Here is a 109,120-nt window from a genome sequence, read left to right on the forward strand (position 1 = left end):
GCCCCCAGCCCCCCTATTACAAGGTTTGACGAGCCTGGGGCGCCAGCGGCTGCAGCAAGATCTGGAGCTTCTGGCGCACTGCCAGACCCTGCCGATGGGATGGCCTGAAGCAGTGCCTGTGCTGGTGGTGCAGGGCGAACGGGACGCTGTGGTGCACGCCGCATCGGCGCAGCAGCTAATCGATGATCTGAGACAGCAGCCGCTGACCCTCCATCGGGATCTGAATTGGGGCCACGCACTAATCACACCAACGGTGCTCTCGGTGGTGCAGCAATGGCTGGGGGCCTTGTGATTCGCCCCGATCAGGTGCTGGAGCGCTTCAGTCGCGCAGCGCCGACCTACGCGGGCGACGCGCAGCTGCAACGGGCCATGGCCTGGCGCTTAGCCCAACTCAGCCGCCACTGCTCCATCCGGCGCGGCCTGTGGGCAGACCTCGGCAGCGGCACCGGTCATCTGGCCGCAGCCCTGGAAGCCGCTCACCCGGGGCAGCGAGTGATCCGCCTTGATGGCAGTGCCGCCATGTTGAACAGCCACCCCCGTGGAACACGCACCCTGCGGTATGACCTGAGCTGCGGGCTACCAGACTGGAAAGAGCCACCGCAACTGCTGGCCTCCAGCTTTGTTTTGCATTGGTTGCCAGATCCAGCGCAACAGCTTCGGCGTTGGGTGGATGCGCTGCCAAAAGGGGGCTGGCTGGCCCTAGCGGTGCCGGTGGACGGAAGTTTTCCGCAATGGCAGCACGCCGCCCGCGCAGCAGATCAGGCCTGCACGGCCTTGACCATGCCGGTGCGAGAGCAACTGATAGCGGCCTTGCCCGATGGCGTGGTGCAACGGGACGAGTGCCTGAGCTTCACCCAACACGCCCCCAATCCACTGCGGCTGCTGCGACCGATGAGCAGCATTGGCGCCTCCGTCACCAACGGTGGCCGGCTCTCCCCAGGCCAGTGGAAGGCCGTCTTCCGGGCTTGGCCTCAAGCCAACGCATCACCCGGGTTCGCCCTGACCTGGAGGATGTGGGTTCTCATGGTGAAGCGATGAACGGCAGCGGCAGTCGCCTGGTGGTGTGCGGAACCGACACGGACGTCGGCAAAACCGTGGTGAGTGCGTGGCTCGTGCAGGGGCTTCAGGCCAGCTACTGGAAACCGGTGCAGAGCGGACTGGAGGGCGGCGGAGACCGCGAACGGGTGCGGGAGCTGTTGAACCTCCCGCCGGAACGGATGCTGCCCGAGGCCTATGCCTTCCGAGAGCCGGTCTCCCCCCACTGGGCCGCTGAACTGGACGACACGCCGCTCAACACATCACAACTCAGCATTCCCGACCATCAGGGATCGCTGGTGGTTGAGACAGCTGGAGGGTTAATGGTGCCCCTCACCCGCAACTGGCTCCAGATCGATCAACTCGTGGAGTGGCAGTTGCCAATCGTTCTGGTGGCCCGCAGTGGGCTGGGCACCCTCAACCACACCCTGCTCAGCCTGGAAGCGATGAGACGGCGGAATCTCACGGTGTTGGGGCTGATCCTCAACGGCCCCCTCCATGCCGACAACCCGAGGACCCTCGAACAGTTCGGTGACGTCCCCGTTCTGGCGCAGCTTCCCCCCCAGGCCTCGCTATCCGCAACGGTGCTGGAGCGGCTTTGGCGCGAGAAGGATCTCACCACTACATTCCGACAAGTGTTGAAGCGATCGTCCCCGTGAATTCACGTCAAACCCTGGCGACCCTTGCTGTTTCAGCACTCTGCGTTGGAATTCTGGTGCTGTTTACCGATATCGAAGTGCAGCTGGTGCGCTGGGTGAACTGCAGCGCCATTGCCACAGAGGCAGAAAAGAAGAGTGAGGTCTGCCGCTGAAGACTCAGCCCAGGGCCTTTGAACCGGTGGGGCAGGCGCCCAGTCGCATCGCTGCATGTCTCACGGCGATCCGCAGCGGCCATCCATGACTGAGTTCAGCCTGGATCAACTCCAGCTGGGACGACGACCAACCCCGCAGCTCGAGATCACTGCGAATCGACTGCCAGTCGCCCTCCGGGAGAACAAGGCGTCGATTGGCCGACGGCTCAGGCTGCCTGCCGGGAACAAAACTCTTGGATTGACGACGGGTGCGTGGGGCAGCCATCCGGGGCATCTCAAACAGCCTCAGATCCAATATGGCAAAAGCTGCCGCTGCTGCCATGGAGTCGATCCGCCATCCGAATCTGTGGCCCCCCTTCACCCAGATGGCCAGCGCAGCTAAATCCCAACGGGTGGTGGCCGGAGACGGGGCTCTGCTGATTCGTGAAAAGGGGGAGCCGCTGATCGATGCCATCAGCAGCTGGTGGGTCACCCTTCACGGCCATGCCCATCCGGTGTTGGCCAAAGCCATCGCCGATCAGGCCGCCCGCCTCGAGCAGGTGATTTTTGCCGACTTCACCCATGAGCCTGCGGAACAGCTGGCCGTACGCCTGAGTGGACTATGCGGACTGCAACGGCTGTTCTTCTCTGACAACGGCTCCACTGCGGTGGAAGTAGCGCTCAAGATCGCCTGCCAGTGGTGGGCCAACCGGGGCCAACCGCGATATCAGATCGTCGCCTTCGACGGGGCATACCACGGCGACACCTTCGGGGCGATGGCCGTTGGCGAACGCAACCTGTTCAGCGCGCCCTTTGAAGACAAACTCTTTCCCGTCGCCCGTGTTCCCTGGCCGGCTACCTGGTGGGATGACGACGCCGTGGAAGCCAAGGAATCGGCAGCACTGGAGGTACTCGAGCGGGTGCTGGAGACACCGACTGCGGCGGTAATCCTCGAGCCCCTGCTGCAGGGGGCCGGCGGCATGGCCATGGTGCGGCCCGAGTTTCTGCAACAGGTGGAGGCACGCACCCGTCAGGCTGGAGCACTGCTGATTGCCGATGAAGTGCTGACCGGATTCGGACGCTGCGGCGACTGGTTCGCCAGCCGTCGGGCGGGCATCCGGCCGGATCTGATGGCGCTGTCCAAAGGCTTGACGGGTGGATGTCTGCCAATGGGCGTGACCATGGCCAGCGAAGCGGTGTTTGAAGCCTTTGTCGGTGACGACCCTTGCCTGACCCTTTGGCACGGCCACAGCTTCACGGCCAATCCGCTGGGCTGCGCCGCGGCCAACGCCAGCCTCGATCTGATGGAGCGCAACCCCGCGGCCTTTCAACAGTTCGAACAACGGCATCGTCCGCACCTCGAACGGTTGGCACGCCATCCGCGGGTCCAACACCCCCGGCTGACGGGGACGGTTGCCGGTTTCGACCTCGTTGTGGAGGGAACCTCGGGCTACCTCAACCCGGCGGGGCCGAGATTGAAACGGCTAGCGATGGAGAACGGCGTCTTCCTCCGCCCCCTTGGCCAGGTCGTCTATCTGCTGCCACCGCTCTGCATCAGCGATGTCCAGCTGGAACGGTGCTACCTAGTGCTGGAAATGGCCCTCGACCAGCTCTGAACGTTGTGGCCTCAGGGACCCGCCTGAATCGCCGCCTCAACATCGGCCCTGGAGAGGCCGTAGGGCAGCGAGCACTGCAGCATCGCTTCCAAGGAACCCGGGTGCCAGATCACTTTGAGGTCCTCCCGTTCCAGCAGCAACAGCGCCCTCCACTCAGAACGCTCCAGGATCCACTGGCAGGGGGGGTCGTCCATTCGGACGGCACCCAGCTGCTGAAGCCAGGCCTCAAGCGCCGGGAGAGAGTGCTGATTCAGCGGGGTGCTCTCCGGGGGCAGGGCGGCCATCAGGTTGCGAACGCACGGATATCTTCGAATTCTGCTCATCCGCCAGCCAACTCGGCGATACCTGCCAGTCGCGGCCCTGGGCAAGAGCCACGCCCAACCCCAGCACCAGGCTGAGCAACAGCGCGATGCTCAACAGCACCAGCGAGAACCATTCCCCGCCGGAGAGTGGCCTTCGTTGACCGATGCCCTGCCAGGCATCCAGGCGGGGCTGACTCTGCAGGGGCAGGGGCGATGACGGCGTCTGTGCACCAAGACCGAGGGTTGCTTGGCTCTGACGCAGCAGAACGTCGTAGGACTGCTTGAGCTCCTGAAAAGCAATGCTGGCCTGCTCGGGCGGCAGTTGAGTGGTGTCGGGATGCAGGGCCTTGGACTGGCGTCGAAAGGCCTGGCGCAAGGTTTCAGCGTCAACCCCGGGGCGCACGCCAAGCCGTTCATGATGGCTGGGGTGAGCTTCGGACACAGAAGACAGCCGGTCCTTCATCCTAAGAAGAGTTGTGTGTGCAGCCATGGCCGCCACCACGCCTGAACCGGCGTTCTGGGACGCCCTGGGATGGCACCCATCGCCAGGGCAGCGCGACCAGCTGGTGGAGCTTCAAGGCCTCCTGCAGAGCTGGAATGAACGGGTCAACCTCACGCGCCTGGTGAACGGCGATGATTTCTGGATTGGTCAGGTCTTTGACAGCCTCTGGCCACTGGCGGGGGAACTCCAATCAGCGAACGAGCCGCAGCACTGGATTGATGTAGGGACCGGGGGCGGCTTCCCCGGTCTCGCAGTCGCAATTGCCCTACCCCAGTCAAAAGTGACCCTGCTGGATTCCGTCGGGCGCAAGACCGCCGCCGTGGAAGCCATGGCCAGCAGCCTGGGGCTTGCTGATCGGGTGCGGGTCCGCACCGAGCGGATCGAAACCACCGGGCGCGATCACAACTTCCGCGGCAGCTTCGATCGAGCCGTGGCTAGGGCTGTGGCGGCAGCTCCTGTGGTGGCCGAATACCTCGTGCCCTTGCTGAAAACCGACGGCCAGGCCCTGCTGTATCGGGGCCAGTGGAATGACACCGATGCCGTTCCGTTCAACAGAGCCCTGCGCCAGCTGCAGGCCCGTCTGATGGAGGTGCAGCACCGGCAACTGCCCTGTGATCGCGGTACGCGCCATCTTCTGCGGGTGCAGCCGAACGGCCCCTGCCCCCGCAGCTACCCAAGGGCCGTGGGAACGCCCAGCCGAGATCCCCTCGGGGGATAAGACGAACACTCAGACGCTCGACAAGCGCATCTGGGATTCGCCCTTGAGCCGGTGCTTGAGGCTGCGAAGGATATCGGGGATGCGCTGACGCCATGGGCTCTCCTGCAGGACGCTCCGCAGCTCTTCGGCACTTACCTCCCAATCAAAGCCATCGGCATTGGCGCCTGCGAACCAATGCCCGCCAGAGCCCAACAACCCATATCGGGCTTTGGCATAACTCTCGAGATCCCAGGCCTCCAGAAGGTTGTACAACCAAAGCAACACCGGCAGGTTGATCCCCCCAGGCGTCGCATGCCAAGGCGGCAGCCCGACGGACCAGGTGGCCATCCAGTCACGACCCAGTGCTTCATCGGCCGCTTGCCGAAGCCGCTGATCCACCGGCGCAATCAAGGACGCCGCATCCGGCAGCAAGTGCAACGCCTCCAGATGAAGCTCGAGATCCTCCGGCCGGGCCGCTCCCACGCTGATGGTGTGCACCCGCGGATCCTGGAGACAAAACAGGTCGTTAAAGACGATGGGATGCAACGGTGCACAAAGCTCCAACAGCCGTTGGGATGGCGTGTGCAGATGGCCGCCTTTGTCAGTGGGGCTGATGATGAACACCCCCATGTCTTGACGGCGGGCCGCATCCAAGGCGGGACTGTTGTCCTGGCGGATGTAATACCAGTGCAGATTGACGTAATCGAAGGCTCCGGAGTCGCAGGCCTCTGCGATCAAGGCTGTGGGGCCATGGGTGGAGAAGCCCACATGACCAATGCGACCCTCCGCCTGCCAGCGACGCACCACCTCCATACACCCCCCGGGCTCAAGGGTCTGCTCGAGATGCTCCGGCAGGTTGATGCCATGGATAGCCAAGAAATCCAGGCGATCACATCCCAGCCGCTCAAAACTGAGCTCCAGTTCCGATTCGAAGGCGTCGGGATCAGGACGTGGAGGCACCTTGCTCTGCAGCAGTCGGGAGGGATCTGGTGTACGCGGCAGGGCCCAACCCAGCTGACGCTCGGAGCTGCCGTAGTGCCGCGCCGTTTCCACATGATGAAAACCCAAATCCACAGCGCGCTTCAAGGTCGCCTCGAGCTGAGTCTGCGACGCAGACGTGATTTCATCGGCAGGAAGGTCGGTCCAACTCTGCTGAAAGCGCATCCCACCCAGAGACAACAAGGGGATCTCAAGCTCCGTTCGGCCGAATCGGCGGGTGGGCAGCGCCATCAACCCTGGGGACGGGGTTGCAGATTCTGGCGAATCAGGTTTTGCCGCAACGTTTCCAACGACTCAAAGGGAACCCAGTGGATGCAATCCACGGGACAGGTGTCGATGGCCTCCTGAATGCATTCAGTGGAGTCGCCATCCTGTCGGATCGCTCTGGAACGTCCCAGATTTGGCTCCAAAACGAAGGTATTAGCTGCCACGTGGGCGCAGTAGCGACAGCCAATGCATACAGCTTCATCCACCCAGACAGCCTGGTCGCGCATGTCACCACCGAGCAGAGGCTCCCTACCGGTGGATTGCTCCAGCGGCCGAGCCGGGGCAGAAAAGGCGTGAGACGAAGGATCAGCCAGGATTCAGGCGTCCCAGCGGGTCACCACGAGTTCAATCGAACCATCCTCGGTTTGGGTCTGTTCGGCAACCTGAAAACCTTCCTTTGTGGTGGCAGCCAGAACCGTATTTAAGGCATAGCGCTGAGCGAGCTTGGAGAGGAAGCGTTCCACCGGAATCTGTTGTTTCCACAGATCGAGGTCGGTGACCAGCTCGTAGGACTCAGATGCGCTGTTCCAGCGGAAGCCAATATCCCCACCGTCCTGCACTGCAATGGCCAAATCAGCCGTAACGGTTTGGCCGCGGTATCCACGCACAGGGCGTTCACCCTGATCAGGGGCGTAACCCATGTCTTCCAAAGCTTTGACCAGAGGCTGCAGCTGACGCAGTTCGGTTTTGACGGTGCTGAAATGCGACATCAGTTCAGATGAGCTGGAAGAGACTGGGACTGGACCTCAGGCTGCAGAAACGCTTCGGATGTGGACTCCTGACGTTCAACCGTTCCAAGAGCAGCTTCAACTTGTGCAGTGAGCTGCTGGCACGCCTCGCCTGCAACACCCTCGACCCGTTCTTCCACACGACCATCAGGCCGAATGGTGAAACGAAGGGTCTTTTGGGGCATCGAAGAGGCGTGATTTGCGTCGCAATCTAGTGGGGGTCTCCCCCGAATGTTGCCTTCCTCGTTACACAGCCCAGTTACAGGATGAAACCGTCGTTGATCAAAGCCTGCAGACGTTCTAGGACTAGCGGGTCCTCAAGCTGCTCTAGGGCGGTTCTGGCCTCATCGCGCACAGAGATCTCTCCGTCATGGAGCAGGGCACTCACCAAAGACTCAACGATCTCAGCTTGTCGCGGCTGCACCAGCTGATCGATCAAACGGCCCAAAGCCCAGATGCAGTTGCTGCGCACCACCGCTTCACTGTCGATGCGCAGACTCACCAGCAATTGACCCGCCGCGGGGTCGGCCTTGACTGGTGAACGGCTGCCAGCCTCCGCCAGTGAGCCTGGACACCAAAGGCGCACAGCCGCGACATCCGTCTGCAATGCCCGGATAAGCGGATTCAGCACCGGAGCATCTGGGAAATTACCCAGGCTCCAGGCCGCAGCCTTACGGACGTAGGCATTGGCATCGAGCTGCAGCAGCTGCAACAGCGGCTCAACAGCCGGAGGAGATGGGTTGCGACCCAAGGCGTAGACGGCACTCATCCGCTCCACCGGACAGGAGTTCTGGAGCAAGGGCAGCAGCAGAGCGATGGCACGTGGATCACGGTGTTCACAGAACACCTGCAAGCCTTGGAGCCGTTCTCCATGGTTGCCACGCAACCAGATCAGACCCTGGTCACAAGAGCGGGCAATTTGCAGAGAGGAATCCTGCTCGGCGTCGTCGAGCTGGATCGCATCAAGCGGATCAACATCGTCTTCCACTGCTAGCTCACGCGCCAGCAGATCAGGATCCACCGAAAGGTTGGACAGCCCCTGGTCCTTCTGTTGGCTGCGATCGTCAGTCATGCAGGGATGCTACGGGAGCCATTCCAGGGCTCAACCCATGGGAGCTGGAGCCAGCATGTCACCGGGAAGCCAGATACGGGCACTCACGGCCACCAACGCCAGGGCAAACAGGAGAACAATCAGAGCCGGCAGAAGCGTGGAACGAAAAAACGACACCGAAACACTGCAATCAAGAAGCCATTCTGCTCAAGACGGCACGGCATAGACACGCCGCCTCAGCTGCCAGATGGAGAGGATCAGCACCGACAGACAGATCCAACCAGTCCACTGTTGATGCAACAGGAATCCTCCGGTGCCGAGCAGACCGCCGAACAGCACACCGCAGGCCAGCACAAAGCGCCGCAGCATGGCGGGCAGAGACTCCATCGGCATGACACCGAAGCGCTGGCGCAGGTGTGACCAACCGGGGCCTGGAGGACGCACCGTCCGCACAAACCGCTCCAAGACAGCGTCGGATTCCGGAGGTGTGCTCAGCATCACCGCCAACCAGACCACAGCGGAGAGGCCGGTGATCACCGCAATACGAACCCCGTAATCCTCGATCCGAACCAGGGGCACCACCGAGGTAAACACCCCAACGAAAAACCCGCAGAGCATCGCCGACAGCTCCGCTGCGGCGTTAACGCGCCACCAGAACCAGCGCAGCACCAGAACCACGCCTGGGCCGGACCCGATGGCGATCACCAGCCGAAACACCGTGCCGATGCTGTCGCTAATCAAAGCGGTGATCACCCCAAGAACAAGCAGCAGAACCGTGGTGAGTTGTCCCACCAGCAACAGCTCGCGCGGACCGGCGAAGGGTCGAACAAAGCGCTGATAGAGGTCGTGAGTGAGGTAGCTGGCTCCCCAGTTCACCGAGGTGCTCACGGTGCTCATGAACGCCGCCACCAGGGAAATCACAACCAGGCCGAGCGCCACGGGGGGCAGCAGTTGCACAGCCAGGGTGGGATAGCCGAGCTCCAGATCAGCCCCAGCTGGCAACAGCACCAGAGCCGCCAAGGCGACCACGATCCAGAGCCAGCTTCGCAGGAGGTAATTCACCACCAGAAACACCCAACCCGCCAGCCGTGCCTGATGCTCATCACGGGTGGCCAGCATCCGCTGGATGAACTCGCCGCCACCATCGCTACGACGAAAACTCCACCACTGCACAGCGATGTAAGCCGTGAACATCGGGATGCTGATGCCACTGCCCTGCAACCAGCGGAAGCCCGAGTCATCCCAGGTCCAGGGCACCAGGGACAGCAGCTCTGGCCGCTGCAGCGCCTGCAGTTGCTCCAACAGCGCCGTCATCCCTCCTGCGGCATGGAGGGCAGCCGCGGCCACAGCTACGGCACCCGCCAACGCCAGCACGAGCTGGACCAGATCGGTCACCACGACAGCCCAGAGCCCACCAGCCACGGTGTAACTCATCACGAGCAGGGCCACGACCATCAACAACCAGACCGTGTCCGTCAGTCCCAGTGCAGCAGGTTGACCCGACACCAGGCCCAGGGCTTCCACCACCTTGCGGAGGGCGAGGAAGGCATACCCGATGCCGATGCAGTTCACCGGCACGGCCAACAGGAAAGCCTTGATACCGCGCAACCAAGCCGCCGCCGCTCCGCCGTAGCGCAACTCGGTAAAGGCGGCGTCGGTGAGCACACCGCTGCGGCGCCAGAGGGGTGCGAAGACAACCGCCATCGCCACATGGGCCAAACCAAAACTCCACCACTCCCAGTTGCCCGCCAGGCCGCGGGCACCCACCAGGCCGGCGACGTAGAGCGGCGTGTCGATAGAGAAGGTGGTCGCCGCCATCGAGGCGCCGGCCAACCAACCGTTCAGACGACGGCCAGCCACGAAATAATCCGCTTCGCCACTATTGCGGCGGGCTAGCCACAACCCCAGCACCAGGGTGAGAACGAGGTAAGAAGCGAGAAGCAGCCAATCGATTGCTGTCATTCGCAGACCTTTAGTTCCCCGATGAATTGGGAGCCATCTGCTGACGCCGGAGCTGACCGCAAGCCGCATTTTGATCCAGCCCCCGGCTTGCCCTCAGACTCACGGCGACACCGCGTCGCTCCAGAACACGACGAAACGCCTCAATCCGCTGCGGCGTCGGTCGCTTGAACTCCTCCTCCTCAATCGGGTTGTAGGCGATCAGGTTCACGTGGCTCTGGAAACCGCCAACGCGATCCGCCAGCTCTGCGGCGTGCTCTGGCTGATCGTTGAGTTCACCCAAAAGGATGTACTCAAAACTCACCCGCCGACCGGTCACATCCAAATAGTGACGGCAATCCTCAAGCAGGGCGTCATAGGGGTAGGCATGGGCTGTGGGAATCAGCTCCTCGCGCAGCCGCTGGTTGGGGGCATGGAGACTCACCGCCAGGGTGAACTGGGCGCGGCCCAACCGCTGCATGGCCAGCTCTGCCAGTTGCGGCAGGGTTTTCGGAACACCCACCGTGCTGACGGTGATGCGCCTTTGGCCGATACCAAGGTCATCATTGAGGCAGCGAATCGCCTCTAGGACAGCGCTGCTGTTGAGCAGGGGCTCGCCCATGCCCATGAACACGATGTGGGAGGGACGACGGTCCATCGCCTCACGCACACTCAGCACCTGATCCACGATTTCGTGGGTCTGGAGTGAACGCTGCAGGCCTCCTTTACCGGTAGCGCAAAAGCGGCAGGCCATGGGACAACCCACCTGGCTGGACACACAGACGGTGAGCCGTTGGTCGGTGGGAATACCGACAGTTTCAATGGTTTCGCCGTCCTCTGTGGAGAGCAGCAATTTGGTTGTGGCATCCGTGGCCACCGAACGATGCACTTCCTTCAGTCGGCCCACATCAATGCCGCCCTCCAACAAGGAGGCACGCCAGGTCTTGGGGAAAACCGTGATGTCGGCCAAGGATCGAGCCCCCTTGGCATAGATCCAGTCATGGAGCTGACGGCCACGGAACGGCTTTTGCCCCTGGGCGACGGCCCAGTCCTGCAGCTCGGCCGCGCTGCGACCCAGCAGAGCCTGGGTCACCAGATCAGCAGACCATGGCCCAGCTTGATCTCCACCGCCATCAGGGCGATGAAGCCAAGCATGGCCAAACGTCCATTCAGCCGCTCGGTATGGGTGTGGAACCCATATTTGGGCAGGCGTCTCTTGGGAATCTCAGTGGGCTCAAACATGGAAGGGGCTGCAATGGTGAACGTTTGAGCGGAACTCATTCGTCAGAGAGCAGGCCCTCTTCCTGAAGACCCTCAACGGCTTCAGCATCGACCACCTGCTCTTCCTTCAGCTCATTGTCCGCGTCCGGACGAGTAAACGCGGCGAAATTGCTCGCCGACGGGTCGATGTTATGGCGGGTGCGGGTGGCCTCGAGGTCGGCGTCACTGGGGTCATCCAGCACCGCACTGGCGCTGGCTGCAGGGGGCATGTCGACGGTGTAGTCGGGACGCAGGTTCTGCATGCGGCGGTAGCCGGCCGGATCCTCCGAAAGGATGTCGGGGTGAGGGCCAGCCTCCTTCTGCAGCTCCTCTTCGAAGCCACTGAAGCCGGTACCTGCAGGAATCAGGCGACCGATGATCACGTTCTCCTTGAGGCCGCGGAGCCAGTCGCTCTTGCCCTCGATGGCGGCTTCGGTGAGCACCCGGGTCGTCTCCTGGAAGGAGGCGGCGGAGATGAAGCTGTCAGTGTTGAGCGATGCCTTGGTGATACCCAGCAGAACCGGGGTGAACTCGGCGGGAGCACCACCGGTGATCGCCATGGCCTGGTTGGTGTCTTCCACCTGACGCAGTTCGATCAGCTCACCCGGCAACAGGGTGGTGTCACCGGCATCCTCGACCCGCACCTTGCTGGTCATCTGACGGACGATCACTTCGATGTGCTTGTCGTCAATCGAGACGCCTTGGGACTTGTAGACGTTCTGAACCTCAGTCACCAGACGGTGCTGCAGGTTGGCAATCGCCTCTTGAGCGGCATCCATCAGAGGCTTGCGGCTGCGCAGATCCTCGAAATAGCACTCGAGCAACTCGTGGGGGTTGATCGGGCCATCGGTCAGCAATTCACCGGCAGTGACCTGCTGGCCATCGCTCACCATGATGTTGCGGCCAAGCAGGATCGGGTATTCACCGATGGCGTCATCGGATTCGATCACGTTGACGGCGAGGGAGTCATCGTCTTCACCCTGCTTGATCTCAACGGTGCCGGGCTTCTTGCAGAGAATCGCGGATTCACGGGGGCGACGGGCCTCCAGCAATTCCTCAATTCGTGGCAGACCCTGAACGATGTCACCGGTCTTTTGGCGTTCGAACACCAGCAGGGCCAGGCCATCACCCCGCTGCACCAAATCCCCATCGCGCACGTGCAGGACGGAATCGGGAGACACCATGTAGGGACGTCCGAGGCGGAGGGTGACGCTGTTGCCGCTGACAGCCTCGATCTCACCACAGCAGTTGGCGATCTCGCCCTCAGCAAGGGCATCGCCATCCACAATCCGCTGACCGACGCTCACCACTGGCTTGCCGGAGGTGCTCAGGGTGGTGGTGTCTTCGGGGCGCTCCACGATCATCCGACGCACCGGGTCAGCTTCGGTGGCTTCCGGCAACTGCGCCAGACCTGCCTGCTTGCAGAGGATCTGAGTGGTGGCGACGACATCGCCAGCTTTCACTGACACGCCATCTTCGACCTGCAGCTCGGTATGGGTTGAGCCGTGGCTGGAGTCAGACATGGTGTCGCGACGCACCAAGATCGACTCGAGGATCACGAGGCGCAGACGGGAAATGGTCTTGGCCCGCTTGTCGGGGGCCTTCTCCACATCCACCGTCATCTGCGGGGTGGTGTCGAAGGTCTCGAGCAGCAGCTGGGTCTTAAGCAACTCCACACCTTCAACGGACTTGATCAGTTCGTTGTCCTTGAACGCCAGACGCTGGGTGGCCTTGATGCCGAGGTGAGGGCCATTGGCCTGCTTCACATGGGAAAGCTCAGGCAGCTGGGCCTCGTTGGGAATGGTGTACTCCTCAACGGGACGCAGCAGCAGACCCTTGCCTTCGGGGGTCTCCACCGTCTGCACGTACTTCATCGTGTCGACGGACAATCCCTTGGCGACGTCCTCGCCGGGATTAACCATCTGGCCATCACCCTCGAAGCGCTCCAACGCCTTGGCATCGGTGCAGAGGTGGAACTCACCACTGCGGACGATGATTTCGCGGAGGATGTCGTTCTTCTGGGTGACGGTGACGATGCCCGCGGTCTGGCTGAAGATGTCTTTAACAACCTCGGTGCCGGCCTCGATCCACTGACCATCGGTGATCATCAACAGGGAAATGTCCTTGTTGATTTCATGGGTCTCCTGGGGGATCCAAAGAAGGGTGCCGCCCTTGTTGACCTCGTAGCCGTTCTTGGCAGAACGGGCCTTCTTGATTGCCAAACCAGGGGCGAACTTCACCAGACCACCTGTGCCTGTGCGGAAGCGGTCATCCGCCAGTTCAGCGATGACCTCACCGGAACCGATCTTGCTGCCGGGGATGGTGTTGAGGCGGTAACGGGTGCCGTCCTTGGCCTCGAGATTCCAGATCTCACCCGAGTGGGTGGACTCCTCTAGCAATTTGAAGTCCTTGAGGGTCATCGCCGTGGTGACAATCTGCACCTCGCGGGAATCACCGATGGAATCGCGTAGGCGGACTTCACCGCCGTACTCACTGCGCTGGCTGGCTTCGGCCAGCACCTGACCCTCAGTGACCTGAGTTTCACCGCTGACCACAGGCTGGGCGTTGGGCGGCAGGTTGTACACATCACCCGACAGCACCCACATCCGACCGAGGCGCTGGGCCTTCAGGGTGATGTTGCCCTGGCGGTCGGTGACCTCACGGGGCTGGATCGCCTCCTCGTAGCGCACCTGACCGGCCAGGTCGCAGATCACGTCCTTGGTGGCCTTCTCCACACTCTTCTTGACCGCACCAGCAGCGATCTGAGCCACCGTGACGTCTGCATCGATGTCAGCACCGTTGTCGACGAACAGCAGTGAGCCGTTGGTGATCTCGATCTTCTGAGCCTTGCCCTTGCCGGACGGCTTGATCGTGAGATTGAAATCAACCTCAGCCTGTTGAGCGTTCACACCATGGGGTGTGCGGTAGGGACGCACGCGCGCCTTGCTACCGAACTCGACGGCACCCGCCACTTTGGAGCGGACCACCCCGGTTTCAGCGGTGGACACACCACCGGTGTGGAAGGTCCGCATGGTGAGCTGGGTTCCAGGCTCACCGATCGACTGGGCCGCGATGATGCCGACGGCTTCACCTAGGTCGACCAGTTCGTTGTGAGCCAGTGCCCAGCCGTAGCACTTACGGCAAACGGAACGGTTGGCTTCGCAGGTGAGCGGCGAACGCACACTCACAGCCTTCACCCCAGCGGCCTCAAAAGCCTTGGACAGAGGCGGATCGATTTCGGTGTCGCGCTCGGCCAGCACCTCACCATCGGCATTCACCACCTGGGCGGCGGTCAGGCGACCCACAAGCCGGCTGCCGAATTTGCCATCCTCGGCCTCCACCACGATGTGGCGGGTTGTGCCGCAGTCGTCCTCACGGACGATCACATCCTGAGCAACGTCCACCAGACGACGGGTGAGGTAGCCCGAATCAGCGGTGCGCAGCGCCGTATCCACCAGACCCTTGCGGGCGCCGTAGGAAGAAATGACGTACTCGGTGACGGTCAGACCCTCACGGAAGTTGGTACGGATCGGAAGGTCAATGATTTCGCCCTGCGGGTTGGCCATCAGGCCGCGCATGCCCACCAGCTGACGCACCTGGGACATGTTTCCCCGGGCACCGGAGTTGGCCATCATCCACACCGAGTTCAGCGGTGCGTTCTCGTCAAAATTCTTTTTGACGGCATCCACCAGACGTTCGTTGGTCTCGGTCCAGGTGTCGATCACCTTGGTGTGACGCTCCACCTCGGTGATTTCACCCAGGCGATAACGCTCTTCGGTAGCCGTGATCTGTTCCTCGGCCTGGCCCAGGAGATCCTTCTTCGCCTCGGGAACCTTGAGGTCGTCGACGGAGATCGACACAGCCGCCTGGGTGGCGTACTTGAAGCCGAGATCCTTGAGGTTGTCGGCCATGGACGACGTCACCGCCGTGCCGTGGTTTTTGTAAGACCAAGCAACGAGCTGTTTGAGGGCCCGCTTGTCAATGATCTGATTGCGGAACGGTGGCGGGGTCTTGGAGAGGGGGCGGGATGCGCTCACAGGAGCTTCCTTGGCGGCCTTGGAAGCTTTGGTGGATTTGGACTTTCGGGATTTCGAGGACGAGGTCATGGCTGCGCGCGGATCAGGAATGGAAGAAAAGGGCGTCTGGCTCGATTCAGGCGGCGGCCACCGCGTCGATGATTGTGTGATTCATCACCACGCGGCCCACGGTGGTGAGGATGTAGCGGCTGATCAAGGCACCGTCTTCATCGAAGCGATCGCGGCGGAAGCTCCACTCTTCGATGCGCGTGCCATCGCTGAGGGATTCGCTCTTGCTGGGCGCATCCAGCTCGTCATCGTCCTGAACTTCACCGTTGAAGCGGACCCAAACCCAGTCATGCAGCCCAATTCGGGTGTCCTCGAAGGCGTGGATGACATCCTCCAGACCCGCGAAGGTGCAGCTTCGATCGCCGAAGTCGGGCTTGGTGGCACCAGGTTGAAGCGCTGTCAGGTAGTAAGAGCCGAGCACCATGTCCTGAGACGGGGTGATTATCGGCTCGCCTGTGGCGGGCGACAGGATGTTGTTGCTGGCCAACATCAGCATGCGTGCTTCGGTCTGAGCCTCGATGGCCAGAGGCACGTGAACGGCCATCTGGTCACCATCAAAGTCAGCGTTGAAGGCTGGACAGACCAGTGGGTGCAGCTGAATAGCGCGACCATCCACCAACTTGGGTTCGAAGGCCTGGATGCCGAGACGATGCAGGGTTGGAGCACGGTTCAGCAGGATCGGGTGACCGTCGATCACCTCCTGCAGCACCTGCATCACTTCATCGTCGGCCCGCTGGATAAGCTTCTTGGCCGCCTTGATGTTGTTGACGATGTTCTGGCGGATCAGGCGGTGGATCACGAAGGGCTGGAACAGCTCAATCGCCATCTCCTTGGGCAGACCGCACTGGTGCATCTTCAACTTCGGACCCACCACGATCACGGAACGACCGGAGTAGTCGACCCGTTTACCCAACAGGTTCTGACGGAAGCGGCCCTGCTTGCCTTCGATGATGTCGCTCAGTGACTTGAGCGGACGGTTGTTGGCACCCACCACGGTGCGACCGCGACGGCCGTTGTCGATCAGTGCATCGACGGCCTCCTGCAGCATCCGCTTCTCGTTGCGGACGATGATTTCAGGGGCCAGGATTTCCTGGAGCCTTGCCAGACGGTTGTTGCGGTTGATCACCCGCCGGTAGAGATCGTTGAGATCACTGGTGGCAAAGCGACCGCCATCAAGCTGCACCATCGGACGCAGATCAGGCGGAATCACCGGGATCACATCCAGCACCATCCACTCGGGACGGGCGTTGGTGGCGATGAAGTTGTCGATCACGCGCAGACGCTTGATCAACTTGGCGCGCTTCTGACCCTTGCTGCCGTTGATCTCCTCACGCAGCTGCTCAGCCACTTCGTCGAGGGTGAGATCTTCCAGCAGTTGCTTGAGGGCCTCTGCACCAATACCCACTACGGGCTCGTTCTCGATCTCGGAATCTTCGGCGTAGATCTCGTCTTCAATCTCCAGCCATTCGTCTTCTGTGAGCAGCTGCTTGTACTTCAGGTCCTTGTGGTCGCCGGGATCCAGCACCACGTAGCAGTTGAAGTAAACGATCTGCTCAACATCCCGAAGGGGCATGTCCAACAAGATGGCTACGTAGCTGGGGATCCCTTTCAGGTACCAGACGTGGGAAACCGGTGCAGCCAGCTTGATGAAGCCCATGCGGTGACGACGCACGCGGCTCTCGGTGACCTCCACACCGCAGCGTTCACAAACGATGCCCCGGTGACGCACCCGTTTGTACTTACCGCAATGGCATTCCCAGTCTTTGGAAGGGCCAAAAATCTTTTCGCAGAACAGCCCGTCCATCTCGGGCTTGAGGGTGCGGTAGTTGATGGTCTCCGGCTTGGTGACCTCACCGACAACCTGGCCGTTGGGCAGGGTGCGCTGTCCCCACTCCATCACCCGATCGGGTGATGCGAGGGTGATTTTGACGTAATCGAAGTGGTTCTCGGTGCGGAGGTTGCTGTTGGTCATTGACGGTTAAGGAAGAAGGAGCGGGGAATCGGTTCGTTCGTTGATCCGTCAGTCCTCGTCGTAATCCGCGACGCCGAGGGATTCGTAGGTGGGCCTACTGGGGGTGCTGCGACGTGGGTTCACGTCCTGCATCAGGTCCACTTCCTTGCCTTCATCGGTGTAGACGGCGATGTCTAGACCCAGGGACTGAAGCTCGCGCATCAGCACCTTGAAGGATTCCGGCGTACCGGGGCGGGGGATCGGCTTGCCTTTGACGATGGCGTTGAGGGCCTCGTTGCGGCCCTGCATGTCGTCGGACTTGACCGTGAGCAGTTCCTGCAGGGTGTAAGCGGCGCCATAGGCCTCGAGTGCCCACACCTCCATCTCACCCAGACGCTGACCGCCTTGCTGTGCCTTACCGCCCAGGGGCTGCTGGGTGACCAAGGAGTAGGGGCCAGTGGAACGGGCGTGGATCTTGTCGTCCACCAGGTGAACCAGCTTGAGGAAGTGGGAATAGCCCACGGCCACGGGCTGATCGAAGGGAAGACCGGTACGACCATCACGCAACTGCAGCTTGCCGGGATCCTCAGGGTCGTACACCCAACCCTTGCCGGGCTGCTTGGCGGCTTCCTTGAGGAAGGTCTCGACGGTCTGCTGGGACTTCTCAGCCCCGTACATCTCATCGAAGGGAACGATGCGCACGCGGCAGTCCAGGTTGGACGCCGCCCAACCCATCAGCAACTCGAATACCTGACCCACATTCATCCGGCTCGGCACACCCAGGGGGTTGAGCACGATGTCGACCGGGGTGCCGTCGGGCAGATAGGGCATGTCCTCCCGGGGAAGGATGCGGCTAATGATGCCTTTGTTGCCGTGGCGGCCGGCCATCTTGTCGCCGACCTGGATCTTGCGGCGCTGGGCCACATAAACCCGCACCACCATGTTCGCGCCGGGGGGCAGCTCATCACCCTGTTCACGGGTGTAAATGCGCACATCCACAACGCGGCCACGCTCGGTGCCGGGCACACGCAAGGAGTTATCGCGCACATCGCGGGCCTTCTCACCAAAGATCGCGCGAAGCAGCTTTTCTTCGGGTGGCTGATCGGATTCGCCCTTGGGCGTCACCTTGCCGACGAGGATGTCGCCGCTTTCAACGAAAGCACCAACGCGGATGATGCCCATCTCGTCGAGGTTGCCGAGACTTTCCTCAGCGACGTTGGGAATCTCGCGGGTGATTTCCTCGGGTCCGAGCTTGGTCTGACGCGCTTCGATCTCGTACTTCTCGATGTGAACCGAGGTGTAGAGGTCGTCAGTGACCAGACGCTCGCTGACCAGCAGCGCGTCCTCGTAGTTGTAACCCTCCCAGGGCATGTAAGCGATCAGAACGTTCTGACCCAGGGCGATCTCACCGCCTTCACAGGCCGAGCCATCCGCCATCACCTGACCGACGATCACCGGATCGCCACAGCGAACGATCGGGCGCTGGTTCAGGCAGGTGTCCTGGTTGGAGCGCTGATACTTCTGCAGGAAATGGGTGTGGTCGTTGCCGTCCTCGTCCTGAACAACGATGGCATTGGCATCCACATAGGTGACAGTGCCGTTCACCCGGGAAATCGGCACCATGCCGGAGTCGCGGGCTACCTGGGTTTCCAGGCCGGTGCCCACCAGGGCACGCTCGGGGCGCAGCAACGGCACAGCCTGACGCTGCATGTTGGAGCCCATCAGGGCGCGGTTGGCGTCGTCGTGCTCCAGGAAGGGGATTAGGGACGTTGCCACGGAGATCACCTGAACAGGTGAGAGTGCGACGTAGTCGACCTGCTCAGGGGGGACCTTCTCGAAATCCTGGCGGTAACGCACAGGAATCAGATCGGCCGTGATCCTGCCGTCGTCCTCGGTGGCCACATCACCAGGGGCAACGCGCACTTCGTCTTCCCGGTCTGCAGACAGGTAGATCGGATCGCCATCCTTCAGGACGACACCGTTCTCGACCTTCCAGAACGGAGTTTCGATGAAGCCGTACTCGTTGACCCGGGCGTGGGTGGCCAGGGAGTTGATCAGACCGGCGTTGGGACCTTCCGGCGTCTCAATCGGGCAGAGACGTCCGTAGTGGGAGGGGTGAATGTCACGGACGGCGAAGCCTGCACGCTCACGGGTGAGACCACCGGGTCCAAGAGCCGAGATGCGGCGCTTGTGGGTGAGCTCAGCAAGAGGGTTCGTCTGGTCCATGAACTGGCTCAGCTGGCTGGAGCCGAAGAACTCCTTGATCGCCGCCACGAGGGGCTTGGGATTGACCAACTGTGCTGGGGTCAACGAATCGGTTTCTCCGACGGTCATCCGTTCCTTGATGATCCTCTCGAGACGGTTCAGACCCACACGAACCTGGTTCTGCAGGAGTTCACCCACGGAACGCACGCGGCGGTTGCCGAGGTGGTCGATGTCATCGAGGCTGGCGCCGCCGACATCAAGCTCCAGGTTGATCAGGTAATCGAGGGTGGAGAGCACGTCCTCATGGGTGAGGGTGCGCACCGTGTCGGGGATGGTGAGACGGAGCTTCTTGTTGATCTTGTAGCGGCCGACCCGACCGAGGTCGTAGCGCTTGGGATCGAAGAAACGGGTCTGCAGCAGCTGCTGACCACCACTCACTGAGGGAGGTTCACCTGGACGGAGTTTCTTGTAAAGCTCAAGCAGCGCCTGGTCTTCCGAGCTGATGCCCTCGTCGTTCGCGGCATCAATCGACTTCTTGTAGAACTCGGGATGACGCAGCTTGTCGAGCACGTCGTTGTCGGACAGACCCATGGCACGCATGAGCACGTGCGCGTTGATCTTGCGGGTTTTGTCCACACGTACGTGGAGCAAGTCGTTCTTATCTGTCTCAAACTTCAGCCAGGCACCCCGGTTGGGGATGACGCTGGCGTTGTAGGTACGCCGGCCGTTCTTGTCCATTTCATCCTTGAAATAGACACCCGGGCTACGCACGATCTGGTTCACGATCACGCGCTCAGCGCCGTTGATGATGAACGTGCCGCGCTCGGTCATCAGCGGCAATTCGCCGATGAAAACCTCCTGCTCCTTGATCTCACCGGTCTCTTTATTGACCAGGCGGCAGGTCACATACATCTGCGAAGCGAAGGTCGCATCGCGACGCTTGGCCTCTTCCACATCATGGCGAGGGCGCTTCAGCCGGTACTCGCTACCGATGAAGTGCAGCTCCAGCTTTCCAGTGTAATCCGTGATCGGAGAGAAGCTTTCCAGCTCCTCGATCAGACCTTGATCCAAAAACCACTTAAAGCTGGCCCGCTGCACCTCCACCAGATCAGGAAGGTAGGTGGCGGTCTTGGCGACCTGAATCGCGCTGCTGCTCATGCGGGGACCGGCAGAGAGGACGAAGGGACTGGGGAGGACTGGATTGGCGGCACAAGCTCACCCGACAAGACGATTCGACACAACAGCGGCACTGACGGTTTCCAGGACGGAACCGACAGCGCCGCTGTTGCTGTTCAGAAATCGCGGGTCAGATCAGCTGACGACGACAAATGCACCGGAAGGAAATGGACGCTTCAGGCACCACGCACAAGAAGGAATCCTGCGCATGGCCAGCCAATACAACATCTTACATATGGACACGACACTCCCGAAACCCCAGTTAAGGGAGTCCGAACAAACGCCGGGCGTTGGCGGTGCTACTGCAGGCCACGCTGTCGAGATCCACGCCGCGGAGCTCGGCCACCCGCGTTGCAACGGAGGCCACAAAGGCCGGCTCGTTGCGCTTGCCGCGGCGGGGCACAGGGGCCAGAAAAGGGCAATCTGTTTCCACCAAGAAACGATCCTCCGGCACCTGACGGGCACAGTCGTGGGTGGGCTCCGCCTTGGGGAAGGTGACAGTGCCACTGAAGCTGATGTAAAAGCCGAGGTCGAGAAAGTGGTGCATTTCATCAGGGGTGCCGCCCCAGCAGTGCATCACCCCTCCAGGGCAATTGTCCTGCGCCTTGCGGGCCCGCAGTTCCTCCAGCATCGGCTCGGCGGCATCCCGGCAGTGAATGATCACCGGCAGGTTCAACTCCACCGCTAGGTCCAATTGAGGACGCAGCACAGCAAGCTGCTCCTCCAGATTCTTGTCACGGAAGAGATCGAGTCCGAGTTCACCGATGGCGACCACCCGATCATCCTCGAGGGCCGCCCGACGCAGCACAGCCACCGTGTCATCCCGCCAATGCTCGGTGTCCAGTGGATGGACGCCGACGGAATAGCGCATCTCGGGAAACCGATCAGCCAAGGCGCGGATCGCCGGAATTTCAGAGGGTTCAACGCAGGCGTGCAGCAGAGCACCGACCCCAGCCATACGCCAGCGTGAGGCCACCTCATCGAGGTCGTCGTCAAAGTTGCGAAAGACGATGTGACAGTGGCTGTCTATCAACGTCGGGGTGGGGGACACAGCTGGGCCGAAACGCGCTTTCGACCCATTCTGCCGGTTGGAACCGAATCAGCTGGCGGGCTCGAGCACCTTGCGCACGGCCGCGCTGAGGCGGGACTTCTGATTGGCGCCGTTGTTGCGGTGCAGCACACCAACTTTCACGGCCTTGTCAATCTTGCTGAAGGCGGCACGCATATAGGTCTGCACGCTGGCCTTGGCTTCATCACCAGGGGTCGCGCTGTAGGCATCACAAGCGACGAAGCAGCGCTTCATCAGGGTGCGCATCGACGACTTGTAGGTGCGGTTGCGCAGACGGTTGCGCTCAGCAATCTCAATCCGCTTCTTGGCTGACTTGTTATTGGCCACTGAGGCTTCAACATTGCGAACAATCCAACACGTTACTCCTTGACAGGACCCCTTCCCTGCGTTGTGGAGTCCTAACTTGACCGAAATCTCCCACCGTCCCTTTGTCTGTGAGCCAACCGGCCGTTGCTCCCCTTCGCATCGTGCGGGATCTGGAACAGGCCCAGACAGAACTGCAACGGTTATCCCGCCGCACCACACAAACCCAGCAAGGTGAAGCCCGTGAGCGGGTTGAAACCATTCTTGCGGCGGTTCGCGACCGCGGCGATACGGCCATTGCCGATTTCACCGAACGGTTCGATGGCTTCCGTCCAGAACCGATGGTGGTTTCCCCCGAGGCCCTCGAACAGGCCTGGAATTCGCTGCCGACCAACCTGCGGGACGCCCTGGAGCTGGCCCATCGCCGCATCACCGACTTCCACCAACGCCAGCGTCCCGCCGATCTGGCGGTGACAGGCCCCCACGGCGAACAGCTCGGGCGGCGTTGGCGACCGGTGGAACGGGCCGGTCTGTACGTGCCCGGAGGACGAGCGGCCTACCCCAGCACCGTGCTGATGAATGCGGTGCCAGCTCGGGTCGCCGGCGTGAAGGACGTGGTGATCTGCTCCCCCGCCGGACGGAGTGGGGCAGTTAACCCCGTGGTGCTGGCAGCGGCTTACCTCGCTGGCGTGAAAACGGTGTTCCGCCTCGGAGGTGCCCAGGCTGTCGCCGCGATGGCCTACGGCAGCGAAAGCGTGCCCAAGGTGGATGTGATTAGTGGCCCCGGCAACCTTTATGTGACCCTGGCGAAACAAGCGGTGTACGGCCAGGTGGCCATCGATTCCCTGGCGGGACCGAGCGAAGTTCTGGTGATCGCGGACCACTCCGCCAAGCCCGACCAGGTGGCGGCAGATCTATTGGCGCAGGCGGAGCACGACCCCCTGGCGGCGGCGGTGCTGATTACCACCGACCCTGCATTGGCCGACCGGATCAACGCTGCGGTGGCCGAACAACTGGCCAATCATCCCCGCCAGGAGATCTGCGAAGCCGCTCTAAGGGACTGGGGGCTGGTGGTGGTCTGCGACGACCTCGAGAGCTGTGCCCGCCTCAGCGATAGCTTCGCCCCCGAACACCTGGAGCTGCTGGTAGAGCGGCCCGAACCCCTGGCGGATCGCATTCAGAACGCCGGGGCCATTTTCCTGGGTCCTTGGTCCCCAGAAGCTGTGGGGGATTACCTGGCAGGCCCGAACCACACACTGCCGACCTGTGGAGCTGCGCGCTTCAGCGGGGCCTTGAGCGTTGAGACCTTCATGCGTCACACCTCGCTGATCGGTTTCAACCGGGCTGCACTGGAAGCAACGGGTTCAGCTGTGCAGGAACTGGCCACCAGTGAAGGCCTGCACAGCCACGCTGAATCAGTGCGGCGGCGCCTCAGCTGAGGCGCTGCTCCAGGCTGCGGACACCAGCCACACCATCGGCAATCTCGCCGACCAAAACCTCATCGGTGATGTTGACGAACAGGCCGTTCTCCAACACACCGGGGATGTTGTTGATGGTCTGTTCCAGAGCCACTGGATCGGCGATGCCGCCTTCGAGTTTGGCGTCCAGCACAAGGTTGCCCTGATCGGTGACCACGGGACCGGCCTTGCGCTGGGCCATGCGCAGCTCAGCGCTGCCCCCGAGGGCTTCCAGCTGCTGCTTCACTTGGCGCCAGGCCCCGGGCAGCACTTCCACCGGCAGCAGAAAACCGAGGTTGAGACGGTCCACCAGTTTGGTGGAATCCACCACCACAACAAAACGATCTGCCCGTGCCGCCACGAGTTTTTCCTGCACATGGCAAGCGCCACCGCCCTTGATCAGTTGGAAGCCAGGGTCGACTTCGTCGGCACCATCGATGGCCAAATCAATCCGGCTGACGGCGTTGAGGCTGAGCAAGGGGATGTTGAGCTCCGCGGCCAGCACCTCTCCTTGAAAAGAGGTGGTTACTCCAACGATGTCTTTAAGTTCGCCACTGGCGAGTTTGGCCCCCAGGCCCTGAATCATCAACGCTGCGGTGGAGCCTGATCCCAGACCCAGCACCATGCCGTCCTTGATCTGTTCAACAGCGGCATCAGCCACCGCCTGTTTCATCTGGGTCTGAAGATCAGCCATCAGGTCACGTCCTTAGGGCGCGACCGTAGCAAGGGTTTCAGGCCATCCCAGGCAGGGGCTCCGGTTTGACGGAAAGGGTCAGCTCGCGGCCCGCCCGTAGCACTTTCAAGGGCAGGGGAACATCGATAGCGGCGGAATCCACCACCTCGAGCAGCGCCTGAGGGTCGGGAATGTCGCGCTCTTCCACGGTGATCAACAGATCGCCGCGACGGAGTCCTGCTTTTTCGGCCGGGCCGTCGGGAAGCACGGCTTGCACCAGGGCACCGCTGCGTTCTGGCAGCTGCACAAGCGCATTGGGGTCCTTGTTGTGATCGCGCGCGATGCGCGGTGTAAGAGCAACAAGCTGCAGACCGATGTAGGGATGCACCACCTCACCCTGCTGCTGCAGCTGAGCGGCCACCCGTCGGGCCAGGTTGATCGGGATGGCAAAACCCAGGCCGGCCCCAGGGCCCGACCGCACCAGAGTGTTGATACCAATCACCTGGCCATCACCATTGACCAATGGCCCGCCGGAATTACCGGGATTGATGGCGGCGTCGGTCTGAATCAGTTCCAGCCGTTTGTCGGCGAAGCCAAGACTGTTGATGTTGCGGTGCAGGCTGCTGACGATGCCCAGCGTCACCGTGCGTTCCAATCCGAATGGGGTACCGAGGGCGATCGCCCAATCGCCCACCTGCATGGCTTCCGAATCACCCAAGGGCGCCCGTGGCGGCAGTTGATCGCCTTCGAGACGCACCAGGGCAAGATCCGTCACTGCATCGGTGCCCACCACCTGGCCATCGCGCTGTTCCCCATCGGCCAGGGTGACGCTGACGGACTCAACCCGATCCACCACATGGGCGTTGGTAAGCACAAGCCCCTTGGCATCAATCACCACACCGGAGCCTTGGCCCCGTTCCCGTTCCGGTCCCGCGGGAGGGTCCCCCAGCAAGTCTCGCAGCAGGGGATCGAGCAGCGTGGGGTCAAACGGCTGACGTTCCACGGTGCGTTCGGTGTCGATCCGAACCACAGCCGGGGCCACCCGCTGAACGGCATCGGCCACAAAACTGTGCTCCAGAGCCTGGACGGACGGTCCAGCACCTACCAGGACTGCTACGGCCACCAACACGGCCAAGAGTTGACGCAGGGCGTACCGCAACACAAAACCTGTGAATTGCCTTCTTTTTATTCGATCCAGCAATAGAAACGGGCCTTGGTCCAAATCGCATGCAATCTCACAACGCCTTTTGCGATGCACGGAGAAGTTGGCAATTGCCGCTAACCAATCAGCGAACGCAGTTCTCACATGCGTGTACTTCTGGCTCCAGCGGCAGCCCTGCTTGTCCTGGCTGGCCCTGTTGGCCTCACCCCTAACGCCTCAGTGGAGAGCACAAAGCTCAAAGCGGTGATCTTTGAGGAGGTCAAGCCGCCCTTTCACAAAACGGATGCCGGCTACGAGAGCCTCAGGGTTGATGTTCTTGAACAGATTCGGATTCAGGCCAAGCGCCGCAAGGTGGACTACCGGGTGGCGAAGTCGGTGAATGACGGCATCGGCGCCAACAACGATCCAGCAGTCAGTGGATTTAGCTACCGGATCTCCGTTCAGGGCTGCAACTGATCGCACAGCGGGTCTTCAGTCCACTACTTAGTGTCGATCTGTCTGTGAGCTTCACTCTTGAGCGAATCCGCCGCTTCACAACGCTGTGAGCTCTGCCAGGTCGTGATCGAAGACCCGCCAGGCCTTCCGGATGTGGTGACGTTCAGCAATGGTCCCCAGGGCAGCCGCAGCAAACTCTGGAGTCGCGTCTGTCAGTACGCAACCGATCCGGAGCGCCGGCGCCTGTGCATTAATCAAGATTCCGACGGGCGCGGCTCCGAGCAGCCGGGCGATGCTTTCCCCGATGCACCAGCCATCGACCTGGGCAACACCTGACAGCGGGTAGACGGTCCCGTACATTGATGGTGTGTCCGACGGGCATCTCCCTGCGGGAGATCGGTCACAACTGAAATGCACGTCGGGCCGACATCCGCCCTCGGTTCGCGTTGCCTCATCCTCTGCTTCCAGATCTCGAAACGCTGGCCACCGAGGTGGCCGCCAGCAAAGGCTTTGCCCTTTGCGGCATTCAGCTGCTCACCCACATGAGCCCGATGACTCTGGAAGTGCAGATCCGCCACAGCAATGGAGCGGATGTGAGCCTCGATGACTGCGCGGGTTTCAGCAGCGTGTTGGGGGATGTCCTTGAGGCCTCTTCCCTGCTCACTGACGCGTATGTTCTGGAGATAAGCAGCCCAGGCATCGGCGACCAGCTGTCCAGCGATCGCGACTTTGAAACCTTCCGCGGTTTCCCCGTGGAGGTTAATCACCGCGACAAGGACGACAGCGAGCAACGTCTGGAGGGCCTCTTGCTTGAACGCGACGCCGACACCCTGCAGATCAACATTCGCGGGCGAACAAAACGCATTCCTCGGGATTGCGTGATCGGTGTCCGCCTCACGAGTCCAGGCAGCTGAACCCAGCGTTCACCCCCCTGCAACCGCTCCCACTTTTTTCCTAACCCAACTCGATGGCTCTCGTCCTGCTTCCCGGCCTCAGCAACCTGATCGACGACATCAGTGACGAGAAGAAGCTGCCACCCCAGGTGGTGGAAGCGGCCCTGCGGGAGGCCCTGCTGAAGGGCTACGAGCGCTACAGGCGCACCCTGTATCTCGGCATCAGCGAAGACCCCTTTGATGAGGAGTACTTCAGCAACTTTGACGTAGGCCTCGACCTTGAGGAAGAGGGCTACCGGGTTCTCGCCAGCAAGATCATTGTTGATGAGGTCGAGAGTGAAGATCACCAGATCGCGATCGCCGAGGTGGTGCAGGTGGCCGATGACGCCCAGGTGGGCGACACGGTGGTGCTGGATGTCACTCCGGAGAAAGAGGATTTCGGCCGCATGGCCGCCGCCACCACCAAGCAAGTGCTGGCTCAGAAGCTGCGGGATCAGCAGCGCCGAATGATCCAGGAGGAATTCGCTGATCTGGAGGATCCGGTGCTGACGGCCCGAGTGATCCGCTTCGAGCGCCAGTCGGTGATCATGGCGGTCAGCTCAGGCCTGGGCCGTCCGGAGGTGGAGGCAGAACTCCCCCGGCGCGATCAACTGCCCAACGACAACTATCGCGCCAACGCCACCTTCAAGGTCTTCTTGAAAGAAGTGAGCGAAGTTCCCCGCCGGGGGCCGCAGCTGTTCGTAAGCCGCTCCAATGCCGGCTTGGTGGTTTACCTCTTCGAAAACGAAGTTCCCGAAATCCAGGAAGGATCCGTTCGAATCGTGGCCGTGGCCCGTGAGGCCAATCCCCCCTCCCGTTCAGTGGGTCCTCGCACCAAAGTGGCCGTCGACAGCATCGAACGCGAGGTGGACCCCGTCGGCGCCTGCATTGGCGCCCGCGGCTCTCGCATTCAGCAGGTGGTGAACGAACTGCGTGGGGAAAAAATCGACGTGATCCGCTGGTCCCAAGATCCGGGCCAGTACATCGCCAATTCGCTCAGCCCCGCTCGGGTGGAAATGGTGCGCCTGGTGGATCCCGTTGGCCAGCATGCCCACGTGCTGGTGCCCCCCGATCAGCTGAGCCTGGCCATCGGCCGCGAAGGCCAGAACGTGCGCTTGGCCGCCCGACTCACCGGCTGGAAGATCGACATCAAGAACTCCACCGAATACGACCAAGAGGCAGAGGATGCAGTTGTAGCGGAGCTGATATCCCAGCGGGAGGAAGAGGAAGCACTTCAGCAGCAAGCCGAAGAAAGGCTGGCCGTCGAACAGGCCGCTCGAGCCGAAGAAGATGCACGCCTGAGGGAGCTGTATCCGCTGCCCGAAGACGAGGAGGAGTACGGCGAGGAGCAGCCCGAGCAGGAGTTCTCGGACGAGGAGTCCTCTGAGTTGGAAGCCGGCACCGAAACCGAAGTTGAAGCTACGGACGCAGCGGTTGAAGCCGATAGCGATGCCGATCAGGAGCAGGTCCGGTGAGTGACCGTCCCGTCCTGCGTCGCTGCGTGGCCTGCCGCCAACTCTTGGATCGCCGCCAACTGTGGAGGGTGATCCGCGACCATCAGGACGGAGTTCTCCTCGACGAGGGGATGGGCCGTTCGGCCTATCTCTGCCGAGAGGAGAACTGCCTTGAGGAGGCGACCCGTCGCAAACGTCTGCAGAAAGCCCTGCGTTGTCAGGTGCCCGAAGCAGTGGTTGCGGTGTTGAAACAGCGGCTTAACCAAAGCGTTGGTGAATCCGCTGAGGCAGACTGAACATTGGCCCCACATTGTGAGTGGCCACCGCGGCATTACATGCCCGGACCGATCGGAGACCCGAACTGAATGACCAGCAGCGGCAAAGTCAGAATTTACGAGCTGTCCAAGGACCTCGGCCTTGAGAACAAGGATGTGCTGGATGCGGCTGAAAAGCTCTCGATCGCTGCGAAGAGCCACAGCAGCTCGATCAGTGACGCTGAAGCCGGAAAGATCCGTTCGCTACTTGGAAAAGGAGCTAATGGTGCGAAGTCCGCTGCCGCTGCCCCTGCAAAACCCGCACCGGGGAAGGCCATCCTCTCGGTGCAAAAAGCAGCTCCTGCCGCCCCGAGCAAACCCACCCCAGCGGTGAGCAAACCGGTCGTAAAGCCTGTTGCCGCCAAGCCCCAAGTGGCTGCCAAACCACAAGCGGCCCCGAAGCCTCCCGCAGCGGCCACGCCCAAACCGGTGATCAGCAAGCCGGCCCCTGCCCCGGCGAAATCATCGGCAGCTCCTGCGAGGCCCGCCGCGCCTCAGAAACCACCTGCAGTCCCAGCGCGCCCGACTGCGGCAAAGCCCATGCCGCTGCCTGCCGCAACCAAGCCGCAGGTCGTCAGCAAGCCGGCTGCGGGAAAACCGGAACTGGTGAGCAAGCCCAAGGCTGCTGCCAAACCCACGGCACCCACGCCGCGTCCTACACCAGCTCGCCCGGCGCCGAGGCCCGCGGGGGCTGGAAGTCCAGCACGGCCCACCCCTGGCCAGGGTCAGCCCAAGCCGCAGATCATCCGCGCTGGCGCCCCATCTCGGCCCGGCACTCCAACCCGTGCCGGCGCTCCTACAAAGCCCGGAGCGCCCTCACGGCCAACCCCCAGACCTGAACTAGTGGGCAAACCTGTGCCCCGCCGTCCTGCTGGCACAGGCGTGCCTCAACGCCAGGGTGGTCCAAGCCGTCCAGGAGCCCCCACACGGCAAAGTCGCCCAGGGATGCCTCCCCGCAGCGGCAACACCCTCGAACTGGTCGGCAAGCCGATTCGTCGCGACGGCAGCAGCACCGGAAGCGGTCGTCCTGGAGCGCCTACCCGTCCAGGAGCTCCTGGACGTCCCGGCATGCCCGCTGGAATGCGCAAACCGGTGGCTCCCGGTGAGCTCATGCAGCTGCAGAAGCCTGTCGGCAGACCGGCGGCACCGGCACCGCGGCGTCCCGATGCGCCCACCAAAGCAGGTGCGGGAGCAGGAACGGCCACCCCGCCTGTGGCGCGTCCGAACGCTCCCTCGGCACCCCGCCGTCCCAGCTTCCGTCCCGGCGGGCCTGGAGGACAGCGGCGCCCTGGTCGACCCGACTGGGATGACAGCGCCCGGCTCGATGCTCTGCGCAGCCGCTCGCCGCAGAAGCAGCGCCAGAAGGTACACATCATCGGCGAGAACGATGATTCCCTGGCCGCACAGACCGGCGGCTTCGCCGGCGAACAAGAGAACATGGTTCTCTCGGCGAGCCTGGCTCGTCCCGCCAAGCCCAAATCGCAAAAGCGCACCGCACCAAAACCGGTGGCGGCGATGCGCAAGCGCAAGAAGGAAACCGCCCGTCAGCGTCAGCGCCGGCGTGCCATGGAACTGCGGGCGGCCCGGGAAGCCAAGCAGGTGCGGCCCGAAATGATCGTGGTGCCGGAGGACAACCTCACGGTGCAGGAACTGGCGGACATGCTGAGCGTCGAAAGCTCAGAAATCATCAAATCCCTGTTCTTCAAAGGGATCATCGCCACAGTCACCCAGACCCTGGACATGCCCACGATCGAGGCCGTCGCCGACGAATTCGGCGTGCCTGTGCTGCAGGACGATGTGGAAGAGGCGGCCAAGAAGACCGTCGAAATGATCGAAGAGGCCGACAAGGCTCACCTGATCCGGCGTCCGCCCGTGGTCACCGTCATGGGCCACGTCGACCACGGCAAAACCAGCCTGCTGGATGCCATCCGTCAAGCCCGCGTCGCTGCAGGTGAGGCCGGAGGCATCACCCAGCACATCGGTGCGTATCAGGTTGAGGTAGAGCACAACAACGAACAGCGCAAGCTCACCTTCCTGGACACTCCTGGCCACGAAGCGTTTACCGCCATGCGAGCTCGCGGCACCAAGGTGACCGACGTGGCTGTACTGGTGGTGGCCGCCGATGACGGCGTCCGGCCACAGACCCTGGAAGCCATCAGCCATGCCCGGGCTGCGGAAGTGCCGATCGTGGTAGCGATCAACAAAATTGACAAAGAAGGTTCATCGCCTGAACGGGTGAAGCAGGAGCTGTCGGAGCAAAACCTGCTAGCGGAAGACTGGGGCGGCGATGTGGTGATGGTGCCGGTGAGCGCCATCAAGGGCGAAAACATCGACAAGCTGCTGGAGATGCTGCTGCTGGTCACCGAAGTGGAAGACCTGCAGGCCAACCCGGATCGTCTGGCCCGCGGCACCGTGATCGAAGCTCACCTCGACAAGGCCAAAGGCCCCGTGGCCACGCTGCTGGTGCAGAACGGCACCCTTAAGACCGGCGACGTGGTCGCCGCTGGTCCGGTGCTGGGCAAGGTGCGCGCCATGGTGGACGACAACCGCCAACGCCTCAAGGAAGCTGGTCCCTCCTTCGCTGTGGAGGCTCTGGGCTTCAGCGAGGTGCCCACCGCCGGTGATGAGTTCGAGGTGTACCCCGACGAAAAATCAGCCCGGGCGGTTGTAGGGGATCGCGCCTCCGATGCCCGTGCCACCCGTCTCGCTCAACAGATGGCGTCACGACGCGTCTCGCTCACAGCCATGTCCGGTCAGGCGAATGATGGTGAGCTGAAGGAACTCAACCTGATTCTCAAAGCCGACGTTCAGGGCTCTGTGGAAGCCATCCTCGGATCGCTCGAGCAGCTGCCCAAAGATGAGGTGCAGGTTCGGGTGCTGCTGTCGGCACCTGGCGAGGTAACCGAAACCGACGTAGACCTCGCAGCCGCCTCCGGCGCAGTGATCGTGGGCTTCAACACTTCCATGGCCTCCGGCGCCAAGAAAGCCGCGGATGCCACCGGGGTGGATGTACGCGACTACGACGTGATCTACAAGCTTCTGGAAGACATCCAGATGGCGATGGAAGGTCTGCTCGAACCGGAACTGGTAGAGGAAGCCCTGGGCGAAGCCGAGGTGCGCGCCGTCTTCACCATCGGCAAGAGCGCCGTGGCTGGCTGTTACGTCACCACCGGCAAGCTGCATCGCAACTGCCGGGTGCGGGTGCACCGCGGGAAACAGGTGGTTTACGAGGGCGACCTCGACTCCCTGCGTCGCAACAAGGACGACGTCAAAGAAGTGGCCACGGGCTTCGAATGCGGTGTCGGCACCGATCGGTTCGCCAACTGGGAAGAAGGCGATCGCATTGAAGCCTTCAAGATGGTTACCCAACGCCGCAAACTCACCACCTGACACCGCAAGCGATCGTGCAGCCCCGCAGCGAGCCCCTGCTCTGGATTCAGTGCCTGGCTCTTGGAGTCATACCTCTAGAGCTGCTCCTGATCCGCCTGGTCCTGGCCGGTGCGGATCCAGGCCCCGTACCTGGTGTGGAGCGATTTCTGATCTGGGGCGTCGGGGTATTGGCCCCAGCCGTCGCGTTGTGGCGACGCCCCGCCGACTGGGGGTCACTGCTGTTGGTACGTCAGCCGCTGGCCAGCCGCAACAGCGATCAACTCCGCATCAGTGCATCGCACAGCGCCCTGAGCAGCCGCATCGCCGTGCTAATCACCGCAGTCATCCTGCTGCCTGTCCTCTGGTGGTTGGATGATTCAGCCGTGCTGGCGAGTGAGTTTTCCCCAATTTCGGGGCAATCCCGCCTGGTCACCCTGCTACTTGTGAGTCCTTTGCTGGCCTTGATGGTCTGGCAAGTGCAGCAGCTGGTTCAAGCTGCTGCACAGTTGTTGACTTCGGGCGCAACGGCTGCCGCTGCCGATTCGGCGTTTCGTGCTGACGCTGTTGCAAGGCAACGCACCAGCCTTGGCCTGCAATTGCTTAACCTCCCCGCCCTGGAGTGGCGGGAGCCTGCAGTAAAGCCGAGCAAGCAAGGGGCCGATGAGGCAATGAATGTGGAAGTCGAGTCGGAGACGGACGACAGCTCTGATCAAGCCAGCACTGAAAACGTCAGCGACCACAACATCTCCGGAAACGAAGAGCCAGAGGAAGAGGGTTCAGCGATCAGCCTGGCAGCGGCTGAGGGATCTGCTGATGCTGAGCCCAAATGGCTAGGGCCCACCGATCCAGGGGAACAAGCTGAAGAAGAGTCGTCTGCTGATGCTGAAGGGATTGATCCAACAAGCGATCAAGAGCCCGATGAGGCCATGAATGTGGAAGTCGAGTCGGAGACTGACGACAGCACTGAAGAGACCAGGAATGAAAATGTCAGCGACGACGACATTTCTAAAAACGAAGATCCAGACGAAGAGCGCTCAACCATCAATCCGGTGCCAGCTGACGTGTATGACGAGGCTGCGGCCAAAGCACCGGACACCGTCGATGCAGAGACCCAAAACGACGAATCTGAAGACATCGGTGCGGATGATGCCGATGGAGATGAAGAACAAAACGCCAAGCCACCAGCTCCTTCGGAATCAACCGTCGCTGCTGCCGCCTCTGTTCCGGTCGAACCAGAGCAGCCCGGAGAAGAGCAGGAGAGCACCGCCCTGGATCCCGAAATCAGACAGGTCGACAGTTCCGCCGGCGGAAGCACGGAAAGCCATCGTGAACAAGCCGAGCCCAGCGGAGGCAAAGAGAGCGAACCAGACCAGCCGTCTGAGCCCACGCCAGGGGGTCTGTGACTCTTTGAGCAAACGTTCCCGCAAAGCTGGATCTAGGCGAGATTTGGAGCGCTGATTATCGGACAAACGTCCAAGTCGGATTCAGAGCAAATGTTAAATTGCCGTTGCCGCCGATGTAGCTCAGCCGGTAGAGCAACGCTTTCGTAAAGCGTGGGTCGCCTGTTCAAGTCAGGTCATCGGCTTTTTTAGCAGTTGTGCATGGAATCAACCTGATTCAATGCAGAATTATTTTGTACATAGAGTCCTCATTCTTGCGGACAAGCAGAGATCATTACCTAGCGTGGTCCGGCCACTGAGAACGTCATTCCAGGGAACAATCCAATGTTCCGGATCTACATCAGCCAATGCTTCAGACACCTCCTGATTCCGAAGCACCAATACTCATCGCGACCGAAGTTTGAGCTGGCGTTTCAACCAGGGCGTAATGATCGCTTCTTCAACAAGGCGCTGGTACGAACGCAGCAGTTGGTGCAGCTTCAGGTGGCCATCGTTTGGCAATTGAACTTTCAGTTGCGCAACTTCTGGCATCCAGACCTACAGCTGATGCGACAACAACTGCTGGATCAGCTCGCACTCTCAGAAGAAAGCACAGTTCGAAGCCTTTCAGTGCAACGAATGATGGGCATTCAGAAACTGGCCGAAGATCAATGGATCACCGAGTGGGGCCGCAAGCATTTGCTGGAGATCAGTAATGCCATGACCGATGCCGTTGGCGGTCTCGAACGGATCCGCAACACCCCGATTCCACCGCCCTACGACCTCTTCATTCGCGTCATCAATTGGGTATTCGGAACCCAGTTGCTGCTGTCATTTGAAAGCCAGGGTTCAGCGCTTACGGGAATTCTGCTGTTCTTCGGGTTCCTGATTGCTGAGCGCATCGGGGCCCATATGGAAGGGCCTTTAGATCAAGACGGCAGCAGCTTTTTGATGCCCCTGAATACGATCTACGTGGGAATCAGTGAAGACCTGATGCAGAGAGAATTCGACTACGGCCGGTATCGTCCCAGTCGGAATCCTGTGTTCTGGGACTGATGCAGGTGCCAACCCTCATACGCATTGGATCGGCCCTCAGCGGGTTGCTGCTGGTGCTGTTCCTTGTGGTTCATCTGGCTGGTTTGTTGCCCGCCCTGATCGCACCGGTGCAGTTCGAGCATTACGCCACGGCCCTGCATCACCAGCCATGGCTGCCCATTCTGGAATTCTGCTTGGCCGCCACCACAGCCGTGCATCTGAGCTTCACCGTCGCCAAAACGCTACGGAATCTGGGTGCTGGAAACACAGCTGCGCTGCGCAGCCGCCGCGGTCAAATGCTCGAGGCAGTCGCCAGCCGCGGCAAGGTTGCTGCTGGAGTGGTTACGTTGGGATTCCTGGCCTTGCACCTGCAGCAACTGCGCTGGCCACGCCCGGCCGATGGGCTGGAGCGACAGGTACTGCAGCAGATGCTGACGCAACCGATCAGCCTGGTGGTTTACGCCGCCGGCAGCCTCGCCATTGGCCTGCACCTGCTTCATGGCGCGGAAGCGGCGCACCGAAACCTGGGTCTACTGACCCCGGCCAACGGCTCAAGCATCCGTTTTTTTGGGGGCCTCTTGGCGTCAGGGATCGGCGGAGGCTTCCTGCTGATCAGCTTGGGACTGGCCCTCGGAGGGTTGGCATGACTAATGGACTGCCTGATCCCAAGATCCCCGCCGGTCCGCTCGCCGATGCCTGGCGAAGGACACGCGAGGGGCTGCCGCTGATCAGCCCCCTCCGCAAAGGGCAGATGGATGTGCTCGTTGTGGGCACCGGCCTGGCCGGCGCTTCCGCCGCCGCGACTCTGGCCCAACAGGGCTACCGGGTGACGGTGCTCAGCTTTCACGACAGCCCGCGCCGCGCCCACTCAGTGGCGGCCCAGGGAGGCATCAATGCAGCACGTTCTGTGGCGGTGGATGGCGACAGCGTCAGCCGCCTGTTCGCCGACACCCTCAAAGGAGGCGACTTCCGCGCCCGGGAAGCGGGCTGCCAGCGGCTGGCGGAAATCAGCAGCGACATCATCGATCAATGCGTGGCGCAGGGGGTGCCTTTCGCGCGCGAATACGGCGGCAGCCTGGCCACCCGCAGTTTTGGCGGAGCCCTTGTGAGCCGCACCTTCTATGCCCGGGGGCAGACCGGCCAACAATTGCTGTATGGCGCTTACCAGGCCTTGATGCGCCAGGTGGAGCTGGGTCGCGTTCAACTGCTCACTCGCCGAGACGTGCTCGAACTGATCACCGTGGATGGGGTTGCCCGCGGTGTGGTGGCGCGCCACCTGCTGAGCGGTGAGCTGGAGGTACACACCGCCCGGTCGGTTCTGCTCTGCACCGGTGGTTACAGCAACGTTTACTTCCTCTCCACCAATGCACTGAAGTCGAACACCAGTGCGATCTGGAGGGCCCACCGCAAAGGGGCACTGTTCGCCAATCCCTGCTTCACCCAGATTCATCCCACCTGCATTCCGAGTGGTGATGTCTTCCAGAGCAAGCTGACGCTGATGAGCGAAAGCCTGCGCAATGACGGGCGGGTCTGGCTGCCCAAGAACCCCCGCGAGACACGCCAACCCGATGCGATTCCCGAAGAGGAACGCGACTACTTCCTTGAAAGGATGTATCCCACCTACGGCAACATGACTCCGCGGGACGTCGCCTCAAGGCGGGCCAGAGAACTCTGCAACTCGGGGCGGGGTGTTGGCCCAGGGGGCCGGTCGGTGTACCTCGACCTCACCGATGCCATCAAAGCTGAAGGCAAAGGTGCCATTGCGGCCCGCTACGGCAACCTGATGACGATGTATGAGCGGATCAGCGGCGACGACCCGTACAAGAAACCGATGCGGATCTACCCCGCCCCCCACTACACGATGGGCGGCCTTTGGGTTGACTACCACCTGATGAGTTCCATTCCCGGCCTGTTTGTTCTGGGGGAAGCGAACTACTCCGAACATGGTGCCAACCGACTCGGCGCCAGCGCTCTGATGCAAGGGCTCGCCGATGGCTACTTCATCGCGCCGTCCACGGTGACGGCCTGGCTGGCTGGCACCCCGGCGCAGGATGTACCCACCGATCACTCAGCCTGCCGCGAGGCATTGGAAAGCACCCGCCGCCGCATCAGCCAATTGATCAACAGCGAAGGCAACACCCCGGTGGACAGCTTCCATCGCCAGCTAGGAAGCGTGATGATCGACCGCTGCGGCATCAGCCGCCATGCCGATGGTCTGCGGGAGGGGCTGGAGCAGGTGAAGGCCCTGGAACAGCGATTCGAGGCCGAGGTGCGGGTGCCTGGCGAGGCCAGCGGCCCCAATGCCGAGCTGGAGAAAGCCCTGCGAGTCAAAGACTTCTTCGGGCTGGCCCAGCTGATGCTGCGGGATGCCCTGGCCAGGGAGGAGTCCTGCGGTGCCCACTTCCGCGAGGAACACCAAAGTGTCGACGGCGAAGCCCGACGCGATGACCTGAACTTCGCCCACATCGCGTCCTGGGAACACACCAGCGGCGGCGAGCCGATCTGCCACAGCGAACCGCTGCAGTTCACCGCGCTGCAACCCAGCACCCGGAGCTACAAATGAAACTCACCCTGCGCATCTGGCGCCAGAGCAGCGCCGATCAACCCGGTGGTTACCAGAGTCATCGGCTGGAGCACGTCTCCTCCGACCTCTCCATGCTGGAGGCCCTCGATCAGCTCAACGAACAACTGATCAGCTCCGGAGAACGGCCGGTGAGCTTCGACCACGACTGCCGCGAAGGCATCTGCGGCAGCTGCGGCTTCCTAGTGAATGGCCAGGCCCATGGCCCTCGGGCAGCCACATCGGTGTGTCAGCTCTACCTGCGGGAGTTCAGCGATGGTGCGGAGCTGACCCTGGATCCATGGCGAGCCAAGGCCTTCCCCCCCATCCAAGACCTGATGGTGGACCGCGCCTCCTTCGACCGGCTGGTCGCCGCCGGTGGCTACTGCTCAACGGGCACCGGCCAGGCTCCGGACGGCAATGCCATGCCCGTGGGCCGGGAGCAGGCCACCAGCGCCTTCAGCACAGCAACCTGCATCGGTTGTGGCGCCTGCGTCGCCAGCTGCCGAAATGCCTCAGCAAGCCTTTTCGTGGCCGCCAAGCTGGCGCACTTGGGGCAGCTGCCGCAGGGACAACCGGAGCGAGCCCGCCGCGCCGACGCTATGCAACGCCAAATGGAGGCAGAGGGCTTCGGCAGCTGCAGCAGCAACCTCGAATGCGAGGCGGTCTGCCCCCAGGAGATTTCCGCAGACTGGATCAGCTGGATGCACCGGGAACGCAGAAGCTGACTGCGCAAGAACACCACAACCGCTGGTGCACCAGCCTAGACATCATTAGGAACCTTTTCCTGATGATCAACAACGAATAAGTACTGTTCTAAATATCGATTCAAGCCAGCAGCATGCAATCCAACCCCCAGCCAGAGCAAATCACCAAAACGGTGGTTGGCATGACCACCATCTTCATTGGCGGCATCGCCCTCCTATCCAGTGTATTCGTTGTTCCCGCCGGCGAAGTTGGCGTTGTCACCACCCTTGGGAAAGTCTCTAACACCCCAAGAGAGCCGGGCCTGAACCTGAAACTTCCGTTCATTCAGTCGACCCACAATTTCAGCGTCAGAACTCAGGTCATCCCCGAAAAATTCTCAACGCTCACCAAAGACTTGCAGGTGATCGAAGCCACAGCCACGGTGAAATATGCGGTCAAGCCAGGGGAAGCCCCAAGGATCTACAGCACGATTGCGACCGATGACTCTGCGATTTACGCAAGGGTTATTCAGCCATCACTGCTGAAATCTCTGAAGTCGGTGTTCTCAAAGTATGAACTTGACACCATCGCCACCGACTGGAACAACATTTCCACCCTTGTACAAGAAAGCGTCTCCAATGAACTGAGCAAATTCGACTACGTAGCTGTCAAAGGCTTGGACATCACTGGCCTCAAGATTGCTGAGGAATACCGAGCAGCAATCGAGCAGAAGCAAATCGCTCAACAGCAACTTCTGCGTGCCAAAACAGAGGTTCAGATCGCCGAGCAAGAGGCCCTGAAGTTTCAGACCTTGACCCGCTCGCTCAATGACAGCGTTCTCTACAAGTTGTTCCTTGACAAGTGGGACGGGAAAACAAAGGTGGTTCCGCCCATTCGCGGGGGGAGCACGCCGCCGGTGATTGTCGGGCAATAACGGGATGCGTCAGAGCCCAGCGCAGCCGCGGGTCGCAGCCTGCAGGTCGGCAATGGCCTGGGCGCCGCGGCCTGCTTGCAGCTGCTGCATCACCAAATCCGCCTGGACCCCCAGCAAAAGGGTCTGGCACGGATATGCACTACGAGACGACGCCTGCCCCTGCAGCGCCTCCGCCTCAATCAAGGCTTGTTCGCACAGCTGAGGATGGCCCTGCTCAAGGCAACGCTTTGCTCGGGCCTGAAAGGCTGCCAAAGGAGAAGCTCGCACCGCAGGGGCTACCAAGCCAAAAACGAGAATGACTGTGACGGAGCGCGCGAGCAGAGCTCAGGAGGGCGATTTGCTGAGATGATGCCTCAACCTCGACTAAACAACGCACCGTGTACACCGACTGGACCGCCATTGCCCTGCTGCTGTTCACCGCGGTACCGCTGTTGATCGTTGTGGCGACGGCCACCTACTTCGTGATCCAGAACGATCAGAAGACTCCCCTGGGCTGAGGATCAAGCCAGGGGACGGGTCGGACAGCTGAGTTTGGCCAGACCTGGGGAGTTGAGGGGCTGATGGTTCAACGGTGCGGATTGCACTGCTGAACTGAGCTGACCGGTTCCAAGACAGACGATGCAGGTTCGGAAGCGATCCCCCGACACCCGCTGCATTCCACTGCCACCACAGACGGTGCACGTGCACATGATCCCAAGGATCAGACGATGAATTCAGTGTGGAGCGAAATCCCGCCGCCGATCCCGAAGTGTTCCTTAAGAAATCACTGCATTTATCTTCTGCTGCGTCACGTGTTCAAGCAACTCTGGTGCACTGAGACGTTTCCCAGGTTCAAGCAGCTGAAGACCTGAGGCCAATCGCCCGATCACAGCGGCCGCATCCAACCCGGCGGTGCGGAGCGGTTCCAGGCCTGAACTGGCCTCACGCTTGGATAGTTTCTGACCTCTGGCATCGCGCAACAGCGGCCCATGGCGGAACTGGGGAGGAGATTCACCCAGGGCCGCGAACAGGCTGCGCTGGGCTGGCAAGGCCTCGCGCAGATCAGCACCACGCACCACGTCAGTGATGCCGAAACTGAGTTCGTCGATCACGGTGGCGAGCTGGTATGCGATGAAGCCATCGGCTCGCCGCAGCACCACATCGCCACTGCCGTGGGGATCGTGATCGGCAACCCGCAGGCGCCAACTGGGAAGCCGCTGTTGTTGCCAGCCCCAGCTGTGCCCAGCCGTCCGGCAGAAGCCGGGGTAGATCGGATGATCGGCAAGTTCCCGCCGGGAGCAGCGACAGGAGAACAAACGTCCGGAGCGGCGCAACCACGACAACCAGGAGTGGTAAAGGCCACGCCGTTTGCTCTGGAGCAGCACCGGGCCATCCCACTCCAGACCCAGCCAGCGCAAATCACTTTGGATCGCCTCGATGGCACCGGCGCTGTTGCGCGGCGTATCGAGGTCATCAATGCGCAGCAACCAGGCACCACCGGCCTGACGTGCCGCCAACCATGACAGCAGAGCCGTTTGCAGGTTGCCGAGGTGGAGCACCCCCGTTGGCGATGGGGCGAAACGGCCGCGGTAGCCACTGGCGGCAGCCAAGACTCGACCTGCATCCAGATCTTGCTGCAGATGCACCGGAACAACCATCGTGGGAACAGCCAACAAAAAAGGCGACCCACTGGGCCGCCTGGAGAACGAGGTTGTGGCGTTGATCAGCCCTGAACGCGATCTTTGAACATCTTGCCGGCGGTGAAGGCGGGAACGCGCTTGGCGGGAATCGCAATCTTCTCGCCGGTCTTGGGGTTCAGACCCTGACGGGCCGAGCGCTCACGAGGTTCAAAGGACCCGAAACCCAGGATGGACACCTTCTTGCCTTCCACCACAGAATCGATAATCGTGTCGATGGCGGCGTCGACAACCATGGAAACGTCGGTCTTGGTGAGCTCGGTGCGAGCAGCCACCAGATTCACCAGATCAGCTTTGTTCATTGGTTAGAGAGAGTCGGGGGGCGGGAGACGGCTCAAAAACGGCGTATTGGTCTCGCCGCTGCCTTCCCCAAGCGGCCCAATCGTATGGAGAGCAACCGGTTGCTGCAAGCGAAAAGTGCTGTGCCGCAATGCTTTAGCAGTTCTGCGCAACATCACGCCACCCACTAAAGGGCACAAGACGCTCCCCACGCAAGGCACCAAGCGCAGACCCAGAAAGCAGTTGGGGACTGGCATCTGAAGGAATCCAACACCTGAGTTTGGCCAAACTGTTCAGCTGTCTGGGCCAATGAAATGTGCGGGCATGGCGCATCGGTGCGAGCTGCCCTGGAGCCCATGGCGTCAGCAAACGCCCGCAGAACAACAGCTCATTTGGTCCCGGAGCGAACACCACACAGCTCCCCGGCGTCGGTCCCGGCGTCCACAACAGACGCAAACCACTAACCGTGGTGTGTTCCTCGGAGAAGGTCTCCAACGGCTCAACATTGGGCAGGAGATACGCCTCCTGTTCCTGCACCAGCACTGGCCATCCCAAGCGCTCCTGAACGCGACGCAGGCGCCCATGCCCTTCACGACTGGTGAGCAGGATCCTTGGCTTGCGGGTTCCCGCCAGCTGACGCAGGGCAGTGAGGCTGGCCTCCGTCAACGGCGGACAGTCCACCAGCACGGGCTCGGGCTCGAGATCGAGCCACCAGGAACTGCCGCCCTGGCTGTCGCGGTTGGGTGGAAACAACCAGAGGTCGTCACGCAGCTGCTGCGGCGGCCGACCGGCTTCAAGTGTGGTGGTCATCGCCATTGGTTCAAACAACGGACCAAACCACTAGTTTGAAGTTGAGATGCCCCAACAGGCCTTGAGTGGCATTCACCCCGGTTCTCCTTGGCTTTTGGGCAGCAGCCTCACCAACCGAGGGGTGAACTTTGTGTTGGCGGCTCCCGGGGCCGACCGCATTGAATTGCTGCTGTACAGCAACAGCAACGATCGCAGCCCGGAGCGGGTGATCGAACTGGATGGTCGACGTCACCGCTCAGGCGACTACTGGCACGTCGAGGTCGAAGGGCTCGGCGAAGGCTGCTGCTATGGCTACCGGGTCTTCGGACCGCTAGCGCCGGGGGGGCATGGCTTCCAGCCCTCTAAGGTGCTGCTGGACCCCGCCGCGCGGGCCATCAGTGGCTGGAACGTCTACGACCGGGTGCTGGCCACCGGGCCCTCACCCAACGCCCATGCCTGCCTAAAGGCGGTGGTGTGCGAACGGGACCTGTTCGATTTTCAGGCCCATCCGCGCCCACGCCACAGCTGGCAACGCACGGTGATCTACGAGCTGCATGTGGGAGGCTTCACCCGCCGCGAGGATGCAGAAGTCGCCGTAGAGCACCGCGGCACCTATCTCGGCTTGATCGAGAAGCTGCCTTACCTCAAAGAGCTGGGCATCACGGCGGTGGAGCTATTGCCGGTGTTCTGTTTCGACCCGGCAGATGCCCCCCCGGGGCGCGACAATGTGTGGGGGTACAGCCCACTGAGCTGGTTCGCACCCCACCACGGCTACTGCAGCAGTGACGATCCGCTACAGGCCCGCCATGAGGTGCGCCAACTGGTGGCCGCCTGCCATGACGCCGGCATCGAGGTGCTGCTGGATGTGGTCTACAACCACACCACCGAGGGCAACCGCCATGGCCCAACGCTGAGCTGGCGCGGCTGTGCCGACAACGTCTACTACCACCAAAACGACGACGGCGATTATCAGGACGTGAGCGGCTGCGGCAACTCAATCGCCGCCAATGCGCCGATCAGCACCCAGCTGATCCTTGAGTCGATGCGCTGCTGGGCCTTGGAGCTTGGGGTGGATGGCTTCCGCTTTGACCTAGGCATCTCCCTGAGCCGCGGCGATCAACTCAAACCCCTTGACGAGCCGCCCCTATTCACAGCGATGGAGGCCGACCCGCAGCTCAGCGACCTCAAAGTTGTCAGCGAACCTTGGGACTGCGGAGGCCTGTATCGGCTGGAGGATTTTCCCGCCAAGCGGATCGGCACCTGGAACGGTCATTTCCGCGATGGGGTGCGGCGCTTCTGGAAGGGAGACGAGCACAGCACCTGGAGCCTGGCCCAGCGGTTCAAGGGCAGCCCCGATCTCTATGAGGGCAAGCCCGTGGCCCTGGGGCGTTCGGTGAACTTCATCACCGCCCATGACGGCTTCACCCTGGCGGATCTGGTGAGCTACAACCGCAAGCACAACCTGGCCAACGGCGAAGACAACCGCGACGGCGAAAACCACAACAACAGCTGGAACCACGGCATCGAAGGCCCCAGCAGCAATCCCCTGGTACAAAGCCTGCGGCGGCGGCAGCAACGCAACCTGCTCAGCTCGCTGGTACTGGCACGTGGCGTGCCGATGCTGTTGATGGGCGATGAAGTTGGCCGCAGCCAGGGGGGCAACAACAACAGCTGGTGCCAGAACAGCCCTCTGGGCTGGATGGTCTGGGATGAAGACCACTGCGACCTGGAACTAAAGCAATTTCTGCAGCGCCTGCTGAGGCTGCGCCAGGCCTTACCGCAACTTTTCAATCCACTGGTGCCGCCGCGAGAAAGCAACCGCAAATCAGCGGAGCAACCATCGGTGCAGCAAAGCGATCTCTGGCGTCAATGGCACGGGGTGCACCTGGCCAAGCCCGATTGGGCAGCCTGGAGCCGCACCACGGCCACCAGTCTCCACAGCGCCAGCCGCGGTGCGTTGCTGTGGATGGGCTTCAACGCCTACAAGGAAAGCCTCAGTTTTGAGTTGCCGGTTCCGGCCTCCCCCTGGAAACGAGTGATCGACACCTCGCTGCCCAGTCCTAAAGATTTTCCAGCCGAGCCAGCCAGTTTCTGCGGCGTGGAGATACCACTACAGAGCCGAAGCTTCGTGTTGCTGCTCGCCGAGGAAGAAACCTCTGGCCTGCGGTTGTAATCAGAGCGGGTGACGGGAATCGAACCCGTGTCATCAGCTTGGAAGGCTGAGGTCTTACCATTACACAACACCCGCGTAGTACAAACGAATCACGGCCCAATGGGCTGGTGGTGATGTAAGCACGCATTCATTATGGCAATCCGCCTGCCCGAAGCCTCCGCGTGACATCGACCGACGCATCCCTGCAGGGGTCCCGCAGCAGGCTGATGCTTGCTTACGGCATGGGCGACGCCGGCACAGGACTTGCCGCCACCCAGCTGGGCTTCTATCTCTTCCCCTTTTTCATCTGCGCCGCCGGCCTGCCGGCCTTCATCGCCGGCTCCCTGCTCACGGTAAGCAAGGTCTGGGATGCCCTTAATGACCCGTTGATCGGCTGGCTCAGCGATCACACCCGGAGCCGCTGGGGCCCGCGCCTGCCCTGGATCCTGACGGCAGCCCTACCGCTGGGCATCAGCCTGGCGGCGATGTGGTGGGTGCCACCGGGCAACACGGTGCAGCGCACGATTTACTACGCCGTTATGGCGGTCTTGCTGATGACCGCTTACACCAGCGTCAACCTGCCCTACGCCGCCCTCGGCACCGAGCTCACGCCCGACACCGCCATTCGCACCCGCCTCAATGCGGCACGGTTCAGCGGCTCCATCCTGGCCGGCCTGAGCGGACTGATTGTGGCCTCGGTGGTGCTCACCGATGGGGGCGGGGGCTACCTGGCCATGGGCCGGATCACCGGCAGCATCGCTGCTATTACTACACTACTTTGCTGTTGGGGGTTGGCCCCCTACGCCAAGCGGGCCCAACGGCCGGTGCCCAACAAAGAAGCGCCGTTGCAGCAGCTGAAACGGGTGCTGGCCAATCCCCGCTTCCGCCAGGTGCTGGGGCTTTACCTGCTGCTCTGGTTCGGCCTGCAACTGATGCAGGTAGTCGCCTTGATCTGGCTGGTGCAGGTGGTGCATGTGCCCGCCAACATTTCCACTTGGATCCTGTTGCCTTTTCAGATCGCCGCCCTGCTGGGCCTTCAACTCTGGAGCAACCTCTGCAACCGCATCGGACGGGTGGCCACCCTGCGCTGGGGCGCAGGGCTATGGATCAGCGCCTGCCTGCTCTCGATGCTGTTCCCGCCACTGGCGGCAGATCCCAGCCTTGTGCAGCTGTTGCCCCTGGTGGGGCTGATTGCCCTGGTCGGGGTGGGGGCCGCCACCGCCTATCTGATCCCTTGGTCGCTGCTGCCCGATGCGATCGACGCTGACCCGAGCAAACCCGCCGGGCTTTACACCGCCTGGATGGTGTTCGGCCAGAAGCTGATCATCGGCTTCACCATGTCTGTGTTCGGCAGCCTGCTCTCGCTTACGGGCTACATGTCCGCCAAGGGAGGCGACTGCAGTGGGGCGCTGAGTTTCATCGAACAGCCGGATTCAGCCCTGCTGGCGATCCGACTCTGCATGGGCCTGATTCCCGCCATCCTTGTGCTGCTTGGCCTTATGGTGATGCGTGGTTGGCCCGACCGTAGAGCCCACCTGCAGAAGGCCGCAGGATGAACACGCCCGGTTCGATCAAACGCCTGGGCGCCAGCCTGCTGATCGGAGGCCAGGCCGTGGCCGCCACCCTGCGCGGTCGCATTGATAAGGGAGAGTTGTTTGAGCAAATGCTCGACGCAGGCCCGGGCAGCGTGCTGATAGTGCTGATCATCTCGGTAGCAGCCGGCTCAGTGTTCAACATTCAGGTGGCCGCGGAACTCACACGCCAGGGGGCAGGGTCAACGGTGGGCGGCATCCTGGCGATCGGCCTGGCGCGGGAGATCGCCCCCCTGCTCACCTCCTGCCTGCTAGCGGGCAAGGTGGCCACTGCCTACGCGGCCCAGCTCGGCACGATGAAGGTGACCGAACAGATCGATGCGATCACGATGCTGCGCACCGATCCGGTGGAGTATCTGGTGGTGCCCCGGATGATCGCGATGTTGGTGATGGCGCCGGTGCAGTGCTTCTTCTTCTTCCTGGTGGCGGTGTGGTCGGGCCAACTCACCAGCACCGCCCTCTACAACATCCCCCCAGCGGTGTTTTGGACCTCGGTGCGCACCTGGATGAACCCGCTGGACCTGCCCTTCATGCTGGTGAAGGCCCTGGTGTTTGGACTGATCATTGCCACGGTGGCCTGCGGCTGGGGATTGACCACCCGCGGCGGCCCCAAGGAAGTTGGCAGAAGCACCACCGGCGCGGTGGTGATGATCCTGATCCTGGTGGCCCTGATGGATGTCGTTCTCACCCAGGTGCTGTTCGGAGCATGAGTTCAAACCCCGCCCCCGTCACCCTCAAGCCGGACGTGCGCCTGCCGCTACTGGTGGTAGCCCTTGGCCTGGCGCTGTTGCCGCTCCCGCTGTCACCCTGGCCCACGTTGGCGGTTGCCCTGTTCGGCCTGTTTCTGCTGATCCAGAGCGCCAGCCTGCGACTGGAATTCAAAGAAGACGCTCTGATTGTGTGGCAGAACAGCCGTGAGCTGCGCCGCTTCCCCTACAACCAATGGCTGAGCTGGAGGCTGTTCGCCCCCTGGCTACCGGGCCTGTTTTATTTCCGCGAGACCCAGAGCATTCATTTCCTGCCGATCCTGTTCAGCCCCAAGGAGCTGCGGGAACAGCTGGAAGTGCGGGTGGGAGCACTGGAAGTACCGAAAGACAACCCAGAAGACAACACACGCTAAAGCAAGTAATTGCACAGTTTCGTGACAATATCATGCAGATATCCATGCAATTTCGTGCAACTCTGTCGCAGTTGTGATGCCACCTGTTTTTCTGCGGTCTGGTCGGCTGGAATGGAGGGATGGAGAGCACGGCAGCTGACGCAATGCCCGACGACACCGACCTAACCCCCCAGGCGCCTGAAGCGGAGCAGGCCCCGGCGGAATCCAGCGGCGAAACCAGCACGGAACCTGCTGCTGCAGCAGCAGCCAACCCCGTCCTGGAACTGGCCCTCAAGGATCTGCAAGACCGCCGTGATGCACTGCAGGCGGAGATCACCGCGCTGACCTCCCGCAAAGAGCAACTCAAGACCGAACTGAAGGCAAACTTCGCCGGCCAATCCGACGCCATCGCCCGCCGCGTGAAGGGCTTCCAGGAGTATCTGGGTGGCGCCCTACAGGACCTGGTGCAGAGCGTGGAAAACCTGGAGCTGGTGGTGCAGCCGATGGTGGTGCGGCCCTCCCCCCTCGATCAGGCGGCAGACAACGCAGCTGCGCCGGAGAAGCCCGGTGAGATCACACCGCCGCCAGCGGTGGCCGACACCTTCCGTCCCGACGAAGAGCTGATCCGCCAGACACTGGAGCGCTTCCTCAAGCAACCCGACGTCTACGCCGACCCCTGGAATCTGAGGCGCAGCATCGATGCGCGCGATACGGCCCTGCTGGAGGACTGGTTCTTCAATCAAGGCGGACGCGGCGCCCAACCCAGCCGCGGCACCCGGCCACGCAACATTCTGGTGAGTGCGGCCCTGATCGCGATGATCGGCGAGCTCTACGGCAATCAATTCCAGTGCCTGGTGCTGGCAGGCGGCCCTGAACGGCTCGGCGAATGGCGGCGCGGGCTCCAGGATGCTCTCGGCCTGGGCCGGGAAGACTTCGGCCCCAGCAGCGGCATCGTGCTATTCGAGCGACCAGAAGCCCTGGTGGAGCGAGCCGACCGGCTGGAGGAGCGGGGCGAGGTGCCGTTGATCCTGATCGATGCGGCCGAGCGCAGCGTCTCCATCCCTGTGCTTCAGTTCCCCCTCTGGCTGGCCTTCGCGGCCGGACCAGGTGAACGCCTCGACGACGACGACCTGCTGTGATCCAAACAGCCCTCACCTCACTGCTGCTCCTGGCCATCGGCTACCTGCTGGGAGCCATACCCAGCGGATACCTAGCAGGTCGCCTGCTCAAGGGCATCGACCTACGGGACTGCGGCTCCGGCAGCACCGGCGCCACCAACGTTCTGCGCAACGTGGGCAAAGGCCCAGCCCTGGTGGTGTTCCTAATTGATGTGGGCAAAGGCGTCCTGGCGGTGCTGCTGGCAAAGAGCGTTGGCTTGAACGACTGGCTGCAGGTGCTGGCGGGCTTGTCGGCGCTGGCTGGCCACATCTGGCCGGTGTGGCTGGACTGGAAGGGCGGCAAGGCGGTAGCTACCGGCCTGGGCATGTTTCTGGGCCTTGCCTGGCCGGTGGGGCTGGCCTGCTTTGGCCTGTTCATGGCGGTGATCTCAATCTTCCGGATCGTGTCGCTGTCCAGCGTGGTGGCCGCCATTGGATTACCGCTATTGATGCTGCTCTCAGGCGGCAGTAGCGCCTACTTGGTGGTGTCGTTGATGGCGAGCTTGATGGTTCTCTGGCGCCATCGCAGCAACATCGAACGGCTGCTGGCAGGCACTGAACCTAAGATCGGAGAGAAGGCCAAGGCCTGAGCTAAGCCCTTAAGCAACAGGGTCACCCAACCCAGTGAGGCGCGTCGACTAAAGCTCCTTGCAACACAGTGCAAAAGCAGCGCTTGGGTCTGCGGCTTTGGTGATCGGCCGGCCGATCACCAGCTGGCTGGCGCCCGCTGCGATGGCCTCGGCGGGCCCCATCACCCGGGCCTGATCACCCACCGCAGCACCTGTGGGGCGAATGCCTGGCGTCACCAAGGCGAACGGTTCTGGGTGCTGCGCCCGCAATGCCGCAGCCTCCAAGGGTGAGCAGACGCAACCACCGATCCCAGCGGTCGCTGACAACTGCGCCAACGCCGGTACCCGTTCGGCGATGGCCTGGGTGATGGCGAGTTCCCGTTGCAATCGCTGCTCCTCCCAACTAGTAAGCACCGTCACCGCCAACAGGGTGGGGGTGGGTTGACCAGCACGTTGGGCCCCGTCCACCGCCGCGGCCTCGGCTGCTTTGAGTGCTTCGCTGCCGGCGCAGGCATGCACCGTGATCAGTTCAGCCCCCAGCGCAGCTGCCCGCCGGCAGGCTCCAGCCATGGTGGCGGGGATGTCGTGAAATTTGAGGTCGAGGAACACCCGCAGCCCCTGCGCGCGCAGTTGACCCACAACCTCAGGCCCGGCCTGCACGAACAGCTCCAGGCCTACCTTCACCCAGCGCAGCCCCTCCACTTGGTTCGCAAAGCGCAGCGCTTGCTCTGGCACCATGCCATCGAGCGCCACGATGATCCGATCGGCAGGATGCAGGTTCTCCATTAAGCAACAAGCCTCCGGAAGAGCTTCTTACCCAGCTGCAGCACCTTGCCCTCCAGTTCCGCCGCTGAGGCGAACTCCTGGTTGGGGTCGGTGATCTTGTCCCCCTCCAGGCGCGCAGCACCACCTTTAATTTGGCGGCGAGCCTCACTGCTGCTAGAGCAGATCCCCACAGCACTCAACAGATAGAAAGCCTTGGCCGGGAAGTTCACCTCTGCCAGGGAGGCCTCGGGCACATCCGCGCCGGCGTCACCGCTTCCTCCCACCAGGGTGGCGGCATCGCTCTGGGCCTTTTGCGCCGCTGCCAGTCCATGGCGGCTGGCGGTCACCACCAAGGCCATCGCCTTCTGCTTCTCGCGCGGGTTCTCCGGCAACGAAGCGAGATCTAGGTCGGTCAGCAACATGACGTAGTCATCGATCGCCCCATCGCCAACCTTCTCCAGCTTGGAGTACATCGAGAGCGGATCTTCCTCCAAGCCCACCACGTTGCCGAGGCTCTTGCTCATCTTCTGCACCCCGTCGAGACCCACCAGGATCGGCAGCAGTAGGCCGAACTGGGTGCCCTTGTTGAATTGACGCTGCAGATCGCGGCCCATGGCCACGTTGAATTTCTGGTCGGTGCCGCCCAGCTCCACATCAGCGTTCACCGCCACCGAGTCGTAGCCCTGCAGCAGCGGATAAAGGAATTCGTGCAGGGCAATCGGAGTGCCGCTGCCGTAGCGCTTGGAGAAGTCGTCCTTGGCCAGCATCTGGCCCACGGTGCCGGTGCCGAGCAGGCCGATCACTGCCGGCAGGTCCATGCCCTCCAACCACTCGGAGTTGTAACGCACCTCCAACCGGCCAGGGGTCTCGAAATCGAGCAGCGCGGTTTTCTTGGGCTGGTCCTGCCCCAACTGGCGCAGGTAGGTGGAGGCGTTGGCGGCCACCTGCTCTTTGCTGAGCTGCACCCGCGTGGCGCTCTTGCCGGTGGGATCCCCAATCCTGGCGGTGAAGTCACCGATGATCAGCACCGCCGTGTGGCCCGCGTCCTGGAAGGCTCGCAACTTGCGGAACAGGATGCTGTGGCCCAAATGAATGTTGCTACCAGTGGGGTCGATGCCCAACTTCACCCGCAGCGGCCGCCCTTCCTTTTCGGCGTGGGCCAACCGGGCCGCCAGGGCTTGATCCACATCACTGGGTTCTCCGGCCGGGAACAGATCGGCCATGCCCCGGGACAGCCAATCAGGCAAAGACGGGGTGGAGTCCGGCATGGGAAGGCGCAACAAGCGGGTGCTGGCGATCGTACGAGTGCTGGTTCAGCTCGGGCTGTTTCAGCTGGAGGGGGGCTGCTCGATCTGGGCCTTCATCCGCTCGAGGGTGGAGTTCATCTGCTCGAACATCTGCTCGGGGGTGATGCCGAACTGACTGAGCTGGGTGCGCAGCTGCTCCACGGTGAGCTTTGCCTGGAAATCCTCCGAGAGCTCGAAGCGCTTCATGAACACTCGGTAGCGGCCCATCAGCTCCTCCATCGTCTCGATGAATTTCTTCTTGCCCTCTCGATCGAACTTTCCGTATTCACTGCCCAGCTGCATCAGCTGCTGATAGTCGCTGAAAAGGCGCTTGGCTTCGTCCTGAACAATGTCGGAATCGAAGAAAGCCATCGTCGGCATTAATCACTGCTTCGGCAAAGTTTGCCAAGGATTCGCAACTGGCAACGGGGGTGATCGCCGCACCTTGCGTTGGCCTGCACTGAAGCCTTTTGTACGGTCTTTCTGACCATCACCGCCCTCTTGCGGCATCCGATTCATGGTGAGATTCGGGCTGCCTACAGGATGTGGACTTCACCCCTCAGCTGGCCGCGATGCGTGAGCTTCCTCAACGCCACAGGCCCTTGTTGAAGGGGCGTCGCATCGTGGTCGCCAGCGCCGATCGCGTCTTAATCAGCGGCCTGGGTCACAGCCTCGCTGGCATCGGCTCCCTCGTGGGGGCCGCAAGCACCGAAGCGGAAGCCCTCGCCTGCCTCAGCAGCACGGCCGCTGATCTGCTGATCTGCAGCGACCAGCTCGAGCGCGGTCAGGGCCCCTCTCTGGTAGCAGCCGCCAAGGCACGCCAGCCCTCCCTGCGCTGCCTGATGTTGATTCAGCGCCCGTTGCTGAGCACAATTCACGCCGCAGCCAAGGCGCAATGCGAGGGGCTCTGCAGCCATGAGCGGATCGGCAACGGCGGCCTGCTCAGCGTTCTGCGCGCCATAGAGAGCGATGGCAGCCACATGGATCCTGTGATTGCCGGGGTGGCGAACCACGGCCGCGGTTCAGGAAAAATCGAACATCCCCTCAGCGACGTGCTGAGCCTGCGGGAAGAAGACGTGCTGCGCGGCCTTTGCAAGGGCCTCAGCAATCAGGAGATTGCCGATCAGCTGAACCTCTCGATTGAAACCACCAAGCACTGCGTCACAGCACTGCTGCGCAAACTTCATGCCAAAAGCCGCACCCAGGCTGTGCTGATCGCATTTCAGCGCAACTTGGTGGATCCACCGCTGCCGATTCCCCGCTGGACCCCCTCATCCTGAAGGTCCATCCTGAGGCAAGTCCAAGGATCCTGACGCCATAGTCCAACGCGCCGCCACCGCAGCACTGGTGGTTCTCAGCGTGAGCAGCCTCGTTCAACAGGCAGACTTCGCCGCCAGCGAGCGCACCACAGCTTTGGTCACCATCGCCGAAGCCAATGCCTGATCGAAACTAAGCATATAAAACCCGCCCAGGCACAAGACATCGCCAACCGCTTCTTGCTCAGCAAGGGGGTAAGCGGCACCGACCGAGACGAGTTGAAAACCGCTCACGGCCAGGACGATCTAATGCGCAGCTACATCGACGAATAGCGGGGTTGCAAGGATCTCGTTCGAAAGCTGCGCTGACGCAGCCCCAGCACCCTCGTTAATGTCGGCCCATCTCTGCTGAGCCGCATGCCCCGCAGCCACTGGTTGGATCCCCTAGCCAGACGGGTGCTTCAGGCCACTGGGCAGCTGCCGGCGCCAGCCCGTCCAGCACAAGCTCTGCCACTACCGATCGCCCCCGAGCCTTCCTCCTGGATGATGGATGTGAATCGCGCCAGCCGCGATCAGTGGTTGCAACTGCCGGGCTGCAGTCAGGACACAGCCGATTTGCTGGTGCGGCTGCAACAGGGGGGTGTGCAATTTTCCTGCGCCGATGATCTGTTCCGGCTGCTGGAGCTGCCGAGCGATCTGATCAGGCTCTGGACACCCCATCTCCTCTTCCAGTGGCACGGTGATGCTCCACATCAGCCCCAGGCTGCTCCCCTCGACATCAACAACGCCAGCGCCGATCAGCTGACTCTGCTCGGCTGGCCGGAACAACGACTGGCCAACCTGATACGGGAGCGCCGACGCGCCGGTTTCAAGAACCTGGCTGATCTGCAGGAGCGACTCTGCCTACCCGCCAGCAGCGTTGAAGCCCTGATCGGCCGGGTGAGTTTCGGAAGCCGACGCGCCGGGCCCAGCCTGCCGCTGCCCTGATGCAGGGGGATCTGTTCTCCACCGGCACACTGGCCTTCAGCAACGGGCCTGACCTGCCCCTGCAACGGGAGCAGCTGCTCGCCTGGCAGGAGCGTCTGCATTCCCATCAGGCGCCGCTGTTCCGCGGGGAGAGCGCCGGAGCAACCCAGGGGGATCTATTCGGTTCCGACCTAGATGACGTTGCTGCGGCCATCGATCCGCTGGCCCTGACACCCCTGGCGATGAGTTTCTGGCGCTGGCCGGAGCCCTCCCACCGCGGAGCAGCGATCTACCTGGTGATGGACAGGCCAACCCAGCTGGAGCACCCGCTTCTGCTTTATGTGGGCGAAACCCTTGCCGCCGAGCGCCGCTGGAAAGGCGATCACGACTGCAAGGCCTACCTCGCCGCCTACGGCGAAGCCCTGCAGCGCTGTGAGCTCAGCGCTCAGCTGAGCATCCGCTTCAGCTGCGATGTGCCCAGGGCCACCCGGGCCCGGCGAGCCTTGGAACAACAGCTGATCCAACGCTGGTGGCCGCCGTTCAACAAGGAAACCCGCCAACGCTGGGCCACCCCCTTCACCGCAGACCTCTAAGCCGAAGCCAACACGCGGGATCGCTACGCTCGTCCTCTGTTGATGCGTCCACCCATGCGCTTCTCCCTGTCCTCCACCGGCCTGCACGCATGGAACGGCGATGTGCTGGCGGTGGGGCTGCCCCAGGGCGATGTCGATGCCACGGCAACAGCCCTGGAACAACGCTTTGCCGGCATCACCGATGCTCTCAAGCAGCAGGAGTTCAAAGGCAAGCCTGGGGACCAGCTGGTGATCACGCCCCTGGGTGGGGGCCCGCAGCGCCTGGTGGTGCTGGGCCTGGGCGAGAGCGATGGAATCGATACCGACCGCCTGCGCGGCGCCGCCGCCCGTGCTGCCAAGGCCTCCATTGGCTGTGAGGGAAACCTCGGCCTGCACTTGCCCTGGACAGGAACCGATGCAACAGAAGCCGCCCGCATTTGCGCTGAGGCAGTGCGGCTCTGCCTCTACAAAGATCAGCGCTTCCGCAAGGAGCCAGACCCGCGCCGGATCCCCGACGCCTTGGAGCTGATCGACCTCGACCCTGCCGCCGCCAGCGGCTTCACTTCGGTCAATGCCACCTGCGCCGGTGTGGAACTGGCCCGGGAACTGGTGGCTGCCCCCCCGAACGTGGTTACCCCAGCAGCCCTAGCAGACACAGCCGCTGGCATGGCCCGAGACCACGGCCTTGAGCTCAAGGTGCTCGAGCGCAGCGACTGTGAAGCCAATGGTATGGGCGCCTTCCTGGCCGTAAGCCAGGGCTCCGATCTCCCCCCCAAGTTCATCCACCTGATCTATCGCCCCGAGGGCGAAGTGAAACGTCGCGTTGCCCTGGTGGGCAAAGGCCTCACCTTCGATTCCGGCGGTTACAACCTCAAGGTGGGGGCAGCCCAGATCGACATGATGAAGTTCGACATGGGGGGCAGTGCCGCTGTGCTCGGTGCCATGCGCAGCATCGCTGAACTCAAGCCAGCCGGCGTTGAGGTGCACATGGTGGTGGCCTCCTGCGAAAACATGGTGAACGGCTCCGCAGTCCACCCTGGCGACATCGTCACGGCCGCCAACGGCATGACGATTGAGATCAACAACACCGACGCCGAAGGCCGCCTCACCCTCGCCGATGCGCTGCTCTACGCCTGCGAGCAGAAGCCCGATGCCGTAGTGGATCTGGCCACCCTCACCGGAGCCTGCGTCATTGCCCTGGGTGATGAGATGGCCGGGCTTTGGTCCAACAATGACGACCTAGCGGAGGCCCTCGATGCCGCTGCTCAGTCGGGTGGTGAAGGCCTCTGGCGCATGCCACTGCGGCAGTCCTACAGGGATGGATTGAAGTCGTTGCTGGCCGACATGAAGAACACAGGCCCGCGGCCAGGCGGTTCGATCACAGCCGCCCTGTTCCTCAAGGAGTTCGTGGCCAAAGACACCGCCTGGGCCCACATCGACATCGCCGGACCGGTCTGGAGTGACAAGGGCAAAGGGGTCAATCCCGCTGGTGCCACCGGATACGGAGTGCGCACCCTGGTGAACTGGGTGCTAGCCCAGTCATGAGCCGCTCCCCGGTGCGCTGGTACATCAAGGCCCAATTGGGGGTGCTTCTGCTCCCGGTGGGGCTCTGCCTGTTCGGCGAAGCGGTGAGTCGCAAGGTGGTTCAGATGCTGGGCAAGGAAGGAGGCCCCTGGTTCTGGTACGGAACTCTCAGCCTGATCTGCATCAACGCCGGAATCGGCTTGATGATCGACAGCGGACTGACCCGAGGTTTTCCGGGGCGACGTCAGGACTAATCGGGACGCGCCCAATCAGGATGCAACCGCTTGCAGCTCAAGGGAACGGTCGGGTGTTTCAAGCGCATGGATCTGCCACCTTGCTCGCTCGGAGCAAGTTTCCAATACCCGATCAAGATCATCCGACGCGTGCTTCGGCGACTCGTAGGGACCGATATGACGGGTGCCAAGACCATCCTTAATGGTCAGCAAATACATACAACCCTCCTCTCACCGCCTGATCGTAAGCATGGGCTCGACCTTGGTCGATGGCTGGAAACCCGTCTGTTCACTGAGAACTTGCTGAATCATTCAGGTTGTCGCGCTTAATCTTTTCAACAGGTTGAGTGCTGGTTTCTTAAGGAATTTGACCGGATTTGATCAAGTAATGGTCGGCTCGCCCTCCCCTGGAGCGAGACCTCGTATCACTCCAGGGGTATCGGGCTCAGTTGACGTCAGTTACAGCCGCTGGAGCAGGAGACCTGCCTGACATCTCGCGCAAAGAACCCGCAACACAGAGCGTCGAGAGCGCGATCGCGACCAGGGCGGCGCTGTTGATCAACTTGAGCGCGACAGGCAGATGGGTATTGACCATCTCGCGGACATTGGCCATGGAGAAGTTCACAACGAACATGTTCATGGTGCGACCCTTGTCAACGCAACGGGAGCGCCCGCAGAGGACGACTCCATTTTCTTGGGTCCCTCACCTCACACCAGAACCGTTTTGTCGTGATGGCGACGACCAGCAACGGAAGCACAGGCCATCCTTCGAGAACTTCTTTCGGTGAAGGGGCAACGCGTCGAACGCGGGGGTGTCTAGGGAACACCCCTTTTTTTGGGCATCAGGCCACAAGGACAAGGGCGATATTGAGAATCGCCAGCCCCACCAAGAACACCGCCGCCAACAATGCTGCTTCCGGGAAGAACTTGGCAATCACAAATCCCACCCCAAGAAACACCGAGGAGATCACGATGGCGGTGAGGTCCGTTCCCACTGGCGGGCTTTGATTGTCTCCCGCACACAATGACGAAATCCCGCTCGAATCGTGGTCGGCGATCTACCAAGCGACCCAATAAAAAACCCCCGCCAATGGCAGGGGCAAGGCCTGAAAGAAGCTTCGGCCTACTTGGTGTAAGAAACGCCTCGATAGGTGAGGGTGGGGTGCACGTCGCGCGCGACCTCCTCCCGGCAGGTGTTGTAATGCTCGCGTCGGTAGGTCAGCTCAACGCAGGCTTTGGGTGCTGATGCCGCTGCTGCGTAGGCGTGACCTCGATAAAGAAGTGCCGTCATTGGAAGTTCCTCGAAGAAATCCAAGTCCCCGTTCCGTGGCTTGGAGCGTCTGCGCCCCTCTAAAGGGGTGAACGTTCTGTAGCAACTGCTACACAGCCTTTATAGGACAACCGTCAACCCCGCGTTGTTGACGCGGACATACACCGCCTCTTAATCAGCAACCCTCACGGACGACCGCACTGTCAGGCCATCCATCCATCGACCAGATCACGTCAGAAATCGCATCGGCATTGATCCACGTGATGACACCCGTGTCCACATCAGCCACCTGAAACAGAGACAGAAGCCTGGGGTGACGGGCGCTCCCCTCACAGAAGATCACCTGCCCCATCCACCAATCCCCTTGGTCGAGCTGGTCTCCGCCAACGATCACAAAGCGCCCTGGGCGGACATGGAGGAATGGAGCTTCCACCTTCACCGCGAGATCGCTGTGGTCAACCGACATGCGCTGCCCATGAAAATAGTATTTCTGTACTAAAAGCCATGGCGGTCCGGGTCTGGCAACCCATAGACCGCACTGGCGTTTGGGTGCGGGTGTGTTGCCAGACACTGACGTAAGTACTTTTGCTCCCTGGACTTGGGTCCATTGGCGTCTAGGTTTCGTCAGTCTTCTTATCTGCAGGCCCACTTTCGATTGCACCAGGCCCTGAGCCTGCCGCTGTCGAGAACGCCAATCGATGACTGACCGCACTCTCATCATTTCAGATGCACTGCGCGAAGCGCAGCTGCAGCGCCTGGAAGCCTCTTTGGCTTGCAAGACAGCATCCAAGCCTCAGGCCACAACACAGCCAGCAAAAGACAAGAACAAGGACGCCAAAGCAAGCGACTGATCGCAACAGTCCCTAGGCATTCCTGTATCAGATCAGCATATTGAGGGGCATCCGGCACTTGCCGATGTCCCGACTTACTTTTCTGCGGAGCAACTGCTCTCGATCCAGTTGGGTGTAGTCCTCGCACGGGCGATCACGCGGGTGATCATCTGGCTGAGCGACCGTGCACGCATCCGGGGGCGCTCTGCAGAAGATTGAGGCTCCCATCCTTTAGGCATGGATCGATCCCCTGCAGAACAGGAACTCAACCGCATTGAGCGTGAACTCGATGCGAACGACTAGCCCGGAGGGAAACCACCTGTGAAAGGAGGTGGTGTACAGAATGAAACGCGGCAACAGATTGCTAGATGCCGTGCTGGTCACAGCGCTGTGCTGTTCGTTGTCTCAGCCGTACCGGTGTTCGCAGACCGGCTCAGCTGGACTCAATGCATGCAACTGACAGCTGGTTGAATCGGAGGAGCTGTTGGTCTTTTGCTCGACTATGGCGTCGGAAGGCTGAGGCCTTAAGGCAACAGGAACTGAGCTCTAATTCCCCCAGACGTTACCGGAACGAGCGTTGTCGCCCCAGACGCTGTCGAGCCTGCGGTCACGACCGCAGCTGAACCGATAGAAGTTGTATTTGACGGCGTTGTTCTCCGCGTAGTTCTGGTGGTAGTCCTCGGCGGGCCAGAAGCGAGCCGCCGGCTTGAGCTCCACCTTCAAAGCAGACCGTGGTTGTCCGAGCTCGCGGGCCGCCGCAGCCGCACTGGCCTCAGCGGCCTGAGCCTGGGCATCAGCAGAAGTGAAAATGACTGGCCGATAGGAATCGCCTCGGTCACAGAACTGACCGCCGCCATCCAGTGGATCCACATTGCGCCAGTAGCTGCGCAGCAGCTCCGCGTAGCTGATCTGATCCGGATCAAAACGCACCTGCACCGCTTCCTGGTGACCGGTTCTCTCACTGCTCACCTGCCGGTAGGTGGGGTGCTCCAGCTGCCCGCCGCTGTAGCCGCTCACGGCATCACGCACCCCACTCAGATCCTCCAGGTCGTGTTCCAGACACCAGAAACAGCCCCCGGCAAAGACCGCCGTTTGCAACTCAGCCATGGCCTGTTGGGGCCAGCTGAGCAGCATCAGGCAGGTGAACAACAGCAGCAGCGTTCGTTTCATCCGAGCACCTGATCAAAGATGGCCTTGGCAGCCCGCTCGGTCACCCCAGGAGCACCCAGCGTGGCCCGCAGCCGCTCATACCCTTCCAGCATGGCGTGGCGCTCAGAGGTAGCGGTCAACAGAGGAAGCGCCACCTCCACCAGGGCTTCGGCGGTGAGTTCATCCTGCAGCAGCTCCGGTACCAACCGCTGCTTGAGCAAGAGATTCACCGGGGAGATGTGATCAACCTGGAAGCGCAGCACGTGGCGGGCAACCCAGGCCGTCAGTCGGCTGACGCGGTAACCCACCACCTGAGGAACCCCCTGCAGGGCCAGTTCCAGATTCACCGTGCCGGATTTACCTATGGCGAGATCCGCCGCCGCACAGAGGGTGGTCTTCAGCCCATCGGCTTCAGCGGAGGGAATCACCCGGCCATTGCGCACGCCGGCCTCCTGCAGCGCTGCAGCCAGGGGCGCTTCGAACTGCGCAAGCCCAGCGGGCAGAACCACCTGAAGATCAAGATGGCTTTGCTGCAACAGGGCCGCCGCCTGGGCCAACGGTGGCATCAGGTAGCGCAACTCCTGGGGCCGCGAGGCCGGCAGCAGCAACAGCACCGGCGCCTCAGGATCCAGACCCAGTTGGCGGCGGGCGCTGGCGCGATCAGGCAGGTTCTGGAAGCTGTCCAACAGGGGATGACCAACCCAGCTCACATCCGCACCGCGGGCGGCATAGAACTCGGCCTCCGCCGGGAAGATCGCCAGGATCTTGTCGGTGAAGCCAATAAGACGGGTAGTGCTGCCATCGCCAAAGCGCCAGGCCCACTCCTGGGGGGCGATGTAGTAAGTGATCGGCAGCTCGGGCCGCTGCCTCCGTAGCCGTGTGCCCAGACGCACATTGGCTCCGACATAGTCAATCAACACGACCCCATCAAGTGGCCGGTCCTTTAGCAGCCGATCGACCCGGGCCTGCAGCCGCAGCGTGGGAAGAATCAACGGGACGGCCTCCCACAGGCCGATCGCCCCCATCGGAGCGGTGTCGGCGATCAACACCGCACCCGCCGCCTCCATGCGCGGGCCACCGAGGGACAGCACCTCAAGCTCAAGCCCCCGTCGTTCCGCCTCCAACCGAAGGGAGCGAATCAACAGGCTGCCCTGCAGATCACCGGAGACCTCTCCGGTGCTGATCAGCAGCCGAATCATCAGCGTACCTGCACCGGCATCGGCCCGCGTCGGCCCTGACCAGTGGAGGCTTCAAGGAACCGGCAAAAGTGTTCTGCCGCCGGCAGCAACGACTGACTGCGGGCCCGCTGAAGCGCGTCGGCAATCACCAGGTCAGAGCGATACATCAGGGTCCAGACCTCCTGAAGTTGCTTGAGTTCAGCGCCTTCGTGATTGGCAGACAGGCCCCTGCGCCGCAGCCCCACACGGTTCAAACCCCGCACCCGGCCCGGATGGCCTTCCACCAGGCAGTAGGGGGGAACATCTCGGTCGACGCGTGTCATGCCGCCCACCATCGCCATCCCGCCGATGTGAACGAACTGGTGAATTCCCAGACAGCCACCAATAACCGCATGGTCTTCGATCACAACGTGGCCCGCCACCTGAATGGCATTGGACATCACGATGTTGTTGCCCAAATCGCAGTTGTGCCCCAGATGGCAGTAAGCCATCAGCAGGTTGCCGTTGCCGATGCGGGTCACCTCACCCTCTTCGGTGGCACGGTTGATAGTCACGCATTCCCGCAGGGTGTTTCCATCACCGATTAACACCTCGGTGTTGGCACCTCGGTACTTGAGATCCTGCGGCGCAAGACCTAGGCAAGCACCAGGGAACACCTTGTTGTCGCGACCAAGAGTCAGCCGTCCGTCCAAAACGGCATGGGGACCAATCCAGGTGTTCTCTCCGATCACCACCTCGGGGCCGACCACCGCACCAGGGCCGATCACCACGCCGGCAGCTAGCTCGGCCTTTGGGTCCACCACCGCCATGGGGTGGATCTGCTGTGACGCCGTTTGCTGCGACATCCCGCTCAGTCCACCAGGGAGAACATCAATTCTCCGGAACAAGCCAAATCACCGTCCACTGTGACCTCGGCCTTGACCTTGCCGAAGCGTTTGCGCTTGAGGCTGAGCAGTTCACAGCGGATCACCAGCTGATCTCCAGGAACCACAGGGCGCCGGAAGCGTACCCCGTCAATGCCTGCAAAAACGAACAGTCCCTTGGGCAGATCGGGCATCTGGGTCACGATCAGACCACCCACCTGCGCCATCGCCTCGACAATCAGCACTCCTGGCATCAGCGGACGCTCAGGGAAATGCCCCTGGAACTGGGGCTCGTTCATGGTCACGTTCTTGATTGCCGTAGCCGAAACCCCGGGCTCATGGGCGATGACCCGATCCACCAGAGCAAAGGGATAACGGTGCGGGAGCAAGCCGGCGATCTGTTCGCTGGTGAGCACGACATCTGGGGTGGTGGATTCAGTCACAAAGCGGCTGCGAGATCGGTGTGAAGACCATGGGATCCCTTGTACACAAGAACTTGTGCCTGGGGAAAACCGACGAGGGCCAGGTCGCCGATTAGGTCCAAGAGCTTATGGCGCACCGGTTCATCCTCGAACCGCAGCGGTGGATTCATCCACTGATCACCGTCACAGACCAGGGCATTGTCCAGGGCTCCGCCCTGGATCAAACCGGCAGCACGCAGCTGCTCCACTTGCTCCCGGAAACCAAAGGTGCGTGCCGGAGCGATCTCATCGACGAAGCGTTGGGGCGTGAGCTCCAAGGCGAACTGCTGACGGCCGATGGCCGCCTGCGAAAAATCGATGATGCCCACAACACCAAAGCGATCCGACGGGGTGGCGGTGATCACACTGTTGCCGCGGGTGCGCAACAGGGGTTTTTCCAACCGGGGTGGAGCCGGCCTCGGTGTCGCTGCAGGGGCCAAACCAGCTGCGGAGATGGCCTCTACCCAGCACAGGGCTGAACCATCCAGCAAAGGAACTTCATGGCCGCTGAGACCGATCTCCACATGGCTGAGCCCACAACCAGCGAGGGCCGCCAGCAGATGTTCGACGGTGGACACCGTGCTGGAGCCCAGATCCAAGGTTGTGCACAACGGGCTGTCGCGAACCTGATCCGGCCGTAGCTGGATCGGCTGCTCCATCCCTGGCAAATGCATGTGAAACCCTGGCTGATCCGTCGGTCGAAGCTCCACCATGGCCTCAGCTCCGCTGTGGAGGCCGACGCCAGAGCGTGATGTCACCGACGCCAATGTCCAGGCAGCGGAGTAGTCCTGAGGCCAGCTGGTCACTAGAACTTCCAGCCCACGCCCAGGTTGAAGCGCCAATCAGATGAGAAATCTTTGCTAGCCACTTCCAGGCGGAGCGGTCCAACTGGCGTTGTAACGATCACGCCGGTGCCCATGGAAACACCGGAGCCGCTCTTATCCAGCAGCAGGCCGGGCTGGCCCGGCACATCCTTTTGGGTGCCGAAATCAGTACCGGCATCCATGAACACCTCACCGGAGAAGATGCTGATCAACGGGAAGCGGTACTCGATCGTGAGTTCGCTGAAGGCCTTCGACACTGCAAGATCGCAGTCGTACCAACCCCGAATGGAGTTGGATCCACCCATACAGAATGCTTCGTATGGGGGCGCTTCGCCCATGATCGCGCCACTCTTGACCTGCACACCGATGGCCTGGGGGCAATCGGCCTGCTCACCGGGCTTGGGACGGCAACCCTTGTGGATTTTCAGCCAGTCCACCGGGAAGAACTGGGTATAGCTCGCCTTCAGCCGGTTGAAGGTGGGAGAGTCGTTGTTGATGCCGAGGAACTGCTCGGTTCCGGCGGTAAAGAAGTTGCCGCTGGTGGGATTACGAGGGTTATTGAAGTTGTTGTAAGTGGTGGCAACACGAAGTCCCACAAGGGTGTTGCTGTCGGCGCAGTTGTACGCCACGCAAATCACGTCATCACCGTCGACCACTCCATCCTTACGGTTGTTGGTGGAGACGCCGTAAGGCCGAGTACTTCCTGCAAAGTTGACTGGCCGCACCTCAGCAAAGGACATGCCGGCCAGCACATTCCACTTGTCGTCCTTGTAAGGATCGCCTCCGTTTAACGGGCGGGAGAAGGAGAAACTGCCACCGGTCCTGCGCAGCACCACCGTGTCGCCCTCGTAGTCGTACCAACTGCGGTTTGGGTACTCGCTGTCGGCCTTGTTGACGTCGTCCGGAGCCTTATCTCCATCGGTGAATCCATAACTACGGCCAGTCTCATAGGCCTTGTTGGAGCCGTTGTCGGCGTAGTCCTTCGCAGTACGGATGTAACCGTTGTCATCGCTCTGGAACACCTGAGGCACTTGCTGACTCAGGAACACCGACGTGCGGAAGCTGGTGCGGTGCTTGTCGCCATAGATCCAAGGATCTGTGAAACTGAGGTTGGCCAGTCCGCCGTACTGGCCGTAGGTGATGTTTGTGCTCAGGTTCCAGGCACGACCAAAAACATTGCTTTCCTGCAGCTGCACCTGGCCAAACACACCCTGGCTTTGGCTGTAGCCAAGACCGCCGGAAAGCTGTCCTGTGGACTGCTCAACGATGCCAAGAACAATCACAACATCGCCAGGCTGCTCGGGCACTGGACGCAATGTCACCTTCACATCACTGAACAGCTGGGTTCCGTACAAGCGTTTAATGTCCCGCTCCAGCTGGTTGCGGTTGAATGGATCACCAGGTTGGATCGAAACCTCTCTGGTAACCACCCATTCCTTGGACTTACCTCGGATGGGATTGCCGTTCTCATCGGTGTCATCGCCATCTTGGGTGAGGAATTTGACCTCAACACCAGACACATTGCCCTGGAGCAGTTTCAGCGTCACCACACCCTCAGGGCTGACCCGTTCTGGACCGGACACCCGAGCCAGGGAATAGCCCTGATCGGCCACTGAGGACTGCAGGGACTTCATCCTCTGCTGCAGATTATTGAGGTTCAGCGTGCGGCCGTAATCGGAGGCAAACGTCTCCTCAATCACCGCATCCGAGAGGAGATCCTCATCGTCGCCGCTGATTTCCACAGCACTCAGCGGAGGGAAGGGCTCCACTTGAACAACCACTTGAACCCCAAGAGGTCCGTTCTGAGGAACGATCCGCACATTAGAGAACCATCCCGTGGCCTGAATGTCATTCAGATCGTTCTTGAGCTCCTCGCGGGTGACACGCATCCCCGGACGCACCTGCATGGCGTCGTAAGTGGAGATCTGAAGACGTTCTTCTTCCGGGTGGCCGTCAATGCCCTCAATCAACACCTCGGAGATCAGAACCCGAGGCTGTTCCACCACAGCATCTTCGACAACGATCTCTTTCGCCTCAACGGATTGGTTCGCAGGCGTGGCCTCCTGTGCCATAACCGGCGGAGCCACCAAGGGGATCCCGAGCATCAGACCCAGAACCGTCTGACCAACAGCAACCGAGGGGCGGCGGGACGAACGGCGGGTCATCTAGACGCAGGCTGGGCCGAAGCCACAAAAACGTGCGCTGACCTTACAGGCAGTTGCTGGGCTTGGGGCTGCTGCCTTGGACCCGTTTAAGGACCTCCCCGTAGGCCTCCATCACCCCGCCGAGATCCTTGCGGAAGCGGTCTTTATCCAAAATCCGGTCCTCAACGTTGCTACTGCGGCGATCCCAGAGCCTGCAGGTGTCAGGGCTGATCTCATCGGCGAGCAGGAGCGTTCCATCCGATGCAAGCCCCAACTCCAGCTTGAAATCCACAAGTTGCAGATCAAGTCCCTCAAAGAACGGCAACAGCACCGCATTCACCCGGCGGGCCAGTTGTTCAATCGCTGACAGTCGCGCAGGGTTGGCCACCCCCAGCAGCTGCACGCGCGCCTCAGTCAGCAGTGGATCGCCAAGAGAATCGTCTTTGTAATAAAGATCCAGCAAGGCGGGTTCGATGGCTGTGCCCTCCGCGATCGGCGTCTGACGACACAGCGATCCGGTGGCGGTGTTCCTGAGAACCACCTCTAGGGGAATGATTTCTACCCGACGCACCAACATCCAGGTCTCCCCGGCAAGACCGCAGTAATGGGTAGTCACCCCCTCACGCTCAAGCAGCTCGAACAACCGCGCTGAGATCTGGCAGTTCAGCCGACCTTTGTCGTCCAGCTGGGCTTTCTTCTGGGCATTGAAGGCGGTGGCGTCGTTCTTGAACTCCACCAGCACCCGGTCAGGATCCGTGCTGGCGAAGACCCGCTTGGCCTTGCCTTCGTAGAGCAGCTCTCCGTGATCGGGCGTCATGGCGACGGTGCAACGGCTGACGGTCTTACATCAGCATGGCCCCCGGGATCCCGAGGTGAACGCAGCAGCGGATCGGGCTCGGCTTCAGGATTCAGTTGCTGAAGCGCATAGCGGTCATTCAGAACAGTGGCGAGCCGCTGCATCCGCTGCCGCGGCCTCTCGCCATCGCCCCCAGCTGCCACCTGCAGTTGGAGCTGTTGATGGAGCAGGTCCATGGCCAGTCCCCAGGCCTCCGCTACCGCCGCTTGATCCAAAGCGGTTTCCAGCAGTTGATCAGCCTGCTCGAAGTGATCCGCATCGAGCCATTGCGCCGCTCGCGCCAGTCGTTTCGCCCCCTGCAGGCCCTTCAGGTCCCCTAGAAGCTGCACCTCCACAGCCACAGCGTTACGGCCCAAGGCCGCTTCATGCAAAGCCAACTGATCCAGCCCATTTCCCTGATCCGGCAACAGCTGATCAGGGAATAGAGGCGCGTCCAGGGCACTCAGGTTGCCATCCACCAAACGGCGCAGCGCCAAAGCCGCCTGGCGGTGATCCAGAGCAGCGGCGGCAGCCCGCCAGCGCAACACCAACCATTGCCTCCGTTCATTGCCAGCCCGGGGGTTGTAGCGGTTGAGCACCACCGCCGAGGCTTCGGGGGCACCGCAGCTCATCAGGGCTTCGGCATTCGCCAGCACCAGCTCCAACGAATCGATGACCGGATGCAGCGCCAAAAGCCGATCACGCAAGGCCTGGCGACGGCCATCGGAGTTGGCGATGCGGGGATCGAGACAGGCCTGCTCCGTCTCGGCCACATCCATAGAGGCAAGCGCGGTCTGAAAGGGTTCCTCGCGCATCACCTGCGGATCAGGGGCTGCCGTGACAGCACCCAGAAGAGTGAGGGCGAAGGGGAAAAGGGAGGTCCCCATGACTGGCTGCGGTCTACAAAGGAAAACCTACGAGGCCCAAACCGTTCCTCCCGCAACCATGGCCATGTCGTCCACCCGTCCCAACACGCTGCCCATCCTCCAACGTGCCCTCGTCGTCGGTGGCGGCGGCAGGGAACAGGCCCTGGCTTGGGCCCTTGGCCGTTGTCCTGGCCTGGACACGGTTTGGATCACCCCTGGCAACGGTGGCGCTGAAGGCAGCACCCTGGCGGTGGGCGAAACCGATAGCGCTGGGTTGATTGCGCTTTGCCAGCAGAACGCCGTCGACCTGGTGGTTGTGGGTCCGGAAGCTCCTCTGGCCGCTGGCGTCGCCGATGCCCTGCGTGATGCGGGCTTTGCCGTGTTCGGCCCTGGAGCGGAGGGTGCCAAATTGGAGGCGAGCAAAGCTTGGGCCAAGCAGCTGATGCAAGAGGCGGGGGTCCCCACGGCTGGCCACTGGGCGGTGGCCAGCGAAGCCGAAGCGCTGGCGGTGCTGCAAGAGGTACAACGTCCTCTGGTGGTCAAGGCCGATGGCTTGGCCGCCGGCAAGGGCGTCACGGTGGCAGACACCGTGGAGGAATCGGAAACCGCCATCCGTGAAGCCTTCGAGGGGCGTTTCGGTGCTGCAGGCTCCCAGCTGGTGCTGGAGGAGCGCATGGAGGGTCCTGAAGTGTCGGTGTTCGCCCTCTGCGATGGGGAGCAGATGGTGCTGTTACCACCGGCGCAGGACCACAAAAGGCTTAACGACGGCGATCGCGGTCCCAACACCGGCGGCATGGGCGCCTATGCCCCCGCCCCACTTCTGGATGCCGAAGGCCTGGAGGAAGTGCGCCGCATCGTGCTCGAGCCCACCCTCATGGCCCTGCGCCAACGCGGTATCGACTACCGCGGCGTGATCTATGCCGGTCTCATGATCACGGCCGATGGGCCCCAGGTGATCGAGTTCAACTGTCGCTTCGGGGATCCCGAATGCCAGACGTTGATGCCTCTGCTAGGCCCTGAGATCGGCGCCGTGCTGCAGGCCTGTGCTCTGGGCCGCCTCGATCTGGCCCCGCAACTGAGCATCACCGAACGCTGCAGTGCCTGCGTTGTGGCAGCCGCCGAGGGCTACCCGGAGGCTCCCCGCAAGGGCGATGCGATTCGCATCGCCCTTGCCCCCAGCTCAGACCATCAGCTGTTTCATGCCGGCACCCGCCGCGACAGCTCCGGCGAACTGCTCACCGCAGGGGGCCGGGTGCTGGCCATCGTCGCCCAGGGCGATGACTTCGATACCGCCTTTGCCGGGGCCTACAACTGCCTCAATCAGCTGGATTACGCAGGGATCACTTACCGTCGGGATATCGGCCACCAGGTGCGCTCGGGCGGATGAGCAGCGGCAGCGGAGCAGCAATTGCTGATTGGGCGCTTCCCCCCAATGGCAAGCCGCCTGGAGAGGACCAGAACCTTTGGGACCGCATCACCGCCTGGTGGGCGGAATTTACCCTCCAGACCAAGCTGCTGGCGATTGCCACTCTGGTGGTGAGCCTGATGATGACGGGCATCACTTTCTTCGCGTTGAACGGAATTCAGCGTGATGCAGTGATGAACGACACGCGCTATGCCCGGGATCTCGGCTTGCTGCTGGCCGGCAACGTCACTGAACTGGTGGCACAGGGGCAGGACCGTGAGCTGGCCAACGTCGCCGAAAAGTTCTGGCGTTCCAGCCGCAGCGTCCGCTACATCTTCTTCGCAGATCCCGAAGGCGTCGTTTATTTGGGGATCCCTATCAGCGCTACCCCCAGCAGTGGCGATGGGGAGCTTCGTCTCAACCGACGGCTGGAACTGCCCGATGAGCTACGCCGACGCCCCCAGAACCCCCTGGTGCGGCAACACCTGACGCCCCAGGGGGCCGTCACCGATGTGTTCGTCCCCCTGATCCGTGGGGGGCAGTACTACGGCGTTCTCGGCCTCGGGGTGAACCCGAATGAGACCGCCCTTGCCAGCGCAGCCCTCACCCGGGAGGTGACCGTGGCTGTATTCATCTCAATCTGGGTGTTGGTGATCCTGGGCGCGGTGTTCAACGCCCTCACCATCACCCGACCGGTGAAGGAGCTGCTGAGGGGGGTGCGATCCGTAGCCTCCGGCAACTTCGGTGCCCGGGTTGACCTGCCGGTGGGCGGGGAATTGGGGGAATTGCTCACCGGCTTCAACGCCATGGCCTCCCAGCTCGAGGCCTATGACGAGGCCAACATCGAGGAGCTAACCGCCGCCCAGGTAAAGCAGCAGTCGTTGATCGCCACCATGGCCGATGGCGCCATGCTGCTGGATGCCGATGGCCGCATCGTGTTGGCCAATCCAACGGCGCGGCGTCTATTCCGCTGGGAAGGGCGCAGTCTTGAAGGCCAGGAGCTGGTGGGGGAACTGCCGGAACTGTTGGCGATCGAGCTGCACAGCCCCCTCGACGCTCTGCTCGGTGGCAGCTCAGATAGTGAAGACCTTCGCTGCAGCGTGGGAGAACCAGCCCGCACACTGCGCATTGTTCTGCAGGCCGTGCGTGATGCCAGTGGTGAAACCCTCAAAGGCATCGCCGTCACCATCCAGGACCTCACTCGCGAGGTGGAGCTGAATGCAGCCCAGAGCCGTTTCATTAGCAACGTCTCCCATGAACTGCGCACGCCGCTGTTCAACATCAAGAGCTACGTCGAAACCCTGCACGACCTCGGCGACCAGCTCAGCCCCGATGAGCAGAAAGAATTTCTTGGGGTGGCCAACGATGAAACTGATCGGCTCACCCGGCTGGTGAACGATGTGCTGGATCTCTCCAGGCTTGAGTCGGGTCGAACCCTGCAATTCGAACCGATCAGCATGCGACCAGCGATGGAGCAGACCCTGCGCACTTACCGGCTGAATGCGCAGGATCGCCAGGTGGAACTGGTTCTCGATGTTCCCGAAGATCTGCCTGACGTGTTGGGCAACTGGGACCTGCTGCTCCAGGTGCTCGACAACCTGATGGGCAATGCTCTGAAGTTCAGCCGACCCGGTGGACCCCTGGCACTGCGGGCCTATCCCTGGCCCGACACCTGTTCGGTGGAGGGAACCGCGATCACCGGAAGTGACGGACCCACCTGCGCCCTCACCTCACCGCTACCCAAGCTGAGGGTGGAGATCGCCGACACAGGCTGCGGCATCAGTAGTTCCGATCAGGAACGTATCTTCGATCGTTTCTTCCGAGTGGAAAATGCCGTTCACACGGAAGTGGGCACCGGACTGGGGCTCTCGATCGTGAGGGGCATCCTCGAAAAGCACGGTGCTCAAGTGCAAATGGTGAGCGAGCCCGAGATCGGCACCACCTTCTGGTTTGAGCTTCCGCTGGCAGAAGCCGACAAAGATGAGCTGCAACTGCAAGCGGAACGGCGCAGCAGCAATGCCATCGCCGAGACCGTCGAGCTCTAGGTCAGTCCTCGGTGGAAACACCGCGGGCAATTCGCGACAACTCACTGCGCTCATCGGTGGTCACCCGATGGGGAACACCGGAAATGATCCGCTCAAAGTTGGAGAACGAATCTTTGATCTGAGGACCATTGCCCGTGATCACAAATTCGCGGATGCCCTTGTCGTGCCAGGAGCCACGCATCTTGAACACGTTCAAGGCGCGGGCCATCTCACCGCGGATCTCCACGTACTGCAGCAGAAGGATCGTGTCGGTGATCGTGGAGATGTGGGAGTCGGTGATGGAGTGGCTGCCCATGAACTCCTCGGAGGTGTTCGTGAAGAAACCAGCGATTTCCTCTTGCTTGGCGTAACCGGTCACCCCGATCACGAACTGACGGAAGGCGTTGTGGCTCACACCACGAGCCAGGGCGGAGAGGGAATCGATCGCCATCCGCGACGGCTTGAATTGGCTGATCTCCGTCTTAATGATCTGCAGGTGATCTTCAAGGCCCGTTGATTCGGGGTAAGCGCAGATGATCTTGAGCAGACCATCCTGCTCCATCTGCTCGAAGTCGATGCCCCAGCTGGTGCCGTTGCGCAGCAGCTGGGCGCGCGATTCCTCATAGGCAAACAGGATCGCGCGTTCATTGTTGCGGCAAGCGTCTTCGATGAATTTGGAGACGAGCATCGTCTTGCCCGTTCCTGTGGCTCCGGTGGCGAGGATGATCGAATCCTTGAAGAAACCACCGCCACACATGTCGTCCAGACGGGGCACACCGGAGCTAACCCGCACGTTGGACGACCGCTGGGTGAGGCGCATGGCCCCCAGCGGGAAGATGCTGATGCCGTGGGTCCCCATGGTGAAAGGGAACTCACCCTTCATGTGGGTGGTGCCCCGCAGCTTGAGGATTTCGACAGTGCGCCGACGCCGCTCTCCCTCGAGCACGTTGCGCAGGATCACCACGTTGTCGGAAACAAATTCTTCAACGCCGTAGCGTGCAATCGGGCCGTACTCGTCGATGCGCTCGGTCGTCATCACCGTGGTGACGCCAATTTCCTTGAGCCGCGCGATCAACCGAAAGATCTCACGACGTACGACGAAAACAGCGTCGTACTGCTGGAACACCGCCGTAATCGAGTCAATCGCGACACGCTTGGCCTTGTACTTGCGGATGGCGTAGTTAATCCGCTCGATCAGACCCGAGAGATCAAAACTTCCCGCCACATCCTGGCCGTCGGGATCTGGCGAGGCATCAAGGATGAAAAGCTTGTCCTGCTCGACCATCTCCTGCAGGTTCCAGCCAAAACTGGCGGCGTTGCGCAGGATGTCGAGGGGCGATTCCTCGAAGGTGACGAAGATGCCAGGTTCGTCAAAATCCTTGATGCCGTTGTGGAGGAAATGCAGCGAAAAAACTGTCTTGCCGGTGCCGGATGTGCCGCTGATCAGCGTGCTGCGGCCGATCGGCAGGCCGCCCTGGCATACATCATCAAAGCCCTCGATCCCTGTCGGGAGCTTTTGAACCTGCATCTGAGGCTGACCGCTGGTCGGGGGGAACTGCATGGCAACCACCTATGACTTGACCGTAGTGAGCAGGACACAAACCATGCGTGAGAGCACCATGTCGCTTAAGGATCCGACGTGATCATCGTGTCGGTCTCCTCATCGACAGCGTCGATAACACTCGAAGTAAGCGACGAGTCGGACAGCTCGTCGTAGAGCAGATCGAGACCGATCAGAACCCGCTCCCGATCCGAGAGATCGCCGATGATGCGCCGCACCGGCGGAGGAAGAATCTTGGACAGGGTCGGCGTAGCCAGGATCTTGTCCTCCTCCGCCAGTTGCGGGTTCTTCAACACGTCAATCACCTTGAGGGCATAAACGCCCCGGAATTCGGTCTCAAGGATGTTGCGCAGCGTTTTCAACGCCCGCATCGAGTTGGGCGTGTTGCCCGCCACATAAAGCTTGAGGATGTAGGTCTTGCGGGGACTCATGACGACTCCTCCGAGGCATCGAGCTGATCCGTCGGACGACGTACACGGCTGGAGGCCGTACCCGACAGGGGGAGGTCCGGCGGAATGGAGCGCCGGTACATCTCACACAAATGCGCCATCACGTCGAGAAGCGCAAGGCGGTAATCCTGAAGAAAGTCATGTTTGTGGCCTTCCAAACTCAGTTGTTTCCAAAATTCATCGATCAGATCCACGTGGATCTCAACGGTGCGGGTAATCGGCAGATCACTGAAAAAAGCGGTGTTCACAAAGCTTTCCAAGGCCTGATTGGCCGCGGCCGGATCGCTGAAATAACTCGCCAGCAGGTCCCGATAGGTGCGTTGGAGCGACAGCAGCAGGTCCCCGCGTTCCTCGGGGGGCAAGCTGCCCAGGAAGCGGGATGGATCTCGCTTGTAAAAAACCCCTAGATAGCCAAGTCGCTCCTGCAGACGATCGGAGAGGTTGCTGACGGCACGGGCAGAAGAGCTGCTGTCGTCCTGGCGTCCATCGGCACGACCCTGGCGCAGAAAACGTGAAATGGCCGCATCAACGTTGTATCCCAGCTGGGCCAGCTGGTCGTCGGGCAGATGCAACTCCTCGGGGTGGTACTCCACCTGCCCCTTCAGATCTCCCACGATCACGGCGGGGAAGAGAAGACCCGCCGCCAATAATTGCTCCTTGGCCTCAGCATCGAGCAGGCTCTGTTCGAGCACCACAGCATCAAAATCGTCCTGCCTGGGGCCGAGAACGGCCGCCAGGGTCTCCCCAGGATCGACAGTCAGAACAACAGACTCGTAACGGTTGGCCGGCAGCCATGGGCGGCAGGTCTCGACCAAAGCTGGGCTGGCCAGCACGAGAGCAACAGTGAGGGCCGGCCTGGCCATCTGTACATCCGCAACGTCGAAGCATCTGAATCTTGACGATGGGGCGCGTCAGAGACGAAGATCTTTGTTTGTCTTTCGATTGCGGGTCAGGCCTGAATCGGTTCGCCGAGCCTGAACGCGTCTTTTCACCTTATGGCCGACACCAAACCAGCCGCGGAACAGAGCGGGACCTACGCCATCGTTGAGGCGTCAGGCACCCAGATCTGGCTGCAGCCCAACCGCTATTACGACATCGATCGGCTTCAAGCCGAGGTGGACGAAACCATCAAGCTTGAGAACGTTCTCCTGGTAAAGGACGGCAAGGGCACCACCCTCGGCCAGCCCTATGTCAAAGACGCCACCGTGTCGCTCAAGGTGATGGCCCATCGCCGCGGTCCCAAGGTGATCGTTTACAAGATGCGCCCCAAAAAGAAAACCCGCCGCAAGAATGGTCACCGGCAGGAACTCACCCGGGTGATGGTTGAGTCCATCTCCGTGGGCGGCAAGGCCATCAGCTGACCTCCACCACCCGCTCCATCAACCGCCCCACCAGCATCTCTTCTCATGGCTCATAAAAAAGGCACAGGCTCAACCCGTAACGGCCGCGACTCGAACGCCAAACGCCTGGGCGTTAAGGCCTACGGCGGCGAAACCGTCACCGCCGGATCCATCCTGATTCGCCAGCGCGGCACCTCCGTTCTGCCCGGCGTCAATGTCGGCAAAGGCAAGGACGACACCCTTTTTGCTCTGACCGATGGGATCGTGAAGTTCGAATCAATACGCCGCGGCCTGCGCAACCGCAAGCGCATCAACATCACCGCAGCGGTTTGAGTTTTAAAACCAGCATCAATGCAAAGCCCCTATGCCTGTTGGCTTGGGGCTTTTTTATTGCCCCCCTTTTGTCGCCCCAGCCTTAGGAACGCCGGTACAGCCGGGCGGTGATCAACAGGGGGTGAAACACCTCAAGGAACTGGACCTGCAGGGTGCGGAAGAACCCATCCACCAGGGCCGGATCATCGAAATGGAAGGGATACTCTCCTTGATGCCCTTTGAAGAAGTACCAGTTCAGGAGGGCGGTGGCCCCGGGGGCCATGCGCTGGTGAAACTCCAACAACTGCGCCGAGGGATCCGGCAGATGTTCCAGTACATCGAGGCAGACCACCGAATCGAAACGCACATCGCCCGTGCTGCTCAGGTCACGATGCACCGAAAGCTTGTCCGCCAGACCCAGGCTTTCCGCCCGTTGCCGGACAAAGGCCTGGTTGTGAGGATTGAGATCAACAAACCAGACGTGATCGACCTCCGGTAGCGCCGCTGCCGAGATGGCATGGGTGCCGATGCCACCGCCGAAATCCAGCACCTGGCCCTGCACCGCCATGCCCTGAAGCCGCAGCGTGTCCGCGATGTAGTCCGCACTAGAGAGATGCCAGGCCGCCAGCTCCAGCAGGTGCCCGGTGCCCACCTTGTCCTCATAGAAGGCGGTGGCGTCCTCCGGCCGGAACGCACCGGGGTGCAAGTCCGCCAGGTCGTCAGTGCTGCTGGGCAGACGCTTCTCGAGCTGTTCCAGCGTCAGGTCGAGATAACGGCTGAGGTGTTGCTTAATTCCCAAACCGTCCGCCAAGAAAGCGGAGACGTCCACATCCGTGCTGCTGCGGAGCTGGGGCATGGATGGGCTTCAGGGCGCGGCCAACCTACGCAGCCGCCGGAATGCAACAGTCAGGGCATCCCGCTCCAGCTCCGGTGAACGGCCCCTTCGGCTTCGTAGTGATCGACAAGCCCGCAGGCCTCACCTCCCATGCCTGCGTCAACCGCCTGCGCCGCAGCTACGGCCTCAAGCGCGTGGGCCATGGCGGCACTCTCGACCCTGCCGTCACCGGTGTTCTCCCCATCGCCCTGGGGCCGGCCACCCGATTACTGCCCTACCTCCCCGGGGACAAGACATACACCGGTGTAATTCAATTGGGCAGGCGCACCACCAGTGACGACCTGGAAGGGGAGCTGCTGGAGCAGCAGGCCTGGCCTTCCCTCAACAAGGCCGAGCTCAACAACAGCCTGGACGCGTTCCGTGGCGCGATTGAGCAGCGTCCGCCGCAGGTCTCCGCCGTCCATGTGGATGGCGAACGGGCCCATGCCAGGGCCCGGCGCGGTGAAGCCATGGACCTGCCGCCGCGGGCCGTCACCGTGCACAGGCTGGAGTTGTTGCACTGGGATGCGGCCCAGGGGCAGTTGAGCCTCGAGGTGCACTGCACCGCTGGCACCTACATCCGCTCGATCGCCCGGGATCTGGGGGCCAGCATCGGCTGTGGAGGCTGTCTGGCCTCGCTGCGCCGAACCCAGGCCCTCGGGTTCCATGCGCACCAGGCCCATCCGCTGCCGGAACTAGACGCTACGCCACCCCATCCACTGTCCCCGCTTCTAGCCCTGGGGGCCCTGCCCCGGCGTGATCTAAGCGAAGCCGAACAGATCGACTGGCGCTTCGGCCGTCGCATCGCGATGGATCCCGGTGCTGGGGAGGCGGTGGTGGTGTGCAACGCGGATGGAAGCATGGCCGGCATCGGCCACCGCGATAGCGAAGGTCTGTTGCGACCCAAGGTGGTGTTTGATGCAGCAGGCTGAAACCACCGGGTCGGTCAGTACTCTCCGAGCGCATCCCGCCCTGCCCTGACGCGATGGCTGGCCACAGCAAATGGTCCCAGATCAAACGTACCAAGGCCGTCGTCGACGCCAAACGAGGTGCGGTGTTCACGCGGCTGGGGCGGGAAATCATGGTGGCAGCCCGTGCCGGAGCCGATCCCGCAGGGAATTTTCAATTGCGGACAGCCATCAGCAAAGCCCGCGCCGCTGGAGTTCCCGCCGCCAACATCGAGCGCGCCATCGCCAAGGGTTCAGGTCAGGCGGGTGATGGAGCTCAACTGGAGGAGGTGCGCTACGAGGGCTATGGCCCCGGCGGAATGGCGGTGCTGGTGGAGGCGCTCACCGACAACCGCAACCGCACCGCGGCAGATCTACGACTGGCCTTCAGCAAGAACGGAGGAAATCTGGGAGAAAACGGCTGCGTGGCCTATCTGTTTGAGCGCCGCAGCGAAGTGATCCTCAACGCCGACCCCGAAGACGAGGAACGGCTGCTGGAAAGCCTCCTTGAGCTGGACGCCGATGGCTTCGAGCTCTTGGACAGTGCTGTGATGGTGCATGGTCCGTTCGAGGCCTTGGAGAGCCTTCAGGACGGCTTGCGATGTGCTGACTGGAATGTGCGGGAGTGGGGGCATCACTGGTCCGCCCAGACCAACGTTTCGGTGAGTGATCCCGACACCGCCCGCAGCTGCCTCAAGCTGCTTGATGCACTCGATGAGCTCGACGATGTGCGCAGCGTCAGCGCCAATCTTGATCTAGCCGAAGGGATAGACCTCGACTGAGCCTCCTTAAAGTTTGTCGTTAGCAAATCCGCACCAAAGCTTGTGCCATTGAGCTCAGAGCGATGCCAGCGCTAGGCCGATGTCATCCCTTCTGGAGGATCGCCATGTCCATGAAACAGCTGGAGACGTTCATGTCGCGGGTGCAGAGCAACGACTCCCTACGCGATGAGGTGCAGCGATGCGGCAAGGACAACTCCTGCGTGGTCAAGGTCGGCGCCAAACACGGCCACAAGTTCTCCCCATCACACCTGAGCCGCTGGCAAAAGGAACACTGAAGACCCGCCACAACCGGCGGCGGGAGTCCTTAGGGGGTCCCAGCCGCCGCCTCCCCCGTTCCATCTGGTTGCTGACGAATCAGCCGCGCCAGCATCTCCAACGCGGCGTTCTCCGATTCCGAGGCTCGGGTTGCCATCCAGGCACTGGCTGCCTTCTGCTGGGCCAGCTGCTGCACCAAAGCCAGGGCCATCTCGCGCAGCTGCTCCAGGTCCTGACAGTCCTGAATGAAGCGCGTCCAGCGTTCCGCCTCAAAACTCTGCTCAAGGCGCCGTTCCACGGGGTCGATGCTCATCGCCGCTGCTCTCGGCTGTTCAAGCTAAAGCCGCTGCATCGCACCAGAGCCAGACATTGGGGTGAGTTAGCAGCCAGCTGGCGGGCAGCGCAGGATCCGGCTCGCTTAAAGCCAGCAGCCGCTTGAGAATGCCGGCCTTGGCAGCGCCGGTCACCACAAGATGAATCTCAGCGGCCTCGAGGATCTCCCACAGGCCCAGGGTGATGGCCCGCTGGGGAACAGCCTCAACACAACCATCGAAGAGCACCGCGTTCTGCTGCCGGGTAGCAGAGGTCAGCTCCACCTCATGGCAGTGCTGATCGGGAGGGCAAGGCGGCTCGTTGAAACCCACATGTCCATTGCTGCCAAGCCCCAGAAGCTGCAGGCCGATGCCCCCGCAACAGTTGAGCTGCTCGCCGTAATGCCGCGCAGCAGCCGCTCCGTCAGCGGCAGTGCTGTCGGGAAGATGCACCGCTGAGGCGGGCAAGCCCAACGGTGCAGCGAGGTGGTGCGTCATGTATGCCCGGTAGCCCCGGGGATCTTCCGCCGAGAGTCCGAGGTATTCGTCCAGGTTGAAACTGCACCATCGGCCGCGCAGGGCCTCCAGCTCATCGGCAGACCACGACAGCAGCCGTTCGACCAGGGTGCGATACAGCGGCTCCATCGTGCGTCCGGTAGCCAGACCCAACGGCTTCAGGGAATCCAGCCCCTGCCAACTGCGCAAATGTCGCTCCAGATGGGCTGCCAGCACAGCGCAGAGATCCGTATCACTGGAATGGCGTTGCAGATGACAGGGAAACCGTGCCAAAGGGCGAAATCGGCATGTCTCTCCAGAGTGGCTTTGTTGGGGGCTTCAGCGCCAGCGATGGGTCGTGGTGCGGCCGGTAGGGAATGACCTCAGCCCCGCGGTAGTAGTGCTGAAGAATCGAGCGGAAGTCAGCACCCTGCTCCGCCAGGCCGTGGGCTCCCCACTGACTCATGCCAACGCCATGGCCATAGCCCTGGCCCTTCACCAACAGCTGAAGGCCGCCAGCGGACCAACGACGCACCGACGTCTTACTGACCAGCAACGGCGGAGGGGCCGCCAAAAGAGGCGGTCGTCCTCCCCGCTGGCGGGCCACCGATGCCGTGATCCGATCGATTCGGGGGCCCCCACGGGCAGTTGCTTTCACCCGCCGCACCGGAGGCACCACAGGGGGGCGCTGCCTCCCCGTCACCATCTCAAAGTTCACCAGAGTGCTTTTGAGACCCAACCGCTTGCGCAGCTCGCCGCCGCTGAGCACTAGCGATCCGCCAGGCCCGCGCACGCGGGCCTGGCGGACGCGACCGCTGCCGGAACGACTCAGCACCTCAACAGCCTGGAGCCCACCGGTTTCGGGCAGCCGCTGACGTAGCCCAGCCGGATCAAACAATTGTTCCCAGCGGTGCACAGGGCTGTGCTGGTCGTGGTCGGGGACGCTGACAAGATAGGGAAACTGACGGCGCCAGACCATGCCGCTCGCCTCGGTCACCCCGCCAGAACTGCTGTGAAAGACAGCATCGATCAGGCGACCACCGTGCACGAGCACCAGCGAACGGGTGCTCGCTACCGCCTTGCGGGTACTCGGGGTTTCCGACTCCACGCCGCGGTACATCTGACTCGCCACCGTGGCCTTTACATCCCAGGCACCACCCCGGCTGCGTTGTTTCAGGGCATATGTGCGGGCCGCCACCGCCTGAGCCTGCAGGGCGGCCAGGGGCCAGCGGTGGGGCATTTCGCTACCGACAACACTGTCTAAATAGGTCTCGACGCCCAGGCTGTTGACCACCCGCAAATTCCCGCCTCGGCCGCTGATGCGCAGCACACCGCGGTAGCGACGGGACCCCAGCCAGATGCCCCGTGGGTCGTCGTTTTGCACCGTAACCAGTGCGCTGGAGGCCAGCAGCATCGATCGGCCATCCACAGTGGCGCTCAGGCGGGTTCCTTGGAGGCTGAGCTGCAGCCGCTGCGGCCGTCGCTCACCGCCGGGGAGTCCCTGCACCCGCAGCGGCTGTGCTCCATCGGAGCGCAGGCTGACCTGGTTGTTCTCCAGCAGCAACACGCGCATCTGCGGCTCGCGGCCGCGGGCCAGCGCCATCGGCGATGGAGCGATCACAGCGACGAGCAAAAGCCCGACGGCAACGGAGGCGCGACGCACGCTGGAGATCAAAGGGCGACCCAGTGTGCCGCCTGTTCCTGGGTTCAGCCAGATGGCAGCATGAGCCCTGAGGAGCACAGGCCTTGCAGGTCACTTTTCTCGGTACGAGTTCTGGGGTACCCACCAGGGCCCGCAACGTTTCAGCCGTGGCTCTGCGCTTGCCGCAGCGCTCGGAGATGTGGCTGTTCGACTGCGGCGAGGGCACCCAACATCAGTTTCTGCGCAGTGATCTGCGGCTGTCGCAGCTGCGCCGGGTGTTCATCACCCACATGCATGGCGACCATGTGTTCGGCCTGCCTGGACTCCTGGCCAGCCTCGGACTCGCCGGCAGCTGTCACGCAGGGGTGGATCTCTACGGGCCAGACCCGCTGGAGAGCTACCTCAACGGTGTGCTGCGCACCAGCTCCACCCGCATCGGCTATCCCCTCGCCGTCCACCGGGTCAGGGATGCAGCCGAGCAGGGCACGCTGCTGTTCGAGGACGACGACTTCACGGTGCGCTGCACCCCGCTCACCCACCGTGTGCCGGCCTACGCCTATCGCATCGAACAGAAGCCCCTGGCCGGTCGCTTCGACATTGAGAAAGCACGGGAACTGAACATCCCGCCCGGACCCGTCTACGCCCAGTTGAAGCGGGGTGAAACGGTGACCCTGGAGGACGGTCGCAGCATCGACGGCACCAGCCTCTGCGGAGAGGAACGGCCCGGTGCAAGCGTCGTCTATTGCACCGACACCGTGTTCTGCGAGGCAGCCGTGGAGCTTGCCCGCGGGGCGGACCTGCTGATCCATGAATCCACCTTTGCCCATGGAGAGGCGGAGATGGCATTCCAGAAACAGCACTCCACCAGCACCATGGCTGCCCAGACGGCCGCCGAAGCCGGTGTGGGGCAACTGGTGCTGACCCACCTCAGCCCGCGCTACGTGCCGGGCAACCCGGTAACGCCCCAAGACCTGTTGGGCGAGGCCAAGGCAATCTTCCCGAACACACTGCTGGCCAAGGACTTCCTCAGCATTGACGTCAAACCACGCTGCAACAGTTCGTGATCCGGCCACAGAGGGTCACTTCCCCGTGATACAAGAGCTTGGTGCGGTGAATGCGTCACACCCCCTTACCTTCATGGCCTCTGTGTTCTCTTCCTTGCGACGGTCCCTGAAGGGCCTTCTGGTCCTTATCCCGGTGCTTATCGGTTTGGCCGTTATCTCTCCGGCTCAGGCGGCCCAGTGGGATGCTGAGACCCTGACAGTTCCGGCAGACCCCTCCGGCACAGAGGTGACCTTCAGCGATCGCGAAATCGATGCTGGCCGCAAGGTGTTCAATACCAGCTGCGGCACCTGTCACGCCGGTGGCATCACCAAGACCAACCACAATGTGGGGTTGGATCCTGAGACCCTGGCTCTGGCCACCCCGGCCCGCGACAACGTTGAGGCCCTGGTCGATTACATGAAAGACCCCACCTCCTACGACGGTGAGTACAGCATTGCTGACCTGCACCCGAGCATGCGCGACGCTGAGCTCTACCCCGCCATGCGCGACCTCGATGATGAGGATCTTCGCCTGATGGCCGGCTACATCTTGGTGTCGCCCAAAGTCCAGGGCAGTGCCTGGGGTGGCGGCAAGATCTACTTCTGATCAGCTCCTACCGATCAATCCCAACCAACCAAAATTCTTTGTTCCCGGCGGCCTCAGTTCGTCGGGGCTTTTTTTTGCGGACTCATCTGCTCAGGGACCATGGAGTTGGGATGGCGGCTGTACCACCACTCCTGCAGATCCCGGCTAAAGCGAACGGAGAACAGGGTGAGCACCGTGGGCGTGGGTCGTCCGCCCGGTTGCAGCAGTTCCACCGCGTAGGAGGGGCAGCGCCGGGCCGCCAAATCAGGCACAAACCGCCGTCCGATCCGTCGCCAGCTCGGCTCTTTGCTACGCCAGGCCAGGCGACAGCAGGGCCAGGGCAGTTCTTCGCGATCAAACAACCGGCAACAGGGACCGATGACACGAAAGCTGTACTGACCGCCGGGGCTTGTGTGAATGCTGCTGGGCTCCAGAAGATCATCGACTTCGGGGCGGCTCACGGCAGGAGAGGACGAGGGACACGCATGGAAGACGACCAAGCCAAAAAAAACCACCCCCGAAAGGGTGGCTGAGGACACGTCCACTTGAAGGACAAAAGCTCAATAGAGCTCTTCTTCGGCGTGGGTCTTGATGGTGCAGTCGCTTGTGGGGTAGGCGACGCAGGTCAGCACGAAACCAGCTTCAATCTGGTCGTCGTCCAGAAAGCTCTGGTCGGACTGATCGACGGTGCCAGCGGTGATCTTGCCTGCGCAGGTGGAGCAAGCGCCAGCACGGCAGGAGTAGGGGAGGTCGATGCCCTGCTCTTCAGCAGCGTCGAGGATGTACTGGTCGTCGGGAACTTCGATGGTCTTGTTCAGACCTTCGCTCTCGGAGACCAGGGTGACCTTGTAGGAAGCCATGATTGATGAATGCGTACAGGGGTCCGGGAAAACGGTCCTGCAGAACGTCACATTTTTACTGCAAATAGGTGCTCAACCTGACGATTCCTGGCCCACAGGGGAGGAGGACCAATCGGAGACCCCACTCTGATAAGCCTGGCTTATGGAGCTAGGGTTGTCTGCGGCGGATCTCCAGCAGCCCCCAGCGGCCCTGTTCCGCTTCGGCGGTGACCATCCAGCCCAATCCCTCCAGGACCTGTTTCAGGCGCGGAGCCTGATCCACCAGGAGCCCGCTGAGTAGAGCGCGCCCATAGGGCTGAAGCAGCTCCTCGAAGCCCGGGGAAAGGGCTTCAATCACCGGAGCAAGGATGTTGCACAGGAGCAAATCAGCGCGGCGAGGGGCGAGCAGCTCACTCAGTGTCTCCACAGAACCAAGAGCCACCTGAAGCTCAGCCTCCGATCGGTCGTTGAGGCCGCGGTTGTCGGTCGTGGCACGCACCGCCAGTGAATCGGTGTCAGCGGCCACCACCACCTCCGCCCCCAATCCCAGCGCAGCAAGGCCCAGCACCCCGCTGCCGCACCCCAGATCGGCCACGAGCGACTCCACGGGAGGCGACTGCTCCAAAGCTTCCAGGCAGAGCCGGGTGGTGGGGTGACTTCCGGTGCCAAATGCACTGCCCGGGTCCATCTTGATTACCAACCGGTCGGCATGCTCCGGCGGAACCTCCAGCCAGGCCGGCAGTATCAACAGACCAGCACCGACAGGATCGGCCTGCCAGTGCTGCTTCCAGCTCAGGCTCCAATCCTCGTCGGCCACATCGTCCCAATGCCCATCGGGCAGGCTGAGGCCAAAGGGCTCCGCCAGCGGCTGCAGGCTGGCGATCAGCTCGCGCCGCTGCGGGTCCGGCCACTCCGGCTTGGGGAGCCAGACCAACAGCGTCTTGCGATCAGGCGTTTCCGGCGCATGCTGCACCGCATGGCGATGCAGCCCCAGATACGTCAGCTTCCACACCAGCGATTCCTCCAGCTCTAGAGGACACGGGAGTGTGAGACGCCACCACATCAGAGCGTGACCGGGTGTGCTTCCTGGATGCCCTCGATGGCCGTGATCGTCTGCAGCAGATCTACTGGGATCGGATCATCGATGCTCAGCACCATCACCGCATCGCCGCGCACGATCTTTCGGCCCACCTGCATGGAGGCGATGTTGACGTTGTGTTCGCCCAGCAAAGAGCCCAGATGACCAATGATGCCGGGCATGTCCCGGTGTCGGGTGAACAGCATGTGGCTACTGGGCGTCACATTGACCGGGAAGGCATCGATGCTGGTGATGCGCAGATCGCCATCGGCAAAGACAGCTCCGGTCACACTGCGGCTGCCCTGATCGCCGCGGGTGGTGATTTGAAGCGAGCCGCCGGCGAAGTCACGGCTGCTCTCATCTTTCACCTCCAGAACCTGAATGCCGCGGGCCTTCGCCTCCAAAGAGGCATTCACAAAGTTGATGCTGTCGCCGAGGCCAGCACTCAACAGCCCCTTCAGAGAGGCAATCACCAGAGGCTGGGAGGGATGGCTGGCGAATTCACCCTGCAAGCGCAGTTCCATCTCCTTCACATGACCGCCAGCCAGCTGACTGACCAACAGACCCACGGTCTCGGCGAGCTGGAGATGGGGCTTGAGCCGCTCCATGATCTCGGCGCTAAGGCCAGGAATGTTGACCGCACTGCGGGCCGGCAGACCCAGCAGCACGTCACGAATCTGCTCCGCCACATCGATCGCCACATTTTCCTGGGCCTCTTCCGTTGATGCCCCGAGGTGGGGCGTCAGCACCAGACCACGCTCCACCGCCCGCAGGGGGGAGTCTTCCGCCAGAGGCTCACTGGCATACACATCAAGACCGGCACCAGCGATGACACCGTTATCGATGGCTTCAGCGATCGCGGCCTCATCCACCACGCCGCCACGGGCGCAATTCACGATCCGCGCCGTGGGCTTCATCGTGCGCAACAGCTCCGCATTCACCAGGTTCTCGGTGTCCTTGGTGCGCGGGATATGCAGGGTGACGTAGTCGGCGGTGCGGAAAAGCTCATCAAGCTCCAGAAGCTTCACCTGCATCCGTTGGGCGCGATCAGTTGCGATGAATGGGTCATAGGCAATCACCTCCATGCCCATGGCCTGGGCGACACGGGCGACATGGGAACCGATCTTGCCGAGACCAACCACCCCCAGTGTCTTCTTGTAGAGCTCGTTGCCGACGTACTTCTTGCGATCCCACTTGCCGGCCCGCATGCCGCCGTGAGCCTGGGGAATGTGCCGCGAAAGGGTCAGCATCATGGCCAGAGCGTGCTCCGCTGCAGCGATGGTGTTGCCCTCCGGAGAGTTCACCACAAGCACGCCCCGCTGGGTTGCAGCAGGGACGTCAACGTTGTCGACGCCGACGCCCGCACGGCCAATAATCTTCAGCCGGCTCGCCGCCGCGATCACTGCTGCGGTCACCTGGGTGCCGGAACGGATCATCAATCCGTCGTACTCACCGATGATCCCGATCAGCTCCTCCTCCGAGAGGCCGGTGCGCTGATCCACCTGCGCCACTTGGCCAAGGAGGTCGATCCCGGCCTGATCGATCGGATCGGAGACAAGAACTTTCGTCATCGAAAGGCGCAGAACTGCCGCGGTGAACTGTAGAGATCGACACCCACCACCCCCCCCAGTTCGAAGCACAGGGTTCAGAATTCAGCGCATTGGATCTGAATGCCCCATGCCCGTCTGTGTGATGGTGATGGCCGACGCTCCCGCGGCGGAAGGCCTGACCCAGCGGCTCCGGGACACCGATCTGCCGTTGCTGAAGTGCCTGACGATCCCCCCGGAGGGGGATGCCATCGACAAGGTCGCACTGCTGAACCCAAACCTGACCCGCCAACAGCGGCAGCAGGGCATGGCCAGGTGGCTGATGCCGTTTGGCTTCCTCGCAGGGGTCACCTTCACCAAGATCACCACCCTCACCACCTTCGCCAGCTTTGGCCCCTGGGGTGAAACCCTGATCGGCGGCCTGCTGGGCATGGGCTCCGGCCTGATGGGGAGCTACGCCGCAGCCGCCAGCGTGGATTCAGACAACGATGCAGGCGTGCGGATCCTGCGGAACCGCCGCGACGAAGGACGCTGGTTAGTGCTGCTAGAAACCCCAAATGGGATCGAAGCCCCCTGGCAGGTGATTCAAAAGTCGAGGCCACAGCAAGTGGTTCGCCTCGACGACCTGTGATGCTCCCTCGGGAGGATCTGCTGGCAGGGGCCCAGAATCCGGACGGCTTAACGATGCTGCTCGATCTGGCGGAGCTGGTTCTGCGCACATGGCAACCGACCTGGAGTCCCTTCCTCAGCGCGCCATTGCGCGAAGAAGCCTTGACTCGACTGGGCAGCCTCAGTGAATTGGACTGGATTAGTAATGGCGGCTATCCAGGCGCAGAACGCAATCGCCTGCTGTGCCACCGTCGCGATGACAGCCCCGATTCAGAGCCCCCCGTTCAAGGCCTGCTGATCGAAGGTAATTTCCTCTTCGATCCCCTCTCACCTGACGACCTGCGCGAAGCGTTGCAGGCCATGGGGGTCGAAGCAGACAGCATCGGCGATCTCTGGGTGCGGGGCGATCGCGGCGGGCAAGGGATCTGTACCCCCAGCGCTGCCGAAGCCCTGCATGGCCGCCTGGGTGCCGTGCGCGAGGTGGAGATTCGCTGCGAATCCCGTCCTTTGGAGCAGTTGCAGCACCCTGTGCAACGCAGCATTCGCACCCTGAAAACGGTGGAGGCCTCCTGTCGCCTGGATGCAATTGCATCAGCAGGATTCGGCCTGTCCCGAGCCAAAATAGTGACCCACGTCAAAGCTGGGCGACTACGGCTCAATTGGGGCAACGTGCGTCAAGCCAGCCGCGAACTCGTGGTTGGCGACCGACTGCAGCTGCAGGATCGAGGCTCTGTGGAGGTGCTCTCGCTCACCCACACCAAACGGGAGCGCTGGCGCGTTGAACTGCGCCGCAGTTGAGTTGAGCCCCCCCGTCGGCTGCTACTGTTCAGCCTCGGTCGGTGAAATCACGAGATTTCAACTTGACCGGTGGTAGGGCGATTAGCTCAGGGGTAGAGCACTACATTGACATTGTAGGAGTCACTGGTTCAAATCCAGTATCGCCCACTTTCCCAGTTGGGACTGCGTTCTCGGAACTCATACCTTGCGATGACACGCACGATTGTCGTTGGCATGGCTCGCTCAGGTTTAGGGGCTGCTCGTCTGCTCAGGCAGCAAAATCGCGACGTTGTTATTTTCGAACGGGGCGATAACGAAACCCTCCAACACACGTCCAAAACACTCAACGACGAGGGCATTCAGGTGGTCCTGGGACAGCCCCTAAACCTGGATAGCTTTAACGCCTGGCGAGACAACCTGGATGCTGTGGTGATCGGCCCTGGAATTCCCTGGGATCACCCAACCCTGATCCAACTGCGATCCGAAGGTGTCCAGGTGCGTGGCGAGATGGATCTGGCCTGGGATGCCCTTCAGAAGATCCCCTGGATCGGCATCACAGGAACCAACGGCAAAACCACGGTCACGCATCTGCTCAGCCACGTGTTGGAGGCCTCAGGCCTAAGGGCACCGATGGGGGGAAACATGGGCCTGTCCGCGGCTGAACTGGCCTACCAGATCGGCTCAGGGGCCGCTCCCCGGCCGGATTGGCTCGTCATGGAACTGAGCAGCTACCAGATTGAGGCAGCGCCCGCTGTGGCACCCAAAATCGGTATCTGGACCACGCTGACCCCAGACCATCTCGAGCGCCACGGCAGCCTGGAGGCCTATCGGGCCATCAAACGTGGGCTGCTCGAACGCTCGGAGTACGCCCTCTTTAATGCCGATGATCCAGACCTGCGCCAGCAACGCAGCAGCTGGGACTGTGGCACCTGGGTGAGCAGTGAGGGAGCTCGTCCGGATGGCCAGCCCGCAGACCTCTGGATTGATGAGGAGGGCATGGTGCGCAATAACGCCACCAGATTGTTTGCAGCTGATGCCCTGGCGATGCCAGGCCACCACAACCGCCAAAACCTTTTGCTGGTGACCGCTGCTGCCTTGGAGGTCGGCCTCTCCCCCCAGCAGATCGCCAACGCCTTACGCACGTTTCCGGGCGTGCCGCACCGCCTTGAACACCTTGGCACTTTGGCGGGAGCAAGCGTTTTCAACGACAGCAAAGCCACCAATTACGACGCAGCTGAAGTTGGCTTGCGGGCCGTGCAGGAGCCCGTCGTGGTGCTGGCCGGGGGGCAGACCAAACAGGGCGATGCCAGTGGATGGATGAAGCAGCTGCACTCCAAGGCCTGCTGCCTGATCCTGTTCGGTGCAGGGGCCAACGAGCTGGCCAGCCTCGCCAAAGCGGCTGGATACCCAGGAGAACTGCTGCAGTGCCTGAAGCTCGAAAACGCCGTCAGCCTGGCCGTAACGGCCGTGCAGCGGCATCAGGCCTCGTCGCTGCTGCTGTCACCGGCCTGCGCAAGCTTTGATCAATACCCGGACTTCGAGGCCAGAGGGGAGCACTTCCGCTCCCTGATCCAACCCCTGCTGAACGTCGCCTGAGACCAAACGATCGCAATTGAATGCGCCTGGGCCTGACAGGCCGATGATGGGGCGAGACAAGCCTTGAGACGTGGCCTACTGGTTGATGAAAAGCGAACCCGACGCGTACGGGATAGATGACCTGCGTCGCGAGGGCAACACACTTTGGGATGGCATTCGCAATTACCAGGCTCGCAATTTCATGCGGAGCATGGAGGCGGGCGACCGAGCGTTTTTTTACCACTCCAATTGCAAGCCGCCCGGGATCATCGGGCTGATGGAGGTGATGGAGACCAACCTGGTGGACCCAACCCAGTTTGATCCGACGGCGAAGTACTACGACCCCAAATCAACCCCTGAAAAACCACGCTGGGACTGCGCACGCCTGCGATTTCTCGGAGAATTCGACTCTCTGCTCAGCCTCGACCAGCTGCGGGAGCTCTACAGCGAAGAGCAGCTGCCCGTAATCAAACGCGGCAACAGGCTCTCGATCCTTCCAGTCCCCACCGCCACCGCCAACGACCTCCTTTCACGGCTTGGCCAGCTCCACTGAGATCCCACTGGTCACCCTGCTGCAAAGGGCCTGGATCGGCTTCAGCCGGGGGCCCTGGCGCTGTGTTGGCTTGGCGGCGCTGGTGTTGATCAGTGCCATTGGCCCTGCGGTGATCGGCCACGACCTGCGCCTGGCGGGATCGCCATGGCTGAGCCGATTAGGGGACCTATCAGTGTTGATCAGCCTGGTACTTCCGCTGCTGCCCCTCCTAGCCCTGCTTAAGCTGACGGATGGCCTGCTCCCCGATCGAGGCGACGAACGCCCCCAACAGAGTTGGAGACAGCTACTTCAGCATGCTTTCACCTTAGTCCTGCTCGAGCTGGTTCTCGTGCTGGGAGGCGTCGGATTGATTCAGTCGTTGAGCTGGATGCTGGGACGCTGGAGCACAGCTCTGGCAGGCCTCAGCGTGCTGCTGGGGGGATTGGTGCTGCTGAGCTGGCTGTTTAGCCAAACTCTGGCATTGCCCCTACTTGTCCACGAGCGCTGCCGAGCGCTTCAGGCGATGGACCACAGCCGCCAACTGGTACACCGCAACGGACTTAAGGTGCTGGCGCTGCTGGGGATGCTGCTCGGCCTCAATCTTCTGGGGCTGATCGGGGCCACCCTGGGGCTGCTGCTCAGCATCCCCTTCAGCTCCCTGGTGCTGATGGCATGCTGCCGGCCTCAGACCCCATTGGTCAGCGATTCCCGGCGGAACATGTTTCCGACGTAAACCCTGGTGATCTCACGGGATGCCTGGCCGTTCTGCACCAGAAAGCCGGCAAGCGCCGCCTGCACCAAACGGTATTGATCCCAGTTCGGGTGCCCCTCGATGAACTGGGTCATGGCCTGCTGAAGGGGCTGCGGCACTTCCGACTGGAAACTCACAACACTGGACTCAGCCGCGGCTTGCTCAAGGCCTTCCGGCATTTTTTCTCTTCGGAACGAACACTAGTTCTCCACACCACGGCTCCACCGTCAAGGACCACCCAAACGGGAGCATTCTCATCGGTCTCCAGATGAGAATTTAGCCAGGAAGCCACTCCTGCACTGGCTCAGCCGCCGCCCTAGGCGGATCCGCGCAGCCTGCCGCCAGCGTCAAGCGAAATCAACAACAACCAAGAGATTTCCACAGCACACCACCACAACGGCGCTCATGCTTCATGACCTGTGGAAAAGCTGTGCAGAGCAGCAGGGAAAGGTCGGGAGAAATCAGTGACTCAAAAACGATTAGCTGGATTAATCAATGCTGTGAGTCCCACAACGTTCTCAACGCCGCAACGACCGCCGCAGCCACTGCGACCGGCCATTCCCCCTCCGCAGCACGCCCCTCCAGTGGAGTTAGCAGAATCCGTAGCCCCCATTGGCTGCGATCACCGCTCAAGCACCCCCACCAGACGCCTCGTTCCAGCTCCAGCTCAATCGATTCCTCAAGCAACAGTTGGTCAACCAGAGACCTGTGCTGGTGCTCCAGGGTCACCACGAGATCCACCAGATCTCGCCACTCCGGTTCGGTTAACTCAAACGCCCAGCTTTCTCCTCCTACAAGAAAGCAATATTTGCCGCGGGAGGGATCACGCGACACCCGCCAACCGTCCCCCTCCTGCTGAATCACAGCCGGTTTATCAACCCGGCAGCAGATCGGGCTGATCTTGCTCGTCGCTCAATTCCACGATTGCTCGCTGCACCGGCTTGACGCTCGACTCTTCCAGCAGGCCATCAAAGTCGTCAAAGCGGCGCTGTTTGGCCCGGAAGGCAATCCGCACCGTCGTCAGATAACGGTTGCTTGATTGTCGAATCAAGCTTTCGCCACGCTTGGCGAGATCTGTGGAATCAACTCCGGCCGAAAGCACAGGCTTCTTTATCAAACAGCTTCAGATTAAGTCGTGGCCGTCTCAGGCCAGCTGATCGGTGTGAAAAGGCACGTGCATGGGGTAAGCACGCTGACGGGACCCTTGAACCCGCAAAACGATCTGACGTCCCATTCCCAAGGCCGCCAAGGGCAAGCGCAGATCAGCGACCAAACCACTCAATTCCTCGAGATGCGCATCGTCGATGCACTCAATGCGGATGCTGCCCCAGCTGCGTCGCATACGACAGCTCCGCAGCGGCTCCAGCCTGTCCTGCAGTTCAGGATCTTCCCGGTAGAAGGAAAAGATCAGCTGTTGCAATCGATCCATCGCCACCAGTCCCCCTAGTCTCATCCTGACTTCACCGTGCCCTGAGCACGGTCAGAGATCGCGTGGGCGAAGAAAAGCTTCAGCATTCAGACCAACGGGGCGGAACACTCGCCATCGATTTGGGCAACACCACCACGGTGGTGGCTTATCAGGGAGCCACATCCACAACAGCCGATCTGCTGAACCTGCCCGCCATCTGCAGCCGGGCCGGTGAAATTCCAAGCCTGGTTTGGGACGCGACGCAACGGCCCCTGATTGGCCGGCAGGTGCTCGAGTCAGGACTCAATGACTCCGCGGACATCCGTCTGCATCGCGACTTCAAGGGCCGCATCGGCCAAGCGGATGCCCCAGAGCAGCAAGCAGCCCGCTGGGCTGGAAAACAGCTGATTCAGCAAATCTGGAGCCGACTCCCCAGCGATCTCGCGGTCGAGCGGCTGGTGCTGACCGCCCCGGTTGAGTGCTACAGGGCTTATCGCAGCTGGTTGCTGCAGGCCTGCACCACGCTGCCGGTGGCCGAGATCGCGCTGGTGGATGAACCCACAGCGGCCGCCATGGGTGCCGGCCTTCCAGCTGGTTCCACCCTGCTGGTGGTGGACCTGGGCGGAAGCACCCTGGATCTGGCTCTGGTGGCTCTGGAAGGAGGGGAAGGTCGTGCCGCACCGATCGCACAATTGCTGCGGCTGGGGGGACGCAGCCTGGGTGACAACACCCGCCAGATGCTGCGCACAGCCAAGGTCCTAGGTAAGGCGGGGCTGCGCCTCGGGGGGCGTGACATCGATCGGTGGATTGTGGACCGCTGTTGCCCGGGACAACCCGCCAGCGCCGCCCTGCTCAATGCCGCCGAACGGCTCAAATGCAGGCTGAGTGACACCACCTTGGCCGAACGCGAGCCCCTGATGGAGTTGGCGGTGGATGAGCAGGAGCATGTTCTCCGTCTGTCGCGCAGCGAACTCAACACTCTGCTGATGGAGCGCGGCTTTGGAGACGCGCTCGAGCACCTGCTGGAGAAGTGTCTCGCCGGCGGTCGCCGCAACAACTGCAACCTTGAGGATCTGGCGGGCGTCGTGGCCGTCGGAGGCGGTGCCCAGCTGCCCCTCCTACGCCAATGGCTCACCGAGCACACAGCGCCAGCCCCCTTACTCACACCGCCACCGGTGGAAGCCGTGGCCCTGGGTGCGCTTCAACTCACGCCAGGAGTCTCCATACGGGATGTGCTGCAACACGGCGTTTCCCTCCGCTTCTGGGATCAGCGCAGCAACAGCCACCGCTGGCACCCCCTCTTCGTGGCCGGTCAACCCTGGCCAAGCCCAGCCCCCCTGGAGCTCGTGCTGGCCGCCAGCCGAAGCGGCCAACACAGCTTGGAGCTGGTGCTGGGGGAACCCATCCCCCAAGGGAGCAACAGTGTGATCTTTGTCGATGGGTTGCCGACCCTGCAGGAGCAGACCGACGGAGAAGTCTCCCACCAGCCCTGGCCGGGCAGCGAGCTGGTACTGCCCCTGGAACCCGCCGCAGAACAGGGAGAAGACTGCCTGCTGCTGCGCTGGAGCATCGATAAAGAATCGCAGCTTCAGCTGGAAATCAACGATCTGCGCTCCGGACGGACGTGGTCCCACCGAACACTGGGGGCCGTCCGATAAGACGTCCGTCCACAGGCCCTTGGAACGGGAGCTGTCACTCCATAGAACAGTTCCAACGTTCAGCTCCACCATTCGTGGCGGCACCGCGCCAACTGCTGCTTCGTCTCTGGGGTGTTGGAACCCTGGGATTGGTTCTGGCGATTGCGACAGGTGCCTATTTGTGGGAACAACAACTGCCGGAGCGGCTCCAGAGCGCCCTCGACGCGAATGACTACGAGGCCTGCATCCGCACCAGTGAGCAACTCGCATCCCTGCGCTGGTTGGGCGAAGGAGCACCGGAAGAGCAGGCCCTCTGCCGCCAGAAGCACGCCGAAGATCTCTGGGACCAAGGCGATCCGATCACTGCCCTCACGCTGCAGCAGCAACTGGTCGCTTCCGGCCATGGCGATCTAGACCTCCATCGCAAGACCCTCGAACGCTGGCGCCAGGCCCTGATGGATCAGGCGATTGCTCTGTTTCGTGAGGGAGACCTGCAACAGGCACTTGAGTTACTGAATCCCCTGAAAGCCCCCGCACGCAGTTCGATCAGCCAACTCAGTGCAACGCTGATGGAGATCTGGAACCGCAACCAGTTGGAAGAGCGTCGGTTGGTCCAAATGGTGGAGCAGGAACGCTGGTGGGAGGCCTTGGACAGCCTCAACAAACTCGACCATCCCTGGTGGCAGCAGCAGGCAAGCGCCACCCGGCAACAGGTGGAGAGCGCCATTCAGGCCCTCGGCGAGGCCCAGCAACACCAACAACATCCAGCGGTGCATATCGACATTATCAGCGGTGACAGGCTGAATGCCGCCGTCGAGGACCAGTTGCTCCAAGGATTGGACCCCTGGGCAGCCTTTTCCATGGGCTGCAGTCACCTTGGTGGTCGCGTTGAAGAGGACGGACCGGAAAGTTTCTGTCGGCGCTCATCCCCGAGCCCGTGACAAGATGACTCTGTGGATGACTCAGGTGCGATGAAGGCGGGCGACAGGGTGACGGTGGAGGCATCCGTCGTTGTGTTCAACCATCCCGAACATCGGGGCCAGGCCTTTGACATGAAAGGCCAGTCCGGTGAGGTGGCGATCGTTCTCAATGATTGGAAAGGTCGGGTGATCAGCCCAACGCTTCCCGTGATCGTTGCCTTCGGCCGCTACAAAGCCCATTTCCGCACCGACGAACTCAAGCCTGCCGGCTAACACGGCTGAGGAACACCCCCTCCTCATCATCAACATCCCTTAGGCGCAGCTCGATGGTTTCGCTGCGTCGGGTCTGAACATCGCGGCCACAGAAATCAGGCTGAATCGGGAGCTCCCGATGGCCTCTATCCACCATGGCCAGCAACATCACCCTTTGCGGCCGCCCCCAGCTCTGCATGGCCTCCAACGCGGCACGCACCGTCCGCCCCGTGAAGATCACATCGTCCACCAGGATCACCTGTCGGTCCTCAATGCTGGTGGGCAGAGTCGTGAGCTGGGGCAGACGGGTGCCGATGCGCTCCAGATCATCGCGATGGAACGTGGGATCAATAGCCCCCTGGGAGATGGCATGGCCCGTCAACCGCTCCAATTCCCGCGCCAAAACCCTGGACAACTGAACGCCACGGGTGGGGATTCCCAACAGCATCAATCGACGACTGTCGTCGGCACTCTCCAGCACCTGTGACGCCAAACGCGCCAGGGTTAAACCAAGCTCACGCTCCGAGAGAATTTCGATCCGGTCTGGGTCGGCCATGGAGGGTTGAGCGTTGCAGGGGTGTTGGGATTGGGTGAAACTTGAGCTTGAGGGCGGGCGTGGCGTTAGGTTGATTCTGCAAGAGTCCTTGAGAACCGTCGGTCGCGGGTGAACGTGGGGAAAAGCACTACCAACGGTTCAGGACGCTCCGGGACAGTTGCACCGGTTGTCTTGGCCATTCTTGATGGCTGGGGGTACAGGAGCGCAAGCGAGCACAACGCGATCCAGCAAAGCGTCACTCCTGTTATGGATGCCCTGTGGCATGCCTATCCACACACCTTGATTGAGGCCAGTGGCTCCCATGTGGGACTGCCCGATCAACAGATGGGCAACTCTGAAGTGGGCCACCTGACCATCGGTGCAGGCCGCATCATTCGCCAGGAGTTGGTGCGGATCAGCGACACGGTGCGCAGCAATCAACTGAGCGACACCCAAGCGCTCAAGGAACTAGTCGAACGCACTCAAAGGCGGGGCGGGACCCTGCACCTGCTTGGCCTCTGCTCCGATGGTGGCGTCCACAGCCATGTGGACCATCTCTGTGGGCTGATCCAGTGGGCTGCCGACAGCGGCATCTCCGATCTCGCCGTGCATGCCATCACCGATGGTCGCGACACACCCACCCAGAGCGCACCGGGATACATCAGCCAGGTTGAAGCAGCCCTGAGCCGAAGCGGCGTGGGCCAGCTAGCCAGCCTCTGTGGCAGGTACTGGGCCATGGACCGGGACAAGCGCTGGGAGCGAATCGAAAAGGCTTACAACCTCTACACCGATCCAAACATCGCTGTTGACAGCCGTACTGCAGACCAGGTGCTCGTAGACAGTTATGCCGAGGAGATCACCGATGAATTCCTCGAACCGGTGCGGCTTCAGAACAGCGTCATCAAGGACGGTGACAGTGTTCTGGTGTTCAACTTCCGACCCGATCGCGCCCGTCAGATCGTGCAGGCGCTTTGCCTACGCAACTTCGAGGGGTTCGAGCGCAGCCACACTCCGGATTTAGACGTGGTGACCTTCACTCAGGTGGAACAAGACCTGCCCGTTCAAGTCGTCTTCCCTCCTGAGCCGCTCGACCAGCTGTTGGGGCAGGTGGTAGCCGACGCCGGGCTGAAGCAGTACCGCACTGCCGAAACGGAGAAGTATCCCCACGTCACTTACTTCATGAACGGTGGCATCGAACAGCCACTGTCGGGTGAAGAGCGTCACTTAGTGCCCTCGCCGAGGGTCGCCACCTACGACCTTTCACCGGCGATGTCGGCCAAGCAACTCACCGACAGCTGTATTTCAGCCATTGAGAAGGCAGAATATTCACTGATTGTGATCAACTACGCCAACCCCGACATGGTGGGGCACACCGGTGTGATGGGTGCCGCCAAGGAGGCCATCCAAACCGTGGACGGCTGCATTGGCCGGTTGTTGGATGCGGTGGGGCGTCAGGGCGGAACCATGCTGATCACGGCTGATCATGGCAATGCAGAGTTGATGCAGGGCCCGGATGGTCAGGCCTGGACCGCCCACACCACCAATCCTGTACCAGCGATCCTGATCGAGGGAGAACAGCGCAAACTTCCTGGCCATGGCAACGCGATCACACTCCGCGATAACGGAGGCCTTGCCGATATCGCACCCACCTTGCTGCAGATTCTTGACCTAGCTCAACCAGCGGCCATGACCGGCCAAAGCCTGATTGCACCCATGTCCCAAATGGACCCCACCCCTAAGACCGCTAGGCTTCCCCTCTCCGTATGACGTTGACCTCAATTTTGTCCTGGAGCTGGATCGGTACAGGCCTTCTGTTGATCGTTCTGGTGCTGCTGCATAGCCCCAAAGGTGATGGTATGGGTGGTTTGGCTGCGAGCGGCAGCTCCATGTTCAGCAGCGCCAGCAGTGCTGAAGCAACGTTGAATCGGCTGACATGGACTTGCCTGGCGATATTTTTGTCCTTGGCCGTGATCCTGAGTGCTGGTTGGTTGAACTAAACCAACCCGTTCAGAAACTCAATTTTGAGCATGCATTCTTTGCAGGAAGCTCCAACCTGATGGCTGAATTGCTCGTTATCGACTTACCACTCTGCTTCGATCAGTTTCGCGAGCCAAAAGAATCTCGAAAAAAGATTTAGAGCAAAACCCAAAACAAAAACCGAGGCAGCATTTCGAGATCTACAAACCATGCGTTCATCACGCAGCCAGAATTGATTTATGTGGAAGCAGTCTTGAACTGAAGCCACGACACTTCAGAAATAATAAAATCATTCAACCAATATCTGGTCGAACAGCAAACCACAGGCCAGCAAAGCGATTGTGAAGCCAAGAATCTGCAGAATTTGCCCATAAAGACCAAGTGATCGCAGTCAAAAATACCTAGGAACCAGAGGGCAAAACAAAAAAGTCAATTGGGGCTTTTCAAACCAGATTTCAAAAAAGCAATTTCCTTGTAGACCCGATCCAACTCATACAACGTTTTTGTTTCCTTCTTTTCGAGGATTTCAATGCGCTTCAACAAATCTTCCAACAATTTATTTTGCAGAGATTCAACCTGAACTTGCCTTTTTTGCACGCCTTTCGACGGAGCCGAAGCCGTGCTGGCTTTGGAAAGTATTCCTCCATCCGTTTCGACGTACAGCAGTGCAAGACGCTCCAACACCTTGGAGTAGGCCTTGTCTTGCTGTCGGCAGAGGTCCTTGAAACGCTGCAGCGTCTCAGGAGAAAACTGGGCGGCAAAGGCACCTGGGCGCTGGGGCATGTGTCCCGACATAACCATACGTAGCAAGACGTTAGCCGGCGCAGAGATGCACCTCACATCCTTCACGGCCTGCAACTGACACTGCCCCCCACGAGCCACATGTCTTGCAAAATCTAGGCTTTACAAGACAGTTTCCGGGCATAAAAAAGAGGCCCCACAGGACCTCTTGGCATGACTTGAGTTGGCGTGATCGGGTGGTCGCTTGACCACCCGCACTTCGATCAGTAGTCGAAGTCGCCGCCGCCCATGCCGCCGGCAGGAGCTGCTTCCTTCTTTTCGGGCAGATCAGCCACGATGCACTCGGTGGTCAGCACCATGCCAGCGATGGACGCGGCATTTTGCAGACCGGAGCGGGTCACCTTGGCGGGGTCAACAATTCCGGCAGCCAACATGTCGACATACTGAGCGGTGGCAGCATTGAAGCCTTCGGCTCCAGCGCGAGCCTTGACGTTTTCAGCCACAACAGCGCCGTTGGCACCTGCGTTTTCAGCGATACGCATCAAGGGAGCAGTCAGAGCAGCAGCCACGATGTTGGCGCCGATCAGTTCCTCGCCGGACAGGCTGGAGGCAGCCCACTGCTCCAGGGCAGGAGCCAGGTGAGCCAGGGTAGTGCCGCCGCCAGGAACGATGCCTTCCTCAACAGCCGCCTTAGTGGCGTTGATGGCGTCTTCGAGACGGAGTTTCTTGTCCTTCATCTCGGTTTCGGTGGCCGCACCCACCTTCACCACAGCCACGCCACCGGCCAGCTTGGCCAGACGCTCCTGCAGCTTTTCCTTGTCGTAAGTGGAGTCGGTCTCGTCCATCTGCTTCTTGATCTGGTCGCAGCGGGCGCCGACAGCCGCCTCATTGCCCTCGGCAACGATGGTGGTGGTGTCCTTGTTGATCGTGATGCGACGGGCGGTGCCCAGCATCTCGAGCTTGGCGTTCTCCAGCTTGAGACCAGCGTCCTCGGTGATCAGCTGACCATTGGTAAGCACAGCCATGTCTTCCAACATGGCCTTGCGGCGATCACCGAAACCAGGAGCCTTCACAGCGGCCACGTTCAGCACGCCCCGCAGGCGGTTCACCACAAGGGTGGCGAGGGCTTCCTTCTCAATGTCCTCAGCAATGATCAGTAGAGGCTTGCCGGTGCGGGCGATTTGCTCCAGCACAGGAACCAGATCCTGCACAAGACCGATCTTTTTATCGGTGAGCAGGATGTAGGGCTCGTCGAGGACGGCTTCCATCCGCTCGGTATCGGTGGCGAAGTAAGGCGAGATGTAGCCCTTATCGAAGCGCATGCCCTCGGTGACCTCGAGCTCGGTCTCCATGGACTTGCCCTCTTCGAGAGAGATCACACCTTCCTTGCCAACCTTGTCCATGGCATCGGCGATCATCTTGCCGACTTCTTCGTCGTTGCCAGCGGAGATGGTGCCCACCTGGGCGATGGCGTTGCTGTCAGCGATGGGCTTGGCCATTTCCTTGATCTTGCTGACCAGAAAATCGGAAGCCTTGTCGATGCCTTTCTTCAGGGTGATGGCATTGGCACCGGCAGCCACATTGCGCAGACCCGCCTTGACCATGGCGTGGGCCAGAACGGTGGCGGTGGTGGTGCCGTCACCGGCAGCGTCGTTGGTTTTGGAGGCGGCCTGACGGATCAGAGCAACACCAGTGTTCTCGATGTGGTCTTCGAGCTCGATCTCCTTGGCGATGGTGACACCGTCATTAATGATCTGGGGTGCGCCGAACTTCTTCTCGAGCACCACGTTGCGACCCTTGGGACCCAGGGTCACGGCGACGGCTTCGCAAAGGATGTCGATTCCTTTTTCGAGAGCGCGACGGGCGTTCTCGTTGTAGATGATGCGCTTTGCCATGGAAGGCGTTTCCTAATGAAGAGGATGATTGAGGAAGGCTGAGTTGAGACTCAAGCCACAATGCAGCGGGACTGGTCTTAGTTGACGACAGCCAGGATGTCCTTCTCGGACAGCAGCACGTATTCATCGCTGCCGAGCTTGATGTCGGTGCCGGCGTACTTGCTGTAGAGGACCTTGTCGCCCACACCAACTTCGGGAGCCTGACGGCTGCCGTCGTCGTTGCACTTGCCAGGGCCCACCTGAACCACTTCACCCACCTGGGGCTTTTCTTTGGCGGTGTCAGGCAGAAGGATGCCGCCGGCGGTCTTCTCTTCGGATTCAGAGACCTTGACGAACACGCGGTCGCCGAGGGGTTTGACGGTCGAGACGCTGAGAGAAACAGCAGCCATAGGTATTTGCAGGAGCAGGGACAGGGCGCAATGCGCCACGCATCGACGCGAGTTGGCACTCGATGCCGATGAGTGCCAACGTATGCAACCCACCACCCCTCAGGCCATACCTCAAGCTGTGCGGGTGACCGAACCAATGAGGAAAAACCACAGCAGTGGTAAGGTTGCGCCGCTCTGAATGGGCCCGAGCGCACAGCGCCTGTTCCCGCAACTCTCCTTCCTATGGTCGCTTCTGCTCCTGCATCTGCTGGCACCAAGGGTGTGATCCGTCAGGTGATCGGCCCGGTTCTGGACGTGGAATTTCCCGCCGGGAAACTGCCCAAGATCTATAACGCCCTGCGCATCGAGGGAAAAAACCCCGCAGGTGATGACGTCGCCCTGACCGCTGAAGTTCAACAGCTTCTGGGTGATCACCGGGTTCGTGCCGTTGCCATGAGTGGTACCGACGGTCTGGTGCGCGGCATGGAAGCCGTCGACACCGGCGCACCAATTTCCGTGCCCGTGGGCGAAGGCACCCTCGGCCGCATCTTCAACGTATTGGGCGAGCCCGTCGACGAGCAGGGTCCCGTCAACACCACCACCACCGCTCCCATCCACCGGGATGCCCCCAACATCACCGAGCTTGAGACCAAGCCCAAGGTGTTCGAGACAGGCATCAAGGTGATCGACCTCCTGGCTCCCTACCGCCAGGGCGGCAAGGTCGGCCTGTTCGGCGGCGCCGGTGTGGGCAAGACCGTGCTTATTCAGGAGCTGATCAACAACATCGCCAAGGAGCACGGCGGTGTGTCTGTGTTCGGTGGCGTGGGTGAACGTACCCGTGAGGGCAACGACCTCTACGAGGAATTCAAGGAATCCGGCGTGATCAACGCCGACGACCTTTCCAAGTCCAAGGTGGCCCTCTGCTACGGCCAGATGAACGAGCCCCCCGGCGCTCGCATGCGCGTGGGTCTCTCCGCTCTGACCATGGCGGAGCACTTCCGCGACGTGAACAAGCAGGACGTGCTGCTGTTCGTGGACAACATTTTCCGCTTCGTGCAAGCCGGTTCCGAGGTGTCTGCACTGCTGGGCCGCATGCCTTCCGCTGTGGGCTACCAGCCCACCCTCGGCACAGACGTGGGTGCACTGCAGGAGCGCGTTGCTTCGACCGTTGAAGGTTCGATCACCTCGATCCAGGCGGTTTATGTGCCTGCTGACGACCTGACCGACCCCGCTCCGGCCACCACTTTTGCTCACCTCGACGCCACCACGGTGCTGAACCGTGCCCTGGCCTCCAAGGGCATCTACCCCGCTGTGGATCCTCTGGATTCCACCAGCACCATGCTGCAGCCAGCTGTGGTGGGTGACGAGCATTACCGCACCGCCCGCGCCGTGCAGTCAACCCTGCAGCGCTACAAGGAACTGCAGGACATCATCGCGATTCTGGGTCTCGACGAACTGTCGGAAGACGACCGTCGCACCGTGGATCGTGCCCGCAAGGTTGAGAAATTCCTCTCCCAGCCTTTCTTCGTGGCCGAGATCTTCACCGGCATGCCCGGCAAGTACGTGAAGCTGGAGGAGACCATCGCTGGTTTCAACCAGATCCTTGCCGGTGAGCTGGACAGCCTTCCCGAAGCCGCCTTCTACCTGGTGGGCAACATCGAGGAAGTGAAAGCCAAAGCCGAGAAGATCGCCGCCGAAACCAAGTGATCACTGTGGGGGTGTGAATCACACCCCCGATCACGTTCTCGACAGTCCGTTCTCTTTTCGAACCAAGGTTCATGTCCCTCACCCTCCGCGTGCTGGCAACAGACCAGAACGTCTTTGATGGCAGCGCCGACGAGGTGATCCTGCCCAGCACCACCGGTCAACTCGGCATCCTGCCTGGCCACATCTCCCTGCTCACCGCCATCGACACCGGCGTGCTTCGGGTACGTGCAAACGGTGCTTGGAACTCCATCGCCCTGATGGGGGGTTTCGCCGAAGTGGATGCTGATGAAGTCACCGTTCTGGTGAACAAGGCCGAACTGGGCAGCGCCATCGATGGCGCTGCCGCCGAGACCGCTTTCCAGAAGGCCACCACCCTGGTGGCTGGCATGGAAGGCCAACCGGCTTCTCCGGAAAAGCTCAAGGCCCAGCAACAGCTGAATGAAGCTCGCGCTCGTCTTCAGGCCAGCAAAACAGCCGACTGATTCATCCACCTGTTCCACGGATGATGTACAACGCGCCAGGGGTTTCCGCCCCTGGCTTTTTTAATGGTGGTTTTTGGATCTTTTATCAGATATTGGTAGGTGGTAGGCACAAAAAAACCTGCCCGAAGGCAGGTTTCTGCGGACAAGCTGAAAAGCGGAGCAGAGTCAGGCGGTACCGCAGAAGGTGACGTCGGGGAACTTGGCCTTGGCCTCGTCGAGGCTCTTGCCTTTGCCCTCTTCCTGCCAGTAGTTGATCACCTCAGTGGCCTGGTTGAGCACTTCAACCCGCTCGTTGTCGGTGATCCAGCTCTTGCCTTCCAGCTCAGTCTTCAGGCTTTCCCAGGCATCTTCACGGGGCCAGAAGAAGTAGGAGGTGAGGGGGCTGGGGCCACCGCCAACGATCTGATCAACCGCAAGGGCAACGTTGTCGGGAAGCCAGAGGATCTTCAGCAGGAAGCGGCCCTCATCGGCCTTGGGGGTGTAACCAGAGGGAACACCATCTGCATCGATGGTGGCCGTGGCCAGAGCCGCAGCGGCGCCCTTCAGCACAGGACGGCCTTCGCCCTCGCTGGCTGCAGACTTTTCAGTGGTTTCAGCTGCCTGGGTGGCGCCTTCAGCCGCGTCGGCGGACGGAGTCGCGACCTCCTGGTCGGTAGGGGCAGCGCCTTCGGTGACCGTCATGGTGTCAGCGCTCAAGACAGAACTACAAACAACTAACCTACCAGCCGCTCCCCGTCAGACGTTCTGGGATCCCCAACCATCCTGCTGTTCGACATCGATGGTGTAATCCGCGATGTAGCGGGCAGCTACCGACGGGCCCTCCAATGCACCGTGCAGCACTACTGCGGTTGGCAGCCCAGCGCTGATGCCATCGATGCATTGAAGGCCGAAGGAGCTTGGAACAACGACTGGGACGCGAGCCTTGAACTGCTGAGGCGCCATGGTGCTGAGTTGCCGGATCGCGCCGCGCTGATCGATGTGTTCAGCGGCTTTTACTTCGGGGGTGATCCGGAAGGGGATCCCAGCCAATGGACGGGCTTCATCGGCGATGAGCCTCTTTTAGTGGACACCAGTTTTTTCGCCACGCTGTCGGAGCGAAAGCTGCGCTGGGGATTTGTGAGCGGGGCTGAGCCTCCCTCAGCCCGCTTCGTGCTGCAGCAGCGCCTGGGACTCCAGAACCCTCCCCTGATCGCGATGGGCGATGCCCCCGACAAACCGAACCCCACAGGCTTGATCCGCCTGGCCAAAGCCCTTGGAGCGGATAGCGAGGGAGCGCAGGTGGCTTATCTCGGCGACACCGTGGCCGATGTGCACACCGTGATCCAGGCCCGCAAACACTGGCCGGAACAACACTTCGTGAGTCTTGCGGTAGCGCCGCCTCACCTGCAAACCGCAGAGCAGGCTGCGGCGCGCGAAATCTATGAACAACGGCTGCGGGAGGCCGGCGCCGATCAAGTGCTGATGGGCACCAAAGCTTTGCTGTCCTGGGAGGGAGCCACGGCGTGAGGGCAGCTGTCCTCCGCGAAACTCCGCTGCTGAACGGACTGCTAACCCTGGTCGGCCATGAGACCACCAACCTGCTCGACTGGCTGCTGCTGAGCCCGCCCTGGCCGTGCTGAGGGCCTTGCCCTGCTCAGTCTGCTGGTGCTTCTGATGGCGCGGGGGTGGCGCACCATGCCGACCAACTGGCGGAGCGCCTCGGGGAACCGCTGGGAACCTTGGTGCTGACAGGGTCCATGATCGTGATTGAACTGGCCTTAATCGCCTCCACGATGCTGACGGGTGAGACGAACCCGACCCTGGCTCGAGACTCGATGTTCTCGGTGCTGATGATCGTGCTCACAGAGGTCAAGGGCATGATCTTGATCAACGCTCCATCGCAGCAACGCTCTTGAGGGCGCCCGCGGTGAGTACCTCATGGCCGGTCTCGGTCACGGCAACGTCGTCTTCGATGCGGATGCCGATGCCTTTCCAGCGATCGTCGATCTCAGGCTGTCCTTCCGGCACGCTAAGGCGATCGCTGAGGTACAGACCGGGCTCAACGGTGAGCACCACGCCTGGCTCAAGCGGCGCAGGTTGCTCACCGAGCCGATACGCCCCCACGTCATGCACATCAAGACCCAGCCAATGGCCGGTGCGGTGCATGTACAGGTGGCGGTAGTCGCCTCGCTCGATGATGCCGTCCACATCTCCGATCAGCAGGCCCAACTCCACCAGGCCCTGAACCAGAATTCGCAGGGCTGTGTCGTGCACCGCCTCAGCGGTTCCGCCGGGAGCCACAACGTCAACCGCAGCCTCCTGGGCCGCCAACACCAGGCTGTAAAGATCCCGCTGCTCCGCCGTGAAACGGCCATTCACCGGGAAAGTACGGGTGATGTCGCCGTTGTAGTAGTCCTCCAGAGAACAACCGGCGTCGATCAGCAGCAGGTCACCGTCCTGAAGCGGGGACGTATTGGCGGTGTAATGCAGCACGCAGGCGTTATCCCCGCCAGCGACGATGGAGCCGTAAGCCGGTCCACGGGCCCCATTGCTTCGGAAGTGAGCTTCCATCACCGCCTGCACTTCAGCCTCGTTCATGCCCGGGCGGGTGATCGAGCGGGCCAGTTCGTGGGCTTCTGAGGAGATGCGACAGGCCTCCCGCAAACGCTCCAGCTCATGGGGCTCCTTGCGCAAGCGCAGGCGATGCAGGATTGGCGTTGGAGCCACCAGTCCCAGAGCCGCAGTACCCGTGCGGGCATAGGTATCGAGTTGCCGCCCCCAGGCTGAGAGCACCATCGACTCCACCGATGTGTGGCGGCCAACCCGGAAGGCGATGGCTTCGGCACCGGCGAGGTATTCGGACAGTTTTTCGCTCAGCTGATCCAACGGATGGGCCACATCCGCCCCGTAGCGCTCCAGCGCACCCTCGGTTCCCCAGCGGAAGCCGGTCCACACTTCGGCCGCCGGATCCTTGGGCTGCACGAACAGCACAAAGCGCTCCCCCTCGGGCCGATGCGGCAGCAGCAGTGCCACCGCATCCGGCTCATCAAAACCGGTGAGATAATAGAAATCGCTGTCCTGCCGGAAAGGCCACTCGCAGTCGGCGTGGTGGGTGGCCAGCGCCGCGGCCGGAATCACCGCTGCGGCTGCACCTAGTTGCTCCAGGAACAGGGCGCGACGACGCGCGTGGATGCCGGAGTCGAAGCCGTTCACAGCAGCAAAGCGTTGAGGGGAACAGGATGGCAGCTAGCAAGGCCAAACTGGCCAGGGCCTCTACGATTAAAGGAGTTTCATACAGCAATGAGCTCCGATCTCCTGGTGCTATTGCTGCTGGTTTTGGTGGTGCTGTTGGGCTCGGCCCTGTGTTCCGGAGTGGAAGCGGCCCTACTCACTGTGAGCCCCATCCGGGTGCACGAGCTGGCGTCCCGGGATCGCCCCGTCGCGGGGGCTCGTCGACTTGCCCAGCTGCGCAAGCGGCTGGGACGCACCCTGTCGGCTCTGGTGATTGCCAACAACGGCTTCAATATTTTCGGCAGCCTGATGCTGGGTGGTTACGCGGCCTGGGTGTTCGAGCAACGCAACGTCAGCGGAGGCGCTCTGCCTGTGTTCTCGGTAGGCCTCACCGTGCTGGTGATCCTGCTGGGGGAAATCCTGCCCAAGGCCCTCGGCAGCCGCCTGGCCCTACCGGTGGCCCTAGCCAGCGCCCCCTTGCTGCACTGGCTTGGACTGGTGCTGCGGCCCCTGGTCCTGCTGCTGGAGCGGATGCTGCCAGCCATCACCGCCGAAGCGGAACTCAGCACCAATGAAGAGGAGATCCGTCTGCTGGCCCGCCTTGGCTCCCAGAAAGGAGAAATCGAAGCTGATGAAGCCGCGATGATCGGCAAGGTGTTTCAGCTGAACGATCTCACCGCCCGCGACCTGATGACGCCGCGGGTGGCGGCGCCCACCCTGGACGGCAGCCTGAGCATCGAAGCCCAGCGGGCCAAGCTGATGAGCACCAACGACCCCTGGTGGGTGGTGCTCGGCGATCAGGTGGACAAGGTGCTTGGCGTGGCCAGCCGCGAACGGGTCCTCACCGCCTTGTTGGAGAACCGTGGGCTACTCACGCCCGTTGACCTCTGCGAACCGGTGGAATATGTGCCGGAGATGATCCGTGCCGATCGGCTGTTGACGGGCTTCCGGCGCGACAGCAGCGGCGTGCGCGTGGTAGTGGATGAATTCGGGGGCTTCGTCGGCGTGATCGGCGCCGAATCCGTGCTGGCGGTACTGGCCGGGTGGTGGCGCAAGCCGGCAGCATGAGCGGGATGCACCCCACCCCGCCCCACACCGTTGAACGCTGCCAGTTGCTAGTAGAGCGCTGGCGCAGCCAGCTCCAGCTGAGCGCCCGCGAGCGGGGACTACTGGGGGGAGAATTGCAGCTGTTGGATCGACAGCTGAAACGGTTGCAGCAACGGCGCCTGCGCATTGCCCTGTTTGGACGAGTTGGCGTAGGCAAATCCAGCCTGATTAATGCCTTGATCCAACGGCAGCTGCTGAAGACGGATGTCGCCCACGGGAGCACACGTCATCAACAGGCGGTTGACTGGCCCGTCGCGATTGCGGGGCTGACCAGGGTTGAACTGGTGGACACCCCAGGCATTGATGAAATCGATGCCGCCGGGAGGGCTCGCTTGGCCTCCCGCATGGCCATGGGGGCCGACCTGGTGCTGCTCGTGGTGGACAGCGATCTAACCCGGGCCGACCTAGAGGCCTTGAGCACCCTGCTGGACAGCGGCAAGCCCCTGCAGCTCGTGCTCAACCGTAGTGACCGCTGGCCGGAACAAGAGCGTGCCGCGCTGCTGCGCAGCATTCGCGCCCGGCTACCGGTGGATCTGCCGATCACCGCGGCAGCGGCAGCGCCCCGCAGCCCCCAGATCCAGGCCGATGGGCGGGTGCGCAGCGCCATCACGACGCCGGAGGTGCATGATCTGCAGAAGCAGCTCTACCAGCAGCTGGAGAACGAAGGCAGCCTGCTGCTTGCGATCCAGTCGCTGCGCCAGGCCGATCGCTTCCAGAGAGCCTGCCAAGAACTGCGGCTGCAACAGCACCGCCATACCGCCCAAAGCCTGATCGGTCGTTATGCAGCCGCCAAGGCCACCGGCGTGGCCGTCAACCCTGTGATGGCGTTGGATATGGCAGGAGGCATGGCCTGCGACACCGCCCTGGTGCTACAGCTCAGCCGTCTTTACAACCTGCCGATGACACCAGCAGCGGCACGACTGCTGCTCACCCGACTCTCCAGCCACAACGCCCTGCTGGGCGGCGTTCAGCTGGGGCTGGCAGCCCTGAAGCAAGCTCTGCTGCTGCTGATGCCGGTGAGCGGCGGCAGCAGTTTGGCCCCGGCAGCCCCTGTGGCTCTCGCCCAGGCCGCCCTGGCGGTGCATGCCAGCCGCCGAACGGGACGTCTGGTCGCCCAGCAATTGCTACGACGACGCGGCGGTCAACCGGGGGCTCTGCTGCGCCGCCTGGCCGAACGGGATCCTGTGGTGCACCACTGGCTATTGCGCTGGCCCAAAGCCCTGGAGCAGGATCTACAACCACTGCTGCCCTGAGATGATCGCTGCTGCCATCGCCTTGCTGGGCACCAGCGCCGATCCACCCACCCGCGGCCATCAGGTGCTATTGGAGGGGCTGCTGAACCGCTACGGCCAGGTGGTGACCTGGGCGAGCGACAACCCGCTGAAACAACACGATGCTCCCCTGGCGTTGCGGTCGATGCTGCTCGGCCAGCTGGTGCAGCAACTGCAGGATGAACGACTGGAGCTGGCCCAGCATCTGAGCAGCCCACACACCTTGATCACCTTGCAGCGGGCCGCTAAGCATTGGCCTAACCGGGAACTGGTGTTTGTTGTGGGCAGCGATCTCGCCGGCCAGATTCCTCGCTGGAAACAAAGCGATTGCTGGCTGCCGCAGTGCCGATTGGCGATCGCCCCCCGCAAGGGTTGGCCCCTCGAGGAAGCCACGCTGCAGGCCCTGCGCGATCTGGGCGGACGGGTAGAGCTGCTGGATCTGGAGGTTCCTGCCACCGCCAGTTCGCAACTGCGGCAGCAACCCGATGAAGCTCAGATCCCTGAAGCGGTGTGGCCGCTTTTGCTCCAACACAATCTTTATGGCCTTTCAGGGAGTCCCTGCTGATGCGCATCGCCCTGGCCCAACTCAACCCCGTGGTCGGCGACTTCAAGGGGAATTCCGCCCGGATTCTGGAAGCGGTGCGCAGGGCGGAGGAGCAAGGGGCAGAACTGGTGCTAACCCCGGAGCTCTCCCTCTGGGGCTACCCCCCCCGGGACCAGTTACTCGAGCCGAGCCGCATCGAGCAGCAGGACACTGCGCTGCAGTGGCTGGTGAACCAACTCAAGAGCAGCGTCACCCTGTTGGTGGGTGCTGCGCTGCCGGCCGCAGATGCCCGCAGCCCACGGCTGCTCAACGGTGTGGTGCTGGTGAATCGCTTGGGCTGGCGGCCGATTGCGCAGAAACAGCTACTGCCCAGTTACGACGTCTTCGATGAGCGGCGCTACTTCCGCCCCGGCGATGGTCCCTGCCTACTCACCCTACCCAACGGGAAGCGACTGGGCCTCACCATCTGCGAAGACCTCTGGGTGGATGACGGCCTGCAGCGCGAGCGCCTGGACGGACCGGATCCCATCGATCAACTGATCCCCGAACAGCCTGATCTGGTGATCAATCTGGCGGCATCGCCCTTCGATGCCGCCAAGCCAGCCTTGCGCCAACGGTTGGCGGCGGCGGCGGCACGACGCCTCAACTGTCCACTGATCTACCTCAATCAAGTGGGAGGCAACGACGAGCTGGTGTTCGACGGGGCTAGTTTTGTGGTGGGAGCCGATGGCGCTTTACAGCTGGAGTTTCCCGTTTGTGAGGAGCACCTCGCGGTATGGGACAGCGGCCATCCCGCCACTGTGCAGTCCCAGGGCCAGATCCAGCCGATGGATCCCTTGGAGCGGCTGTTCCGAGCCCTAGTGCTTGGGGTGCGTGACTACGCCAGGAAATGCGGGTTCAAACAAGCATTGCTGGGGTTGAGCGGCGGCATCGACTCAGCGCTGGTGGCCGTGATCGCCACCGCAGCCCTGGGGAACGAGGCGGTCTCGGCGCTGTTGATGCCCTCCCCTTGGAGCTCCTCAGGATCCATTGACGATGCCTTGGCCTTAGCCGAACGGTTGGGGCTACAGACCAACACAGTGCCCATCGCCGGCCTGATGGAAAGCTACGACCAGGCCCTCAGCGCACCGCTTGGGGATACACCCCAGGGCGTGACGGCGGAAAATCTTCAATCGCGAATTCGCGGCACCCTGCTGATGGCCGTGGCCAACCAGCAGGGCCAACTGCTGCTCACCACCGGAAACAAATCCGAGCTAGCCGTGGGTTACTGCACCCTCTACGGCGACATGAACGGCGGGCTAGCGGTGATTGGCGATCTCTACAAAACCAGCGTGTTTTCCCTGTGCGACTGGCTCGACAGCGACGCAGCCCGGAACTGCCGCCAAGCCCTGGGGCTTCCAGTGCAAGGGGAGCTGGTGGGTGAAACGATTCGACGCAAACCCCCCAGCGCCGAGCTGCGACCCAACCAGAAAGACAGCGACTCCCTGCCCGACTACGACGCCCTGGATTCTCTGCTCAAAGCTCTGATCCAAGAGCGCCAGTCCGGAACAACCCTGGTGGCCGCCGGCCACGATCCCGCTCTGGTGGAGCGGGTGGAACGGATGATGAAACGGGCCGAGTTCAAGCGCCGCCAAGCGGCACCCTTGCTCAAGGTGAGCCCCCAGGCCTTCGGCAGCGGTTGGCGGTTACCAATTGCAGCGACTTAAAGCAATGCCCTCACTGAGATGTGGCGGGTTACGCGCAGCGGAGCCAGATTGAAAGGATCCCCTTGACGCCGCCATGGCCGCCTCCGTCCTCTCGGCCCCGATGGCCAGCATCGGTGTGCCGAAGGAGATCAAGCTTGATGAGCAGCGCGTGGCGCTGACCCCCGACGCAGTGCGGGAGCTGGTGAGCCAGGGCTTGGAGGTGCGCATCGAAACCGGAGCCGGGGCTGGAGCCGGAATCGGTGATGAGGCCTTCGCCTCCGCAGGTGCTCAGCTGGTGAACCGCGACGAGGCCTGGGGCGCCCATTTGGTGGTGAAGGTGAAGGAACCGCAGGCAGAGGAATTTGCCTACCTGCGGAAGGACATGGTGCTCTTCACCTACCTGCATCTGGCGGCTTACCCCAGCGTTGGCGAGGCCCTGCTTGAGGCGGGCACCGCAGCCATCGCCTATGAAACCGTGCAGCTGGAGAATGGCAGCCTGCCGTTGCTGGCACCCATGAGCGAAATCGCAGTGCGCTTGGCGGCCCAGGTAGGAGCTCACCTGCTGGAGAAACCCCATGGCGGCCGAGGCGTGTTGATGGGGGGCTGCACCGGCGTGCAACCAGCCCGGGTGGTGGTGCTTGGCGCCGGCACCGTGGGCTGGAATGCAGCACGTACGGCAGCCGCAATGGATGCCGAGGTGTTGCTGCTCGACCGCTCACCCCAGCGCTTGCGAAGCCTTGAGGCCGACCGTCGCGGTCGGTTGATGAGTGTGGTGAGCAGCCGCGGGCTGCTGGAACGGTTGGTGCCGACAGCGGACCTGGTGATCGGGGCCGTGCTCACCCCTGGGGGTCGGGCCCCCACCCTTGTGGACGAAGGAATGGTGCAGCAGATGCGCCCTGGCTCGGTGATCGTGGATGTAGCGATCGACCAGGGAGGCTGCATCGCCACCAGCCAGGAAACGACCCACCGCGATCCCACTGTGAGCATCCACGGCGTCCAGCACTACGGCGTTGGCAACATGCCGGGGGCGGTGCCGTTCACCTCAACAGAAGCACTCGTGAGCGTGACGCTTCCCTACATCCTGGGCATCGCCGGGCGAGGTCTGGAGGAAGCGGTGACGGAAAGGCCGGAACTGCTTTCCGGCCTGAACACGGTGCAGGGATCGGTCTGCCATCCCGGCGTGGCCAAAGCGCTGGGCCTTCCATCTCGGCATCCGATGGCCTGCCTGCGTTAGCCCTCCAAATGGAGTGCACCCACATAGAGCCAAGGGCCATCCTCCGCGCCATCGCGACGCTGAAACAAGGAGGTTTCCTTCAGCACCCCTCCCCGATAACGGGCTTCAAACTGCACCGTTCCCTCTAGATCCTGCGGGCCGCCGCCGCTGACTGCGAGAACGGTCAAGCCGAGCCAACGGGTCTGCCGGCAACTCTGCTCCAGGGAGCGGTGCCGCTGCTGTGCAGGAACATCCGGCTCAGAATGGGTGGCCAGCAGATAGTCGATTTCGCAGCGCGCAAAGGCTGAATACCTTGAGCGCATCAACTGTTCAGCCGTTTCAGCACGCTGATCGCCGCGATGCAAGGGCGCACAGCAGCTGCCATAAGCACCGCCCCCACAGGGGCAAGGGTTCTGATCGAGGGCTCCACCAAAACCGCCAGGCATTAATCCAACCGTTGTAACGCTGGCAATGGCCGGCCCAGGGACGCCGGACTCAAACCCTCCCGCAATGCCAGCACCAAACCTGCTGCCTCGCAGTAACTGCTGGCATGGAGAGCGCCCTGGCTCAAGCCAAGGGCATCGGCAGAGACCGACAGCACCGATGGATTGGCCACGCAGACCACTGGCAGATTGCGCTCCATGCAAGCAAGCACCGCCTCCCCCCCCAGGGCTCCTTCAGGAACAACAACCGCGCCCAATTGCGCCGCATCAAGGTCGCCGAACTGACGGTCGCCGGTCACCAGATCCGGTGCTCGGCTCAGCCCCACCAAGACGCAGGCCAGGAAGGTGTAGCCGAGCTCCTCACCCGCCGCCCTCGGATCAAGCTGCGGATCCAGGGGCAACGGGTCCAAAGCGGGCGCGTGAGCACAGGGGATCTGCAGGTGCTTCACCAGCAGGTGGCTGATCACCGCTTCAGCGCCAGCCAGAGCATCGACGCCACTGCCCTGGCGATAGGCCGCCAGCTCCTCACTTTCCGGATCCTCCGGGAAGCGGGCGACCACCGCAATCGCCGTCGCACCGGCCTGCTTCAAGCGTTCACCAGCCCGCAACAAGGCATCGGGACACCCCAGTCGCCCCCAGCTGGCGCCACTGGCACCGCGCTCGAGTGTCACGTCAAGCGATGCATCCGTTGTAATAACTGGGCCGATGTCCAAACCCAAGCTGGCGCGGCAGCCCTCGGCCACCTGTATCTGGCGCTGGACCAGCTCGGGCTCGATGCCGGCATCCAGCAGCAAACCGATCCGTTGCTTCCGCACCGGCCGCAGGCCCCACTCACCCACAGCAAAACGATCGAGGCCATAGCCCTCGACGTAATGCACGCAGGAATCACTCCAATAGAGCGAAGCCCCATTCATCACATTGGGATGGGTGATCAGGCAGCCGCTCGCTGCAGCCAGCAACCGTGCTGACGGCAGGGCATCACCGGCATAGCCCCCGATGTCGCAACCAATGCCCGTCGGCACAAGCATCAGCGTTGGCATTGGTGCCGAGCTCATGCGCTGATCACCGCCTCAACATGAAGGGTTCGAGCACCATCGGCGCTAGATCCCACTGCGGTAAGAGCCCAACGCAGCACATCACCCTCTTCAGCCAACTGCTGACGAATCCAGCTGCGCAGCTCCACCAGCGGCACATCAGCGGGCCAGAGGAGTTGGCGTTGCAGGCTGGTGAGCCTCACTTCTGATATTGACCGAACTGGGCTTCGTAGAGCGCATCCTCTTGCCCCGCCTTG

123 protein-coding genes, 3 tRNA genes and 2 pseudogenes (1 of these 128 cut by a window edge) are annotated in these 109,120 nt (G+C 61.9%); 61 read left to right on the forward strand and 67 right to left on the reverse strand.

What is annotated here, in order from left to right; all coding sequences use genetic code 11:
• The 4 genes and pseudogenes from FZZ85_RS06415 to FZZ85_RS06430 all read left to right on the forward strand — a co-directional run.
• Positions 1-292, forward strand: a pseudogene (locus tag FZZ85_RS06415) (alpha/beta hydrolase); the annotation flags it as partial.
• Positions 226-1,038, forward strand: coding sequence for a methyltransferase (locus tag FZZ85_RS06420; RefSeq protein ID WP_226413355.1), 813 nt, complete (start codon positions 226-228; stop codon positions 1,036-1,038). The pseudogene FZZ85_RS06415 and the gene FZZ85_RS06420, both read left to right, overlap by 67 nt.
• Positions 1,035-1,694 carry a dethiobiotin synthase gene (bioD, locus tag FZZ85_RS06425; RefSeq protein ID WP_226413357.1) on the forward strand — a complete coding sequence of 220 codons (660 nt, stop codon included), beginning with the start codon at positions 1,035-1,037 and terminating at the stop codon, positions 1,692-1,694. Before FZZ85_RS06420 ends, bioD begins: the two co-directional genes overlap by 4 nt.
• Entirely contained in the window at positions 1,691-1,846 is a 156-nt protein-coding gene (locus tag FZZ85_RS06430; RefSeq protein WP_226413359.1) for a hypothetical protein, read from the forward strand. The genes bioD and FZZ85_RS06430 overlap by 4 nt, the downstream gene beginning before the upstream one ends.
• Before the next feature lie 4 nt (positions 1,847-1,850).
• Here the strand turns inward: FZZ85_RS06430 and FZZ85_RS06435 are convergent, their stop codons facing one another.
• Positions 1,851-2,111 (reverse strand): hypothetical protein, encoded by a 261-nt coding sequence (locus tag FZZ85_RS06435; protein WP_226413361.1) that lies wholly within the window; start codon positions 2,109-2,111, stop codon positions 1,851-1,853.
• A 31-nt stretch (positions 2,112-2,142) separates the two neighbouring features.
• Between FZZ85_RS06435 and bioA the strand changes: the two genes are divergently transcribed.
• Positions 2,143-3,441 carry an adenosylmethionine--8-amino-7-oxononanoate transaminase gene (gene bioA / locus FZZ85_RS06440; RefSeq protein ID WP_226413363.1) on the forward strand — a complete coding sequence of 433 codons (1,299 nt, stop codon included), beginning with the start codon at positions 2,143-2,145 and terminating at the stop codon, positions 3,439-3,441.
• Between the two features lie 11 nt (positions 3,442-3,452).
• Here the strand turns inward: bioA and FZZ85_RS06445 are convergent, their stop codons facing one another.
• Both FZZ85_RS06445 and FZZ85_RS06450 read right to left on the reverse strand, forming a co-directional pair.
• Positions 3,453-3,725 carry a DUF3143 domain-containing protein gene (locus FZZ85_RS06445; protein WP_226413365.1) on the reverse strand — a complete coding sequence of 91 codons (273 nt, stop codon included), beginning with the start codon at positions 3,723-3,725 and terminating at the stop codon, positions 3,453-3,455.
• Positions 3,667-4,206 (reverse strand): J domain-containing protein, encoded by a 540-nt coding sequence (locus FZZ85_RS06450; protein ID WP_255616052.1) that lies wholly within the window; start codon positions 4,204-4,206, stop codon positions 3,667-3,669. Before FZZ85_RS06450 ends, FZZ85_RS06445 begins: the two co-directional genes overlap by 59 nt.
• A gap of 25 nt (positions 4,207-4,231) precedes the next feature.
• Between FZZ85_RS06450 and rsmG the strand changes: the two genes are divergently transcribed.
• A complete protein-coding gene (gene rsmG / locus FZZ85_RS06455; RefSeq protein WP_226413369.1) occupies positions 4,232-4,963 on the forward strand; it encodes a 16S rRNA (guanine(527)-N(7))-methyltransferase RsmG in 732 nt (243 codons plus the stop codon).
• Positions 4,964-4,972: 9 nt separating this feature from the next.
• Here rsmG and FZZ85_RS06460 read toward each other — a convergent pair whose 3' ends face one another.
• From FZZ85_RS06460 to rpsT, 14 genes are all read right to left on the reverse strand, one after another.
• Entirely contained in the window at positions 4,973-6,172 is a 1,200-nt protein-coding gene (locus FZZ85_RS06460) for an aldo/keto reductase (protein ID WP_226413371.1), read from the reverse strand.
• Positions 6,172-6,522, reverse strand: a complete 351-nt coding sequence (locus FZZ85_RS06465; protein WP_226413603.1) for a ferredoxin — start codon at positions 6,520-6,522, stop codon at positions 6,172-6,174. Before FZZ85_RS06465 ends, FZZ85_RS06460 begins: the two co-directional genes overlap by 1 nt.
• 3 nt (positions 6,523-6,525) lie before the next feature.
• Positions 6,526-6,918 (reverse strand): DUF1257 domain-containing protein, encoded by a 393-nt coding sequence (locus FZZ85_RS06470; protein ID WP_226413373.1) that lies wholly within the window; start codon positions 6,916-6,918, stop codon positions 6,526-6,528.
• On the reverse strand, positions 6,918-7,121 hold the full coding sequence (locus tag FZZ85_RS06475; RefSeq protein ID WP_226413375.1) for a DUF2997 domain-containing protein: 204 nt from the start codon (positions 7,119-7,121) through the stop codon (positions 6,918-6,920). The genes FZZ85_RS06470 and FZZ85_RS06475 overlap by 1 nt, the downstream gene beginning before the upstream one ends.
• Positions 7,122-7,195: 74 nt before the next feature.
• Positions 7,196-8,008, reverse strand: coding sequence for a HEAT repeat domain-containing protein (locus FZZ85_RS06480; RefSeq protein WP_226413377.1), 813 nt, complete (start codon positions 8,006-8,008; stop codon positions 7,196-7,198).
• A 30-nt stretch (positions 8,009-8,038) separates the two neighbouring features.
• Positions 8,039-8,164 carry a hypothetical protein gene (locus FZZ85_RS12065; protein ID WP_255444647.1) on the reverse strand — a complete coding sequence of 42 codons (126 nt, stop codon included), beginning with the start codon at positions 8,162-8,164 and terminating at the stop codon, positions 8,039-8,041.
• Positions 8,165-8,194: 30 nt separating this feature from the next.
• Complete coding sequence (locus FZZ85_RS06485) at positions 8,195-9,949, reverse strand: sodium:solute symporter family protein (protein WP_226413379.1); 1,755 nt, start codon at positions 9,947-9,949, stop codon at positions 8,195-8,197.
• A gap of 10 nt (positions 9,950-9,959) precedes the next feature.
• Positions 9,960-11,018 (reverse strand): 23S rRNA (adenine(2503)-C(2))-methyltransferase RlmN, encoded by a 1,059-nt coding sequence (gene rlmN, locus FZZ85_RS06490; protein ID WP_226413381.1) that lies wholly within the window; start codon positions 11,016-11,018, stop codon positions 9,960-9,962.
• On the reverse strand, positions 11,015-11,167 hold the full coding sequence (locus tag FZZ85_RS06495; RefSeq protein WP_226413623.1) for a high light inducible protein: 153 nt from the start codon (positions 11,165-11,167) through the stop codon (positions 11,015-11,017). Before FZZ85_RS06495 ends, rlmN begins: the two co-directional genes overlap by 4 nt.
• 35 nt (positions 11,168-11,202) lie before the next feature.
• On the reverse strand, positions 11,203-15,291 hold the full coding sequence (locus FZZ85_RS06500) for a DNA-directed RNA polymerase subunit beta' (RefSeq protein ID WP_226413383.1): 4,089 nt from the start codon (positions 15,289-15,291) through the stop codon (positions 11,203-11,205).
• A gap of 46 nt (positions 15,292-15,337) precedes the next feature.
• The gene (locus FZZ85_RS06505; protein ID WP_226413385.1) at positions 15,338-17,242 is read right to left on the reverse strand and encodes a DNA-directed RNA polymerase subunit gamma; all 1,905 of its coding nucleotides are present in this window, start codon (positions 17,240-17,242) and stop codon (positions 15,338-15,340) included.
• 48 nt (positions 17,243-17,290) lie between these two features.
• Complete coding sequence (rpoB, locus tag FZZ85_RS06510) at positions 17,291-20,584, reverse strand: DNA-directed RNA polymerase subunit beta (protein ID WP_226401781.1); 3,294 nt, start codon at positions 20,582-20,584, stop codon at positions 17,291-17,293.
• A 280-nt stretch (positions 20,585-20,864) separates the two neighbouring features.
• Positions 20,865-21,653, reverse strand: coding sequence for a TatD family hydrolase (locus FZZ85_RS06515; RefSeq protein ID WP_226413387.1), 789 nt, complete (start codon positions 21,651-21,653; stop codon positions 20,865-20,867).
• Positions 21,654-21,701: 48 nt separating this feature from the next.
• The gene (gene rpsT / locus FZZ85_RS06520; RefSeq protein ID WP_226413389.1) at positions 21,702-21,998 is read right to left on the reverse strand and encodes a 30S ribosomal protein S20; all 297 of its coding nucleotides are present in this window, start codon (positions 21,996-21,998) and stop codon (positions 21,702-21,704) included.
• Between the two features lie 107 nt (positions 21,999-22,105).
• Between rpsT and hisD the strand changes: the two genes are divergently transcribed.
• Positions 22,106-23,413, forward strand: a complete 1,308-nt coding sequence (gene hisD / locus FZZ85_RS06525) for a histidinol dehydrogenase (RefSeq protein WP_226413391.1) — start codon at positions 22,106-22,108, stop codon at positions 23,411-23,413.
• Here the strand turns inward: hisD and rpiA are convergent.
• Both rpiA and FZZ85_RS06535 read right to left on the reverse strand, forming a co-directional pair.
• Positions 23,406-24,125 carry a ribose-5-phosphate isomerase RpiA gene (rpiA, locus tag FZZ85_RS06530; RefSeq protein WP_226413393.1) on the reverse strand — a complete coding sequence of 240 codons (720 nt, stop codon included), beginning with the start codon at positions 24,123-24,125 and terminating at the stop codon, positions 23,406-23,408. The two genes, hisD and rpiA, sit on opposite strands and share 8 nt — an antisense overlap.
• Positions 24,126-24,162: 37 nt before the next feature.
• On the reverse strand, positions 24,163-25,233 hold the full coding sequence (locus FZZ85_RS06535; RefSeq protein ID WP_370631150.1) for a trypsin-like peptidase domain-containing protein: 1,071 nt from the start codon (positions 25,231-25,233) through the stop codon (positions 24,163-24,165).
• Between the two features lie 177 nt (positions 25,234-25,410).
• Here FZZ85_RS06535 and FZZ85_RS06540 point away from each other — a divergent pair, with 177 nt between their 5' ends.
• From FZZ85_RS06540 to FZZ85_RS06570, 7 genes and pseudogenes are all read left to right on the forward strand, one after another.
• Complete coding sequence (locus FZZ85_RS06540; RefSeq protein ID WP_226413397.1) at positions 25,411-25,722, forward strand: hypothetical protein; 312 nt, start codon at positions 25,411-25,413, stop codon at positions 25,720-25,722.
• 57 nt (positions 25,723-25,779) lie between these two features.
• Complete coding sequence (locus tag FZZ85_RS06545; protein WP_226413399.1) at positions 25,780-26,037, forward strand: hypothetical protein; 258 nt, start codon at positions 25,780-25,782, stop codon at positions 26,035-26,037.
• A 110-nt stretch (positions 26,038-26,147) separates the two neighbouring features.
• Positions 26,148-26,615, forward strand: a complete 468-nt coding sequence (gene rimP / locus FZZ85_RS06550) for a ribosome maturation factor RimP (RefSeq protein WP_226413401.1) — start codon at positions 26,148-26,150, stop codon at positions 26,613-26,615.
• A 53-nt stretch (positions 26,616-26,668) separates the two neighbouring features.
• On the forward strand, positions 26,669-28,108 hold the full coding sequence (gene nusA, locus FZZ85_RS06555; RefSeq protein WP_226413403.1) for a transcription termination factor NusA: 1,440 nt from the start codon (positions 26,669-26,671) through the stop codon (positions 28,106-28,108).
• Positions 28,105-28,383 (forward strand): YlxR family protein, encoded by a 279-nt coding sequence (locus tag FZZ85_RS06560; protein ID WP_226413405.1) that lies wholly within the window; start codon positions 28,105-28,107, stop codon positions 28,381-28,383. Before nusA ends, FZZ85_RS06560 begins: the two co-directional genes overlap by 4 nt.
• Positions 28,384-28,452: 69 nt before the next feature.
• Positions 28,453-31,791: a translation initiation factor IF-2 gene (gene infB / locus FZZ85_RS06565; protein WP_226413407.1), complete on the forward strand. Its 3,339-nt coding sequence runs from the start codon at positions 28,453-28,455 to the stop codon at positions 31,789-31,791.
• 14 nt (positions 31,792-31,805) lie between these two features.
• A pseudogene (locus FZZ85_RS06570) lies at positions 31,806-32,366 on the forward strand (low-complexity tail membrane protein); the annotation flags it as partial.
• Positions 32,367-32,966: 600 nt separating this feature from the next.
• On the opposite strand, the gene FZZ85_RS06575 reads toward FZZ85_RS06570, so the two are convergent.
• Positions 32,967-33,239 carry a DUF3493 domain-containing protein gene (locus FZZ85_RS06575; RefSeq protein ID WP_226413409.1) on the reverse strand — a complete coding sequence of 91 codons (273 nt, stop codon included), beginning with the start codon at positions 33,237-33,239 and terminating at the stop codon, positions 32,967-32,969.
• A gap of 43 nt (positions 33,240-33,282) precedes the next feature.
• Between FZZ85_RS06575 and FZZ85_RS06580 the strand changes: the two genes are divergently transcribed.
• The 6 genes from FZZ85_RS06580 to FZZ85_RS06605 all read left to right on the forward strand — a co-directional run bounded on the left by FZZ85_RS06580 (position 33,283) and on the right by FZZ85_RS06605 (position 38,365).
• Positions 33,283-33,355: transfer RNA gene (locus tag FZZ85_RS06580), tRNA-Thr, on the forward strand.
• A 139-nt stretch (positions 33,356-33,494) separates the two neighbouring features.
• Positions 33,495-34,205 carry a bestrophin family ion channel gene (locus FZZ85_RS06585; RefSeq protein ID WP_226413411.1) on the forward strand — a complete coding sequence of 237 codons (711 nt, stop codon included), beginning with the start codon at positions 33,495-33,497 and terminating at the stop codon, positions 34,203-34,205.
• Positions 34,205-34,831: a succinate dehydrogenase cytochrome b subunit gene (locus tag FZZ85_RS06590; protein ID WP_226413413.1), complete on the forward strand. Its 627-nt coding sequence runs from the start codon at positions 34,205-34,207 to the stop codon at positions 34,829-34,831. Before FZZ85_RS06585 ends, FZZ85_RS06590 begins: the two co-directional genes overlap by 1 nt.
• Complete coding sequence (locus tag FZZ85_RS06595) at positions 34,828-36,747, forward strand: fumarate reductase/succinate dehydrogenase flavoprotein subunit (protein WP_226413415.1); 1,920 nt, start codon at positions 34,828-34,830, stop codon at positions 36,745-36,747. The genes FZZ85_RS06590 and FZZ85_RS06595 overlap by 4 nt, the downstream gene beginning before the upstream one ends.
• Complete coding sequence (locus tag FZZ85_RS06600) at positions 36,744-37,472, forward strand: succinate dehydrogenase/fumarate reductase iron-sulfur subunit (RefSeq protein WP_226413417.1); 729 nt, start codon at positions 36,744-36,746, stop codon at positions 37,470-37,472. The genes FZZ85_RS06595 and FZZ85_RS06600 overlap by 4 nt, the downstream gene beginning before the upstream one ends.
• A gap of 113 nt (positions 37,473-37,585) precedes the next feature.
• Positions 37,586-38,365, forward strand: a complete 780-nt coding sequence (locus FZZ85_RS06605; RefSeq protein ID WP_226413419.1) for a prohibitin family protein — start codon at positions 37,586-37,588, stop codon at positions 38,363-38,365.
• 9 nt (positions 38,366-38,374) lie between these two features.
• Here the strand turns inward: FZZ85_RS06605 and FZZ85_RS06610 are convergent, their stop codons facing one another.
• From FZZ85_RS06610 to FZZ85_RS06630, 5 genes are all read right to left on the reverse strand, one after another.
• On the reverse strand, positions 38,375-38,632 hold the full coding sequence (locus tag FZZ85_RS06610) for a hypothetical protein (RefSeq protein WP_226413421.1): 258 nt from the start codon (positions 38,630-38,632) through the stop codon (positions 38,375-38,377).
• Positions 38,633-38,865: 233 nt separating this feature from the next.
• Positions 38,866-39,054 (reverse strand): hypothetical protein, encoded by a 189-nt coding sequence (locus tag FZZ85_RS06615; RefSeq protein WP_226413423.1) that lies wholly within the window; start codon positions 39,052-39,054, stop codon positions 38,866-38,868.
• Positions 39,055-39,120: 66 nt separating this feature from the next.
• Entirely contained in the window at positions 39,121-40,002 is an 882-nt protein-coding gene (gluQRS, locus tag FZZ85_RS06620; protein WP_226413625.1) for a tRNA glutamyl-Q(34) synthetase GluQRS, read from the reverse strand.
• A 65-nt stretch (positions 40,003-40,067) separates the two neighbouring features.
• A complete protein-coding gene (locus FZZ85_RS06625) occupies positions 40,068-40,343 on the reverse strand; it encodes an HU family DNA-binding protein (RefSeq protein WP_006850925.1) in 276 nt (91 codons plus the stop codon).
• A 133-nt stretch (positions 40,344-40,476) separates the two neighbouring features.
• Complete coding sequence (locus FZZ85_RS06630) at positions 40,477-41,136, reverse strand: MBL fold metallo-hydrolase (RefSeq protein ID WP_226413425.1); 660 nt, start codon at positions 41,134-41,136, stop codon at positions 40,477-40,479.
• Between the two features lie 40 nt (positions 41,137-41,176).
• Between FZZ85_RS06630 and FZZ85_RS06635 the strand changes: the two genes are divergently transcribed.
• Entirely contained in the window at positions 41,177-43,282 is a 2,106-nt protein-coding gene (locus FZZ85_RS06635) for a glycogen-debranching protein (RefSeq protein WP_226413427.1), read from the forward strand.
• A gap of 4 nt (positions 43,283-43,286) precedes the next feature.
• Here the strand turns inward: FZZ85_RS06635 and FZZ85_RS06640 are convergent.
• Positions 43,287-43,357: transfer RNA gene (locus tag FZZ85_RS06640), tRNA-Gly, on the reverse strand.
• A gap of 131 nt (positions 43,358-43,488) precedes the next feature.
• Here FZZ85_RS06640 and FZZ85_RS06645 point away from each other — a divergent pair.
• From FZZ85_RS06645 to plsY, 5 genes are all read left to right on the forward strand, one after another.
• Positions 43,489-44,817 (forward strand): MFS transporter, encoded by a 1,329-nt coding sequence (locus FZZ85_RS06645; RefSeq protein ID WP_226413627.1) that lies wholly within the window; start codon positions 43,489-43,491, stop codon positions 44,815-44,817.
• Positions 44,814-45,563 (forward strand): ABC transporter permease, encoded by a 750-nt coding sequence (locus FZZ85_RS06650; RefSeq protein WP_226413429.1) that lies wholly within the window; start codon positions 44,814-44,816, stop codon positions 45,561-45,563. Before FZZ85_RS06645 ends, FZZ85_RS06650 begins: the two co-directional genes overlap by 4 nt.
• The gene (locus tag FZZ85_RS06655) at positions 45,560-45,973 is read left to right on the forward strand and encodes a DUF3119 family protein (protein ID WP_226413431.1); all 414 of its coding nucleotides are present in this window, start codon (positions 45,560-45,562) and stop codon (positions 45,971-45,973) included. Before FZZ85_RS06650 ends, FZZ85_RS06655 begins: the two co-directional genes overlap by 4 nt.
• A 119-nt stretch (positions 45,974-46,092) precedes the next feature.
• On the forward strand, positions 46,093-47,091 hold the full coding sequence (locus tag FZZ85_RS06660) for a DUF3086 domain-containing protein (protein WP_226413433.1): 999 nt from the start codon (positions 46,093-46,095) through the stop codon (positions 47,089-47,091).
• Positions 47,088-47,699 carry a glycerol-3-phosphate 1-O-acyltransferase PlsY gene (plsY, locus tag FZZ85_RS06665; RefSeq protein ID WP_226413435.1) on the forward strand — a complete coding sequence of 204 codons (612 nt, stop codon included), beginning with the start codon at positions 47,088-47,090 and terminating at the stop codon, positions 47,697-47,699. The genes FZZ85_RS06660 and plsY overlap by 4 nt, the downstream gene beginning before the upstream one ends.
• Before the next feature lie 48 nt (positions 47,700-47,747).
• Here the strand turns inward: plsY and pyrF are convergent, their stop codons facing one another.
• The 3 genes from pyrF to FZZ85_RS06680 are packed head-to-tail and all read right to left on the reverse strand — an operon-like array spanning position 47,748 to position 50,101.
• Positions 47,748-48,464, reverse strand: a complete 717-nt coding sequence (gene pyrF / locus FZZ85_RS06670; RefSeq protein WP_226413437.1) for an orotidine-5'-phosphate decarboxylase — start codon at positions 48,462-48,464, stop codon at positions 47,748-47,750.
• Positions 48,464-49,711, reverse strand: a complete 1,248-nt coding sequence (gene tyrS, locus FZZ85_RS06675) for a tyrosine--tRNA ligase (protein WP_226413439.1) — start codon at positions 49,709-49,711, stop codon at positions 48,464-48,466. Before tyrS ends, pyrF begins: the two co-directional genes overlap by 1 nt.
• 60 nt (positions 49,712-49,771) lie before the next feature.
• Complete coding sequence (locus tag FZZ85_RS06680; protein ID WP_115131845.1) at positions 49,772-50,101, reverse strand: DUF1825 family protein; 330 nt, start codon at positions 50,099-50,101, stop codon at positions 49,772-49,774.
• A gap of 200 nt (positions 50,102-50,301) precedes the next feature.
• On the opposite strand from FZZ85_RS06680, the gene FZZ85_RS06685 reads away from it, so the two are divergent.
• From FZZ85_RS06685 to FZZ85_RS06705, 5 genes are all read left to right on the forward strand, one after another.
• On the forward strand, positions 50,302-51,009 hold the full coding sequence (locus tag FZZ85_RS06685) for a response regulator transcription factor (RefSeq protein WP_226413629.1): 708 nt from the start codon (positions 50,302-50,304) through the stop codon (positions 51,007-51,009).
• 393 nt (positions 51,010-51,402) lie between these two features.
• Entirely contained in the window at positions 51,403-51,972 is a 570-nt protein-coding gene (locus FZZ85_RS06690) for a hypothetical protein (RefSeq protein ID WP_226413441.1), read from the forward strand.
• Positions 51,972-52,544: a GIY-YIG nuclease family protein gene (locus tag FZZ85_RS06695; RefSeq protein WP_226413443.1), complete on the forward strand. Its 573-nt coding sequence runs from the start codon at positions 51,972-51,974 to the stop codon at positions 52,542-52,544. The genes FZZ85_RS06690 and FZZ85_RS06695 overlap by 1 nt, the downstream gene beginning before the upstream one ends.
• 54 nt (positions 52,545-52,598) lie before the next feature.
• Entirely contained in the window at positions 52,599-54,068 is a 1,470-nt protein-coding gene (locus FZZ85_RS06700; RefSeq protein WP_226413445.1) for a leucyl aminopeptidase, read from the forward strand.
• Positions 54,065-54,301: a hypothetical protein gene (locus tag FZZ85_RS06705; RefSeq protein ID WP_226413447.1), complete on the forward strand. Its 237-nt coding sequence runs from the start codon at positions 54,065-54,067 to the stop codon at positions 54,299-54,301. The genes FZZ85_RS06700 and FZZ85_RS06705 overlap by 4 nt, the downstream gene beginning before the upstream one ends.
• Positions 54,302-54,316: 15 nt before the next feature.
• Here the strand turns inward: FZZ85_RS06705 and FZZ85_RS06710 are convergent, their stop codons facing one another.
• The 5 genes from FZZ85_RS06710 to FZZ85_RS06730 form a co-directional block, all read right to left on the reverse strand.
• Positions 54,317-54,499: a hypothetical protein gene (locus FZZ85_RS06710; protein WP_226413449.1), complete on the reverse strand. Its 183-nt coding sequence runs from the start codon at positions 54,497-54,499 to the stop codon at positions 54,317-54,319.
• A 226-nt stretch (positions 54,500-54,725) separates the two neighbouring features.
• Positions 54,726-54,920, reverse strand: a complete 195-nt coding sequence (locus FZZ85_RS06715) for a hypothetical protein (RefSeq protein ID WP_226413451.1) — start codon at positions 54,918-54,920, stop codon at positions 54,726-54,728.
• 202 nt (positions 54,921-55,122) lie between these two features.
• Positions 55,123-55,275 (reverse strand): hypothetical protein, encoded by a 153-nt coding sequence (locus tag FZZ85_RS06720; protein WP_226413453.1) that lies wholly within the window; start codon positions 55,273-55,275, stop codon positions 55,123-55,125.
• Positions 55,276-55,403: 128 nt separating this feature from the next.
• Positions 55,404-55,571 (reverse strand): DUF4278 domain-containing protein, encoded by a 168-nt coding sequence (locus FZZ85_RS06725; protein ID WP_226413455.1) that lies wholly within the window; start codon positions 55,569-55,571, stop codon positions 55,404-55,406.
• Between the two features lie 154 nt (positions 55,572-55,725).
• Positions 55,726-56,016, reverse strand: coding sequence for a DUF3104 domain-containing protein (locus FZZ85_RS06730; protein ID WP_226413457.1), 291 nt, complete (start codon positions 56,014-56,016; stop codon positions 55,726-55,728).
• 232 nt (positions 56,017-56,248) lie between these two features.
• Between FZZ85_RS06730 and FZZ85_RS06735 the strand changes: the two genes are divergently transcribed.
• On the forward strand, positions 56,249-56,401 hold the full coding sequence (locus FZZ85_RS06735; protein ID WP_226413459.1) for a hypothetical protein: 153 nt from the start codon (positions 56,249-56,251) through the stop codon (positions 56,399-56,401).
• Between the two features lie 525 nt (positions 56,402-56,926).
• On the opposite strand, the gene msrA is transcribed toward FZZ85_RS06735, so the two are convergent.
• The 8 genes from msrA to FZZ85_RS06775 are packed head-to-tail and all read right to left on the reverse strand — an operon-like array spanning position 56,927 to position 64,721.
• The gene (gene msrA, locus FZZ85_RS06740; protein ID WP_226413461.1) at positions 56,927-57,550 is read right to left on the reverse strand and encodes a peptide-methionine (S)-S-oxide reductase MsrA; all 624 of its coding nucleotides are present in this window, start codon (positions 57,548-57,550) and stop codon (positions 56,927-56,929) included.
• Positions 57,547-58,728: a lipid-A-disaccharide synthase gene (lpxB, locus tag FZZ85_RS06745; protein WP_226413463.1), complete on the reverse strand. Its 1,182-nt coding sequence runs from the start codon at positions 58,726-58,728 to the stop codon at positions 57,547-57,549. Before lpxB ends, msrA begins: the two co-directional genes overlap by 4 nt.
• Positions 58,728-59,552 (reverse strand): acyl-ACP--UDP-N-acetylglucosamine O-acyltransferase, encoded by an 825-nt coding sequence (lpxA, locus tag FZZ85_RS06750; RefSeq protein WP_226413465.1) that lies wholly within the window; start codon positions 59,550-59,552, stop codon positions 58,728-58,730. The genes lpxB and lpxA overlap by 1 nt, the downstream gene beginning before the upstream one ends.
• 5 nt (positions 59,553-59,557) lie before the next feature.
• A complete protein-coding gene (gene fabZ / locus FZZ85_RS06755) occupies positions 59,558-60,013 on the reverse strand; it encodes a 3-hydroxyacyl-ACP dehydratase FabZ (protein WP_226413467.1) in 456 nt (151 codons plus the stop codon).
• Positions 60,010-60,837, reverse strand: a complete 828-nt coding sequence (lpxC, locus tag FZZ85_RS06760; protein ID WP_226413469.1) for a UDP-3-O-acyl-N-acetylglucosamine deacetylase — start codon at positions 60,835-60,837, stop codon at positions 60,010-60,012. The genes fabZ and lpxC overlap by 4 nt, the downstream gene beginning before the upstream one ends.
• The gene (locus tag FZZ85_RS06765; RefSeq protein WP_226413471.1) at positions 60,837-63,020 is read right to left on the reverse strand and encodes a BamA/TamA family outer membrane protein; all 2,184 of its coding nucleotides are present in this window, start codon (positions 63,018-63,020) and stop codon (positions 60,837-60,839) included. Before FZZ85_RS06765 ends, lpxC begins: the two co-directional genes overlap by 1 nt.
• Before the next feature lie 43 nt (positions 63,021-63,063).
• The gene (gene purC / locus FZZ85_RS06770; RefSeq protein ID WP_226413473.1) at positions 63,064-63,816 is read right to left on the reverse strand and encodes a phosphoribosylaminoimidazolesuccinocarboxamide synthase; all 753 of its coding nucleotides are present in this window, start codon (positions 63,814-63,816) and stop codon (positions 63,064-63,066) included.
• Positions 63,813-64,721 carry a hypothetical protein gene (locus tag FZZ85_RS06775; RefSeq protein WP_226413475.1) on the reverse strand — a complete coding sequence of 303 codons (909 nt, stop codon included), beginning with the start codon at positions 64,719-64,721 and terminating at the stop codon, positions 63,813-63,815. The genes purC and FZZ85_RS06775 overlap by 4 nt, the downstream gene beginning before the upstream one ends.
• A 58-nt stretch (positions 64,722-64,779) precedes the next feature.
• Here FZZ85_RS06775 and purD point away from each other — a divergent pair, with 58 nt between their 5' ends.
• Together purD and FZZ85_RS06785 are read left to right on the forward strand one after the other, a co-directional pair.
• Positions 64,780-66,087 (forward strand): phosphoribosylamine--glycine ligase, encoded by a 1,308-nt coding sequence (gene purD, locus FZZ85_RS06780; RefSeq protein WP_226413477.1) that lies wholly within the window; start codon positions 64,780-64,782, stop codon positions 66,085-66,087.
• Positions 66,084-68,150, forward strand: coding sequence for an ATP-binding protein (locus FZZ85_RS06785; protein WP_226413478.1), 2,067 nt, complete (start codon positions 66,084-66,086; stop codon positions 68,148-68,150). Before purD ends, FZZ85_RS06785 begins: the two co-directional genes overlap by 4 nt.
• A gap of 1 nt (position 68,151) precedes the next feature.
• Here FZZ85_RS06785 and kaiC read toward each other — a convergent pair whose 3' ends face one another.
• The 3 genes from kaiC to FZZ85_RS06800 form a co-directional block, all read right to left on the reverse strand.
• A complete protein-coding gene (kaiC, locus tag FZZ85_RS06790; RefSeq protein ID WP_226413480.1) occupies positions 68,152-69,690 on the reverse strand; it encodes a circadian clock protein KaiC in 1,539 nt (512 codons plus the stop codon).
• A gap of 65 nt (positions 69,691-69,755) precedes the next feature.
• Positions 69,756-70,121, reverse strand: coding sequence for a circadian clock protein KaiB (gene kaiB, locus FZZ85_RS06795; RefSeq protein WP_226413482.1), 366 nt, complete (start codon positions 70,119-70,121; stop codon positions 69,756-69,758).
• On the reverse strand, positions 70,118-71,002 hold the full coding sequence (locus tag FZZ85_RS06800) for a circadian clock protein KaiA (protein WP_226413484.1): 885 nt from the start codon (positions 71,000-71,002) through the stop codon (positions 70,118-70,120). The genes kaiB and FZZ85_RS06800 overlap by 4 nt, the downstream gene beginning before the upstream one ends.
• A 132-nt stretch (positions 71,003-71,134) precedes the next feature.
• Between FZZ85_RS06800 and rplU the strand changes: the two genes are divergently transcribed.
• Both rplU and rpmA read left to right on the forward strand, forming a co-directional pair.
• Entirely contained in the window at positions 71,135-71,500 is a 366-nt protein-coding gene (rplU, locus tag FZZ85_RS06805) for a 50S ribosomal protein L21 (RefSeq protein WP_226413486.1), read from the forward strand.
• Positions 71,501-71,545: 45 nt separating this feature from the next.
• Positions 71,546-71,812, forward strand: coding sequence for a 50S ribosomal protein L27 (gene rpmA / locus FZZ85_RS06810; protein ID WP_114989469.1), 267 nt, complete (start codon positions 71,546-71,548; stop codon positions 71,810-71,812).
• 82 nt (positions 71,813-71,894) lie between these two features.
• Here the strand turns inward: rpmA and FZZ85_RS06815 are convergent, their stop codons facing one another.
• Entirely contained in the window at positions 71,895-72,647 is a 753-nt protein-coding gene (locus tag FZZ85_RS06815; protein ID WP_226413488.1) for a bifunctional 2-polyprenyl-6-hydroxyphenol methylase/3-demethylubiquinol 3-O-methyltransferase UbiG, read from the reverse strand.
• 41 nt (positions 72,648-72,688) lie between these two features.
• Between FZZ85_RS06815 and truB the strand changes: the two genes are divergently transcribed.
• From truB to FZZ85_RS06830, 3 genes are all read left to right on the forward strand, one after another.
• Positions 72,689-73,597: a tRNA pseudouridine(55) synthase TruB gene (truB, locus tag FZZ85_RS06820; protein ID WP_226413490.1), complete on the forward strand. Its 909-nt coding sequence runs from the start codon at positions 72,689-72,691 to the stop codon at positions 73,595-73,597.
• Positions 73,598-73,650: 53 nt separating this feature from the next.
• Positions 73,651-74,394 carry a YebC/PmpR family DNA-binding transcriptional regulator gene (locus tag FZZ85_RS06825; protein WP_226413492.1) on the forward strand — a complete coding sequence of 248 codons (744 nt, stop codon included), beginning with the start codon at positions 73,651-73,653 and terminating at the stop codon, positions 74,392-74,394.
• Between the two features lie 104 nt (positions 74,395-74,498).
• Positions 74,499-74,669: a Nif11 family protein gene (locus tag FZZ85_RS06830; protein WP_186513834.1), complete on the forward strand. Its 171-nt coding sequence runs from the start codon at positions 74,499-74,501 to the stop codon at positions 74,667-74,669.
• 29 nt (positions 74,670-74,698) lie between these two features.
• Here the strand turns inward: FZZ85_RS06830 and FZZ85_RS06835 are convergent, their stop codons facing one another.
• Genes FZZ85_RS06835 through FZZ85_RS06845 form a run of 3 tightly spaced genes read right to left on the reverse strand, consistent with a single transcriptional unit; the run spans position 74,699 to position 77,196 of the window.
• The gene (locus FZZ85_RS06835) at positions 74,699-74,962 is read right to left on the reverse strand and encodes a hypothetical protein (protein WP_226413494.1); all 264 of its coding nucleotides are present in this window, start codon (positions 74,960-74,962) and stop codon (positions 74,699-74,701) included.
• 19 nt (positions 74,963-74,981) lie between these two features.
• Positions 74,982-75,749, reverse strand: coding sequence for a glucosamine-6-phosphate deaminase (locus tag FZZ85_RS06840; RefSeq protein WP_226413496.1), 768 nt, complete (start codon positions 75,747-75,749; stop codon positions 74,982-74,984).
• Positions 75,709-77,196 carry a SpoIID/LytB domain-containing protein gene (locus FZZ85_RS06845; protein ID WP_226413498.1) on the reverse strand — a complete coding sequence of 496 codons (1,488 nt, stop codon included), beginning with the start codon at positions 77,194-77,196 and terminating at the stop codon, positions 75,709-75,711. The genes FZZ85_RS06840 and FZZ85_RS06845 overlap by 41 nt, the downstream gene beginning before the upstream one ends.
• Positions 77,197-77,201: 5 nt before the next feature.
• On the opposite strand from FZZ85_RS06845, the gene rnz reads away from it, so the two are divergent.
• Together rnz and psbV are read left to right on the forward strand one after the other, a co-directional pair.
• Positions 77,202-78,161: a ribonuclease Z gene (rnz, locus tag FZZ85_RS06850; RefSeq protein ID WP_226413500.1), complete on the forward strand. Its 960-nt coding sequence runs from the start codon at positions 77,202-77,204 to the stop codon at positions 78,159-78,161.
• A 73-nt stretch (positions 78,162-78,234) separates the two neighbouring features.
• Positions 78,235-78,747: a photosystem II cytochrome c-550 gene (gene psbV / locus FZZ85_RS06855; protein WP_222929014.1), complete on the forward strand. Its 513-nt coding sequence runs from the start codon at positions 78,235-78,237 to the stop codon at positions 78,745-78,747.
• 53 nt (positions 78,748-78,800) lie between these two features.
• Here the strand turns inward: psbV and FZZ85_RS06860 are convergent, their stop codons facing one another.
• The 4 genes from FZZ85_RS06860 to serA all read right to left on the reverse strand — a co-directional run bounded on the left by FZZ85_RS06860 (position 78,801) and on the right by serA (position 82,214).
• A complete protein-coding gene (locus tag FZZ85_RS06860) occupies positions 78,801-79,187 on the reverse strand; it encodes a hypothetical protein (RefSeq protein ID WP_226413502.1) in 387 nt (128 codons plus the stop codon).
• 99 nt (positions 79,188-79,286) lie between these two features.
• Entirely contained in the window at positions 79,287-79,586 is a 300-nt protein-coding gene (locus tag FZZ85_RS06865) for a ferredoxin (RefSeq protein WP_006043345.1), read from the reverse strand.
• 148 nt (positions 79,587-79,734) lie between these two features.
• On the reverse strand, positions 79,735-80,628 hold the full coding sequence (prmA, locus tag FZZ85_RS06870) for a 50S ribosomal protein L11 methyltransferase (protein WP_226413504.1): 894 nt from the start codon (positions 80,626-80,628) through the stop codon (positions 79,735-79,737).
• Positions 80,628-82,214 carry a phosphoglycerate dehydrogenase gene (serA, locus tag FZZ85_RS06875; RefSeq protein ID WP_226413506.1) on the reverse strand — a complete coding sequence of 529 codons (1,587 nt, stop codon included), beginning with the start codon at positions 82,212-82,214 and terminating at the stop codon, positions 80,628-80,630. The genes prmA and serA overlap by 1 nt, the downstream gene beginning before the upstream one ends.
• Positions 82,215-82,320: 106 nt before the next feature.
• Here serA and FZZ85_RS06880 point away from each other — a divergent pair, with 106 nt between their 5' ends.
• The 6 genes from FZZ85_RS06880 to FZZ85_RS06905 all read left to right on the forward strand — a co-directional run bounded on the left by FZZ85_RS06880 (position 82,321) and on the right by FZZ85_RS06905 (position 86,416).
• The gene (locus FZZ85_RS06880; RefSeq protein ID WP_226413508.1) at positions 82,321-82,821 is read left to right on the forward strand and encodes a hypothetical protein; all 501 of its coding nucleotides are present in this window, start codon (positions 82,321-82,323) and stop codon (positions 82,819-82,821) included.
• Complete coding sequence (locus tag FZZ85_RS06885; RefSeq protein ID WP_226413510.1) at positions 82,821-83,597, forward strand: photosystem II S4 domain protein; 777 nt, start codon at positions 82,821-82,823, stop codon at positions 83,595-83,597. The genes FZZ85_RS06880 and FZZ85_RS06885 overlap by 1 nt, the downstream gene beginning before the upstream one ends.
• A gap of 75 nt (positions 83,598-83,672) precedes the next feature.
• Positions 83,673-83,744, forward strand: a tRNA-Val gene (locus tag FZZ85_RS06890).
• 42 nt (positions 83,745-83,786) lie between these two features.
• On the forward strand, positions 83,787-85,172 hold the full coding sequence (gene murD, locus FZZ85_RS06895) for a UDP-N-acetylmuramoyl-L-alanine--D-glutamate ligase (protein WP_226413512.1): 1,386 nt from the start codon (positions 83,787-83,789) through the stop codon (positions 85,170-85,172).
• 85 nt (positions 85,173-85,257) lie between these two features.
• Entirely contained in the window at positions 85,258-85,704 is a 447-nt protein-coding gene (locus tag FZZ85_RS06900; protein ID WP_226413514.1) for an EVE domain-containing protein, read from the forward strand.
• Positions 85,688-86,416 carry a hypothetical protein gene (locus FZZ85_RS06905; RefSeq protein WP_226413516.1) on the forward strand — a complete coding sequence of 243 codons (729 nt, stop codon included), beginning with the start codon at positions 85,688-85,690 and terminating at the stop codon, positions 86,414-86,416. Before FZZ85_RS06900 ends, FZZ85_RS06905 begins: the two co-directional genes overlap by 17 nt.
• On the opposite strand, the gene FZZ85_RS06910 is transcribed toward FZZ85_RS06905, so the two are convergent.
• The 4 genes from FZZ85_RS06910 to FZZ85_RS06925 form a co-directional block, all read right to left on the reverse strand.
• Positions 86,368-86,613, reverse strand: a complete 246-nt coding sequence (locus FZZ85_RS06910; RefSeq protein ID WP_226401887.1) for a DUF2811 domain-containing protein — start codon at positions 86,611-86,613, stop codon at positions 86,368-86,370. The genes FZZ85_RS06905 and FZZ85_RS06910 overlap by 49 nt on opposite strands.
• A 313-nt stretch (positions 86,614-86,926) precedes the next feature.
• A complete protein-coding gene (locus FZZ85_RS06915) occupies positions 86,927-87,298 on the reverse strand; it encodes a DUF1818 family protein (RefSeq protein WP_226413518.1) in 372 nt (123 codons plus the stop codon).
• A gap of 10 nt (positions 87,299-87,308) precedes the next feature.
• Positions 87,309-87,536 (reverse strand): DNA-directed RNA polymerase subunit omega, encoded by a 228-nt coding sequence (locus tag FZZ85_RS06920; protein ID WP_186570564.1) that lies wholly within the window; start codon positions 87,534-87,536, stop codon positions 87,309-87,311.
• Between the two features lie 42 nt (positions 87,537-87,578).
• Positions 87,579-87,863 (reverse strand): hypothetical protein, encoded by a 285-nt coding sequence (locus FZZ85_RS06925; RefSeq protein ID WP_226401891.1) that lies wholly within the window; start codon positions 87,861-87,863, stop codon positions 87,579-87,581.
• 62 nt (positions 87,864-87,925) lie between these two features.
• On the opposite strand from FZZ85_RS06925, the gene FZZ85_RS06930 reads away from it, so the two are divergent.
• The 3 genes from FZZ85_RS06930 (at position 87,926) to FZZ85_RS06940 (ending at position 90,672) form a co-directional block, all read left to right on the forward strand.
• A complete protein-coding gene (locus FZZ85_RS06930) occupies positions 87,926-89,500 on the forward strand; it encodes an Hsp70 family protein (RefSeq protein WP_226413520.1) in 1,575 nt (524 codons plus the stop codon).
• Between the two features lie 74 nt (positions 89,501-89,574).
• Positions 89,575-90,420 (forward strand): hypothetical protein, encoded by an 846-nt coding sequence (locus tag FZZ85_RS06935; RefSeq protein WP_226413522.1) that lies wholly within the window; start codon positions 89,575-89,577, stop codon positions 90,418-90,420.
• Between the two features lie 30 nt (positions 90,421-90,450).
• Positions 90,451-90,672 (forward strand): ferredoxin-thioredoxin reductase variable chain, encoded by a 222-nt coding sequence (locus FZZ85_RS06940; protein ID WP_226413631.1) that lies wholly within the window; start codon positions 90,451-90,453, stop codon positions 90,670-90,672.
• On the opposite strand, the gene pyrR is transcribed toward FZZ85_RS06940, so the two are convergent.
• Positions 90,656-91,207, reverse strand: coding sequence for a bifunctional pyr operon transcriptional regulator/uracil phosphoribosyltransferase PyrR (gene pyrR / locus FZZ85_RS06945; RefSeq protein ID WP_226413524.1), 552 nt, complete (start codon positions 91,205-91,207; stop codon positions 90,656-90,658). The genes FZZ85_RS06940 and pyrR overlap by 17 nt on opposite strands.
• A 108-nt stretch (positions 91,208-91,315) precedes the next feature.
• On the opposite strand from pyrR, the gene gpmI reads away from it, so the two are divergent.
• Together gpmI and secG are read left to right on the forward strand one after the other, a co-directional pair.
• On the forward strand, positions 91,316-92,953 hold the full coding sequence (gpmI, locus tag FZZ85_RS06950) for a 2,3-bisphosphoglycerate-independent phosphoglycerate mutase (RefSeq protein WP_226413526.1): 1,638 nt from the start codon (positions 91,316-91,318) through the stop codon (positions 92,951-92,953).
• A complete protein-coding gene (secG, locus tag FZZ85_RS06955; protein WP_226413528.1) occupies positions 92,950-93,183 on the forward strand; it encodes a preprotein translocase subunit SecG in 234 nt (77 codons plus the stop codon). The genes gpmI and secG overlap by 4 nt, the downstream gene beginning before the upstream one ends.
• A 409-nt stretch (positions 93,184-93,592) precedes the next feature.
• Here the strand turns inward: secG and FZZ85_RS06960 are convergent, their stop codons facing one another.
• From FZZ85_RS06960 to groES, 3 genes are all read right to left on the reverse strand, one after another.
• The gene (locus tag FZZ85_RS06960; protein ID WP_226413530.1) at positions 93,593-93,946 is read right to left on the reverse strand and encodes a hypothetical protein; all 354 of its coding nucleotides are present in this window, start codon (positions 93,944-93,946) and stop codon (positions 93,593-93,595) included.
• A gap of 221 nt (positions 93,947-94,167) precedes the next feature.
• Positions 94,168-95,799 (reverse strand): chaperonin GroEL, encoded by a 1,632-nt coding sequence (groL, locus tag FZZ85_RS06965; RefSeq protein WP_226413532.1) that lies wholly within the window; start codon positions 95,797-95,799, stop codon positions 94,168-94,170.
• A gap of 77 nt (positions 95,800-95,876) precedes the next feature.
• Positions 95,877-96,188: a co-chaperone GroES gene (gene groES, locus FZZ85_RS06970; RefSeq protein ID WP_226401909.1), complete on the reverse strand. Its 312-nt coding sequence runs from the start codon at positions 96,186-96,188 to the stop codon at positions 95,877-95,879.
• Positions 96,189-96,410: 222 nt separating this feature from the next.
• Here groES and atpD point away from each other — a divergent pair, with 222 nt between their 5' ends.
• Together atpD and atpC are read left to right on the forward strand one after the other, a co-directional pair.
• Positions 96,411-97,874: a F0F1 ATP synthase subunit beta gene (gene atpD / locus FZZ85_RS06975; RefSeq protein WP_226413534.1), complete on the forward strand. Its 1,464-nt coding sequence runs from the start codon at positions 96,411-96,413 to the stop codon at positions 97,872-97,874.
• A 71-nt stretch (positions 97,875-97,945) separates the two neighbouring features.
• Positions 97,946-98,356: an ATP synthase F1 subunit epsilon gene (gene atpC, locus FZZ85_RS06980; RefSeq protein ID WP_226413536.1), complete on the forward strand. Its 411-nt coding sequence runs from the start codon at positions 97,946-97,948 to the stop codon at positions 98,354-98,356.
• 165 nt (positions 98,357-98,521) lie between these two features.
• On the opposite strand, the gene FZZ85_RS06985 is transcribed toward atpC, so the two are convergent.
• On the reverse strand, positions 98,522-99,037 hold the full coding sequence (locus FZZ85_RS06985) for a 30S ribosomal protein PSRP-3 (RefSeq protein WP_226413538.1): 516 nt from the start codon (positions 99,035-99,037) through the stop codon (positions 98,522-98,524).
• A 63-nt stretch (positions 99,038-99,100) separates the two neighbouring features.
• Between FZZ85_RS06985 and FZZ85_RS06990 the strand changes: the two genes are divergently transcribed.
• Together FZZ85_RS06990 and FZZ85_RS06995 are read left to right on the forward strand one after the other, a co-directional pair.
• The gene (locus tag FZZ85_RS06990) at positions 99,101-99,862 is read left to right on the forward strand and encodes a TIGR01548 family HAD-type hydrolase (RefSeq protein ID WP_226413633.1); all 762 of its coding nucleotides are present in this window, start codon (positions 99,101-99,103) and stop codon (positions 99,860-99,862) included.
• A gap of 158 nt (positions 99,863-100,020) precedes the next feature.
• A complete protein-coding gene (locus FZZ85_RS06995; RefSeq protein WP_226413540.1) occupies positions 100,021-100,251 on the forward strand; it encodes a hypothetical protein in 231 nt (76 codons plus the stop codon).
• Here FZZ85_RS06995 and FZZ85_RS07000 read toward each other — a convergent pair.
• The gene (locus tag FZZ85_RS07000) at positions 100,223-101,548 is read right to left on the reverse strand and encodes an aminopeptidase P N-terminal domain-containing protein (RefSeq protein ID WP_226413542.1); all 1,326 of its coding nucleotides are present in this window, start codon (positions 101,546-101,548) and stop codon (positions 100,223-100,225) included. The genes FZZ85_RS06995 and FZZ85_RS07000 overlap by 29 nt on opposite strands.
• 87 nt (positions 101,549-101,635) lie before the next feature.
• On the opposite strand from FZZ85_RS07000, the gene FZZ85_RS07005 reads away from it, so the two are divergent.
• The 5 genes from FZZ85_RS07005 (at position 101,636) to ald (ending at position 107,407) form a co-directional block, all read left to right on the forward strand.
• Entirely contained in the window at positions 101,636-102,634 is a 999-nt protein-coding gene (locus FZZ85_RS07005; protein WP_226413544.1) for a CNNM domain-containing protein, read from the forward strand.
• Positions 102,631-103,926 carry a GTP-binding protein gene (locus FZZ85_RS07010; protein WP_226413546.1) on the forward strand — a complete coding sequence of 432 codons (1,296 nt, stop codon included), beginning with the start codon at positions 102,631-102,633 and terminating at the stop codon, positions 103,924-103,926. The genes FZZ85_RS07005 and FZZ85_RS07010 overlap by 4 nt, the downstream gene beginning before the upstream one ends.
• A 1-nt stretch (position 103,927) precedes the next feature.
• Entirely contained in the window at positions 103,928-104,509 is a 582-nt protein-coding gene (locus FZZ85_RS07015) for a nicotinate-nucleotide adenylyltransferase (protein ID WP_226413548.1), read from the forward strand.
• Positions 104,509-106,194 (forward strand): NAD+ synthase, encoded by a 1,686-nt coding sequence (locus tag FZZ85_RS07020; protein ID WP_226413550.1) that lies wholly within the window; start codon positions 104,509-104,511, stop codon positions 106,192-106,194. The genes FZZ85_RS07015 and FZZ85_RS07020 overlap by 1 nt, the downstream gene beginning before the upstream one ends.
• 73 nt (positions 106,195-106,267) lie before the next feature.
• Positions 106,268-107,407 carry an alanine dehydrogenase gene (ald, locus tag FZZ85_RS07025; protein WP_226413552.1) on the forward strand — a complete coding sequence of 380 codons (1,140 nt, stop codon included), beginning with the start codon at positions 106,268-106,270 and terminating at the stop codon, positions 107,405-107,407.
• Here ald and FZZ85_RS07030 read toward each other — a convergent pair.
• The 4 genes in view from FZZ85_RS07030 to FZZ85_RS07045 are tightly spaced (each overlapping or abutting the next) and all read right to left on the reverse strand, a layout consistent with a single transcriptional unit that may run on beyond the window.
• Positions 107,404-107,832, reverse strand: a complete 429-nt coding sequence (locus tag FZZ85_RS07030) for a YchJ family protein (RefSeq protein WP_226413553.1) — start codon at positions 107,830-107,832, stop codon at positions 107,404-107,406. The genes ald and FZZ85_RS07030 overlap by 4 nt on opposite strands.
• On the reverse strand, positions 107,832-108,884 hold the full coding sequence (locus FZZ85_RS07035) for a DUF3326 domain-containing protein (protein WP_226413555.1): 1,053 nt from the start codon (positions 108,882-108,884) through the stop codon (positions 107,832-107,834). Before FZZ85_RS07035 ends, FZZ85_RS07030 begins: the two co-directional genes overlap by 1 nt.
• Entirely contained in the window at positions 108,881-109,066 is a 186-nt protein-coding gene (locus tag FZZ85_RS07040; protein ID WP_226413557.1) for a hypothetical protein, read from the reverse strand. The genes FZZ85_RS07035 and FZZ85_RS07040 overlap by 4 nt, the downstream gene beginning before the upstream one ends.
• A protein-coding gene (locus tag FZZ85_RS07045) for a 2Fe-2S iron-sulfur cluster-binding protein (protein WP_226413559.1) crosses the window boundary here: on the reverse strand, positions 109,063-109,120 show its 3' end. It continues 272 nt past the right edge of the window; only the last 58 of its 330 coding nucleotides appear in the window; its start codon lies off the right edge, out of view; its stop codon occupies positions 109,063-109,065. The genes FZZ85_RS07040 and FZZ85_RS07045 overlap by 4 nt, the downstream gene beginning before the upstream one ends.

Origin of the sequence: Synechococcus sp. MU1642 (genome assembly GCF_020514115.1) — a bacterium.
Classification (GTDB): Bacteria; Cyanobacteriota; Cyanobacteriia; order PCC-6307; family Cyanobiaceae; genus Parasynechococcus.

Excerpts from the sequence above, each read along its gene's own strand:
- bioD (WP_226413357.1), top strand. The coding sequence starts at position 1,035 with ATGAACGGCAGCGGCAGTCGCCTGGTGGTGTGCGGAACCGACACGGAC.
- FZZ85_RS06435 (WP_226413361.1), bottom strand. The coding sequence starts at position 2,111 with ATGGCTGCCCCACGCACCCGTCGTCAATCCAAGAGTTTTGTTCCCGGC.
- bioA (WP_226413363.1), top strand. The coding sequence starts at position 2,143 with ATGGCAAAAGCTGCCGCTGCTGCCATGGAGTCGATCCGCCATCCGAAT.
- FZZ85_RS06445 (WP_226413365.1), bottom strand. The coding sequence starts at position 3,725 with ATGGCCGCCCTGCCCCCGGAGAGCACCCCGCTGAATCAGCACTCTCTC.
- FZZ85_RS06450 (WP_255616052.1), bottom strand. The coding sequence starts at position 4,206 with ATGAAGGACCGGCTGTCTTCTGTGTCCGAAGCTCACCCCAGCCATCAT.
- rsmG (WP_226413369.1), top strand. The coding sequence starts at position 4,232 with ATGGCCGCCACCACGCCTGAACCGGCGTTCTGGGACGCCCTGGGATGG.
- FZZ85_RS06460 (WP_226413371.1), bottom strand. The coding sequence starts at position 6,172 with ATGGCGCTGCCCACCCGCCGATTCGGCCGAACGGAGCTTGAGATCCCC.
- FZZ85_RS06470 (WP_226413373.1), bottom strand. The coding sequence starts at position 6,918 with ATGTCGCATTTCAGCACCGTCAAAACCGAACTGCGTCAGCTGCAGCCT.
- FZZ85_RS06475 (WP_226413375.1), bottom strand. The coding sequence starts at position 7,121 with ATGCCCCAAAAGACCCTTCGTTTCACCATTCGGCCTGATGGTCGTGTG.
- FZZ85_RS06480 (WP_226413377.1), bottom strand. The coding sequence starts at position 8,008 with ATGACTGACGATCGCAGCCAACAGAAGGACCAGGGGCTGTCCAACCTT.
- FZZ85_RS06485 (WP_226413379.1), bottom strand. The coding sequence starts at position 9,949 with ATGACAGCAATCGATTGGCTGCTTCTCGCTTCTTACCTCGTTCTCACC.
- FZZ85_RS06495 (WP_226413623.1), bottom strand. The coding sequence starts at position 11,167 with ATGTTTGAGCCCACTGAGATTCCCAAGAGACGCCTGCCCAAATATGGG.
- FZZ85_RS06500 (WP_226413383.1), bottom strand. The coding sequence starts at position 15,291 with ATGACCTCGTCCTCGAAATCCCGAAAGTCCAAATCCACCAAAGCTTCC.
- FZZ85_RS06505 (WP_226413385.1), bottom strand. The coding sequence starts at position 17,242 with ATGACCAACAGCAACCTCCGCACCGAGAACCACTTCGATTACGTCAAA.
- rpoB (WP_226401781.1), bottom strand. The coding sequence starts at position 20,584 with ATGAGCAGCAGCGCGATTCAGGTCGCCAAGACCGCCACCTACCTTCCT.
- rpiA (WP_226413393.1), bottom strand. The coding sequence starts at position 24,125 with ATGGCTGATCTTCAGACCCAGATGAAACAGGCGGTGGCTGATGCCGCT.
- FZZ85_RS06540 (WP_226413397.1), top strand. The coding sequence starts at position 25,411 with ATGCGTGTACTTCTGGCTCCAGCGGCAGCCCTGCTTGTCCTGGCTGGC.
- nusA (WP_226413403.1), top strand. The coding sequence starts at position 26,669 with ATGGCTCTCGTCCTGCTTCCCGGCCTCAGCAACCTGATCGACGACATC.
- infB (WP_226413407.1), top strand. The coding sequence starts at position 28,453 with ATGACCAGCAGCGGCAAAGTCAGAATTTACGAGCTGTCCAAGGACCTC.
- FZZ85_RS06585 (WP_226413411.1), top strand. The coding sequence starts at position 33,495 with ATGTTCCGGATCTACATCAGCCAATGCTTCAGACACCTCCTGATTCCG.
- FZZ85_RS06590 (WP_226413413.1), top strand. The coding sequence starts at position 34,205 with ATGCAGGTGCCAACCCTCATACGCATTGGATCGGCCCTCAGCGGGTTG.
- FZZ85_RS06595 (WP_226413415.1), top strand. The coding sequence starts at position 34,828 with ATGACTAATGGACTGCCTGATCCCAAGATCCCCGCCGGTCCGCTCGCC.
- FZZ85_RS06600 (WP_226413417.1), top strand. The coding sequence starts at position 36,744 with ATGAAACTCACCCTGCGCATCTGGCGCCAGAGCAGCGCCGATCAACCC.
- FZZ85_RS06605 (WP_226413419.1), top strand. The coding sequence starts at position 37,586 with ATGCAATCCAACCCCCAGCCAGAGCAAATCACCAAAACGGTGGTTGGC.
- FZZ85_RS06615 (WP_226413423.1), bottom strand. The coding sequence starts at position 39,054 with ATGTGCACGTGCACCGTCTGTGGTGGCAGTGGAATGCAGCGGGTGTCG.
- gluQRS (WP_226413625.1), bottom strand. The coding sequence starts at position 40,002 with ATGGTTGTTCCGGTGCATCTGCAGCAAGATCTGGATGCAGGTCGAGTC.
- FZZ85_RS06625 (WP_006850925.1), bottom strand. The coding sequence starts at position 40,343 with ATGAACAAAGCTGATCTGGTGAATCTGGTGGCTGCTCGCACCGAGCTC.
- FZZ85_RS06630 (WP_226413425.1), bottom strand. The coding sequence starts at position 41,136 with ATGGCGATGACCACCACACTTGAAGCCGGTCGGCCGCCGCAGCAGCTG.
- FZZ85_RS06635 (WP_226413427.1), top strand. The coding sequence starts at position 41,177 with ATGCCCCAACAGGCCTTGAGTGGCATTCACCCCGGTTCTCCTTGGCTT.
- FZZ85_RS06645 (WP_226413627.1), top strand. The coding sequence starts at position 43,489 with ATGCTTGCTTACGGCATGGGCGACGCCGGCACAGGACTTGCCGCCACC.
- FZZ85_RS06650 (WP_226413429.1), top strand. The coding sequence starts at position 44,814 with ATGAACACGCCCGGTTCGATCAAACGCCTGGGCGCCAGCCTGCTGATC.
- FZZ85_RS06655 (WP_226413431.1), top strand. The coding sequence starts at position 45,560 with ATGAGTTCAAACCCCGCCCCCGTCACCCTCAAGCCGGACGTGCGCCTG.
- FZZ85_RS06660 (WP_226413433.1), top strand. The coding sequence starts at position 46,093 with ATGGAGAGCACGGCAGCTGACGCAATGCCCGACGACACCGACCTAACC.
- pyrF (WP_226413437.1), bottom strand. The coding sequence starts at position 48,464 with ATGGAGAACCTGCATCCTGCCGATCGGATCATCGTGGCGCTCGATGGC.
- tyrS (WP_226413439.1), bottom strand. The coding sequence starts at position 49,711 with ATGCCGGACTCCACCCCGTCTTTGCCTGATTGGCTGTCCCGGGGCATG.
- FZZ85_RS06680 (WP_115131845.1), bottom strand. The coding sequence starts at position 50,101 with ATGGCTTTCTTCGATTCCGACATTGTTCAGGACGAAGCCAAGCGCCTT.
- FZZ85_RS06685 (WP_226413629.1), top strand. The coding sequence starts at position 50,302 with ATGCGTGAGCTTCCTCAACGCCACAGGCCCTTGTTGAAGGGGCGTCGC.
- FZZ85_RS06690 (WP_226413441.1), top strand. The coding sequence starts at position 51,403 with ATGCCCCGCAGCCACTGGTTGGATCCCCTAGCCAGACGGGTGCTTCAG.
- FZZ85_RS06695 (WP_226413443.1), top strand. The coding sequence starts at position 51,972 with ATGCAGGGGGATCTGTTCTCCACCGGCACACTGGCCTTCAGCAACGGG.
- FZZ85_RS06700 (WP_226413445.1), top strand. The coding sequence starts at position 52,599 with ATGCGCTTCTCCCTGTCCTCCACCGGCCTGCACGCATGGAACGGCGAT.
- FZZ85_RS06705 (WP_226413447.1), top strand. The coding sequence starts at position 54,065 with ATGAGCCGCTCCCCGGTGCGCTGGTACATCAAGGCCCAATTGGGGGTG.
- FZZ85_RS06710 (WP_226413449.1), bottom strand. The coding sequence starts at position 54,499 with ATGTATTTGCTGACCATTAAGGATGGTCTTGGCACCCGTCATATCGGT.
- FZZ85_RS06715 (WP_226413451.1), bottom strand. The coding sequence starts at position 54,920 with ATGAACATGTTCGTTGTGAACTTCTCCATGGCCAATGTCCGCGAGATG.
- FZZ85_RS06725 (WP_226413455.1), bottom strand. The coding sequence starts at position 55,571 with ATGACGGCACTTCTTTATCGAGGTCACGCCTACGCAGCAGCGGCATCA.
- FZZ85_RS06730 (WP_226413457.1), bottom strand. The coding sequence starts at position 56,016 with ATGTCGGTTGACCACAGCGATCTCGCGGTGAAGGTGGAAGCTCCATTC.
- FZZ85_RS06735 (WP_226413459.1), top strand. The coding sequence starts at position 56,249 with ATGACTGACCGCACTCTCATCATTTCAGATGCACTGCGCGAAGCGCAG.
- msrA (WP_226413461.1), bottom strand. The coding sequence starts at position 57,550 with ATGAAACGAACGCTGCTGCTGTTGTTCACCTGCCTGATGCTGCTCAGC.
- lpxB (WP_226413463.1), bottom strand. The coding sequence starts at position 58,728 with ATGATTCGGCTGCTGATCAGCACCGGAGAGGTCTCCGGTGATCTGCAG.
- lpxA (WP_226413465.1), bottom strand. The coding sequence starts at position 59,552 with ATGTCGCAGCAAACGGCGTCACAGCAGATCCACCCCATGGCGGTGGTG.
- FZZ85_RS06765 (WP_226413471.1), bottom strand. The coding sequence starts at position 63,020 with ATGACCCGCCGTTCGTCCCGCCGCCCCTCGGTTGCTGTTGGTCAGACG.
- purC (WP_226413473.1), bottom strand. The coding sequence starts at position 63,816 with ATGACGCCCGATCACGGAGAGCTGCTCTACGAAGGCAAGGCCAAGCGG.
- FZZ85_RS06775 (WP_226413475.1), bottom strand. The coding sequence starts at position 64,721 with ATGGGGACCTCCCTTTTCCCCTTCGCCCTCACTCTTCTGGGTGCTGTC.
- purD (WP_226413477.1), top strand. The coding sequence starts at position 64,780 with ATGGCCATGTCGTCCACCCGTCCCAACACGCTGCCCATCCTCCAACGT.
- FZZ85_RS06785 (WP_226413478.1), top strand. The coding sequence starts at position 66,084 with ATGAGCAGCGGCAGCGGAGCAGCAATTGCTGATTGGGCGCTTCCCCCC.
- kaiC (WP_226413480.1), bottom strand. The coding sequence starts at position 69,690 with ATGCAGTTCCCCCCGACCAGCGGTCAGCCTCAGATGCAGGTTCAAAAG.
- kaiB (WP_226413482.1), bottom strand. The coding sequence starts at position 70,121 with ATGAGTCCCCGCAAGACCTACATCCTCAAGCTTTATGTGGCGGGCAAC.
- FZZ85_RS06800 (WP_226413484.1), bottom strand. The coding sequence starts at position 71,002 with ATGGCCAGGCCGGCCCTCACTGTTGCTCTCGTGCTGGCCAGCCCAGCT.
- rplU (WP_226413486.1), top strand. The coding sequence starts at position 71,135 with ATGGCCGACACCAAACCAGCCGCGGAACAGAGCGGGACCTACGCCATC.
- rpmA (WP_114989469.1), top strand. The coding sequence starts at position 71,546 with ATGGCTCATAAAAAAGGCACAGGCTCAACCCGTAACGGCCGCGACTCG.
- FZZ85_RS06815 (WP_226413488.1), bottom strand. The coding sequence starts at position 72,647 with ATGCCCCAGCTCCGCAGCAGCACGGATGTGGACGTCTCCGCTTTCTTG.
- truB (WP_226413490.1), top strand. The coding sequence starts at position 72,689 with ATGCAACAGTCAGGGCATCCCGCTCCAGCTCCGGTGAACGGCCCCTTC.
- FZZ85_RS06825 (WP_226413492.1), top strand. The coding sequence starts at position 73,651 with ATGGCTGGCCACAGCAAATGGTCCCAGATCAAACGTACCAAGGCCGTC.
- FZZ85_RS06830 (WP_186513834.1), top strand. The coding sequence starts at position 74,499 with ATGTCCATGAAACAGCTGGAGACGTTCATGTCGCGGGTGCAGAGCAAC.
- FZZ85_RS06835 (WP_226413494.1), bottom strand. The coding sequence starts at position 74,962 with ATGAGCATCGACCCCGTGGAACGGCGCCTTGAGCAGAGTTTTGAGGCG.
- psbV (WP_222929014.1), top strand. The coding sequence starts at position 78,235 with ATGGCCTCTGTGTTCTCTTCCTTGCGACGGTCCCTGAAGGGCCTTCTG.
- FZZ85_RS06865 (WP_006043345.1), bottom strand. The coding sequence starts at position 79,586 with ATGGCTTCCTACAAGGTCACCCTGGTCTCCGAGAGCGAAGGTCTGAAC.
- prmA (WP_226413504.1), bottom strand. The coding sequence starts at position 80,628 with ATGTGGTGGCGTCTCACACTCCCGTGTCCTCTAGAGCTGGAGGAATCG.
- serA (WP_226413506.1), bottom strand. The coding sequence starts at position 82,214 with ATGACGAAAGTTCTTGTCTCCGATCCGATCGATCAGGCCGGGATCGAC.
- FZZ85_RS06880 (WP_226413508.1), top strand. The coding sequence starts at position 82,321 with ATGCCCGTCTGTGTGATGGTGATGGCCGACGCTCCCGCGGCGGAAGGC.
- FZZ85_RS06885 (WP_226413510.1), top strand. The coding sequence starts at position 82,821 with ATGCTCCCTCGGGAGGATCTGCTGGCAGGGGCCCAGAATCCGGACGGC.
- murD (WP_226413512.1), top strand. The coding sequence starts at position 83,787 with ATGACACGCACGATTGTCGTTGGCATGGCTCGCTCAGGTTTAGGGGCT.
- FZZ85_RS06900 (WP_226413514.1), top strand. The coding sequence starts at position 85,258 with ATGAAAAGCGAACCCGACGCGTACGGGATAGATGACCTGCGTCGCGAG.
- FZZ85_RS06910 (WP_226401887.1), bottom strand. The coding sequence starts at position 86,613 with ATGCCGGAAGGCCTTGAGCAAGCCGCGGCTGAGTCCAGTGTTGTGAGT.
- FZZ85_RS06925 (WP_226401891.1), bottom strand. The coding sequence starts at position 87,863 with ATGGATCGATTGCAACAGCTGATCTTTTCCTTCTACCGGGAAGATCCT.
- FZZ85_RS06940 (WP_226413631.1), top strand. The coding sequence starts at position 90,451 with ATGAAGGCGGGCGACAGGGTGACGGTGGAGGCATCCGTCGTTGTGTTC.
- pyrR (WP_226413524.1), bottom strand. The coding sequence starts at position 91,207 with ATGGCCGACCCAGACCGGATCGAAATTCTCTCGGAGCGTGAGCTTGGT.
- secG (WP_226413528.1), top strand. The coding sequence starts at position 92,950 with ATGACGTTGACCTCAATTTTGTCCTGGAGCTGGATCGGTACAGGCCTT.
- FZZ85_RS06960 (WP_226413530.1), bottom strand. The coding sequence starts at position 93,946 with ATGCCCCAGCGCCCAGGTGCCTTTGCCGCCCAGTTTTCTCCTGAGACG.
- groL (WP_226413532.1), bottom strand. The coding sequence starts at position 95,799 with ATGGCAAAGCGCATCATCTACAACGAGAACGCCCGTCGCGCTCTCGAA.
- groES (WP_226401909.1), bottom strand. The coding sequence starts at position 96,188 with ATGGCTGCTGTTTCTCTCAGCGTCTCGACCGTCAAACCCCTCGGCGAC.
- atpD (WP_226413534.1), top strand. The coding sequence starts at position 96,411 with ATGGTCGCTTCTGCTCCTGCATCTGCTGGCACCAAGGGTGTGATCCGT.
- atpC (WP_226413536.1), top strand. The coding sequence starts at position 97,946 with ATGTCCCTCACCCTCCGCGTGCTGGCAACAGACCAGAACGTCTTTGAT.
- FZZ85_RS06985 (WP_226413538.1), bottom strand. The coding sequence starts at position 99,037 with ATGACGGTCACCGAAGGCGCTGCCCCTACCGACCAGGAGGTCGCGACT.
- FZZ85_RS07005 (WP_226413544.1), top strand. The coding sequence starts at position 101,636 with ATGAGCTCCGATCTCCTGGTGCTATTGCTGCTGGTTTTGGTGGTGCTG.
- FZZ85_RS07010 (WP_226413546.1), top strand. The coding sequence starts at position 102,631 with ATGAGCGGGATGCACCCCACCCCGCCCCACACCGTTGAACGCTGCCAG.
- FZZ85_RS07015 (WP_226413548.1), top strand. The coding sequence starts at position 103,928 with ATGATCGCTGCTGCCATCGCCTTGCTGGGCACCAGCGCCGATCCACCC.
- FZZ85_RS07020 (WP_226413550.1), top strand. The coding sequence starts at position 104,509 with ATGCGCATCGCCCTGGCCCAACTCAACCCCGTGGTCGGCGACTTCAAG.
- ald (WP_226413552.1), top strand. The coding sequence starts at position 106,268 with ATGGCCGCCTCCGTCCTCTCGGCCCCGATGGCCAGCATCGGTGTGCCG.
- FZZ85_RS07030 (WP_226413553.1), bottom strand. The coding sequence starts at position 107,832 with ATGCCTGGCGGTTTTGGTGGAGCCCTCGATCAGAACCCTTGCCCCTGT.
- FZZ85_RS07035 (WP_226413555.1), bottom strand. The coding sequence starts at position 108,884 with ATGAGCTCGGCACCAATGCCAACGCTGATGCTTGTGCCGACGGGCATT.